92 protein-coding genes and 2 tRNA genes (2 of these 94 only partly in view) are annotated in these 115,011 nt (G+C 68.0%); 59 read left to right on the forward strand and 35 right to left on the reverse strand.

All coding sequences use genetic code 11. From position 1 onward, the window contains the following. From HV783_RS01760 to HV783_RS01775, 4 genes are all read right to left on the reverse strand, one after another. On the reverse strand, positions 1-2,245 hold the 5' portion of the coding sequence (locus HV783_RS01760; RefSeq protein ID WP_175188591.1) for a TonB-dependent siderophore receptor. The gene continues 212 nt to the left of window position 1, outside the view; 2,245 of the gene's 2,457 nt are visible here — the first part of the coding sequence; it begins with the start codon at positions 2,243-2,245; its stop codon lies beyond the left edge, outside the window. Between the two features lie 97 nt (positions 2,246-2,342). Further along, the gene (locus HV783_RS01765) at positions 2,343-3,275 is read right to left on the reverse strand and encodes a DUF4880 domain-containing protein (RefSeq protein ID WP_175167742.1); all 933 of its coding nucleotides are present in this window, start codon (positions 3,273-3,275) and stop codon (positions 2,343-2,345) included. Then, a complete protein-coding gene (locus HV783_RS01770) occupies positions 3,268-3,807 on the reverse strand; it encodes an RNA polymerase sigma factor (protein WP_054501666.1) in 540 nt (179 codons plus the stop codon). Before HV783_RS01770 ends, HV783_RS01765 begins: the two co-directional genes overlap by 8 nt. 575 nt (positions 3,808-4,382) lie before the next feature. After that, positions 4,383-5,306, reverse strand: coding sequence for a carbon-nitrogen hydrolase family protein (locus HV783_RS01775; protein ID WP_175188592.1), 924 nt, complete (start codon positions 5,304-5,306; stop codon positions 4,383-4,385). A gap of 86 nt (positions 5,307-5,392) precedes the next feature. On the opposite strand from HV783_RS01775, the gene HV783_RS01780 reads away from it, so the two are divergent. After that, on the forward strand, positions 5,393-6,334 hold the full coding sequence (locus tag HV783_RS01780; protein ID WP_175142115.1) for a LysR substrate-binding domain-containing protein: 942 nt from the start codon (positions 5,393-5,395) through the stop codon (positions 6,332-6,334). Here HV783_RS01780 and HV783_RS01785 read toward each other — a convergent pair. Further along, the gene (locus HV783_RS01785; RefSeq protein WP_175188593.1) at positions 6,275-7,261 is read right to left on the reverse strand and encodes an AraC family transcriptional regulator; all 987 of its coding nucleotides are present in this window, start codon (positions 7,259-7,261) and stop codon (positions 6,275-6,277) included. The genes HV783_RS01780 and HV783_RS01785 overlap by 60 nt on opposite strands. A gap of 100 nt (positions 7,262-7,361) precedes the next feature. Between HV783_RS01785 and HV783_RS01790 the strand changes: the two genes are divergently transcribed. Continuing rightward, a complete protein-coding gene (locus tag HV783_RS01790) occupies positions 7,362-8,597 on the forward strand; it encodes an MFS transporter (RefSeq protein WP_175188594.1) in 1,236 nt (411 codons plus the stop codon). A gap of 108 nt (positions 8,598-8,705) precedes the next feature. Beyond that, positions 8,706-9,986 (forward strand): hypothetical protein, encoded by a 1,281-nt coding sequence (locus HV783_RS01795; RefSeq protein WP_064524616.1) that lies wholly within the window; start codon positions 8,706-8,708, stop codon positions 9,984-9,986. 28 nt (positions 9,987-10,014) lie between these two features. Here HV783_RS01795 and HV783_RS01800 read toward each other — a convergent pair whose 3' ends face one another. Then, on the reverse strand, positions 10,015-10,647 hold the full coding sequence (locus HV783_RS01800) for a class I SAM-dependent methyltransferase (protein WP_054501662.1): 633 nt from the start codon (positions 10,645-10,647) through the stop codon (positions 10,015-10,017). Positions 10,648-10,865: 218 nt separating this feature from the next. After that, positions 10,866-10,955, reverse strand: a tRNA-Ser gene (locus HV783_RS01805). Positions 10,956-11,076: 121 nt separating this feature from the next. On the opposite strand from HV783_RS01805, the gene HV783_RS01810 reads away from it, so the two are divergent. The 3 genes from HV783_RS01810 (at position 11,077) to secG (ending at position 13,472) form a co-directional block, all read left to right on the forward strand. Then, entirely contained in the window at positions 11,077-12,054 is a 978-nt protein-coding gene (locus tag HV783_RS01810) for an NAD(P)H-quinone oxidoreductase (protein ID WP_144655895.1), read from the forward strand. A gap of 128 nt (positions 12,055-12,182) precedes the next feature. Beyond that, positions 12,183-12,929, forward strand: a complete 747-nt coding sequence (gene tpiA / locus HV783_RS01815; RefSeq protein WP_054433438.1) for a triose-phosphate isomerase — start codon at positions 12,183-12,185, stop codon at positions 12,927-12,929. Between the two features lie 21 nt (positions 12,930-12,950). Beyond that, positions 12,951-13,472 carry a preprotein translocase subunit SecG gene (secG, locus tag HV783_RS01820; RefSeq protein ID WP_175188595.1) on the forward strand — a complete coding sequence of 174 codons (522 nt, stop codon included), beginning with the start codon at positions 12,951-12,953 and terminating at the stop codon, positions 13,470-13,472. Positions 13,473-13,560: 88 nt separating this feature from the next. Here secG and HV783_RS01825 read toward each other — a convergent pair whose 3' ends face one another. Then, positions 13,561-13,740 carry a hypothetical protein gene (locus HV783_RS01825; RefSeq protein WP_054501660.1) on the reverse strand — a complete coding sequence of 60 codons (180 nt, stop codon included), beginning with the start codon at positions 13,738-13,740 and terminating at the stop codon, positions 13,561-13,563. 320 nt (positions 13,741-14,060) lie between these two features. Here HV783_RS01825 and HV783_RS01830 point away from each other — a divergent pair. Together HV783_RS01830 and HV783_RS01835 are read left to right on the forward strand one after the other, a co-directional pair. Continuing rightward, positions 14,061-14,145: transfer RNA gene (locus HV783_RS01830), tRNA-Leu, on the forward strand. Positions 14,146-14,403: 258 nt separating this feature from the next. Continuing rightward, positions 14,404-16,503 carry a PhoX family protein gene (locus HV783_RS01835; protein WP_144655896.1) on the forward strand — a complete coding sequence of 700 codons (2,100 nt, stop codon included), beginning with the start codon at positions 14,404-14,406 and terminating at the stop codon, positions 16,501-16,503. 144 nt (positions 16,504-16,647) lie between these two features. Here the strand turns inward: HV783_RS01835 and HV783_RS01840 are convergent, their stop codons facing one another. Next, on the reverse strand, positions 16,648-16,953 hold the full coding sequence (locus tag HV783_RS01840; RefSeq protein ID WP_175188596.1) for a hypothetical protein: 306 nt from the start codon (positions 16,951-16,953) through the stop codon (positions 16,648-16,650). Between the two features lie 257 nt (positions 16,954-17,210). Here HV783_RS01840 and HV783_RS01845 point away from each other — a divergent pair, with 257 nt between their 5' ends. The 3 genes from HV783_RS01845 (at position 17,211) to HV783_RS01855 (ending at position 20,480) form a co-directional block, all read left to right on the forward strand. Further along, positions 17,211-18,854, forward strand: a complete 1,644-nt coding sequence (locus tag HV783_RS01845) for a methyl-accepting chemotaxis protein (RefSeq protein ID WP_064524612.1) — start codon at positions 17,211-17,213, stop codon at positions 18,852-18,854. A 204-nt stretch (positions 18,855-19,058) separates the two neighbouring features. Further along, a complete protein-coding gene (locus HV783_RS01850) occupies positions 19,059-19,658 on the forward strand; it encodes a nitroreductase family protein (protein ID WP_064524610.1) in 600 nt (199 codons plus the stop codon). Between the two features lie 207 nt (positions 19,659-19,865). Next, on the forward strand, positions 19,866-20,480 hold the full coding sequence (locus HV783_RS01855) for a hypothetical protein (RefSeq protein WP_054417559.1): 615 nt from the start codon (positions 19,866-19,868) through the stop codon (positions 20,478-20,480). A 14-nt stretch (positions 20,481-20,494) separates the two neighbouring features. On the opposite strand, the gene HV783_RS01860 is transcribed toward HV783_RS01855, so the two are convergent. Then, positions 20,495-21,427, reverse strand: coding sequence for a hypothetical protein (locus tag HV783_RS01860; protein WP_175188597.1), 933 nt, complete (start codon positions 21,425-21,427; stop codon positions 20,495-20,497). 298 nt (positions 21,428-21,725) lie between these two features. Between HV783_RS01860 and proA the strand changes: the two genes are divergently transcribed. The 5 genes from proA to HV783_RS01885 all read left to right on the forward strand — a co-directional run bounded on the left by proA (position 21,726) and on the right by HV783_RS01885 (position 33,013). Further along, the gene (proA, locus tag HV783_RS01865) at positions 21,726-27,713 is read left to right on the forward strand and encodes an anti-phage protein ProA (RefSeq protein WP_175188598.1); all 5,988 of its coding nucleotides are present in this window, start codon (positions 21,726-21,728) and stop codon (positions 27,711-27,713) included. Between the two features lie 401 nt (positions 27,714-28,114). Beyond that, complete coding sequence (locus HV783_RS01870; protein WP_217481223.1) at positions 28,115-28,843, forward strand: META and DUF4377 domain-containing protein; 729 nt, start codon at positions 28,115-28,117, stop codon at positions 28,841-28,843. Between the two features lie 154 nt (positions 28,844-28,997). Continuing rightward, positions 28,998-29,525, forward strand: a complete 528-nt coding sequence (locus tag HV783_RS01875; protein ID WP_006389156.1) for a sigma-70 family RNA polymerase sigma factor — start codon at positions 28,998-29,000, stop codon at positions 29,523-29,525. A gap of 6 nt (positions 29,526-29,531) precedes the next feature. Then, complete coding sequence (locus HV783_RS01880; protein ID WP_175167736.1) at positions 29,532-30,482, forward strand: FecR domain-containing protein; 951 nt, start codon at positions 29,532-29,534, stop codon at positions 30,480-30,482. 86 nt (positions 30,483-30,568) lie between these two features. Next, a complete protein-coding gene (locus HV783_RS01885) occupies positions 30,569-33,013 on the forward strand; it encodes a TonB-dependent siderophore receptor (protein ID WP_175188599.1) in 2,445 nt (814 codons plus the stop codon). A gap of 24 nt (positions 33,014-33,037) precedes the next feature. On the opposite strand, the gene HV783_RS01890 is transcribed toward HV783_RS01885, so the two are convergent. Together HV783_RS01890 and HV783_RS01895 are read right to left on the reverse strand one after the other, a co-directional pair. After that, positions 33,038-34,123 carry a M48 family metallopeptidase gene (locus HV783_RS01890; protein WP_175188600.1) on the reverse strand — a complete coding sequence of 362 codons (1,086 nt, stop codon included), beginning with the start codon at positions 34,121-34,123 and terminating at the stop codon, positions 33,038-33,040. Then, a complete protein-coding gene (locus tag HV783_RS01895; RefSeq protein ID WP_175188601.1) occupies positions 34,107-35,282 on the reverse strand; it encodes a YjgN family protein in 1,176 nt (391 codons plus the stop codon). Before HV783_RS01895 ends, HV783_RS01890 begins: the two co-directional genes overlap by 17 nt. Positions 35,283-35,544: 262 nt before the next feature. Here HV783_RS01895 and HV783_RS01900 point away from each other — a divergent pair, with 262 nt between their 5' ends. The 9 genes from HV783_RS01900 to HV783_RS01940 all read left to right on the forward strand — a co-directional run bounded on the left by HV783_RS01900 (position 35,545) and on the right by HV783_RS01940 (position 47,263). Further along, positions 35,545-36,600 carry a hypothetical protein gene (locus HV783_RS01900; RefSeq protein WP_175188602.1) on the forward strand — a complete coding sequence of 352 codons (1,056 nt, stop codon included), beginning with the start codon at positions 35,545-35,547 and terminating at the stop codon, positions 36,598-36,600. A 184-nt stretch (positions 36,601-36,784) separates the two neighbouring features. Further along, positions 36,785-37,300 carry a sigma-70 family RNA polymerase sigma factor gene (locus HV783_RS01905; protein WP_338075989.1) on the forward strand — a complete coding sequence of 172 codons (516 nt, stop codon included), beginning with the start codon at positions 36,785-36,787 and terminating at the stop codon, positions 37,298-37,300. Between the two features lie 40 nt (positions 37,301-37,340). Next, complete coding sequence (locus HV783_RS01910; protein WP_175188603.1) at positions 37,341-38,372, forward strand: FecR family protein; 1,032 nt, start codon at positions 37,341-37,343, stop codon at positions 38,370-38,372. Positions 38,373-38,493: 121 nt separating this feature from the next. Next, positions 38,494-41,427, forward strand: a complete 2,934-nt coding sequence (locus tag HV783_RS01915) for a TonB-dependent receptor (RefSeq protein ID WP_175188604.1) — start codon at positions 38,494-38,496, stop codon at positions 41,425-41,427. Between the two features lie 307 nt (positions 41,428-41,734). Continuing rightward, positions 41,735-42,076, forward strand: coding sequence for a hypothetical protein (locus HV783_RS01920; RefSeq protein WP_054501645.1), 342 nt, complete (start codon positions 41,735-41,737; stop codon positions 42,074-42,076). Between the two features lie 116 nt (positions 42,077-42,192). Continuing rightward, on the forward strand, positions 42,193-44,964 hold the full coding sequence (mgtA, locus tag HV783_RS01925; RefSeq protein ID WP_175188605.1) for a magnesium-translocating P-type ATPase: 2,772 nt from the start codon (positions 42,193-42,195) through the stop codon (positions 44,962-44,964). An 18-nt stretch (positions 44,965-44,982) separates the two neighbouring features. Beyond that, complete coding sequence (locus HV783_RS01930; protein ID WP_054501644.1) at positions 44,983-45,177, forward strand: hypothetical protein; 195 nt, start codon at positions 44,983-44,985, stop codon at positions 45,175-45,177. Between the two features lie 386 nt (positions 45,178-45,563). Next, positions 45,564-46,643, forward strand: coding sequence for a sensor histidine kinase (locus tag HV783_RS01935; RefSeq protein ID WP_175188606.1), 1,080 nt, complete (start codon positions 45,564-45,566; stop codon positions 46,641-46,643). Further along, positions 46,640-47,263 carry a response regulator transcription factor gene (locus HV783_RS01940; protein ID WP_054501642.1) on the forward strand — a complete coding sequence of 208 codons (624 nt, stop codon included), beginning with the start codon at positions 46,640-46,642 and terminating at the stop codon, positions 47,261-47,263. The genes HV783_RS01935 and HV783_RS01940 overlap by 4 nt, the downstream gene beginning before the upstream one ends. Positions 47,264-47,365: 102 nt before the next feature. On the opposite strand, the gene HV783_RS01945 is transcribed toward HV783_RS01940, so the two are convergent. Genes HV783_RS01945 through HV783_RS01955 form a run of 3 tightly spaced genes read right to left on the reverse strand, consistent with a single transcriptional unit; the run spans position 47,366 to position 50,547 of the window. Next, a complete protein-coding gene (locus tag HV783_RS01945) occupies positions 47,366-48,448 on the reverse strand; it encodes an ABC transporter substrate-binding protein (protein ID WP_064522661.1) in 1,083 nt (360 codons plus the stop codon). Then, positions 48,438-49,844 (reverse strand): sensor histidine kinase, encoded by a 1,407-nt coding sequence (locus tag HV783_RS01950; protein WP_254603819.1) that lies wholly within the window; start codon positions 49,842-49,844, stop codon positions 48,438-48,440. Before HV783_RS01950 ends, HV783_RS01945 begins: the two co-directional genes overlap by 11 nt. Positions 49,845-49,848: 4 nt before the next feature. After that, positions 49,849-50,547, reverse strand: a complete 699-nt coding sequence (locus tag HV783_RS01955; RefSeq protein WP_054501639.1) for a response regulator transcription factor — start codon at positions 50,545-50,547, stop codon at positions 49,849-49,851. 530 nt (positions 50,548-51,077) lie between these two features. Here HV783_RS01955 and HV783_RS01960 point away from each other — a divergent pair. Together HV783_RS01960 and phbB are read left to right on the forward strand one after the other, a co-directional pair. After that, positions 51,078-52,418, forward strand: coding sequence for a CitMHS family transporter (locus tag HV783_RS01960; protein ID WP_064523123.1), 1,341 nt, complete (start codon positions 51,078-51,080; stop codon positions 52,416-52,418). Positions 52,419-52,457: 39 nt separating this feature from the next. Continuing rightward, positions 52,458-53,198 (forward strand): acetoacetyl-CoA reductase, encoded by a 741-nt coding sequence (gene phbB / locus HV783_RS01965; RefSeq protein ID WP_054417571.1) that lies wholly within the window; start codon positions 52,458-52,460, stop codon positions 53,196-53,198. 102 nt (positions 53,199-53,300) lie between these two features. On the opposite strand, the gene HV783_RS01970 is transcribed toward phbB, so the two are convergent. The 3 genes from HV783_RS01970 to HV783_RS01980 form a co-directional block, all read right to left on the reverse strand. After that, a complete protein-coding gene (locus tag HV783_RS01970) occupies positions 53,301-53,660 on the reverse strand; it encodes a helix-turn-helix domain-containing protein (protein WP_054433400.1) in 360 nt (119 codons plus the stop codon). A 19-nt stretch (positions 53,661-53,679) separates the two neighbouring features. Beyond that, positions 53,680-53,934, reverse strand: coding sequence for a type II toxin-antitoxin system RelE family toxin (locus HV783_RS01975; protein WP_054501956.1), 255 nt, complete (start codon positions 53,932-53,934; stop codon positions 53,680-53,682). Between the two features lie 185 nt (positions 53,935-54,119). Beyond that, entirely contained in the window at positions 54,120-54,884 is a 765-nt protein-coding gene (locus HV783_RS01980) for an SDR family oxidoreductase (RefSeq protein WP_175188608.1), read from the reverse strand. Between the two features lie 156 nt (positions 54,885-55,040). Between HV783_RS01980 and HV783_RS01985 the strand changes: the two genes are divergently transcribed. Next, a complete protein-coding gene (locus HV783_RS01985; protein ID WP_175188609.1) occupies positions 55,041-55,874 on the forward strand; it encodes a symmetrical bis(5'-nucleosyl)-tetraphosphatase in 834 nt (277 codons plus the stop codon). On the opposite strand, the gene HV783_RS01990 is transcribed toward HV783_RS01985, so the two are convergent. Then, the gene (locus tag HV783_RS01990) at positions 55,829-56,230 is read right to left on the reverse strand and encodes a response regulator (protein ID WP_054501635.1); all 402 of its coding nucleotides are present in this window, start codon (positions 56,228-56,230) and stop codon (positions 55,829-55,831) included. The two genes, HV783_RS01985 and HV783_RS01990, sit on opposite strands and share 46 nt — an antisense overlap. 435 nt (positions 56,231-56,665) lie before the next feature. Here HV783_RS01990 and galU point away from each other — a divergent pair, with 435 nt between their 5' ends. Beyond that, entirely contained in the window at positions 56,666-57,499 is an 834-nt protein-coding gene (galU, locus tag HV783_RS01995) for a UTP--glucose-1-phosphate uridylyltransferase GalU (protein WP_054501634.1), read from the forward strand. Positions 57,500-57,641: 142 nt separating this feature from the next. Here galU and HV783_RS02000 read toward each other — a convergent pair whose 3' ends face one another. Further along, on the reverse strand, positions 57,642-57,950 hold the full coding sequence (locus tag HV783_RS02000; RefSeq protein WP_054501633.1) for a DUF1272 domain-containing protein: 309 nt from the start codon (positions 57,948-57,950) through the stop codon (positions 57,642-57,644). A 163-nt stretch (positions 57,951-58,113) separates the two neighbouring features. Here HV783_RS02000 and HV783_RS02005 point away from each other — a divergent pair, with 163 nt between their 5' ends. Further along, positions 58,114-59,025, forward strand: a complete 912-nt coding sequence (locus tag HV783_RS02005; RefSeq protein ID WP_175188610.1) for a DUF808 domain-containing protein — start codon at positions 58,114-58,116, stop codon at positions 59,023-59,025. 71 nt (positions 59,026-59,096) lie between these two features. On the opposite strand, the gene HV783_RS02010 is transcribed toward HV783_RS02005, so the two are convergent. Next, positions 59,097-61,253 (reverse strand): TonB-dependent receptor family protein, encoded by a 2,157-nt coding sequence (locus HV783_RS02010; protein WP_175188611.1) that lies wholly within the window; start codon positions 61,251-61,253, stop codon positions 59,097-59,099. Between the two features lie 294 nt (positions 61,254-61,547). Between HV783_RS02010 and HV783_RS02015 the strand changes: the two genes are divergently transcribed. The 7 genes from HV783_RS02015 (at position 61,548) to HV783_RS02045 (ending at position 69,369) form a co-directional block, all read left to right on the forward strand. Further along, a complete protein-coding gene (locus HV783_RS02015; RefSeq protein ID WP_047992161.1) occupies positions 61,548-61,973 on the forward strand; it encodes an Lrp/AsnC family transcriptional regulator in 426 nt (141 codons plus the stop codon). A 598-nt stretch (positions 61,974-62,571) separates the two neighbouring features. Next, the gene (locus tag HV783_RS02020; RefSeq protein WP_054501630.1) at positions 62,572-63,435 is read left to right on the forward strand and encodes an alpha/beta hydrolase family protein; all 864 of its coding nucleotides are present in this window, start codon (positions 62,572-62,574) and stop codon (positions 63,433-63,435) included. Between the two features lie 58 nt (positions 63,436-63,493). Then, positions 63,494-64,438, forward strand: coding sequence for an ABC transporter permease (locus tag HV783_RS02025; RefSeq protein WP_006393367.1), 945 nt, complete (start codon positions 63,494-63,496; stop codon positions 64,436-64,438). Beyond that, complete coding sequence (locus HV783_RS02030; protein ID WP_049071983.1) at positions 64,435-65,256, forward strand: ABC transporter permease; 822 nt, start codon at positions 64,435-64,437, stop codon at positions 65,254-65,256. Before HV783_RS02025 ends, HV783_RS02030 begins: the two co-directional genes overlap by 4 nt. Then, positions 65,253-66,908 (forward strand): ABC transporter ATP-binding protein, encoded by a 1,656-nt coding sequence (locus HV783_RS02035; protein WP_175188612.1) that lies wholly within the window; start codon positions 65,253-65,255, stop codon positions 66,906-66,908. The genes HV783_RS02030 and HV783_RS02035 overlap by 4 nt, the downstream gene beginning before the upstream one ends. Positions 66,909-66,998: 90 nt before the next feature. Beyond that, positions 66,999-67,619 (forward strand): GntR family transcriptional regulator, encoded by a 621-nt coding sequence (locus HV783_RS02040; protein ID WP_049071990.1) that lies wholly within the window; start codon positions 66,999-67,001, stop codon positions 67,617-67,619. Between the two features lie 190 nt (positions 67,620-67,809). After that, positions 67,810-69,369, forward strand: a complete 1,560-nt coding sequence (locus HV783_RS02045) for an ABC transporter substrate-binding protein (RefSeq protein WP_175188613.1) — start codon at positions 67,810-67,812, stop codon at positions 69,367-69,369. A gap of 302 nt (positions 69,370-69,671) precedes the next feature. Here HV783_RS02045 and HV783_RS02050 read toward each other — a convergent pair whose 3' ends face one another. The 5 genes from HV783_RS02050 to HV783_RS02070 form a co-directional block, all read right to left on the reverse strand. After that, on the reverse strand, positions 69,672-71,234 hold the full coding sequence (locus HV783_RS02050) for an ABC transporter substrate-binding protein (protein ID WP_175188614.1): 1,563 nt from the start codon (positions 71,232-71,234) through the stop codon (positions 69,672-69,674). A 76-nt stretch (positions 71,235-71,310) separates the two neighbouring features. Further along, a complete protein-coding gene (locus HV783_RS02055) occupies positions 71,311-72,447 on the reverse strand; it encodes a C45 family autoproteolytic acyltransferase/hydrolase (RefSeq protein WP_054501626.1) in 1,137 nt (378 codons plus the stop codon). Positions 72,448-72,650: 203 nt separating this feature from the next. Then, entirely contained in the window at positions 72,651-73,421 is a 771-nt protein-coding gene (locus HV783_RS02060; protein ID WP_175142139.1) for a polysaccharide deacetylase family protein, read from the reverse strand. Further along, positions 73,418-74,308 carry a polysaccharide deacetylase family protein gene (locus tag HV783_RS02065; RefSeq protein ID WP_175188615.1) on the reverse strand — a complete coding sequence of 297 codons (891 nt, stop codon included), beginning with the start codon at positions 74,306-74,308 and terminating at the stop codon, positions 73,418-73,420. The genes HV783_RS02060 and HV783_RS02065 overlap by 4 nt, the downstream gene beginning before the upstream one ends. Beyond that, positions 74,308-75,321, reverse strand: a complete 1,014-nt coding sequence (locus HV783_RS02070; RefSeq protein ID WP_064526008.1) for a Bug family tripartite tricarboxylate transporter substrate binding protein — start codon at positions 75,319-75,321, stop codon at positions 74,308-74,310. Before HV783_RS02070 ends, HV783_RS02065 begins: the two co-directional genes overlap by 1 nt. A 265-nt stretch (positions 75,322-75,586) precedes the next feature. Here HV783_RS02070 and HV783_RS02075 point away from each other — a divergent pair, with 265 nt between their 5' ends. Beyond that, positions 75,587-76,357 carry an IclR family transcriptional regulator gene (locus tag HV783_RS02075; protein WP_175188616.1) on the forward strand — a complete coding sequence of 257 codons (771 nt, stop codon included), beginning with the start codon at positions 75,587-75,589 and terminating at the stop codon, positions 76,355-76,357. A 45-nt stretch (positions 76,358-76,402) separates the two neighbouring features. Here the strand turns inward: HV783_RS02075 and HV783_RS02080 are convergent, their stop codons facing one another. The 3 genes from HV783_RS02080 to HV783_RS02090 are packed head-to-tail and all read right to left on the reverse strand — an operon-like array spanning position 76,403 to position 82,298. Beyond that, complete coding sequence (locus HV783_RS02080; protein ID WP_175188617.1) at positions 76,403-77,950, reverse strand: efflux transporter outer membrane subunit; 1,548 nt, start codon at positions 77,948-77,950, stop codon at positions 76,403-76,405. 2 nt (positions 77,951-77,952) lie between these two features. Further along, positions 77,953-81,126 (reverse strand): efflux RND transporter permease subunit, encoded by a 3,174-nt coding sequence (locus HV783_RS02085; protein WP_116792040.1) that lies wholly within the window; start codon positions 81,124-81,126, stop codon positions 77,953-77,955. Continuing rightward, on the reverse strand, positions 81,123-82,298 hold the full coding sequence (locus HV783_RS02090; protein WP_116792039.1) for an efflux RND transporter periplasmic adaptor subunit: 1,176 nt from the start codon (positions 82,296-82,298) through the stop codon (positions 81,123-81,125). The genes HV783_RS02085 and HV783_RS02090 overlap by 4 nt, the downstream gene beginning before the upstream one ends. Positions 82,299-82,465: 167 nt before the next feature. On the opposite strand from HV783_RS02090, the gene HV783_RS02095 reads away from it, so the two are divergent. The 6 genes from HV783_RS02095 to HV783_RS02120 all read left to right on the forward strand — a co-directional run bounded on the left by HV783_RS02095 (position 82,466) and on the right by HV783_RS02120 (position 91,871). Beyond that, positions 82,466-83,089, forward strand: coding sequence for a TetR/AcrR family transcriptional regulator (locus tag HV783_RS02095; RefSeq protein WP_054501620.1), 624 nt, complete (start codon positions 82,466-82,468; stop codon positions 83,087-83,089). A 120-nt stretch (positions 83,090-83,209) separates the two neighbouring features. After that, a complete protein-coding gene (locus tag HV783_RS02100; protein WP_116792038.1) occupies positions 83,210-85,180 on the forward strand; it encodes a BCCT family transporter in 1,971 nt (656 codons plus the stop codon). Between the two features lie 228 nt (positions 85,181-85,408). After that, entirely contained in the window at positions 85,409-86,539 is a 1,131-nt protein-coding gene (locus HV783_RS02105; protein WP_054501619.1) for an efflux RND transporter periplasmic adaptor subunit, read from the forward strand. 16 nt (positions 86,540-86,555) lie between these two features. After that, a complete protein-coding gene (locus HV783_RS02110) occupies positions 86,556-89,675 on the forward strand; it encodes a MexW/MexI family multidrug efflux RND transporter permease subunit (protein WP_175188618.1) in 3,120 nt (1,039 codons plus the stop codon). A 10-nt stretch (positions 89,676-89,685) separates the two neighbouring features. Then, positions 89,686-91,155, forward strand: coding sequence for an efflux transporter outer membrane subunit (locus HV783_RS02115; RefSeq protein ID WP_144654935.1), 1,470 nt, complete (start codon positions 89,686-89,688; stop codon positions 91,153-91,155). A gap of 53 nt (positions 91,156-91,208) precedes the next feature. Then, complete coding sequence (locus tag HV783_RS02120; RefSeq protein WP_175188619.1) at positions 91,209-91,871, forward strand: helix-turn-helix transcriptional regulator; 663 nt, start codon at positions 91,209-91,211, stop codon at positions 91,869-91,871. 43 nt (positions 91,872-91,914) lie between these two features. On the opposite strand, the gene oprZ is transcribed toward HV783_RS02120, so the two are convergent. Genes oprZ through axyX form a run of 3 tightly spaced genes read right to left on the reverse strand, consistent with a single transcriptional unit; the run spans position 91,915 to position 97,622 of the window. Continuing rightward, positions 91,915-93,306: a multidrug efflux RND transporter outer membrane subunit OprZ gene (oprZ, locus tag HV783_RS02125; RefSeq protein ID WP_175142146.1), complete on the reverse strand. Its 1,392-nt coding sequence runs from the start codon at positions 93,304-93,306 to the stop codon at positions 91,915-91,917. Then, positions 93,303-96,440 (reverse strand): multidrug efflux RND transporter permease subunit AxyY, encoded by a 3,138-nt coding sequence (gene axyY / locus HV783_RS02130; RefSeq protein WP_175188620.1) that lies wholly within the window; start codon positions 96,438-96,440, stop codon positions 93,303-93,305. The genes oprZ and axyY overlap by 4 nt, the downstream gene beginning before the upstream one ends. Before the next feature lie 6 nt (positions 96,441-96,446). Then, positions 96,447-97,622, reverse strand: a complete 1,176-nt coding sequence (gene axyX, locus HV783_RS02135; protein WP_064525992.1) for a multidrug efflux RND transporter periplasmic adaptor subunit AxyX — start codon at positions 97,620-97,622, stop codon at positions 96,447-96,449. 231 nt (positions 97,623-97,853) lie between these two features. On the opposite strand from axyX, the gene axyZ reads away from it, so the two are divergent. The 7 genes from axyZ to HV783_RS02170 all read left to right on the forward strand — a co-directional run bounded on the left by axyZ (position 97,854) and on the right by HV783_RS02170 (position 105,723). Then, the gene (gene axyZ, locus HV783_RS02140) at positions 97,854-98,492 is read left to right on the forward strand and encodes a multidrug efflux transcriptional repressor AxyZ (protein ID WP_054501612.1); all 639 of its coding nucleotides are present in this window, start codon (positions 97,854-97,856) and stop codon (positions 98,490-98,492) included. A 45-nt stretch (positions 98,493-98,537) separates the two neighbouring features. Continuing rightward, positions 98,538-99,434, forward strand: coding sequence for a LysR family transcriptional regulator (locus HV783_RS02145; RefSeq protein ID WP_054501611.1), 897 nt, complete (start codon positions 98,538-98,540; stop codon positions 99,432-99,434). Positions 99,435-99,683: 249 nt separating this feature from the next. Then, a complete protein-coding gene (locus HV783_RS02150) occupies positions 99,684-101,186 on the forward strand; it encodes an ABC transporter substrate-binding protein (protein WP_054501610.1) in 1,503 nt (500 codons plus the stop codon). Between the two features lie 95 nt (positions 101,187-101,281). Beyond that, positions 101,282-103,081: a gamma-glutamyltransferase family protein gene (locus HV783_RS02155; RefSeq protein WP_175188625.1), complete on the forward strand. Its 1,800-nt coding sequence runs from the start codon at positions 101,282-101,284 to the stop codon at positions 103,079-103,081. A 76-nt stretch (positions 103,082-103,157) separates the two neighbouring features. After that, complete coding sequence (locus HV783_RS02160) at positions 103,158-104,129, forward strand: diacylglycerol/lipid kinase family protein (RefSeq protein WP_054501951.1); 972 nt, start codon at positions 103,158-103,160, stop codon at positions 104,127-104,129. Next, positions 104,126-104,920, forward strand: coding sequence for a metallophosphoesterase family protein (locus HV783_RS02165; protein ID WP_054501609.1), 795 nt, complete (start codon positions 104,126-104,128; stop codon positions 104,918-104,920). The genes HV783_RS02160 and HV783_RS02165 overlap by 4 nt, the downstream gene beginning before the upstream one ends. Before the next feature lie 35 nt (positions 104,921-104,955). Further along, a complete protein-coding gene (locus HV783_RS02170; protein ID WP_144654942.1) occupies positions 104,956-105,723 on the forward strand; it encodes a phosphatase PAP2 family protein in 768 nt (255 codons plus the stop codon). Here HV783_RS02170 and HV783_RS02175 read toward each other — a convergent pair. Genes HV783_RS02175 through HV783_RS02185 form a run of 3 tightly spaced genes read right to left on the reverse strand, consistent with a single transcriptional unit; the run spans position 105,694 to position 107,182 of the window. Further along, positions 105,694-106,128 carry an NAD(P)-binding domain-containing protein gene (locus HV783_RS02175; protein WP_049072030.1) on the reverse strand — a complete coding sequence of 145 codons (435 nt, stop codon included), beginning with the start codon at positions 106,126-106,128 and terminating at the stop codon, positions 105,694-105,696. The two genes, HV783_RS02170 and HV783_RS02175, sit on opposite strands and share 30 nt — an antisense overlap. Continuing rightward, on the reverse strand, positions 106,125-106,571 hold the full coding sequence (locus HV783_RS02180) for a PaaI family thioesterase (protein ID WP_054501607.1): 447 nt from the start codon (positions 106,569-106,571) through the stop codon (positions 106,125-106,127). The genes HV783_RS02175 and HV783_RS02180 overlap by 4 nt, the downstream gene beginning before the upstream one ends. Then, positions 106,568-107,182 (reverse strand): TetR/AcrR family transcriptional regulator, encoded by a 615-nt coding sequence (locus tag HV783_RS02185; protein ID WP_054501606.1) that lies wholly within the window; start codon positions 107,180-107,182, stop codon positions 106,568-106,570. Before HV783_RS02185 ends, HV783_RS02180 begins: the two co-directional genes overlap by 4 nt. Positions 107,183-107,625: 443 nt before the next feature. On the opposite strand from HV783_RS02185, the gene HV783_RS02190 reads away from it, so the two are divergent. From HV783_RS02190 to nuoG, 8 genes are all read left to right on the forward strand, one after another. Beyond that, the gene (locus HV783_RS02190) at positions 107,626-108,789 is read left to right on the forward strand and encodes a porin (protein WP_054501605.1); all 1,164 of its coding nucleotides are present in this window, start codon (positions 107,626-107,628) and stop codon (positions 108,787-108,789) included. A gap of 326 nt (positions 108,790-109,115) precedes the next feature. Beyond that, on the forward strand, positions 109,116-109,475 hold the full coding sequence (locus HV783_RS02195) for an NADH-quinone oxidoreductase subunit A (protein ID WP_020924744.1): 360 nt from the start codon (positions 109,116-109,118) through the stop codon (positions 109,473-109,475). Positions 109,476-109,517: 42 nt separating this feature from the next. Beyond that, on the forward strand, positions 109,518-109,994 hold the full coding sequence (locus HV783_RS02200) for a NuoB/complex I 20 kDa subunit family protein (RefSeq protein ID WP_006217960.1): 477 nt from the start codon (positions 109,518-109,520) through the stop codon (positions 109,992-109,994). 82 nt (positions 109,995-110,076) lie between these two features. Next, a complete protein-coding gene (locus tag HV783_RS02205) occupies positions 110,077-110,703 on the forward strand; it encodes an NADH-quinone oxidoreductase subunit C (RefSeq protein WP_049072038.1) in 627 nt (208 codons plus the stop codon). 3 nt (positions 110,704-110,706) lie between these two features. Next, positions 110,707-111,963 (forward strand): NADH-quinone oxidoreductase subunit D, encoded by a 1,257-nt coding sequence (locus HV783_RS02210; protein WP_006389211.1) that lies wholly within the window; start codon positions 110,707-110,709, stop codon positions 111,961-111,963. A gap of 46 nt (positions 111,964-112,009) precedes the next feature. Further along, the gene (nuoE, locus tag HV783_RS02215; RefSeq protein WP_006389212.1) at positions 112,010-112,504 is read left to right on the forward strand and encodes an NADH-quinone oxidoreductase subunit NuoE; all 495 of its coding nucleotides are present in this window, start codon (positions 112,010-112,012) and stop codon (positions 112,502-112,504) included. After that, positions 112,501-113,868, forward strand: coding sequence for an NADH-quinone oxidoreductase subunit NuoF (nuoF, locus tag HV783_RS02220; protein ID WP_006393405.1), 1,368 nt, complete (start codon positions 112,501-112,503; stop codon positions 113,866-113,868). The genes nuoE and nuoF overlap by 4 nt, the downstream gene beginning before the upstream one ends. Positions 113,869-113,883: 15 nt before the next feature. Continuing rightward, a protein-coding gene (gene nuoG, locus HV783_RS02225) for an NADH-quinone oxidoreductase subunit NuoG (RefSeq protein WP_175188621.1) crosses the window boundary here: on the forward strand, positions 113,884-115,011 show its start. It continues 1,200 nt past the right edge of the window; the window shows 1,128 of its 2,328 coding nt (coding positions 1-1,128); the start codon lies at positions 113,884-113,886; the stop codon falls past the right edge of the window.

A 115,011-nucleotide genomic window follows, 5' to 3' on the forward strand; every position in this document is an offset into this window, starting at 1 on the left:
CGGTGTCGCCGTAGCTGCTGCCGATATGGCGCAGGCCCGCGCCCAGGCTCAGGCCCGGGGCGATCTCCTGCGGCAGGCGATAGTCCGCCCACAGGTTGTAGCTGTGGCGCGGCACGCGCGGCAGTTCGTTGCCCTGCTCCGTGCCATTGCTCTTGGCGACTTCGCTGCGCATCAGCGTCGCCGAGGCGATGACCGTGATGTGGTCGGTCAGCGCGAAGTTTCCTTCCAGCTCCAGGCCGCGGACGCGGCCTTCGCCGGTCTGGACCTGGCACTGGCTGCCGTTGCACAAATGCGTGGGATCCGGGTCTGGCGTGGTGATGTTCTGCTGCTTGATCTCATACGCGGAGAAAGTGATCATGCTGCGCGAACCTGGCGGTTGGTACTTGATGCCGATCTCGGCCTGTTTGCCCTCGGTCGGTTTGAAGGGCCGATCCTCGTAGCCGACCCCGTTTACCGGTTCGAACGAGGTGGCATAGCTGGCGTAGGGCGCCAGGCCGTTATCGAACAGGTAGACCGCGCCGGCGCGCCATGTGGTGGCTTCGTCTTCGTAATGCGTCTTGGCGCCGGTGGCGCGCACCAGCGAGTTGTCCCGCGACCAGTCGTGGCGCACGCCCAGCGTGGCGGCCCACTGGCCCCAGCGGATCTGGTCCTGCGCGTAGATGCCGGTCTGCTCGCTGTCGCTGCGCCGGGTGGGCGTCATGGCGCCCATGACGACGGGGCTGCCGTAGACCGGGTCGAAGACGTCGAGCGATGAAGCCTTGCCTGACGCCTGCGCCACGCGGATGGTCTGGGTGCGATAGTCCAGGCCCGTGAGCAGGGTGTGTTCGGTGCGGCCCAGGCCAAAATCGAATTGGGCGTTGTTGTCGACCGTGAAGCCTTCCGAGCGAATCCGGTTGCTGGACGCCGTGCGCCGCAGTGTGCGGCCGTCGGCCTGCAGGTCGCCCTGGCGCGAGACGCCTGCGTTGTCGGTATCGACTCGCATGTAGCGAAGTTTCTGGCCAAGCTTCACCTGGTCGGTCAGGGCATGGCTGAATTCATAGCCGATGGCGTATTGGGTGCGATCGTAGCGGTTGAAGCCGGGTTCGCCCAGGAAGCGGCCAGAACCGAAGCGGCCATGGTCCGTCGCATAATAGGTGCCGTGGGAAGGCAGGAACTGGTAGGTGCTGCCGCCGCGGTCCTGCTGATAGTTGGCCAGCAGGGTCACCGAGGTGCGGGCTGACGGCCGCCAAGTCAGGCTGGGCGCCAGCATCACGCGGTTCAGCTTGACGTAGTCGACCTGGGTGTCGGAGTGGTAGGCGGTGCCCACCACGCGGTACAGCCATTCGCCGGATTCGTCCATCGGCCCGCTGACGTCGGCGTTCAGGCGCGCCAGACCGTAGTTGTCGGTGCCGACCCCGATCTCGCCGCGCGCGTAATCGGTGGGCCGCTTGCTCACCGCGTTGACGAGCCCCCCGGGCGCGATCTGGCCGTACAGCACCGACGAGGGGCCGCGCAGTATTTCGACCCGCTCCAGGCCGAAGCCGTCGAACTGGGTGGCCGAGGCGGTGGCGCCGCTGCTGCTGCCCGGCGGACGCAGGCCGTCCAGGTAGAGGTTGTTGGCGAAGCTGCCCGTGCGGAAGCCGCGCACGGAAATCTCGTCGACGCGGCTGTCCACGCCATACGAGCCGACCGAGACGCCGGCGCTGTAGCGCAGGGCGTCGGCGGTGTTCTTCGCTCCTATCATGTCCATCAGCTCGCGGTTGACCACGGACACGGATTGCGCGGTCTCGATGAGCGGCGTGCCAGTCTTGGTACCCACGCTGCTGTCGAGAGCCAGCGGGCCGATGTCGCCCATGCCCTGGCCGGTCACCGTCACGCTGGGCAACAGGGCCGGGCCTGCGCCCATGGGTTCGGGCGCGCGTTCGATGCGGTATCCCTCGCCATTGGCGTTGGGCACCGCGCGCAGATTGCTGCCTCGCAGCAACTGCCGCAGCGCGTCCGCCACCGATCCCTGCAGGTGCATGGCAGGCGCCTGTTTGCCTGCCGTGAGCGGCGGGGCGCTGATGATGGTGATGCGAGCGGCTTGGCCCAGCCGCAGGAGCGCGTCCTGCAAGGACAACGCCGGCAGCGTGATGTCCACGGTGGCGTTTTCCGCTGCCCGCGCGGGCAGCGTCGTGGCGAGCGCGACGGCGCACAGAAGCAGGCAAAGCGTGGCTGGCTTGAAGCGGCGGATTCGGCCGCCCTCGGGAGGGAATCGTTGGGACATCGGTATGGGTTCTTCGGTTGGGACCCGCGCAGCGGGTTTCAACTTGTCCTAACGAGCGGGTGCCGGGAATCTGCCGAAACTTACATTTTGTTTCTCATCATGCCGGTTCCACGCGAACCCAGTAGCGCGTGCGGTATCGCACCCGCAGGCCTAGAGTGATGGCCAGCGCCTCCAGGACCTGGTCCGTGTCCTTGAGGCGAAAACTGCCGTTCACGCGCAGGGCAGCCACGCGCTCGTCGCACTGGATCAGGCCCGGCCGATAGCGCGCCAGTTCTTCGGCAAACGCCTCCAGCGGCATATCGTCAGCGATCAACATGCCGTGCACCCAGGCGAACTCGCGCCCGGCCCAGCCTGTTTCGTCCTCGATGCGGTGCGCCGAGAAGCGGCGCACGTCGCCGGCGCGCAGGGTCAGGCCGAGATCGCCTCGGGTGGTGAGAACGGCCTGCCCCGCATCGAGCGCCACGCGGGTCAACGGGCCTTGCGTGCGCACCACCAGGTGAGCGCGGGTCGGGACGATACAGCCACCGCGCGTCAACACGCGCGGCGCCGAGTCCGCGGCGCGGGTGTCCAGCATGATCTCGCCGTCGTGCAGTTCGATGTCCAGGCGGCCTCCGTCCTGCCTCAGGTCCAGCGCAGTGCCGGTGTTCATCATCAGCGCCACAGCGTCGTTCAGCGTCAGGCTGCGCTGTTCGCCGGTGGCGCTGCGGTAGGCCGCGAGCCACCCCGCCTCCCGGGCCTGGCGGTAGAGCAGCGGGCCGCCCACTGCAATGCCCGCGCCGGCCGCCAGCAACTTGAGCGTGCGCCGGCGCGTGTGGCGAAAGTCGATGGCCCCGAGCGCGGCGGCAGCGGCATCGCCGCTTGCGGGCACGGCGTCCTGCAATAGCTCGAAGCGCCGCCAGACTTTGGCGTGCCCGGGCGAAGCTTCGTACCAGCGCTGCCAGGCCTGCCGCGTGGCGGCGCTGCCGTCCTGTTCCAGGCGCACCAGCCAGCCGGCCGCCTGCGCGACTACGTCGGGTTGGCGTCTAGACATCGAGCGCGTGATAAAGGCGTTGCCAACCCTGGACCATGTCTTTCTGCACCATGTTGACCGTGATTTGCAGGCGGTCCGCGATCGCTTCGTAGGGCAGGCCCTGTAGGCGCGCCAGCAGGAACACCTCGCGCATGCGCCGCGGCATGCGGTCCAGCGCCGCGCACACGGCCAGCAATTGCTGCGACACCTGGGCCAGCATTTCGGGCGACGGCGAGAGTGGTTCGGGCTGTTGCGCCAACGCGGCCAGGTAAGCGGCCTCCAGCTCACGGCGCCGGTGGCGGTCGATCAGCAGGCGGCGGGCGATGGCGGCCAGGTAGCCGCGGTTCCAGCCGCGTGATTCCAGGTAGGTCTGGCGCAGCAGGCGTTCAAAGGTGTCCTGCACCAGGTCCCAGGCGTCGGCCGGGTGTCCCGTCTGGCGCCGCATGAAGGCGAACAGCCAGGCGCGGTGCTCGCGGTACATCGACGCGACCGCGTTGCGGTCGGCCGCCTCGGGAGTTGAGGGCGCTTCCACGTTGAAGAAGAACTTATGCAAATAAGAATCAGACGCAATTCTAACTGTTGCATGCATGCCTGGGAAGCGGGCCGGGGGCGGACGTTCGCGGGGAAGAGGAATGCGGTTGCGGCAAAGGGCGCGCAAAGGCGGGCCGGTGGTGGTTCAGGGGTGGTGCCCGAGACCGGAATCGAACCGGTACGGCCTCGCGGCCGAGGGATTTTCGTACCACTTCGGCTTTCGCCGCCGGCGCGCGGAGCGCCGTTCGTGGTCTGGAGCACGCCTTCACCATAGCCTTGCGGCCTTAGGTGCCCGCCGTCTGCTCTCTACACCTTCCCGGTTCTTTCGATCCGGGCTTGGCTCGGCGTTGGCTCGGAACAAGTCCAGGGCATTCGCCGAGTTTGACGGGCTACACCTCTGGAGTTTCCTCCGGAGGGCTCAAATGGATTCAAGTCCCTTGTGTCTACCAATTTCACCACTCGGGCATTGAGGTTCCGACAGGAAACCGCAATGGGATACCTGGGTGTGCGGCGCGAGCGCGCAGCGGTATCCGGCGGGCGTGACTATACCACTCGCGGGCAGGCGGCCCGTCATGCAAGGCCGCCCCTGTGGAAAACTCAGCCGATGAAGCGCACCGTCTGGCGGGCGCGTTCGTCCACCTCCAGGGTGAAAACGTCGGGCCGAGCGTAGTGGCCAACCACGTCGAAGTCATAGCGCGCGCGCACCAGTTCGTCGACATCGATGGTTGCCGTCAGCAGGCCGGTCTGGCCGTGCAGCGGGCCGGCCAGTACGTCGCCCAGCGGTCCGACGATGAGCGAGCCGCCGTTGATGAGGGGACGCTGAGGATCCCAGCCGGGCACGTCCAGGCCCAGCTCGGCGGGCGAGGGTTGCACCTGGCAGGCGCTGATGACGAAGCAGCGGCCCTCGTGGGCGATGTGGCGCATCGAGCATTGCCAGATGTCGCGTTCGTCGACGGTGGGCGCGCACCAGATCTGTACGCCCTTGGCGTACATGGCGGTGCGCAGCAGCGGCATGTGGTTTTCCCAGCAGATGGCGCCGCCGACGCGGCCCGCGGCCGTCTCCAGCACGGGCAAGGTCGAGCCGTCGCCCTGGCCCCAGATCAGGCGTTCGGTGCCGGTGGGCATCAGCTTGCGGTGCTTGGCGGCCAGGCCGGTGGCCGGATCGAAGTACAGCGCGGTGCAGTACAGCGTGCTGCCGGCGCGTTCGATCACGCCGATCACCAGGCTGGCCCCGGTGCGTTGCGACAGCGCGGCCAGCGCGTCGGTCTCGGGACCGGGCACGTCGATGGCGTTCTGGTAGTAGCGGGCGTAGGCGTCGCGCCCTTCGGGCAGGCGGTAGCCCAGGCGGGTGCCGAAGATCTCGCCCTTGGGGTAGCCGCCCAGCAGGGCTTCGGGCATGACCACCAGCGCGGCGCCAGAGGCGCTGATCTCGGCCTCGAAGGCCAGGATCCGTTCCAGGGTGGCGTCCTTGCCTTCAGGCGAGGCGCCGATCTGCAGCGCGGCGACGGTGGTGGCGGTCATGGGGGTTCCTTTTTCACAGAGGAGTCGATGCGTCCTAGTGTCGGGGGCGGCCTAAAATCAATCAATCCTGCCTGGCGATAAATGATATGAACCAGATCGATATCGAGTCGACCGACCTGAACCTGCTCAAGGTGTTCGAGGCGATCTACGACGAGGGCGGCGCGGGCCGCGCCGCGCTGCGCCTGGGGGTGACCCAGTCGGCGGTCAGCGCGGCGCTGGCGCGGCTGCGCGCGCTGTACGCCGACCCGCTGTTCGTGCGCACCGGGCGTGGCCTGTCGCCCAGCCTGCGGGCGCGCGAGCTGCGGCCGATCATCGGCGAGGCGTTGGACAAGTGCCGGCAGAGCCTGTCGCTGGCGCGGCCTGGACCGGCCGGGTTCGCCGGGCGTTCGGTCACGCTGGGGCTGTCGGACGACTTCGAGATCGCGCTGGGGCGCGAGGCCATCGCGGCGCTGGCCGAGGCTGCGCCGGGACTGCGTCTGATCTTTCGCCAGACCCACAGCCGCCTGGCCGCCGACATGCTGATGGCGCGCGACGTCGACCTGGTGATCGCGTCCGGCGGACTGATCGCGCCCGCATTGCAGCGCGTGACCGTTGGGCAGGGCGACTATGCCTGCCTGGTCGATCCGGCCAGCCTGGCGCCGGGCCAGGATGCGTTGTCCGTGGACGATTTCACCCGGCGTGCGCACGTGCTGGTGTCGTCGGGCGGATTCATCGGCGTGGTTGACGAGGTGCTGCACGCGCAGGGATTGAGGCGGCGGGTGCTGGCGGCGACCACGCACTTTGCGGCGCTGGCGTTTCTGCTGCGTGGCGGCGACGCGCTGGCGACCCTGCCGACCCACGCGGCGCGCGGCCTGGCGGCGGTCACGGGGCTGCGGCTGCTGCCGTGCCCGGTCGCCATGCCGGGCTACGCCATCGAGATGGGCTGGCGCGCCGATGCCTTGCGCGATGAGGCCGTGGCGGTGGCTCGCCTATCCCTGCTGGGCCTGCTGCAGGGCTACGGTTGGGCCGCGGCGCCTGGCGCCCGGTGATTGACCGGTGACGCGTTTATAGGCGCGGCTGAAGGCGGCTTGGGAGGTATAGCCGAGGCGCTCGGCCACGGTGTCGATCGGCAAGCGCTCGTGGGATAGCCATTGGCTGGCCAGGCGCATGCGCAATTCGGTGGCGTAGCGCAGCGGCGGCGTGCCGATGGTGGCCTGGAAGCGTTGCGCGAAGACCGATCGCGAGACATTGCATTGCGCCGCCAGTTCTTCCACGGTCCAGTCGCGGCCGGGCTGGCGATGCAGGGCCAGGATGGCGCGCGCCAGCCGCGGGTCGCGCAGGGCGGCCACCAGGCCGGCGGCATCATCGCAACCGCTTTCGATCCAGCCGCGCACGGTCATGGCGGCCACCACTTCCGCCAGGCGCGCCAGGATGCCGGCAAAGCCGATGCGTCCGGCGCAGATTTCGCGCTTCATGGCGTCCAGCAGCGCCAGCGCGCCCGGGTAGCGTTCGCTGGCGGCGTCCACCAGCATCAGGCCAGGCATCAAGGGGCCGAGGCCCCGCATGCCGCCCAGGTCGAACGCCATGCAGCCATAGAAGAGCACGGCGCTGGGCGTGTCGTGCGTGCTGGGGCAGGTGTCGACGCCGCTGACCTGCTCGCCCAGCGGCGCCGCGGCCACCTCGTCGATATCGCGCACCGGGGCGCGCGGGTCGGATAGCAAGTGATGGGCGTCTCCCTGGGGAATGAGCACGGCGTTGCCCGCGGACAGCGGATGCAGCGCGCCGTCGGCGCTGCGCAGCACGGCGTTGCCAACCGCCAGATAGTGGAAGTAGGCGTGGCCGGGGCGGGCGCGGAAGCCCAGGCCGACCGGCGCCCCGACCTGGATGCGGCGGTATTGCACGCCGCGCAGGCGCATGCCGGTCAGCAGTTCGCTGATCAGGTCGGACGAAAGCGCAAAGGCATCCGTGGCATTCATTCAGGTGTTTAGGTCAAAAATCAAAGATTATTCATCATAGATCATCCTGGATGCCATCCCTAGACTGGCCGCTGTGATGTTTTCCTGAGGATGTTCTGCGATGAGTCATGGTGTCTGTGAAGCGGTCTGCGATGGCCGCATGTCGCGCGTGGCGGATGCGCCGCCCGCCTGGATGGCGGTGTTTTCGCTGGCGATGGGGGTGTTCGGCTTGCTGACCGCGGAGTACCTGCCGGCCAGCCTGCTGACGCCGATGGCGCTCGACCTGGGCGTTTCCGAGGCGCTGGCCGGGCAGGCGGTGACGGTGACGGCGGTGGTGGCGTTGTTTGCCGGACTGCTGGTGCCGGGTCTGACGCGCGCGCTCGACCGGCGCGTGGTGCTGCTGGCCTTCAGCACCCTGATGGTGGCCTCCAATCTGTTGGTGGCAATGTCTTCCAGCCTGGCGGTGCTGCTGGCGATGCGTATTTTGCTCGGCGTTGCGCTGGGCGGTTTCTGGAGCATGGCGGCGGCGGTGGCCATGCGCCTGGTGTCGCCCGCCTTGCTGCCGCGCGCGTTGTCGATCATCTTCAGTGGCATTGCCGTGGGGACCGTGGTGGCGGTGCCGCTCGGCAGCTATCTGGGCGGCAGGTATGGCTGGCGCAGCGCCTTCGTCGCCGCGGCCGCGGTTGGCGTGGCGACGCTGGCGTTCCAGTGGCTCACGCTGCCGCGGCTGGCGCCGGGTCGGACCGCGCGGCTGCGCACGGTGCTGGAGGTATTGCTGCGTCCCGGCATCGCCGTGGGCATGTTGGGATGCGTGCTGGTGCACACCGGCCACTTCGCGCTGTTCACCTACATCCGGCCGTTCCTTGAAACCACGACAGGCGTCGGCGCCGACGGACTGGCCTTGATGCTGCTGGGTTTTGGCGTGGCGAATTTCGCCGGCACCCTGCTGGCGGGATGGTTGCTGGGCCACAGCGCCCGCGCCACGCTGGTGCTGATGCCCGCGCTGGTGGGGGCGGCGGCCCTGGCGCTGGCCTTGCTGCCGACGACCGTAACGGGACAGGCGCTGCTGGTGGCGCTATGGGGAATGGCGTTCGGCGGGGTGCCGGTGGCGTGGTCGAACTGGGTGGCCAGCGCGGTGCCCGACCAGGCCGAAAGCGCGGGCGGCATGGTGGTGGCGTCGGTGCAGTCGTCGATCGCGGCCGGCGCGGCGGCCGGTGGCGCGATGTTCAGCGCCAACGGCATCGTCGGCGTGTTCGTGGCCGCCGGCATCCTGATGCTGCTGGCGGCGCTGTTGATCGCATTGCGGGTGCGCATCCACGCGCCTGGACGCGGCCCCGGTCCGGCAGTGCATCTTTGAGACCTACGCCGCCTGAGGCCGGCGCGGGACGAGGCCGCGCCAGCCGTGCGCGCGACTGCGCCGACGGTATCATGTGCCATCCTCGTTTTGGCAACCCGCCGTACGGTCATGGTCCCTGCATCGACTCCGCTTCTCGACCGCCTGCTTGCCGACGGCGTCATTCGCCCGGATCACCACGCCGCCGCGCGCCAGCGTCTGGGCGAGGGCGGCGCCGAACCGTGGACGTCGCTCGGCGAGGCGTTGTTCTGGCTGGTGGACGAACACATCGTTTCCGACGAGGATCTGGCGGCCATCGGCGAGCTCTCCGTGACCGAAGCCGCCTTCGCCGGCAACGCCACCCGTCGCCAGGCACTGGCCGAGATGGACGCGCTGATGCAGCGCAAGCTTGAAGAATATGAACGGCAGGTGCGCCGGGTCGCGCTCAAGCGTGCTTTTCCCGGTCCGCGCCGGGCATGGCTGGGCGGCGGCGTGATCGCGGTGGCCGCGGCGGGATGGTATCTGTTCGCGCCGGCCACGCCGCCGCAGTGCGATGATGCCGATGTGCAGAAAACCCTGCGCGCCAGCCTGTTTACCTCGCGCCTCCAGCAGATGTCCCGCAATCCGCTGGCCGGGGGAGCGGCGCCGGCCGACCTGTACCTGGCGACGTTTTCGGATGTGAACGAAATCGGCTACATCAAGCCGGAACGGTCGCGCGGCTGCGCCGCGACGCTGAAGGTCGGCGAGGCCACGTCGGTCCTGGCCTACACCATCGGTCCGAACGACAAGGGCGAGATGATGATCGCCGGCGCGGATCCGCGCGTGGTGCGGGCCCGTTACGGCCAGCTCGATGCCGATGGCAAGCCGCGCGATGTGGGCCAGCCGGCGGGCGCGGCAAGGCTCGCCGCCGCCTTCGAACAGGGCGTGGCGGCGTTCGACCAGTTGGCCCGGGGCGCGGCGCGCAAGGCAGCCCAGGACCGGCAGCGCGAACGCATGGGCCTGCCGGCGGAAACCGACACGCGCGCCGTGCGCAATATCCAGCCGCTGGGCGACTGCAAGGATCTCGGCGGCGGCAGGTGGTCATGCCGCCTGCAGGTCGAGTACCGCGACCGCCTGATGTCCACCATCGGCCGCGCCGACTGGCAGGTGTTCGAAGGCGACTTCGAATTCCTGCAGGAAGGGGACGCGTGGCGCGTGGGCGAGCCGTTCACGCGCCAGTACATGGATGCGATCGTGCGCGGCCGGATGGCGGAGCTGAAGGGCGACGAGGCGGCGGCGCGGCTGGAGCAGATCCAGCGCCAGCGGCCGCAGGCCGCGCCGACGGCCGAGTCGGCGCCATCCGTGGGAGCCTTGGCGCCCGCCAGGACGGGCGGCCGCGAGCATCGCGGCGACGGCGCCGTCATCAACAAATAGGACGGGTTGTGGTTAGTCCCGCGCGCGCTCAGGCCGTGATGGCGTCCGGTTCCCGACGGCGGGCGAAGACGAACACGTGGTGGTATTTGTCGCGCATCGGATGGCGCGGCTGTTCGACGCCGGCGATCGGCGGCACGAAAGGCGTGAACAGGCCAAGCGCGTCGATATGTACCGGGAAGGGCGCGCGTTCGGGCGTGTCGTTGTAGCCCAGGACGAGCAGGCCGCCCGGCTTGAGCACCGCATGGCATTGCGCAAGCATGCGCTCGTAGTCGGCCTGTTCGTTCAGGCCGTAGCCGATCAGGCCGTTGGCGATCACCACGTCGAAATAGCCCGGCTCGTAGAGCGCCGCCATCTCGGTGGCGCTGCCTGTCAGGTGGCGGCCAGGCACGCCGTAGCGGGCCTGTTCCGGATCCATGTCGAGCGAATGGAATTCCGGCTTCAGCAGCCGCGGATAGTGCCAGGTGTATTCGCCCATGCCCAGGAAGAGGCAGCGCCCCGGGCCTTGCGGGCCGTCCGCCTGGCGGTTGAGATAGCCGAAGATCTGTTGTTCCAGGAAGGCCCGGTTCGGCGCCCGCAGCGGAAACTGCACGCCGCAGCGCGCGGCCAGGGCGGGAGACAACCGGAACAGGCCTGATTTGAATGCGTCTTTGAGTTTGGGCATACGGATCGCGCCTGGCTGTGTCGCCGGTTCTTTGACCGGGTTCGCCACCGCGAGCCGCCCGGAATGCGCCAGATAGTAGACGAAATCGTTTCTATTCAGGAGTTGTTCAGTTGTTAATGATATTTGCGCAACAGGGGCGCGAGCGGACACGTCCTGGACCGTGGTGACGGCGGGCGGCTCGGGCAAATCGAGGGGGATGGGGACGGTGGGCGGTCTTCTGGCGGAAGCGGTGGGATTCGAACCCACGAAGGGTTTAACCCCTTGCCGGTTTTCAAGACCGGTGCAATCGACCACTCTGCCACGCTTCCTGCTGCCGCAATGTCCTGCGGAGACGGCAATCCGGCCGCCAGGCAAACACTCTACCCGACGACAACGCGACTTGCCGTAAAGGGCGCAATAATAATCCATTTGCTGCGAAGGAGGCACGCGATGCACTGTGTAGAAATCTCCCGCCCGGGCGGCCCCGAGGTGCTGGTTCCCGCCGAACGTCCCACGCCCGAGCCCGGCAAGGGCGAAGTGCTGATCAAGGTCAGCGCCGCGGGCGTCAACCGTCCCGACGTGTTCCAGCGCAAGGGCAACTACGCGCCGCCGCCTGGAGCGTCCGACCTGCCGGGCCTGGAAGTGGCCGGCGAGATCGTCGGCGGCGACCTGGCCGGCAGCGGCTTCGCGCTGGGCGACAAGGTGTGCGCCCTGGTCGCTGGTGGCGGCTATGCCGAATACTGCGTCGCGCCCGCGGCCCAGTGCCTGCCGATTCCCAAGGGCCTGTCCGATATCGAAGCGGCCGGCCTGCCGGAAACCTATTTCACGGTCTGGAGCAACGTGTTCGACCGCGGCGGCCTGGCCGACGGCGAGATCCTGCTGGTGCACGGCGGCGCCAGCGGCATCGGCACCACGGCCATCCAGTTGGCCCGCGCCCTGGGCAACACGGTCTACGCCACTGTCGGCAGCGACGATCGCGCCCGCGCGGTCGAGGCCCTGGGCGCCGCGCGCGGCATCAATTACAAGACGCAGGACTTCGTCAAGGAAGTGAAGGACGCCACCGGCGGCCGCGGCGTCGACGTGATCCTGGACATGGTGGCCGGCGATTACATCGCCCGCGACATGCAGTGCCTGGCCGACGACGGCCGCATCGTCATCATCGCCCAACTGGGCGGCGCGCAGGCCAATGTCGATACCAGCCAGGTCATGCGCCGCCGCCTGACCATCACCGGCTCCACCCTGCGGCCGCGCCCGGTGGCCTTCAAGGGCGCCATCGCCCGGGCGCTGCGCGAGCGCGCCTGGCCCCTGCTGGAGCAGGGCGCGATCAAGCCGATCGTGCACGCCACCTTCCCGCTGGCCCAGGCCGCCCAGGCCCACGCCATGATGGAAGGCGGCGAGAACATCGGCAAAATCATCCTGACCGTGTAAGAAACGCGCGGCGTTCGGCGCGGCGCCGCGCAACAGGATACAATCACGGGTTTCGCCTGGAATTATTTCCAGGCCAGCCCGTGGGCGGGTGCTTTTCCCCCGGGTTCACCCACTCTGACATTTGCGCCATGACTTCAGTCGAACACCGCGCCCGCCTCGTGCTGGGCAACTGGAAGATGCACGGCAACCTGGCCGAGAATGCCGCGTTGCTGACCGAACTGCGCGCCGCGGATGCCGCCAGCCATTGCGAAATCGGCGTCTGCGTTCCGTTTCCGTACCTGGCGCAGGCCGCGTCGGCCCTGACCGGTAGCGCCGTGTCGTGGGGCGCGCAGGACGTCAGCGCCCACGACAAAGGCGCCTACACGGGCGAAGTCTCGGGCGCCATGCTCAAGGAATTCGGCTGCCGTTATGCGCTGGCCGGCCACTCCGAGCGCCGCGTGCTGCATGGTGAAACCGACCAGATGGTCGCCGACAAGGCGCGCGCGGCCCTGGCCGCCGGCCTGACCCCGGTGGTGTGCGTGGGCGAGTCCCTGGCCGACCGCGAGGCCGGCAACACGCTGGCTGTGATCGAGCGCCAGCTCAAGCCGGTGCTGGCGCTGGGCGCCGAGGCCGTCTCGCGCATGGTGCTGGCCTACGAGCCCGTCTGGGCCATCGGCACCGGCCGTACCGCCAGCCCCGAGCAGGCGCAGGAAGTCCATGGCGCCATCCGCGCCGCCCTGGCAGCGCTGGGCGCGGCCCAGGTGCAAGTTTTGTACGGCGGCAGCGTCAAAGCTGCCAATGCCGCCAGTTTGTTCGCCATGACTGATATCGACGGAGCCCTGGTCGGCGGCGCGTCGCTCGTGGCCGAAGAATTTTTGCGAATCGCCGCCATCTAAGTTTCCGTTCCGGAGTCTGTAATGCCCTTGATGCTCAAACTTCTGCTGGCCGTCCAAGTGATCTCGGCGCTGGCTATCATCGTGCTGGTCCTGCTGCAGCAGGGCAAAGGCGCCGACATGGGGTCCGCGTTCGGCAGCGGCTCGTCGGGCAGCCTGTTCGGCGCCACCGGCGCGGCCAACTTCCTGTCGCGCGCCACCAAGTGGGCCGCGGTGGTCTTCTTCGCCTCCACGGCCGGCCTGGCCTATGTCAGCCACAAGGGCACCAGCGGCCCCGCCGTCGACTCCGGCGTGATGCAGAACTTCCCGGCCGACCGTTCCGTGCCGCAGGTGCCGGGCGCCGCGCCGGCCCAACCGGGCGCGGGTGCCTCGTCGGTGCCCGGCGCTTCGTCCGTCCCCGGCGCTTCGTCCGTCCCCGGCGCCGCTTCGTCGGTGCCTGGCGCCGGTTCGGCTCCTGCCCCGGCCCCGGCTGCCAAGCCGGACGCTTCGGTGCCGTCGGCGCCGGCCGCCGCGGGCGACAAGCCGGCCGAGACGCCTGCCAAGTAAGCGTCCCGCCCCAATGAGAAAGGCCGGCTATCGCCGGCCTTTTTTCATGGCGTTCCGTCCTGGAACGCTGGTCTTGCGCGGAAGGCGTTCAGGCGCCCGGCAGCATGTGGCGCGCCGAGACGGCGAGGATGCGCTCGGCGGACTCGCGTAGCTGGCGCGCTTCGCGGTAGGCACGCAGGGACACGACGGCATCGTAGCGGCGCGCGCTGCGCGGGCCGGCGAGCAGCGTGGGACGGCGGGTCAGGATCGGGGATATCAGACGTTGCATGGTGGAGCCTTGTACGGGCCTGAGGCCCTGTTGTGTATGACTGGCATCGTAAGCCGGCCGGACATGCGCGCCAACGAATTCCCTTTCATATGAATATCCGGGGGGAACTCCCCGGGAACGGCCCGGGTGTGCGCATGGCCACGCCAGTATTGCCTGTCCACATGACAGATTGATGCCAGGTGGGGCGCGACGCGTCAGGGCGGGTTGCCCGGTGGCGGCGAAGGCTTGAGCGATATGGCGGGACGGATTCACGCGAATCGCCAATTGCGTGATAGAATGTTCGACTTTCCAGGAAAGCACGACTTTTCTGGCAAAAGTTAGCCGACGTGGTGAAATTGGTAGACACGCTATCTTGAGGGGGTAGTGGCGAAAGCTGTGCGAGTTCGAGTCTCGCCGTCGGCACCAGGAATCAAGAAAAGCCCGCTGAAACGCAAGTTCCAGCGGGCTTTTTGCTTTTTGCTTTTTGCTTTTTGCTTTTTGCTTTTTGCTTTTTGCTTTTGCAGCGCTTGTCGCCGTGCGCGCGGCTTTGGACGGGACGGTTTCCGTGCCCCTGTCAAACCTTTCATTTAGCTGTTATTAACCCGTCATCTTGGACAGCGATCATGCCGGCAGGCTGGGTCGCGGGTGAGCCAGTCGATAACAGCGACATTGACAGGAAAACTGATGAGTTCTTCGGACCAGGACGACATCCCGTCCAACCCCTCCAAGGCACCGCATTTCAACGAAGTGGTACGACGCGCCGTTTCGCGCCGCGGCTTTCTCAAGGCCGGCCTGGGCGCCAGCGCGGTCGGCTTCATGGGCGCGGGCCTGACGGCCTGTGGCGGCGATGACGACGATGATTCGTCCAGTGGCAATCCTGGCTCCAACCCGGGCGGCGAGACGCCCGCCAAGCCGGTCGAGCTCAATTTCAAGGCGGTGCCCATCAGCACCGCCGATACCGTGGTGGTGCCCGAGGGCTACCAGTTCGCCGTGATCAGCCGCTGGGGCGATCCGCTCTTTGCGGGCGCGCCGGCGTTCAAGGCCGACGCCAGCAATGGCGGCGACGACCAGGCCCGCCAACTAGGCTACAACCACGACGGCCTGCACTTCTTCCCGATCGACGGCAGCGACAGCGTCAACGGCAGCAGCGTGGAAGGCCTGATGGTCACCAACCACGAATACACCACGCCGGAATACTTCTATCCCGTCGGCGTGCAGCCCGGCAACGCGCAGTGGAACCTGGACTGGGTGCGCAAGTCGCAGCACGCGCATGGCGTGTCGGTGCGTCACTTGCGGCTGGCCAATGGCAAGTGGGAAGCGGTGCTGGATTCGCCGTTCAACCGCAGCGTCAATGCCAACGTCGCCATGCAACTGGTGGGCCCGGCCGCGGGCAACCGCCTGGTGCGCACTAATGCCGATCCGACGGGCACGCGCTGCTTCGGCACCTTCGGCAATTGTGGCAACGGCTACACGCTGTGGAACACCTACCTGACGTGCGAAGAGAACTTCACCGACTACTTCGGTGTCGGCACGGCGGATCCGGCCACGGTGAACTACCCCGACGCCGAATACCGGGCGCACATGGAGCGCTACAAGGGTTCGGGCAAGACCTCCAGCAGCTCTTACCGCTGGGACCACTACGACAACCGCTTCAACTGGGCGATGGAGCCCAACGAATACAACCGTTGCGGCTGGGTGGTGGAGATCGATCCGTTCGATCCGAATTCCACGCCCAAGAAGCTGACCGCGCTGGGCCGCTTCAAGCACGAGAATGCGGCGATGACGCTGGCCGACGACAAGCGCGTGGTCGTCTACATGGGCGACGACCAGGTCAGCGAGTACATCTACAAGTTCGTGTCCGACGGCAAGTACGACCCGGCCCGCCCGGCGTTGAACCGTCTGTTGCTGGACAAGGGCACGCTGTACGTCGCGCGCTTCCTGGACGGCGCGGCGCAGGGCGACGCCATGGGCGTGGGCGAATGGATTCCTCTGAAGCTCGACACCCCGGCGCAGGCCGGCGGCACGCTGGGCGCGCTGTTCAACCAGGACATGGGCGAACTGCTGGTCAAGACGCGCCAGGCCGCCGACGCCGTGGGCGCGACGCCGATGGACCGGCCCGAGTGGATCACCACCCATCCGACCACCCGCGAAGCCTACGTCACGCTGACCAACAACAGCTCGCGCGGCAGCGGCAGCGCGCGCTATCCGGGCGGCCCCAACCACCCGGGCGCCAATGACGCCAACCCCCGCACCGGCAACCAGTACGGCCAGATCGTGCGCTGGCGCGAGAAGAACGGCGACCCGGCGTCGCTGACCTTCGAGTGGGACATCTTCGTGCTGGCCGGCAACCCGACGCTGTATCCGCGCACCGATCTGCGCAGCGGCTCGGCCAACGTCACGGCCGACAACACCTTCAACAGCCCCGATGGCCTGGCTTTCGACAAGCGCGGCCTGCTGTGGATCGAGACGGACGGCAACTACTCCAACACCGGCGCCTACGCCGGCCAGGGCAACAACCAGATGCTGGTGGCCAACCCGGCCACCAAGGAGATCCGCCGCTTCATGACGGGCCCGGTCGGTTGTGAAGTGACCGGCCTGACCTGGACGCCCGACCAGAAGTACCTGTTCATCAACATCCAGCACCCGGGCGAAGGCCCGAGTGTGACGGATGCGCAGAACAATCCGCTGATGGCGTCCAAGTGGCCCGATGACGCCAGCGCCAGCCGGCCGCGCCCGGCCACGGTGGTGATCTGGAAGCAGGACGGCACCGCTGTCGGCACCTGAGGCCGCGAGCGCGTCCGCGGGGCTGTCCCGTGGCCGTCGGCATGCCTGATGACGTATCGGCCGGCGCCTTGTGCGCCGGCTTTTTCTTGCGCGGGCGTCGTGCGCGCCTATGGGGCGCGGACGGTGCGCGGGCGCGGAACGCCGCTATCGCAGGTGGTGGCCGAAGACGATGGCCGCCACCACGAAGGTGATGGCGCCCGCCGCCGCCAGCCAGTTGGCTCGCCTGGCCGCCAGGGCGTCGCGCCGCGCCATGCCGATCAGCGCCGCGACCAGGGACCACAGCGCCGTGAACCCCAGCAGGGTCAGCGTGTAGACGAAGTTCGACAGATCGTACCCGCCGCCTCCGATGGAGGGATGGCCGGCGCTTCTCGGCCAGAGCAGGGCGACATGCCAGCCCACGATCACGACGAACACGGCAAGCCAGATCTGGAATCGTCGGTCTTTCAGCATCGATGGGATCTCCGGGTTGGCAGGCGCCTAGTCTGACACCGATGCGCCAGCGCCGAAACCCGCCGGCGTGCGGGCACCGGGCGCCACCGCCACCACCTTGCATGCGAGCCGCAGGTCCCTGCGGGCGGCGTTCACGCCATGGACAAGGGTGTTTATTTGCAATAATAGTTATATATAATTAATTATTAATGACTAATAGTTTTTATAAATCAATCAAATAGGCATTTCCGGTCCCGCCGGCTGCCGCAGGAGCTTTCATGCAGGACTCCCATTCCCCCTCACGCACCCTGCGCAGCACGGGCGGCCTGATCATGCTCGGATTCACCGTGGTTCTCTGCCTGATGGTGTTGCTGACCGTGGTCGGCATCACCCAGGTGAACCGGATGAATGGCGCGCTGACCGCCATCAACGACGTCCATGGCGTCAAGCAGCGCTACGCCATTACCTTCCGCGGCAGCGTCCATGACCGTTCGATCGCGCTGCGCGATGCGGTGTTGGCCAATCCCGCCGAGCTGCATGCATTGGTGGCCGACATCGAGCGCCTGAAGCGCCAATATGACGAGGCGGCCGTGCCGATGGATGCCCTGTTCGTGCAGGGCGCCGATGTGTCAGACCAGGAACGCGAGACCCTGGCCGGCATCAAGGACGTCGAGACGCGCACGCTGCCCGTGGTGCAGCGCCTGCTGACGGCGCTGGAGCGGGGCGATACCGCCCAGGCGCGGCCCTTGCTGGACCAGGCGCGGCCGCTGTTCGTGCAGTGGCTTGCGGCCATCAACCGCATGATCGACCTGGAAGAGCGCCTGATGAAGGATCAGAGCGACATGGCGCGCCGCGTGGGGATCGACTTCCAGCAACTGATGCTGGCCCTGACCGGCGCCGCCATCCTGCTGGGCGCGGGCCTGGCCTGGCTGATCGCCCGCCGCATCACCCGCGCTTTGGGCGCGGAACCGGCCGCGCTCAAGCGCATCGCGCAGTCCGTCAGCGCCGGCGACCTGGCCAGCCCGATCGCGGTCAAACCGGGTGACGAGAGCAGCATCCTGGCGACGCTGGCGGGCATGCAGCGCAACCTGGCCTCGGTGGTCGGCGGCGTGCGCCAGCATGCCGACGCGGTGTCGGTGGTGAGCGTACAACTTGCCGAGGGCAATGCCGACCTGTCGACCCGCACCAGCGACGAGGCCCGCGCCCTGCGCCAGACCGCAGACTCGATGGAAGAGCTGACCGGCGCGGTCAAGCGCAATGCGCACGACGCGCAGGAAGCCGGCGTCATGGCGGGGCAGGCCATGGATGCCGCGCGGCAAGGCAGCCAGACCATGCATGCCGTCGTCGACACGATGGAGCATCTTTCCAGGGCATCGGCGCAGATTTCCGAGATCACGTCGGTGATCGAGGGCATCGCGTTCCAGACCAACATCCTGGCGTTGAACGCCGCGGTCGAGGCCGCGCGCGCGGGCGAGCAGGGCAAGGGCTTTGCCGTGGTCGCCAGCGAAGTGCGCTCGCTGGCGCAGCGCTCGGCCACCGCGGCCAAGGAAATCAACACGCTGATCAGCCAGTCGGCCGAAACCGTGCGCCAGGGCGTCGAGCGAGTCGGCGCCGCCGGGGAAACCATGGATCTGATCCTGGACTCGATCACCCAGACCACTGCGACCATGCACGGCATCGTGCAGGCCTCGGTCGAGCAGACCGGCCGCATCGAGCACGTGGCGCGGGTGATCGCGCAGTTGGATGAGGACACGCAAAAGAATGCGCAGCGCGTCGAGGAAGCCTCCGCCGGCGCCGAAGCGTTGCGCGAGCAGGCCGCCGACCTGCGGCAGGCGGTCTCGGCGTTCCGCGTGGGGGGAGCGAGCGCCACGGCCGGTGCCCGTATCGCGTCAGCGGGCAACGGACGGCTATTGCCGGTGTGATCGCATCGCCGCCGCCGGCGGGCGGCCCAGGCGGTCGACGCCAGCGCCATCCTCCCCCTCGAGGGCCATTCGCCACAAAACTGGAACAGTTTGTTCCGGGGAAAAGCGCCTTTTTGTGGCCCGGAAAGGTGGCCGCTCGCGGCCTCGGCCGTTAGAATTTGCTCACTCCTCACCCTCTATCTACCAGTCGAAAGGCATATCCTCATGAGCAACGCATATATCGACGCACTGAAGAAGCGCCGCACGCAGTATTCGCTGGGCCGTAACCTGTCCGCCTCGAAAGAGGAACTGGCGACCCTGATCCAGGAAGCGATCAAGCACAGCCCCTCGTCGTTCAATTCGCAGAGCTCGCGCGCCGTGATCCTGTTTGGCGCCGAAAGCGACAAGCTGTGGAACCTGGCCATCGAGGAAGTGCGCAAGGTCGCTCCGGCCGAAGGCTTCGACAAGACCGAAGCCAAGCTCAAGAGCTTTGCCGCTGGCGTGGGCACCGTGCTGTTCTTCGAAGACCAGGACGTGGTGCGTAGCCTGCAAGAGAAATTCGCGCTGTACGCCGACAACTTCCCGGTGTGGTCGGAACAGGCGGGCGGCATGGCCCAGTTGTCGGTCTGGACCGCGCTGGCCAACGCTGGCGTGGGCGCCAGCCTGCAACACTACAATCCCCTGATCGACGCTGCCGTGGCGCGCGAGTGGAACGTCCCGGCAAGCTGGAAACTGCGCGCGCAGATGCCGTTCGGCTCGAACGAAAACGGCTTCGGCGAAAAGGGCTTCATGGACGACGCCGAGCGTTTCCGCGTGATCGGCTGATCCGGCGGGCGCCTGGCGCGCCCGGCTTCGGACCGCAAGACCCGCACATCCCGTTCACGGGGTCTGCGGGTTTTTTCATGCAATGCGTGCGCCCGGCATGGGTCGGGAAAACCCGCGGGCCCTGCGGACGCGCCAGCGGCCTGGGGCCTGCCGGGGCTGCGGACAGGCATAATCCGAGGTTTTGTCCGTATCCAGAAAGGCCCTGCCGTGACCGACGCCGTACCCATCAGCCAAGCCGACTACGACCTGCCGCTCGAGACGCTGGAGGCCCATCTGCTGGCGCAGCGCCAGCGCGCCGCCGACGTGGTCAACGCGGCCACGCGCACGTGGACCTGGATCCGCCATGGGTCGTTTCTCGCGTCCATCGTCATCGTCGGCATCGAGAAGCTGACCACCGGCAAGGTGGGCGCCCATACCGCCGTGTTTGCCAGCGTGATGCTGTTGATGGCGCTGAGCTTCATCGCCGCCGCCAAGACCCGCCGCATCATCAAGGGCCTGGGCAACGGCCAGCCCACGCCCAAGTGGGTGCTCAAGCGCATGATCCGCAAGACCATCTTCAAGGGCGCCGCCAGCCTGAAGGGATCGGCGCGTTTTTATGCGGACCGCTTCGTGCTGGATCAGAATGGCAGCCATTTCGAGTCCGCCTACGAGAACGACAAGATCGAATTGATCGCGCTGACGCCGGATTATCTGCAGATCATTCCGGTGCAGCGCCAGGACGTGCCGGACGAGGTGTATTTCATTCCGCTGGCGCAGGTCAGCCAGCCCGAGGAATTGCTGAAGTTCCTGGGCGGCAAACCGAATTACGTGGATGCGGCCTGAGGGCCGGCGCGGGTCTACTCGTAGGCCCGCTTCTGCGTTGACCACTTGAACGTGCGCTTCCACTTGCCGCCCTGCTGGCGCAACTGGATGTCGAAGTAGCCACCCGTCTTGCCCGGCAGCAGCACCAGCGCGTTGCTGGCGTCGGATTCGTCGTGTTCGCGCGTGCCGTCCGGGTTCCAGTCGCCGGCGATGCTCTTGACGAACGACATGGGCTGGGCGAACACCACTTCCAGGGCCGCGCCCTCGATGCGGAACAGGTACAGCGCCTCGAAGTCGGCGCCGCCGCCAGCGTAGCCTTCGCTCCAGCCGGCGCGCAGGCCGAAGGCGGTGGCGTCGGGGGAGATCCGGTAGGGCGCCAGGTCGAAGCGCTTCCAGCTTTCAGGCGTGGACAGCATCGGCGCGCCGGCATCCTGCATCGCCAGGTCCATGGGCGGGTCGATGTCGGTGTCGCTCCAGTCCGTCGGCGTCGTCACCGGCGCCTCGGTGCGGGCCACCAGCCGGGGCGCCGCGCCGGGCGCCGATTCGAATACCCCGACCCACACTTCATTCTTGTCCTGGTCGCGCGACAGGTTGGCGCAATCGCCGCCGCCGAACTGCTTGAGCCGTTCCGCGCGTTCGGCGCTGGCCGCCAGGCACACCAGCGCGACATAGGATCCGGGGCGCTGCGGCCAGGCCTTGGCGCCGGCCACGAGCAGGCGCTTGGGATTCTGGCCAGGCGCGAGCTCCTGCAGCAGGAAGGCGTCGCTGAAGCCCGGCGGCAGTTGCGCGCCCAGGCCGTCGGGCCGGGGCGCGCCGCTCATCTGGCTGTCGTACATCTTGCGGGCGTCCTGCGTCTTGATGGCGCCTGGCACCTGGTCCAGGGATTGCACCCGGGTGTCGGCGCGCGCCATCGGGGCGTGCAGGGCAAGGGCCAGCGGGCAGAGCAGCAAAGCGGCGCGGATACGCATCGGCGTGGCCCGGCGGCGAGCCGGGCGGTAGTGGGGTTGCGCGATTATCGCTGAACGCCGCTGACACGCCGCCGTCGGCGTCAGTCTGTTTTCCAGCTCCCCCTTCTTGAAGATCGCGCGGCCCTCGGCGCAGGCGAGGTAATCCACGAAGGCCTGCGCCCGCGGGTTGGCAGGGAGGGCGTGGCGCGCGAGCAGCGCGGCTTCCTCCTGTTGTGAACGTTGGGGGCGGCCGCGAATGTTCCCTCGATTCGGTCTATAGTCCCTGCCCAATGGCGATGAACCGAGCAGAGAGCGATCGATGGACAAGCGACTAGAGCTGGAACCCGCGGCGATTCAGGAGGGCGCGGCGCATGCCACCGGGCCGGCCGGCCCGGCCCCGGGCACGCCAGACGCGGTCGCGATCGAGATCGAGGCCGATCCGACGCTGGGCTACGCGTCGATCCAGAACGCGGTGCCGGTCCTGCGCTCGCTGCGGCTGAGCAACCGCTCGCAGGAGACGTTCGAGGACGTCGAGGTCCACATCCGTTGCAATCCGGCCTTCGCGCAGCCCGTGCGGCTGCGCTTCGACGCGCTGGTGCCGGGCGAAATCCGCCGCATCGCGCCGCTGGACCTGACGCCCGACCATGCCTACCTGGCCGAGCTGCAGGAGGCCCAGCGCGCCGCCATCGAGGTGACGGCGCAGGCCGATGGGCGCGAAGTGGGCCGGGCCTCGCAGGCTGTGGCCGTGCTGGCCTACGACCAGTGGGCCGGCACGCGCGCCCTGCCGGAACTGCTGGCCGCGTTTTCCATGCCCAACAACCCGGCCGTGGATGTCTTGATCGGCAAGGCCGCGCGGCTGCTGCGCGAGCAGCACAACGACCTGACCATGAACGGCTACCAGTCCAAGAGCCGAGACGTGGTCTGGAAGCAGGTGTCGGCCATCTACAGCACGCTAGCGGCCGAAACGCTGCATTACGCCGAGCCGCCCGCGTCGTTCGGCGTCGACGGCCAGAAGATCCGCACGCCCGACCGCATCCTGGAGGCCCGCGTGGCCACCTGCCTGGATCTGGCGATGTTGTTCTCGTCCTGCCTGGAGCAGGCCGGGCTGCGTCCCGTGATCCTGATGAAGGAAGGCCACGCCTGGGTGGGCGTGTGGCTGCATCCGGCCTGCTTCGCCGATCCGCTGACCGACGACGTGCAGGCCGTGCGCAAACGCGTGGACAGCGGCGAATTCCTGGCGTTCGAAACCACGGGCATCGCCCAGCATCCGAATTTCCGGCCGTCGCTGCGGCTGGCGTTGGAACAGGGCGCGGCCCACCTGCGTGAAGACGAGGCCTTCCGCTATGCCATCGACGTGCATCGCGCACGCGAATTGCAGATCAAGCCGCTGCCGTCGCGCGCCGGCGCCACGGCGCCGGAGGGGGGCGACGCCACCGAGGCGCCCGCAGCGATCGAGCCGACGCCCGACCTGCCGCCGCTGGACCCGGAATTCGTCATCAGCCTGGAGCCGGCCGACGACAGCCCCGAAGGCCGCCTGGCCAAATGGAAGTCGCGCCTGCTGGACCTGACGCTGCGCAACCGGCTGCTGAATTTCAAGAACACCAAGTCGACGTTGCCGCTGGTGGCGCCCGACCTGGCCCGCCTGGAAGACGCCATTGCCGATGGCAGCGAGTTCCGCATCCGTCCGTTGCCGGCGGCCTTGATGGAGGGCGGCGATCCGCGCGTGGCGCAGGTGCATGTCGACCGTGGCGGCCGCGCACCGCTGGACGACATGGCGCTGGAGGCCCTGGGCAACCAGGAGCTGATCGCGCGCGTGCCGCAGGAGGCGCTGGATGCCAACCTGCTGACCCTCTTCGGCGCCGCGCGCACCGGGCTGGAGGAGGGGGGCGCCAATACGCTGTACCTGGCGATGGGCATGTTGCGCTGGACCGAGCATCCCGCCGCCGAGAGCGCCCACCTGGCGCCGCTGATCCTGATGCCGGTGTCGCTGCAGCGCCAGTCGGTGCGCAGCGGTTTCCGGCTGCTGCGCCACGATGACGAGACCATCATCAACCCCACGTTGTTGCAGATGCTGCGCAACAACTACGAGCTGCGCATCCCCGGCCTGGACGTGCTGCCGACCGACGACAAGGGCGTGGATGTGGCGCGAGTGCTGCAGGCGTTCCGACTGGCGGTGCGCGAGATCGCCGGTTGGGAAGTGCTGGAGCAGGTGCACCTGGGGATCTTCTCGTTCACCAAGTACCTGATGTGGAAGGACTTGCAGGATCGCAGCGGCCAGCTCAAGGCCAACCGCGTGGTGCGGCACCTGATCGACCATCCCGGCCAGGCCTTTGCGCAGGAGCCCTGGGATCCGCGTTTCGAGCGCCTGGACGACAGCTACCGGCCGCAGGACCTGTTGACGCCGCTGCTGTCGGATTCCTCGCAATTGAAGGCGATCTGCGCGGTGGACGCCGGCCGCGACCTGGTGCTGGAAGGCCCGCCCGGCACCGGCAAGAGCCAGACCATCACCAACCTGATCGCGCACCTGCTGGCGCGCGGCAAGACGGTGCTGTTCGTGTCGGAAAAAATGGCGGCGCTGGAGGTGGTGCACCGGCGCCTGGCCAACATCGGGCTGGCGCCGTTCTGCCTGGAGCTGCATTCGTCCAAGGCGCGCAAATCCGAAGTGCTGCAGCAGCTTGGCCGCGCGCTGGAACTGGGCGGCCAGCGCACCAGCGAGGAGTGGAACCGCGAGGCCGAACGCCTGGGCGTGCTGCGCCAGGAGCTGAACGGACTGGTCGAAGCGCTGCACCAGCGTCACGCCAATGGCCTGACGGTCTATGACGCCATCGGCACCTGCATCCAGCACGCTGGCCGTGAGGCGTCGCCGATGTACTGGCCCGATGCCCAGGCGCACGACGAGAAGGACCTGGAGCGGCTGCGCGAGGCGGCGCGGCGCATGTCGACGTTGTCCGGCGAGCTGGGAGCGCTGCACGGCCACGCGCTGGCGCACATCGGCATGACCGAGTGGAGCCCGAGCTGGCAGGACGCGCTGCTGGCGGCGGCTCAGGCGCTGGACGAGGCGGTGGACGCGTTCAAGACCTGCGTGGAGGCCGCCGGCGAGGAACTGGGCGTGCCGGCCGCGGGCTTGAGCCTGGACGCCTACGCGCGCCTGGACACGTTGATCGACGTCCTGCTGGCCGCGCCGCAGGTGCCCGCCGGCCTGGCCGCGCAGGCGCATGACCCGGCCGCGCGCCTGCGGGTGCAGGCCCTGGCCCGCCATGGCCTGGCGCGCAATGCGCATTGGGCCGAGGTCGGCGCGCAATGGCAGGCGCGCCTGGCGGACCTGGACGCGGCGGCGCTGCGGGCGCAATGGCAGGCCGCCTGCGCCGCCTGGTGGCCCAAGTCGGTCTTCGCCAGGCGTGGGGTGCGCAAACGCCTGGCGGCGCTGCGCGTCGATGCGCGCCGTCCGGACGACGCCGCCATTGCCGCGATGCTGGAACCGCTGGCGCGGGTCAACGCCGAGGACCGCGAACTGGCGGCGCTCAAGGCCGATGCCGAGCGCCTGTTGCAGAATGACTATGCCGGCCTGGACACGGATTGGGAGCAGGTCGGGCGCCACGAGCAGTGGGCCGAACGTTTCGCCGAGGCGGTCACGCTGATGGCCGGCGATCCGGCCATGGCGTCCGCGCTGCGCACGCGCCTGCAGCCGCTGGTGGGCGAGAACCGCGCCTTGCTGCAGCCGGGCGCCGCGCTCGGCCAGCGCCTGCTCGACGCCCGCAACGCGTGGCGCGGGCTGCGCGATCAACTCGCCGTGGTGGAGGCGCTGGCGCATCCCGCCGCGCCGTTGGCAGGCCTGCCGCAGGACAGCGGCGCGCTCGAACGCCTCCAGGGCGTGCTGGCCGGATGGCGGCTCAACAGACAGAGCCTGATGCCGTGGTGCGTCTGGCGCCAGGCGCGCGAACAGGCGGTCGGCATGCAGTTGCAGGGGCTTGTGGCCACGCTGGAGGCGGGGCGCGTGCCGCTGGCCGGGGTCGAGGCGCATTTCGAATTCAGTTATCGCAACTGGTGGGTCAAGAAGGTCATTGACCGGTCGCCGTTGCTGCGTTCGTTCTCCAGCGCCGACCACGATCGCAAGATCCGCGAGTTCCGCCTGGCCGACGACCGCTTCCAGCAGCTCACCTCGGCCTATATCGCGGCATTGCTGGCCGGCAAGGTGCCTGCCAACAATGCCCTCCTGGTCAGTCCCGACAGTGAGCTGGGCCTGTTGCGCCGCGAACTGCAGAAGAAGACGCGCCACGTGCCGGTGCGCCAGCTCATGCAGCGCCTGCCTTCGCTGCTGCCGCGCCTCAAGCCCTGCCTGTTGATGTCGCCGCTGTCCGTCGCGCAATACCTGGATGCCGGTCACTCGCAGTTCGACGTGGTGGTGTTCGACGAGGCCTCGCAGATTCCGGTGTGGGATTCGATCGGCGCCATCGCGCGCGGCCAGCAACTGGTGGTGGTGGGCGATACCAAGCAGTTGCCGCCCACCAGTTTCTTCAGCAAGTCCGCCAACGATGACGACGGCGCCGGCGACGATGGCCAGGTGGAAGACCTGGAGAGCATCCTGGACGAATGCCTGGGCGCCGACATGAACCGCCTGCGGCTGCAGTGGCATTACCGCAGTCGCCACGAAAGCCTGATCACGTTCAGCAACGTGACCTACTACGATTCGCAGTTGATCACCTTCCCGTCGCCGGTCACCGACGACGTGGCGGTGCGGCTGGAACGCGTGGCCGGCGTCTACGACCGCGGCGGCAGCCGCAGCAACCGCGCCGAGGCCGAGGCCATTGTCCAGGGCATCGAGCAGCATTACCTGGATCCGGCGCGCCGCCGCCAGAGCCTGGGCGTGGTGACGTTCAACCAGCCGCAGCAGTCGCTCATCGAAACCCTGCTGGACGCGCGCCGGCGCGCCAATGCCGCCCTGGACAAGGCGATTTCGGCGCAGGCGCGCGAGCCGCTGTTTATCAAGAACCTTGAGAACGTGCAGGGCGACGAACGCGACGTGATCTATTTCTCGATCACTTATGGTCCGGACGCGGCCGGCAAGATGACGATGAACTTCGGCCCGCTCAATGGCGAAGGCGGCCATCGCCGCCTGAACGTGGCGATCTCGCGGGCCCGCGAAGGCGTGGTGATCTACAGCACGCTGCTGCCGCAGCAGATCGACCTGTCGCGCGTGCGCGCCGCCGGCGTGCGCGACCTGAAGCATTACCTGGAGTTTGCGTTGAAGGGGCCGCGCGCGCTGGTGGAACAGTCGCTGCCCACCGGCAGCGAACCCGACAGCCCCTTCGAGACCCAGGTCATCAAGGTGCTGCGCGAGCGCGGCTGGGTGGTGCATCCGCAGGTCGGCTGCTCGAGCTACCGCATCGACATGGGCGTGGTCGATCCGCGCGCGCCGGGCCGCTACCTGCTGGGCATCGAGTGCGATGGCCGCGCCTACCACGCCGGCGCCACCGCGCGCGACCGCGACCGGCTGCGGCAAGTGGTGCTGGAAGGCCTGGGGTGGCGCCTGCACCGGATCTGGTCGACCGACTGGTGGATCAATCCCGAACGCGAAGTGGAAAAGCTGCTGGCGCGCCTGGAGGCGGAACTGGCGCGCGAGGAGGAGGAGGCCGCGCCGGAACCGGAAGTCGCGCCCGAGGCGCCGGACGCCGCGGACGACGACGTGGCATTCAGCATCACCACCGAGGGCGAGGCGCAGCCGCGCCAGGCCGATCCGGCAGGCGCGCCGGCGAGTGGCATCGAGACCTACGCGGTGGCCGCGCTGCCAGCGGGCGATGCGCAGGCGTTCTACGTCCAGGCCAGCAACGCGCGGCTGAGCGCCGAATTGCGCCAGGTGATCGAGACCGAAGGCCCCTTGCCGGAAAGCGTGCTGCATCGCCGGGTGGCGCGGGCCTGGGGCCTGGAGCGCACCGGCACGCGCATCGTCGAGCGCCTGCGGCAACTGACGCCGGCAGACAGCGGCCGCACGCAAGAAGGCGAGGTCACGTTCCTCTGGCCCGCGGGCACGCGGGCGGCGGACTGGGCGGGCTTTCGCGGCGCCGGCGACGATGAGGCCTCGCGCCGCCGCGTCGACGACGTCTGCCTGCAGGAACTGGCCAACGGCGTGCTGCGGGTGCTGGCCATGACCGGCAACGCCCCGCGCGCGGATGTGATCAAGTCGGTCTGCCGCCTGCTGGGCCAGTCGCGCACCCCGGCGGACGCCGAGGCGCGGTTGGGCCAGGCGCTGGCGGCGCTGCTGGCGCAAGGCCGGGTGCGCGAGGACGCGGGCATGCTGCGGGTGGATTGAGGCACCGCGGCGCGCCTCGGGCAAGAACGCCGCAAAACGCTGCATCACTGTGTGCAATGTTGCGGTTGGCGCGACGCGTAAGTGTCAGTCTGTAATCACACGGCGGGACGCGAGCGGCCCGCGCCGCGCCCCGCCATTCGTGGCGCCGCCGCAGGAGCGGCGCGGGGCGGACGCAGCCTTTGGTGTCAGCTTGTGTTCAGTCGGGCGGCAAGATTTTGATACGTCCGAGGGCAGGACTCGCCTATTTCGTCCATGGCGCGGACGTAGAATCGCGGTTTTCATCAGTGCCACACGGCTGATAGGAACAAACCATGAAAAAGACAATTCTCCTGGCGTCGGTCTGCGCCGCCTTGCTGCAGGCTTGCGCACCGGTTTCCCACACTGGCGAAGGATCTTCCACCATGTCCACCTCTTCCTCGACGCCCGCCGCCAACGCATTGAGCCTGCCGGCCTACCACTGGCGCCTGGCGTCCGCCACCGATGCCTCGGGTAAGACCATCCCCGCCTTGCAGAAGGGCATCGAACAACCGCTGCGCCTGTCGTTCTCGGCCGATGGCATGAACATCCGCGGCGGCTGCAACACGCAGTTCGGCGGCTACACGTATAAGGACGGCGTGCTGCATGTCGCCAACCTCGCTTCGACGATGAAGGCGTGCGAACCCGGCCTGATGAAACTGGATGCCGAGATCGGCCAGCGCCTGAAGGGCGACCTGCGCGCCACGCTCAGCGGCGAGTCCACCGAACCGGCCCTGGAACTGGTGGCGCAGGACGGCAGCGTGCTGAAGTTCGTCGGCGAGCCGACACCGGAAACCCTGTACGGCAGCGCCGGCGAGATCATGTTCCTGGAAGTGGCGCCCAAACGCGCCGATTGCAGCCATCCCATGATCCCGCGCTACCAGTGCCTGATGGTGCGCGAGCGCCGCTACAACGAGGCCGGTGTGCAACTGCCGCCGCAGGAAGACTGGCATCCGCTGTACCAGTCGATCGAAGGCTACGACCACCGCGATGGCGTGCGCACCGTGCTGCGCGTCAAGCGCTACGACTGGAAGAACCCGCCGGCGGACGCGCCCTCGAAGGTGTACGTGCTGGACATGGTGGTCGAGCAGGACGCCTCGGGCAAGAAGAAGTAAACGCCGGCCGCGCCCATTCGGGCGCGGCGTCTCAAGCGGCTCCCCCGCGCGCCCCGATCGCGGAAAGGGAAGGGAAGGAGGCGGATTGAACGCCTTCATCAATAATGATTACAATTCCCATTCCCGAAATACTCAAGGCGCTGACGCGACGGCCATGTCGTCCACGGAATCCCTGGAACACCGCGAGCTGGGCAGGCTGTACCGCGACCATCACGGCTGGCTGCGTGGCTGGTTGCTGCGGCGGCTGAACGTGCCGGCCGAGGCCGCCGACCTGGCCCAGGACACCTTCCTGCGGCTGCTGGCCTCGCCGGCATCGATGGCGCAATTGCAGGGCGTGCGGCAGCCGCGCAGCTTCCTGGCCACGGTGGCGCAACGCACGCTGGTCGACCACATCCGCCGCCAGGTGCTGGAACGCGCCTGGCTGGAAACCCTGGCGCAGCAGCCCGAGGCCAGCGCCATTTCACCCGAGACTCGGGCCATCCTGCTCGAGACCATCCGCGAGATCGACGCCATGCTGCACGGCCTGGGCGACAAGGTGCGGCGCGCCTTCCTGATGTCCCAGTTGGAAGGGGCCAGCTACGCCGAGATCGCCGCCCGCCTGGGCGTGACGGTCAGTTCCATCAAGAAGTACATGGCGCGCGCCACCGAGCATTGCCTGGTGTACGCGCTGGCCCGGCAGTAGGCGGCCATGGCGGACAAGACCATCGCCGCGGCGGCGCAATGGTACGCGCGGCTCTGCGCAGACGACGTCAGCGCGGCCGACGTGGCGGCGCATGGGCGCTGGCTGGCGGCCGATCCCGAACATGCGCGCATCTGGGGCCAGGTGGAACGGCTGCGCGGCACGCTGGGAGCCGCGCCGGCGCGCCTGGCTGCGGACACGCTCAATCGTGCCGACCAGCACTTCTCGCGCCGCCGCGCCGCGCTGCGCAACGGGCTGGGCGCGGTGGCGCTGCTGGGCGCCGGCGGCCTGGCGGCCTGGCGCACCCTGCCGACGGAGCGGATGCTGGCCGACTACCGCACCGGGGCGGGCGAGCGCCGCGAACTGCGGCTGGCGGACGGCACCTTGCTCTGGCTGGACAGCGCCAGCGCGGTCGACGTGACCGTCGACGCCGGCCAGCGGCGCATCTTCGTGCATGCCGGCGAGATCCTGGTCGATACCGACAACGTCCGTCCCGGCCTGCCGCCCTTGCGCGTGCGCACCGCGCACGGCGCGGTGCGACCCTTGGGCACGCGTTTCATCGTCACGCGGCAGGATGACCTGACGCGGGTCGCGGTGCTGCGCCATGCGGTGGCGCTGGAACCCGCGACGGGCGGCGCGCCCGTGATCCTGAAGGCGGGCGAGCAGGGCACGCTTGCGCTCGCGGGGGCGCAGGCGGCCGGCGCCATCACCGGCGAACCCGACGCCTGGACGCGCGGTCTGCTGGTTGTCGACAACTGGCGCCTGGACGATTTCGTTGCCCGGCTCGACCGTTATCGGCCCGGGCTGTTGCGATGCGACGATGCCGTGGCGGCGCTGCGCCTGTCGGGGGCCTTTCCCGTCGACGACACCGACCAGGCGCTGGCCGCCGTGACGCGCGCGCTGCCCGTGAACATCGCGCGCTTTACCCGTTATTACGTCCGCATCGTCGCCCGCCACTGATTTTTTTCGCTCGGCATTGTCCTTTTTCCGCGCTCGTCCGACTTAGCAGGGATTACGTCGGATCTGCCACACGGAAACCTGAGTCCATGCCTTCTGTACCCTCGCTTCGTCACTCCGCCACACTCGCGCCCCTGGCGCGCGCCGTTGTCATCGCGTTGACCGTCCTGGGCGCTGCGCCGTCCGCGCAGGCGCAGGCCGTTCCCGGCGCGCAGGCGTCGCGTCACTATGATGTGCCGTCCGGTCCGCTGGGCCTGGCGCTGAGCCGGTTCGCCGCCCAGGCCGGGGTGGTGCTGTCGTTCGACGCCACGCTCACCCAGGGCCGCCAGAGCGCCGGCCTGCGGGGTGACTATGGCGTGGCCGCGGGCCTGGCGGCGATGCTGTCGGGCACCGGACTGGAGGCCGTCAACCACGGCGGCAACCGCTATGGTTTGCGCGCCGCCAATGCGCAGACCCTGGCGCCGGTCGAAGTGCTGGGCGCGCGCGAACCCGCGCCCAGCGAAGGCACCGATTCGTACACGGTCGGCGTGTCGAACACCGCCACCCGGCTGCCGATGACGCTGCGCGAGACGCCGCAGTCAGTCTCGGTGATGACGCGCCAGCGGCTCACCGACCAGGGCCTGAACACGCTGGAAGACGCCATCGTCAACACCCCGGGCCTGACCTTCAAGAAGAAGGGCTCGGCCGACGACAACGAGAAGGGCCTGTATGCGCGCGGCATGGAGATCACCAACATGCAGGTCGACGGCGTGCCGACCCACAAGGACTTCAATGCCCTGGGGCTGGACACGGCGCTGTATGACCGCATCGAAGTGGTGCGCGGTTCCACCGGGCTGCTGAGCGGGGCGGGCAACCCGGCCGCGTCCATCAACCTGGTGCGCAAGCGGCCGACCCGCGAGTTCGAGGCCGGCGTGGGCGCCAGCATCGGGTCGTGGGACTACAAGCGCACCGAGTTCGACCTGGGCAGCCCGCTGGATGCGTCGGGCAAGCTGCGCGGGCGGCTGGTGGGCGCCTGGCAGGAAGGCGGCTCGTTCATCGACCGCGTCAAGCAGGATTCGCAACTGCTGTATGGGGTGGTCGAGGCGGACCTGACCGAGCGCACCCTGCTGACCCTGGGCGCGGAATACCAGCGCAAGAAGTGCACGGCGTGCTCGTACTTCGGCTTTCCCGCGTACTACGCCGATGGCTCCAAGACCGACTTCCGGCAACGGTTCAATTCCGCCACCAACTGGAGCCGCCAGGAACGCACGCGCTACAACGTCTTCGCCACGCTCGACCACGAGTTCTCGTCATCGTGGAAGGGGTCGCTGACGCTGTCGCGCACCGGCGACGACAACGACCGCACCTATGGCTGGTTCAGCAGCAACGGCTGGGCCAATCCGCAGACCGGGCAGGGCGCCTCGGTCTGGGTCGCCAAATGGCCGATCCCCAAGACCCAGAACGCGCTGGACGCCAGCCTCAGCGGCGCCTTCGACGCGCTGGGCCGCCGCCACGACCTGGTGCTGGGCGTGAGCCTGTCGCGCACCCGGGGCGACTACGACACCTATCCGCTGTGGACCGCGCCCGGCTATGACCCGGTCATCCCGGACGTGCGCGCCTGGGATGGCGACATGCCGCAACCCCAATGGCAGGCGACGGGCAAGCGCTACTACACCGAGAAGCAGAACGCGGTCTATGGCGCACTGCGACTGCGCCCGACCGAGGCGCTGTCGGTGATCCTGGGCTCGCGCGTCACCTGGTGGGACCAGCAGGCCTCATACACCTACAACGACGGCTCGGCCTATCCGGACAACATGCGCGAGCAGGGCGTGTACACGCCGTATGCCGGCGTGATCTACGACCTGACGCCGACGCTGTCCGCCTATGCCAGCTACACCAGCATCTTCCTGCCGCAGCAGGCCCAGACCGTGTCGGGCAGCGGCGTCGCGCCGATCAAGGGCAATACCTACGAGATCGGCCTCAAAAGCGCCTGGCTGGACGGCCGCCTGAATGGCGCGCTGGCGCTGTTCCGCACCCGCCAGGACAACTACGCCATGCTGGACGGCGACAAGCTGGCCCCCAATGGCGATAACGCCTATGTCGCCGCCAACGGCGCCGTGCTGCGCGGCGTCGAAGCCGAGCTCAGCGGCGAGCTCGCGCACGGTTGGCAAATGCAGTTGTCGTACGCCTACGTCAACCGCCGCCTGCCGACGGGCTTCTCGACCCAGGTCGGGCTGCCGCGCCACATCGCCAAGCTGTACACCACCTACCGCCTGCCGGGCGACTGGAGCGCCCTGACCGTGGGTGGCGGGGTGCGCTGGGAAAGCCAGAGCGGCTTCACCAGCCGCGGCCCCGGCGGGCAGCAATTCGATTCCTCGCAAAGCAGCTATGCGCTGGTGGACCTGATGGCGCGCTACCAGTTCAACCGCCAATGGTCGGCCACGCTGAACCTGAACAACGTGCTGGACAAGAAGTACTACGCCAGCACCAACGTCTACAGCAATTACTACGGGGCGCCGTTCAGCGCGATGCTGGGGGTGAATTACCGGTATTGATCGGATTGTCTTGCAATACGCGAGTTATCGGCCTTCCAGCATCAGGCGCGTGCGTTCTTCGGTCGATGGATGGCTGGAAAGCCAGTTCGGGGTGGTGCCGGCCACTCTGGACTGCGCCGCCAGGTCTTGCAGCAGCTTTGCCAGCAACGCAGGGTCCTTGCCGGTCTTGCGCATGAGCGCGACGGCGGTCGCGTCGGCATCCCGCTCGAAATCGCGGGAATAGGACAGGTCCAGCAGCCCCGTGCCCAGCACGCTGGCTTGGTGCAGCAGGCTGGAGGCATCACCGGTGAAGAACAGCGCCACGGTCGACAGGCCCGCCAGGCGGCCAAGACGGCGTATGCCGTGGCGGTGCTGGATGTGGCCGAGTTCATGGGCCAACACGCCCGCAAGGGCCTGGGCTGTTCCGGCCAGGCGCGCCAGTTCGTCCGTGACGATGACGGGGCCGCCCGGCAGCGCCATCGCGTTGGCGCCCACCAACGGGCCGCCTTGGCGGAACAACAACTGCGGTGGCGTCGCGCCCAGGTCGGCGTGCGCCACGAGTTCATCGAATACGGCCTGGATGGCCCGCCGGGTGTCGGGGGCGAGTTGGCTGGGGCGCAGCACGAGGCGATCGAGTGTATGCAGGACGTTGGCGCCGATGCGCGCTTCGGTAGCGGGGGGAACGGTGCGTGCAAGGCTGTCGCCCAGCCAGGGAATGGTCCAGCGCAGGCTGACGACGAACGCCAGGGTAGCCAAGGCCGCCAGTCCGAGCGCGGCCAGATTGAGGCGCTCCAGGCGATGCAGCAGATGGCTGCGGCGGCCGAGCAGGCGTTCCAGGCGGTCGACCTGATCGTTGTCATCGGTTTCGAAGACGCTGTCGTCGGGCAGCGTGGCACGCCGGGCTGTCGTGCCGATACGGCTGGACCATCGCAGCACGCCGGCCGGCAGCGTGCGGCGCGCCTGGCCATGCAGCAACGACACGGAGCCATCCGCCTGCCATCGCAGGCTCGCCGGATGGCTGGCCGCGCTGCCGGCGGCGTAGAGCCGGCCGTGGATGATGACCGATACGGCGTCGCCTGGCGACGCCGGGGAGCCCGCCGGCTCATCCGTGTGGTCAGAGGGCCGAGACACCGGCAAAACCTTCGAGCTGGCTGAACTCGGCACCGAAGGCGCCGGGGACATGGGCCAGTTGCCGTGACACGAATTCATCCAGGCCAGGCGCCGCCAGCACGGTGATGCGCTGCGTCACGTAGCGATACCGGCGCACGCGCGCCCAGGGGTAGGCCAGCCCCAGCGTCAATATGCTGGCCGCGATGCCGGACAGGGTGATCCAGGTGTAGCGCCAGGGCGCCACGGCGCTGTGCAGCCGGTGCCTGCCTTGTAGCGTGCATCGGTTGAGAATTTCATTGTGGGCGCAGGCGCCGTAGTACAACGCGGCTACGATCAGCGCGGCGTAGAGTGTCGCGAGCAGAACGGGGAAAACGGAGAGGAACATGTGCGGTCCGGCCGAAGGATGGCGATGCGACGGGTCGGTAAGCCCCCGCAGCATTTCGCTAAACGAGAACTCGGGATTTGCGGCCTGACCGACCCATTGCGCGGCCAACATTCCGACCAGGCAGACGACTATGAATATGCCCATGCCGCGCAGCAACCCGGCATACAGGATCGCCAGGCGAGGGGCGCTGAAGAAGGCGGCGTAGCCGTAACGGTGGCCTCCCGCCACATAGCTGGCACGTTGTTGCGTGGCCAGCGGGGTCAGCAGCCCGAGCGTGAAGATAGAGAGCAGCGGCAGAAATACGAAGACGAGCAGCGCGCGTCCGTAGCTGCCCTGGAAGCCGAACCGCACGTTGCTCCAGGAGGTCATGTACGCGCGGAAACCCAGGCTGGCATTGACCAGCCATGGTACGGCCAGCAGGATGAAAAGCGATAGCAGCCGTTCGGCAAGCGGCCATACCGCGCCGATGAGCGAGACAGCGGCGATGATTGCAATGGCGAGCAGGCGCCCTTTGAATATCTGCCCGCCCGTGGCGTGATAGTCGAACCCGGCGCCTGCCAGGTAGGTGTGGCCGCGGAACCAGCGCATCGTCCTGACCTTGGCCCAGGCCGACCAGATGCCCAAGGTGCATAGCGTCAACAGGACATTCACCGCCCACACGCCAAAGTAATCACGGGCGCGGCCGCGGAACTGCAGCGGCAGCGCTTGTGACGCTTCGTCGGGCGCCGATGGGAGGGGGGGCGTGCCGCTGGCAGCGTGGGTGCCCGCACCGGCGGGGGAGGGAAATTGCGACATCGGACTATCTCGGGAACGGCTAACGAAGGGCTTCGCGGATCGTAGCGATGCAGGCATCGGCGATGCCATCGGATAGGTCTGCTATTGAGACGCGGTCCTCGCGGTTTAGGATAGGTCCGCCAGGTTGCCCGGGACGGGACGCGCCATTCAGTACACTTGCCGGTGCGATGATCTCCGGGCGGTTGCCTCCCGCGAGGCGCGCCGCAGCCACGCGGGCGGGGCGTCCGCCCTTGCGCCAACGATATTCCACGGATTCCCTGCCATGCCCGCTGCCCACGCCACGCTTGCCACCGCGCTGCGCACCCCGGTCGTCTCCGCCGACGACGCGGAAACACTAGACGGTTTTTTCAAGCGGCCTGAGGTGCGCGCGTTCTACGAAGATGCCTTGGCGTCCGCGCACACCGCCGCCAGCCTGCGGTTCTGCGCCGAACTGCTGCCGTCCCTGCACCCCAGCCGGGCAGCGGCGCTGGCGCTGATGTGCGGCTCGCTGGTGGAGGACGGCGCCGATCCCGTGCTGCTATTCCCCGCGTTGCAGGCGTTGCTGGGCCCGTGGTTGCGGACCCTGCGACCGTATTGCGCGCTGGAGGTCGAGGACGACGACGCCGAAGTCGAGGAAGCCGACCGCCTGGCCTGGAAAGAGGCGGTGGCGCGGCTTGAAGCCATTCCCGAGGACCGGCGCTGGGAACTCGATGCGCAGGTCGCCGCCATCGACACCCTGGTGCTGCCGATGATGGCCATGCTGATGCGCGACCAGCGCAATCACCAGGCCTTCGTCGCCGACGCCGATCTGATGGACCTGCTGTATGCCATGACCACGCTCAACGACAACCTGCCGTTCGAGCAACTGCACTACCTGTGGCTGGCCTCGCGCATCAGCTACGAGGAAGAGCTCGTGGTGGTGTTGCCCACCTCCGGCACGGGCTTCGTGGCGCGGGCGCACGGCATCAATAACAATTTCCACGCCTTCACGCTGTTGCAGAACCTGATGCGCGACCACGTCCAGGCCCTGGGCGTGCGCCGCGAGATCGCCGCGCGCGAGCCCGACGCCGAGCGCGACAGCGCCGATTTCCAGTGGCTGCAGGCCGATGCCTATGCGCAGGGAAGGCTGGTCAACGACATGCGCTTTGCCTGGGGCGAGGCGGCGCTGCGCGACAACCTGGCCAGGCACGGCAAGCGGGTGCTGATCGCGCTGGAGACCGAGGACGGCATGCAGCGCAACTGGTCTGGCTTCAACGGTGCGATCCATGATGCGCAGCAGCCGTCGATGACGTTCGTGCGCTATCTGACGGCGGATGAGGTAGTGGCGTATCTGACCTGAGCGGCAGGCGGCGGCGCCGCGCCAACGAAGGCGGCGGGCGGCCGGCACGACGCGGTGCAACAGATGAGCGACGGATGTTTCTCTTGTCTTGCGCAGCGCTTTTCATCCACATAGTATTGAAACTCATTTTTATTTGAGTTCCTCAAGACGCTCGCCGGTCGCTCGCGTCGGAATGAAGTGGATCGTGACTGCAGCCTATCCCCTGGTCTCGGCCGTCAAGGCGCTCTATGTCGACCATCACGGTTGGCTCACTGCCTGGCTGCGCCGCCGGTTGGGATGTCCGGAGCAGGCGGCGGATCTGGCCCATGACACTTTCCTGCGGCTGCTGACGGCCAGGGTTCCTCCCGCCGAACTGGTCGAGCCGCGGGCCTGGCTGACCACGGCCGCGCGCCGGCTGATGCTCGACCGCCTGCGGCGCCAGCGCGTCGAACAGGCCTATCTCGAAGCCATGACGCTGGCGGCGGATGCCTTGCCGCGAGGGGCGCCATCACCCGAGGCGCTGATGAGCGCGATACAGGTGGTGGAGCAACTGGCAGCCGCGCTGGCTGCGCTGGCGCCGAAAGGGCGCGAGGCGTTCCTGTTGCATTACCTGGAAGACCACAGCCAGTTGGTGGTGGCCGAGCGTCTCGGAATCTCCGTGCGGATGGTGCAGAAGTATCTGGCGCAGGGGCTGCTGCGTTGTCACCGGGTGCTGGCCTGATGATGGCCGGGCGATCCGGTCGCCAACCGGAAGCCGCCGCATGAGGCGCGTGCCGATCCCCGATGCCATCGCCGAACAGGCCGCCCGGTGGGTCGTGCGCCTGAGTTCTGACGACGCGGCCGAGCGCGACGCCGCGCAGCGCGAACTGGAGGCGTGGGTGCGGCAAAGTCCCGTGCACGAGGCGGCGGCGCGGGGCATGCGACTGGTGGTGGACCGGATGCAGGATCTGCGCGGCTCGGCGGCGCAATCGGGGGCGAAATCGGGGGCGCCGGCGCGGGCGGGATTCGAAGCGGCGTTTGCCCATTCGGGCAAGCGCCGCGCGAGCCGGATGCTGTTCGCGATCGGTGCGGCGTTGCTCGTGGCCGCGGCGGGCGGGATGACACTGCGGGTGTATCCCGCGTCCTATCTGATGGCGGATGTGCGCAGCGTGACCGGCGAGTGGCGCGTCGAGCTGCTGGAGGACGGTTCGCGCGTCACCCTGGCCGGTGACAGCGCGGTAAACCTGCGATTCGACCGCCAGCGCCGGGAGCTGGAATTGGTGCAGGGACAGGCGCTGATCGAGGTGGCGAAGGATGCGCTGCGTCCCTTCGTGGTGCGCACGCGCGAGGCGCGGCTGGTCGCGCTGGGTACGCGCTTCGCAGTGGATCGGCATGACGGCGTGACGAAGCTGGCAATGATCGAATCGCGCGTGCGGGTGGAGGCGGCCGGCACGCCACCGACGCAAGCGCTGGTGGTGCGGGCCGGGCAGCGCGTGGCGGTTACGGCGCAGGGCGTCGGGCCGATTGCGGCGGTCGATCCCGGCCAGGTGGAGGACGCCTGGAGATTCCATCAGTTGGCGGCGCGGGACCAGCCGCTGGCGGACGTGCTGGAGGAGCTGAATCGGCACCGGTCCGGCCGCATTTTCTATGACGAGGCCGCCTTGGCGGGGATCCGCATGACGGTGGTGTTGCCACTGGACGATACCGGCCGGGCGTTGCGATTGCTGGCCGAGAGCGTACCCGGCCTGACGCTGCGGTTCGCCTCGTCCTATTTCGTGTGGGTGGGGAGGACCGGTGGCGAAGCCGCCCGCTAGTCCGGGAAGATTCCCTGCGATGGGTGGTTCGTGTTTTGGAGTCCGGCGCGTCATGTCTTCTGAATGGCGATGATCCGGGACGTATCGATAGGTCCCGGCGCCCGAGCTGAGGACCACGATCATGCACAAGCTCCACCCGGCAGGCCCGCGCCGCCGTTTCCGATTTTCACCGCCGCCCCAACCCCGCGGCCTGCCCCCCGCTGCCCGCCTGGTGCTGGCCGGGTTGGGCGCGTCGATCGCGCTGATTGCCCAGGCGCAGCGCGTCGACAGGCAATACGACATTCCCGCCGGCTCGCTGGCGGACGTCTTGAGCCGTTATGCGCAACAGTCCGACATCGCGTTGTCGCTGATTGCCGAACAGGTGGCCGGTCGCGAGAGTCCGGGGCTGCATGGCCGCTACGCGCTGGAAGAAGGCTTCGCGGCGCTGTTGCGCGGTAGCGGCCTGCAGGCCCGGCGCAGCGCATCCGGCTATGTGCTGGTGGTGTCGCCGGGAGCCGTGACCCTGGCGCCGGTCGAGATCGAGGGCGATGCGGTGGCCGGGAAAGAGGTCTATGCCGCGCCACGTTCATCCGTGTATCTGTCCAGCCGGGACCTCGACCGTTTCGGCCGGGTGTCGGTCGGTGATCTGCTGGCCGGCATACCGGGGGTGCAGGTTGGCGACAGCCGCAACGGCGGCGCGCTGGACGTCAACATCCGCGGCATCCAGGGGCAGAGCCGGGTGGCGGTGCGGGTCGATGGCTCCGAGCAGGCGCTGGACGTGTACCGCGGATACGGAGGCACGGCCCAGCGCAGCTATATCGACCCGGACCTGATCAGCGACGTGACCGTCAACAAAGGTCCCTCCGTGACGTCCGGCGCCATCGGCGGTTCGGTGGAAATGCGCACGCTGGGCGTGCGGGACATCCTCACGGAAGGCAGCCGGGTCGGCCTGCGCCTGAAGGGCGAGTTATGGAACAACGGCGTGGCGCCGCCACATCGTGGCGTCAATCCGCCATCGTCCTCCACAGGGGAGCCCTCGGCGAATGATCTGAGTGCCGTTCCGCACGATAGCCATGGCAGCCTGTTCGGGTCGCGCGCGGAATCGGGCAGCCTGGCGTTTGCCTATGCCAACGACCGCCTCGACTTCGTGGCGGCCTACGCGCACCGCAACCAGGGCAACTACTTCTCGGGCAAGAAGGGGCGGGAGCGTTATCGCATGTATTACCCGGGTGGTCGCTACGAGAGGAACAGCGTGGCCAAGTCCTACAACCCTGGCGAGGAAGTGTTGAATTCGTCGGCCGAAACCGAGTCGACGCTGTTGAAACTGACGCTGCGACCCGCCGAAGGCCACGCATTGGAACTGGGCTATCGCCGCTACGCCGGCAAAATCGGCGAAATCATGCCGTCGGACATCATCCGGTCCGGCACGGCGGGCATCACGCAGTATCCGCTGGGGGAAATCGGTATCGACACCTATACGGCGCGCTATCAGTTCCAGCCGGCGGACAATCCGCTGCTGGACCTGGGCGTGAACCTGTGGATGACGGATGCCAAGACCAGCCAATTGACCTCGGTGTGGGCGCCGGCGTCTCAGGCCTACGTGACGGATCGCCGATGGACCCGGCAGGCCGACCGCCGCATTGGCGGCGATCTGTCCAATACCTCGCGGTGGCGCACGGCGCGCGGCGATGTCAGCCTCAACCTGGGCGGCTCATTCCAGGTCGAGGATCTCCGGCCGCAGCGCAGCGTGGTGACGACGCAGCAGGACATCGACGGCAACCGCGTGCTGCGCGATGCCTCGCGCCGGGAGTTCAGCCTGAATGGCAAGCTGGAATACCGGCCGGTGGCGTCGCTGACGTTGTGGGGCGGCGGCCGCTACAGCCATTTTGACGTCAGGGACCGCGGCGTGTATTCCACCGCCATCCGCGAATCGCGCTCCTATCGCCCCATCATGGTGAAAAAGCCGGGTGAGTGGTGGTGGCCGGGCAACTTCGGTTACCAGACGTGGTGGCCGGACGAGCAAGGCCTGTACACGGACGCCACCGACCCGCGCCTGCATAACGGCATCGTCTTCCAGGACAGCAACCGCCCCGAGGTCGGCGTGCCGTACGACGACTTCGGGGCGGGCTCGACCCGCGTCTATGACGAGGATGTGAAAGAGGTCGTCACCGGCTATGCGCATGCCCCCAGGCTGCGCAGCCGCGGCGGCGGCTTCGCCCCATCGGTGGGCCTGAACCTGGAACTGGTGCCGGACACTTTCGTCTATGCCTCGTACACCCAGGGGCTGCGGTTGCCATCGCTGTTCGAGACCAGCCTTGGCACGATGAGCCTGTCACCGGGCAGGGGGCTCAAGCCAGAGCGTTCCAATAGTTGGGAATTCGGCGCCAGCACGGTGCGTGGCAACCTGTTGGCCGATGGCGACACGGTCGCCGCCAAGGTGGTCTATTTCAACAACAACATCAAGAACTACATCGTGCGCTACTACGACTATGACGGGGTGGAGGAGCTGACCGAAAAGGCATTGCAGATGCGGAACACCGACCGCTACAAGACCAGCGGATTGGAATTCCAGTCGCGCTATGACGCCGGGCGGGTGTTCGCCGATCTGGCGGCCACGTATTACCTGAAGACCGAGACCTGCGACGCCGCCTTCGCGCAGCACTTGCGTGACAACCCCAGCGCTATGCGGCATACGGAAAACACGCCGACGTGCACCCCTGGCAGTTTCATGGGTTCGTATACCAACGCTCAGAATCCGCCCAGGCTGGCCTTGAGCCTGACCGCCGGCCTGCGCTTCTTCAATGAAGCGCTGACGCTGGGCGGGCGCATGGCCTACACCTCGGGCCCCACGGTCAAGGCCGACCAGCCGTGGCAGGAAACACCGACGACGAAACAGCTCGTGTACCACCCCGTGACCCTGTTCGACCTGTTCATGACCTACCAGCTGCGCGAACGGGTGATGGTGAGCCTCTCGGTGCAGAACCTGACGAACCGTTATTACCTGGATCCGCTGGCGCAGAGTTTCATGCCGGCGCCGGGCCGGACGGTACGGATCGGCATGCAGACGCGTTTCTGAGCGCGCGGCGTCCGGGGACGGGCAGTCCGCACGCGAGGCCTGCCCGCGCCGGCATCTATACCAAGGTATACGCCCCATGATCTGTTCGGAACGCCGTCCCGGACCTACACTGCCGCCTGTTGCAACCCTATAGGAGCCCGCCGTGGAAGACGACGGAAGTACCAGAACCCACGGCGCACGCCGGGTCTAGCGGGTCTGCATTTTTTTGTCAGCCGCCACGCCCGTCCGGATCGATCCGGAGCCGCGACGGCTTGCATGCGCCATCCGAACCCCTGCGGGCGGAATCGCCCGTTTCCAGGAGACGCGCATGCTGTTCCATACCCTTTCCCCCAATCCCGTGCGCCGCGCGGCCCCCGCGCCGGCCTTCATCAACCTGACGTTCTACGGCAGCCCCGCGGTGCTGGCCCTGATCCGCAAGCGCCTCTACGAGGAACTGCGGCAGCGGTCGGAAACCGTGGCAGACGTGCGTTACTCGACCGACGGCGAACAGGCCTGCACCGCCATCAGCCTGCGCAGCGACAGCGGCAATCCCTGGCCCGTGATTACCTGGCTCAGCGACCTGTGCCGCGAGCTTGGCGTGCATACGCTGCGTGTCGGCGTGGCGCCAGCGCCGCGCGCGCAGGCGCCGGCCGTTCCCGTCCCGCATTGATTCCGCCTTACCCGATTCTCAATTTCCACCAAGCCCGCGCGGGCCGTGGACGGGGGACGCTCGCGCCGTGAAAACGGCGGGCTCCCACCGGCGGTGCGCGGGTGGGAGCAGCGAACATGAAGCAAGTCCAAGAAGCCTCGTTGCCGGCCCCGCGCGGGCCTCGCAGCGAGAAGACCCCCGCGGCCGGCGCCGCGTCGGGCAAGAACCGCACGATGCCGGTGGCGCGACATGCCGGCCTGTCGGTGCACGAAAGCCTGCAGACGCTGCAGACGCAACGCGCCGGGCTGAGCGACGCCGAGGTTGCCGCGCGTCGCGCCGTCGACGGCCTGAACGAGGTCGCGCACGACAAGCCCGCGCCGGCCTGGCTGCAGTTGCTGCGGGCGTTCCGCAACCCCTTCGTGCTGGTGCTGCTGGGCCTGGCGGCGGTCTCGTACCTCACCGATATCCAGTTCGCCGCGCCCGCCGACCGCGACTGGACCGGCATCGTCATTATGCTGACCATGGTGACGGTCAGCGGCCTGCTGCGCTTCATCCAGGAGTACCGCTCGGGCCGCGCCGCGGAGAAGCTTAAGTCCATGGTGCGCAGCACCGCCACGGTGGTCCGCCGCGACAGCCAGTCCAGCGAGCCGGTGCGCCGCGAACTGCCGATGAACGAACTGGTGCCTGGCGACATCGTCGAACTGCAGGCCGGCGACATGATCCCGGCCGATATCCGCCTGCTGCAGTCGCGCGACCTGTTCATCAGCCAGGCCATCCTGACGGGCGAAGCGCTGCCGGTCGAGAAGTACGACACGCTGGGCAATGTCAGCGCCAAGCGCGCCGAGGCGCAGGCGGGCGAGAACGCCGAGTTGCTGGACCTGGCCAACATCTGCTTCATGGGCACCAATGTGGTCAGCGGCACCGCCACCGCGGTGGTGGTGGGGACCGGGCCGAATACGTATTTCGGCTCGCTGGCCAAGAACGTGGTGTCGACCAAGCGCGTCGAGACCAGCTTCGACCGCGGCGTCAACAGCGTGTCGTGGCTGCTCATCAAGTTCATGCTGGTGATGGTGCCAATCGTGTTCGTCATCAACGGCGTCACCAAGGGCGACTGGGTCACCGCGCTGACTTTCGCGCTGGCGGTGGCGGTGGGGCTGACGCCTGAAATGCTGCCGATGATCGTCTCGGCCAACCTGGCCAAGGGCGCGGTGGCGATGGCGCGGCGCAAGGTGGTGGTCAAGCGGCTCAACTCGGTGCAGAACTTCGGCGCGATGGACGTGCTGTGCACCGACAAGACCGGCACGCTGACGCAGGACCGCATCATCCTGGAGCATCACTTCAACGTTGACGGCGACGTCGACGACCAGGTGCTGCGCCTGGGGTGGCTGAACAGCGCCAACCAGAGCGGCCAGCGCAACCTGATGGACCGCGCCATCCTGGCCCGGGCGCGGGAGCTGCGCGGCTGGGACCGCAGCGCGCATCACGAGAAGGTCGACGAGATCCCGTTCGACTTCGTGCGCCGGCGTCTGTCGGTGGTGGTGCGCAGCGTCGACGGCGGCCTGGAGATGATCACCAAGGGCGCGGTCGAGGAAATGCTGGCGGTCAGCACGGGCGTGATGATCGACGGGCAGGAACGTCCGTTGGACGCGGCCATGCGCAAGCGCCTGCTGCGTAGCGCCGAGGCCTACAACCGCGATGGCTTCCGGGTGCTGGTGGTGGCCTCGCGCCGCCTGGAGGACAGCGGCCGCACGCAGTTCCAGGCCAGCGACGAAAGCGGGTTGGTGGTGCGCGGCTTCCTGACGTTCCTGGATCCGCCCAAGGATTCGGCGCAGGCCGCGATCCGTGCGCTCAACGACTACGGCGTGGCGGTGAAGGTGCTGACCGGCGACAACCCCATCGTGGCGGCCAAGGTCTGCCGCGACGTGGGCCTGGATCTGGGTGACGACGACGCGCGGGTGCTGCTGGGCGCCGACATCGAGCAGATGGATGACGTGACGCTGTGCCGCCGCGCCGAAACCGCGGTGCTGTTCGCCAAGCTGACGCCGCTGCAGAAGTCGCGCGTGGTCAAGGCGCTGCAGGCCAACGGTCACACCGTGGGCTTCCTGGGCGATGGCATCAACGATGCCCCCGCGCTGCGCGACGCCGACGTCGGCATCTCGGTGGACAGCGGCGCCGACATCGCCAAGGAAACCGCCGATATCGTGCTGCTGGAAAAGGATCTGATGGTGCTGGAGCAAGGCGTCATCAAGGGGCGCGAGACCTTCGGCAACATCCTCAAGTACCTGAACATGACCGCCAGCTCGAACTTCGGCAACGTGTTCTCGGTGCTGGTGGCGTCGGCGTGGCTGCCGTGGGAGCCGATGCTGTCGCTGCAACTGCTGATCCAGAACCTGGTGTACGACATCTCGCAACTGACGCTGCCGTGGGACCGCATGGACGATGAGTTCCTGAAGAAGCCGCGCAAGTGGGAAGCGGGCAACATCCAGCGCTTCATGCTGTGGCTGGGGCCCACCTCGTCGGTGTTCGATATCACCACCTATTTCCTGATGTGGACGGTGTTCGGCGCCGGCGCGGTCTATGCCCTGCATGGCGGCGACGGCGGCCAGACCATCATGAATTCGGGCTGGTTCATCGAGGGCCTGGTGTCGCAGACCTTCGTGGTGCACATGCTGCGCACCCGCAAGATCCCGTTCCTGCAGAGCACGGCGTCGCTGCCGGTGCTGTTGTCGACCACCGCCGCGATCGCGCTGGCATGTTGGCTGCCCTTCTCGCCGATCGCCGAGTCCATCGGATTCGTGTCGCTGCCGCCCATCTACTTCGGCTGGCTGGCGCTCACCATCCTGGGCTACATCGCGCTGACGCAGCAGGTCAAGACCCTCTACATCCGCCGCTACGGCCGGTGGTACTGACATGCCGGGAGAGACGACATGGAAAAGGCTTTCGAGGAAATGCGCAAATTCTCGCGTGACATGCACGCCTACGAGATCGAACGGGCCGCCTTCCGTCAGGCGGGGCAGGCGCCGGACTTGCCGGATGGCCCGCTGATCCCGCTGCGGCTGCTGGTGCCGATGCTGCTGGCGTGGACATTGGGCGTGGGCGGGATCCTGTGTTTCCTGCCCTGAAGGGAGGGAGGATCGGGCGGCCGGGCGCCGCCCGATTGTCTCAGGCGACGCGGTGCAGCGCCTGGATCACGCCGAGCGCGATCCAGATGCCGACGAGCACGGCGCCGCGGACGATCCAGAGGGCTTTGATGGACGGTTTCATGGGGAGGCTGCCAGTAGGCGTTGGCGGGGCGGCGCGGCCGAAGGACGCGCCCGGGAGGGATCCGAAAATTATAGGAACCGGCCCCCGCGCGGGCGAGCCGCCATTGGGATGGCGGACCTATACCTTGGTATATGCCGGCTTTCCGAAAGTGCGCCACGGCCCGCGCCTGTCTCTACAATGGCAGCTCGCGGCGCGGGGCCATCGGGGCCCGGCGCCGGCGTCCATTCAACGGGGTGGCAGCGCCATGTTCCTCAAGCAGGCCAGGTATCTGAAGCAGCGTCCCCGCGCGGGCGTTGCGCTGCTGGTGGCGCTGATGGCGATAGTGTTCCTGGCGGACACCTTCACCCGCCTGGAAATCGCCGTGGCCGTGTTCTACGTGGCGGTGATCCTGGCGGCGCTGAGCTTTCTGCCGAGACAGGGCGTCACCCTTGTCGCGGTGGCGTGCGCGGCGCTGACGCTGCTCAGCCTGTACCTCACGCCAAATGGCGGCGCACTGCGCGAACTCGGGCTGATCAACGCGCTCATCAGCATTGCCGCCATTGGCGTGACTACCTACCTGGCGCTCAAGCGGGCGGCGGCCGAGGACGCGGCATTCGAGGCGCGCACGCAACTGGCGCGCATGGCGCGCATTCACAGCCTGGGCGAGCTGACCGCGTCCATTGCCCACGAGATCAACCAGCCGCTGGCGGCCATCGCCACCAGCGGCAGCGCCTGCCAGCGCTGGCTGGAGCACGATCCGCCCAACATCGAAAGAGCCTTGCGCGCGCTGCAGCGCATGACCGGCGACGTGCATCGCGCCAGCGAAGTGGTGGCGCGCATCCGCCGCGACGCGCGCAATGCCGCGCCGCAACGCGAGCGGCTGGACCTGGCCGACGTCATCGGCGAGGTGCTGGAGCTGGCCGGCGGCGAGCTGGCGCGCAACGAAGTGGTGGTGTCCACCCGCATCCAGGAGCGCGTGCCGGCGGTGCTGGGCGATCGCGTCCAGCTTGGGCAGGTGCTGGTCAACCTGGTGCTCAACGCCATCGAGGCCATGCAGCAGACCCCGGCGGGCGCCCGCCAGTTGACGCTACGCCTGTCGTGCCAGGAGGCGGGGCAGGTGCAGTGTTCGCTGACGGACTCCGGCCCGGGCCTGACGCCGCAGGCGCGCGAACGCCTGTTCGACACCTTCTGGAGCACCAAGCCCGAAGGCACCGGCCTGGGGCTGACCATCAGTCGCGGCATCATCGAAAGCCATGGCGGCCGGTTGTGGGCCGAACCCGCCGCGCGCGAGGGCGCGGTGTTCTGTTTCATGCTGCCAGCGGCGGCCGAGGATGAATCTTCATGATCGCAAGCACGCGGCCCGAGCCCGCCACCATCCACATCGTCGATGACGACGCCTCGCTGCGCGAGTCGCTGGAGGACCTGATGCATTCGGTCGGACTGCCCGTGCGCGGCTATGGGTCGGCACGGGAGTTCCTGGACGCCGATCCGGGCACCGGCCCAGCCTGCCTGGTGCTGGACGTGCGCCTGCCGGGGCAGAGCGGCATGGACCTGCTGCGCAGCCTGCAGCAGGCGCGGCGGCGCATGCCCGTGGTGATGATCACCGGCCACGGCGACATTCCCATGTCGGTCGCGGCGATGAAGCTGGGCGCGGTGGATTTCCTGACCAAGCCGTTTCGCGACCAGGACCTGCTGGACACCATCCACGCGGCGGTCGAGAAGGATCGCGCGCAACTGGCAAGCGCATCGGGTTCTGATGAGGTCCAGGCCCGCTGGGACACTTTGACCGAGGGCGAGAAGGCGGTGATGGAGCGGGTGGTGCGAGGCATGCTGAACAAGCAGATCGCGGCCGAACTCAATGTCAGCGAGATCACGGTCAAGGTGCGGCGCGGGCGCGTCATGCGCAAGATGCAGGTGCGCACGCTGGCGGACCTGGTACGCGCGGGCGGGCAACTGGGCGGTTAGCGCTCATTGGGCTGGCGCTCGTCGAGGCGCAATGCCTGGAGACGAAGGGCTCGCCCCGTCATCGGCAGGCGCCATGCGCCGCGAGCGGGCGGCCGGCCCGCTTCAGTCCGGCTTGCCCGGCGGCTGGGCCGCGGCGCGCCACAGGTCGAGGAAGTGGCGCTTTTTGAGCGGATCCAGGTACACCAGCAAGCCCACGCCCAGCGCCACCGGCCGCACGCCCGCCGCCGGCACCACCGAGGCGCCGACCGGCCGCATGCCGGACTGGCGCGCGAGCATGTCCTGGCCGCGCGGCGACAGCAGGTAGTCGAGAAAGCGCGCGCCCAGGTCGGCGCGCGGCGCCTGCCGTGGAATGATGGCCGAGCGCGACAGCATCAGGGTGTAGTCCTGCGGGTAGATGATGGCCAGCGGCGCGCCCTGGTCGATGCGGTGGCGGGTATAGGATTCCAGCAGGTTGTAGGCCAGCGTGATCTCGCCGCGTTCGAGCTTGTCGAGCGCGTGCTCGGTCGATTCGTGCACGCTGACGCCGTTGCGGCCGAAGGCGGCCAGCAGCGCGCCGGCCAGGCTGTCCAGGCGCGCGTCCTGGGTGGCGGCCAGGTAGCCGATGCCGCTGCCTTCGACGTCGTAGGTCGAGATCCGGCCGGCCAGCGGCTGGTCGGGCGCCTGCAGCAGCGCCAGCAGCTCGCGGCGGGTGCGGGGCGCACGCGCGGCGTCGAGCGTGCGGGTGTCGTAGACCATCACGATGGGGTCGGTGCCGATACTGAAGACCTCGTCGCGCCAATTGGCCCAGGCGGGCAGGGCGCGGGTGTCCGGCGACACGTGCGGCTGCGCATGGCCGTCGTTGACCAGCTTGGTCTGCAGGTCCATGGCGCTGCTGATGACCAGGTCGGGGCCGGCCTTCTCGCCCGGCGCCTGCGCGGCGCGGGCGGCCACTTCGGCATACAGCGCCTGGGTCGACAGTTCCGTGTATTCCAGGCGCACGCCAGGATTGAGCTGGCTGAAGTCCTCCAGCACGCCGCGAAACACCCTCACGCTGTTGGAGGCGTGCAGCACCAGCACGTGCTTGCTGTCGGCCGGACCCAGCGTCAGGCCGTCGGCGCTGGTCTCGGCGGCGGGGCTGGCGCTGGCCAGGAGCAGGGCGGCGCCGGCCGCGGCCAGGCGCGCGAGCAGGGGAAATCTAGGCGTCATGAACGTTGGCGGGCAGGTAGACGACGGCTTCGAGGCCGCCGCCGGGGCGATTGCTGAGACTGAGCCGGCCCTGGTGGATATCGACCACGCGCTTGACGATGGACAGTCCCAGGCCGGCGCCGGGCGTGCGTGGATTGGGGCCGCGCGAGAAACGCTCGAAGGCGCTTTGCGCCAGCGCGGGCGGGATGCCGGGCCCCTGGTCGGCCACGGTGATGCGCCAGCCGGCGTCGTCGCGTTCGAGCCGCACGTCGATGTGGCCGTCCGCCGAGGCGCCATGGCGCAGGGCGTTGTCGACCAGGTTCTTGAAGGCCTCGCGCAGCATCAGGCTGTCGCCCGCGATGCAAGGCGGCGCGTTCTCCTGCGCGGCGGGCAGGCGCAGCCGCACGTCGGGCTGCGGGTCGGCCTGCGGCACGGTGTCGTAGACGGCCTGCGAAAGCAGCTCGGCCAGGTCCACGGGACCGAACTTGCGCACGTTGCTGCGGTGGATGACGCTGGCGTCGCTGAGCAACTGGTTCACCAGCCGCGACAGCTTTTCGGCGTTGCGCAGCACCGCCAGCAGGCTGCGGCGCTGTTCGGCCGGGTCTTCCTCGTCCAGCGCCACTTCCATCTGCGCGTGCAGCGCGGCCAGCGGCGTGCGCAACTGGTGCGCGGCCTCGGCGATGAACAGGCGCAGGGTGTCGAGGTTCTCGGACAGCCGCGCCATGAAGCCGTCGAGCGAATGCACCAGCTCGTCCAGTTCCTCGGGCACCGGCGCGGCGATCGGATGCAGGTCGGCGGCGCTGCGCGCGGCCAGCTCGCGTTCGATGCGCTGGATCGGCGACAGCGAGCGCCGCAGGCCCCAGTAGGCCAGCGCCAGCGCCGCGGCGGTAAAGCCGATCAGCGCCAGCGTGCCCTGCCACAGGATGCGCTCGGCCAGCGCATTGCGCGCCTCGCGCGTCTGCGCCACCTGGATCAGCGCGGTCTCGGTGGCGCGCGGACCGGCGATCTTGCGCTCCATCCACGCCACCCGCACGGCCTGGCCCTGGTAGTCGGCGGTGAACAGTTGCGGCGCGGCGCCGGCGTCGGCGCCGTGAGCGGGTGGAGCGGACAGGTCGGCGTAGCCGGAGATCAGCGCGCCGTCGGCCGCCGCCACGCGATAGAACACGCGGTCGCGCGGCGCCTGCTCCAGCAGCGCCAGGGCGGCGTAGGGCATGTCCATCTGCCACTCGCCCTGCACCAGTTGCAGGCTGTCGGCCATCGACAGCGCCGAGGCGCGCAGCAGTTGGTCATAGGTGGTGTCGGCGTTCTGCTGCGCATAGCCGCGCACCAGCAGGTAGAGCGCGCCCAGTCCCACGACGAACAGTCCCAGCAGCATCGCCAGCAGGCGCCGGCGTACGGAAATACGGCGGGACTGCACCGTTTCAGTCCCTTGGCGCCGCGGTGGCGTCGGCATCCCCGGCCGCCGTCAGCAGATAACCCGTGCCGCGTTGCGTCTCGATGCGCAGCGGCGAGCCTTCCAGCTTCTTGCGCAGCCGCGCGATGTAGACCTCGATGGCATTGGGCGCCGCGTCGTCATCGAACGCGAACAGCTTGTTGGCGATCTCGGCCTTGCTGACCGCGCGGTTCATACCGGCCAACAGAATCTCGAGCAGGCTGTACTCGCGCTTGGGCAGATCGATGCGCTGCCCCGCCAGGCTGACCTGCCGCGCCGCGCTGTCGATCACCAGTTCGCCAAACCGCAGCACCCCCGCCGCCTGCACGCTGGGCCGCCGCAGCAGGGCCCGGCAGCGCGCCTCCAGCTCGCGAAAGTCGAACGGCTTGGCCAGGTAATCATCGGCCCCCGTATCCAGCGCATGCACCCGATCCTCGATATCGATGCGCGCCGTCAACGCCAGCACCGGCGTCTTGCTGCCCCGATCCCGCAGCCGATGCAGGATCTCGAACCCCGACATGCGCGGCAATCCGATATCCAGGATCACCAGGTCAAAGGTCTCGTACTGCAACACCCCATCCGCGTTCAACCCATCATTCTGGCAATCAACGGCATGCCCAAGACGACGCAGCCGACGCACAAGCGCGTCGGCCAGGTCCTCATCATCTTCGATCACCAGAATCCGCATGCGCGAGATTGTCGCATAGCGTCCCACGCCACCCTCACCACGCATCCGTCCCCCTGTAACCCCCTGTTAAGGCTGGCATTTCCCTCCACCCACGCGCAGCGGACACCTCACGCCATCCCCCACCGCGTAAGCCGTTTGGGCCGCCCGCGCGGCCCAAAAAGGCGGGCCCCGCAAACCGCTCCCATGCCGCCGAGGTTCAGCAAAGCACCAAACCAAGATTCCGGTAGTCCGGGGCGGGCGGGTGTCGCGGGGCGCGCCGTCAGATGCGCCCGACGGAATCCGAAGGAGTCGCCGTAGGCGAGGACGAGGATGAGGAAGGGGCAGTCCGGAGCGAACGCTCCGGACCGCAATCGCAGGCGCGCCCCGCGACACCCGCCCGCCCCGGACGGCCTACATCTCCTTTGTCACCCACTCCCCACCCGACCCCGGCCCCCCCAAAAACGACAGGTTCCAGACAGCTTTTCTTCCTAGTCTTCCGCCCCAGCGCCCCACCGGCGTGCAAATAACAACGAGCCCGGAGATACCCCCTCATGCTTTTGACCCTGCTTGGCTTCGGCATGGTGATCACGTTCATGACGCTGATCATGACCAAGCGCCTCTCGCCCCTGGTGGCGCTCATCCTCGTCCCCATCCTCTTCGCCCTGCTCGGCGGCTTCGGCGCCGGCATCGACAAGATGATGCTCGATGGCATCCGCAAGATCGCGCCCACCGGCGTCATGCTGATGTTCGCCATCCTCTACTTCGGCGTGATGATCGACGCCGGCCTGTTCGACCCCATCGTCGGCCGCATCCTGCGCGCGGTGAAGGGCGATCCGCTCAAGATCGTGGTCGGCACCACCGTGCTGGCGCTGGTCATCTCGCTGGACGGCGACGGCTCCACCACCTACATGATCGTGGTGGCCTCGATGCTGCCGCTGTACCGCCGCCTGAAGATGAACGCGCTGTCCATGACCTGTCTGGCGATGCTGGCCAGCGGCGTCATGAACCTGACGCCATGGGGCGGGCCGACCGCGCGCGCCGCCAGCGCGCTGCACGTGGACGCCGGCGACATCTTCGTGCCGCTGGTGCCGGTGATGGGCGTGGCCATCGTCGCGATCCTGTTGCTGGCCTTCTTCCTGGGCCTGCGCGAACGCCGCCGCCTGGGGGTGCTGTCGCTGCCCGACGGCGCCTCGCTGCACGCCGGCTACGACGAGGACGGCCCCAAGAACCTGCCCGAGATCGAGGTCGACCACGACCTGCGCCGTCCCAAGCTGCTGTGGGTCAACGCCGGCCTGACGCTGGCGCTGATGGTGAGCCTGGTGATGGGCGTGCTGCCGCTGCCGGTGCTCTTCATGATCGCCTTCGCGATCGCGCTGATCATCAACTACCCGAACCTGGCCGAGCAGCGCCGCCGCGTGGCGCAGCATGCCGGCAACGTGCTGTCGGTGGTGTCGCTGATCTTCGCGGCGGGCATCTTCACCGGCATCCTGTCGGGCACGGGCATGGTGGAAGCCATGTCGCGCAGCCTGCTGGCGGTGATCCCCGATGCGCTCGGACCGTACCTGGCCGGCATCACCGCGCTGGTCAGCCTGCCGTTCACCTTCTTCATGTCGAACGACGCTTTTTATTTCGGTGTGCTGCCGATCCTGAGCGAAGCCGCGCAAGGCTATGGCATCACGCCGGTGGAAATGGCGCGCGCCTCGCTGATCGGCCAGCCGGTGCATCTGCTCAGCCCGCTGGTGCCGTCGACCTACCTGCTGGTGGGCCTGGCGGGCGTCGAGTTTGGCGACCACCAGCGCTATTCGCTCAAGTGGGCCACGATGGTCTGCCTGGTGATGCTGGCGGCCGCGCTGGCGTTCGGCCTGTTCCCCCTGGTCGGCTCCGTCGCCTGACGGCCGCGCTTTTCCACGTTTCTTGAAAGGAGCACGTTCATGGCTTTGCGCATTGCTTACGTCACCAGCGGGATGGGCCACACGGGCACCGCGATCTGCCAGGCGCTGCACCGCGCCGGTCACCGCGTCATCGCCGGCTGCGGGCCGCGCTCGTCGCGCAAGGATCACTGGCTGAAGGAACAGAAGTCGCTGGGCTACGACTTCATCGCCTCGGAAGGCGACGCCACCGACTGGGCTTCGACCGAGGCGGCCTTCGCCAAGGTGCGGCGCGAGGTCGGGGAGATCGACGTGCTGGTCAACAACGCCGGCGCCATGCTCGACATGCGCTTTCGCCAGATGAGCCACGCCGACTGGTCGGCCGTGCTGCGCAGCAACCTGGACACGCTGTTCAACAGCACCAAGCAGGTGGTCGACGGTATGGCCGAGCGCGGCTGGGGCCGCATCATCAACATCGGCTCGGTCGCCGCCGAGAAGGGCCAGATCGGCCAGATCAACTACGCCACCGCGAAGGGCGCCGTCATCGGCTTCACCCGCTCGCTGGCGCAGGAAGTGGCGGCGCGCGGCGTCACCGTCAACCTGGTGTCGCCGGGCTTCATCGCCGACGACACCGTCAAGGCCTTCCCGCCGGCGCTGCTGGACCGCATCATCGAAAGCGTGCCGGTGGGCCGCCTGGGCACCGCCAAGGACCTGGCCGGGCTGTGCGCCTGGCTGGCTTCTGACGAGGCGGCGTTCGTGACGGGCGCGAACTATGCGATCAATGGCGGCGTGTATATGAGTTGAGGGGGCTTGGCGAGTTTGCTGTCGGTGGCGTCGTCCGGACCTAAGGCAATCGGTGATCACTGTGGGGAATGGCCCGCCTGAAGGGCCATTCCTTTTCCCGAGCTACACGTCGAGCTGGTCGAACTGGATGCCGAGGGCTGCCGCGATGCGCTCACGCGTGCTCTTTCGAGGATTGGCATCGGGGGCTTCCATCGCCGCGTAGCTGGGTTGACGTATGCCCAGCCGGGTGGCCATGTCGATCTGGGTGATCTCCAGGTACTCGCGCCACGCGCGTACGATGCTCCAGCCATTTCCGCTCATCAACGCAACGACCTCATGGGGAATCGAGCCATCCGCGGGCACCCGCGCAGGGCGCCGGGTCTGGCGCGATTTCTTGCCGGTCAACGCCAGGTATTCCGCGTAGGGAAGGACGACGAACGCAGGCTTGCCGTCGGACTCGAGAATAGTGGGGTGCAGGCGCATGGAGGTTCCACGGTTGGTATCAATAGGTATTGTCGTCGCGTCGCTTCACTTCCTGAACGTCAATGATGCGAACGGCGGTTGCGACATCAAACAGGACGCGGTACGCGCCGATCCGCAGACGGAAGCCATATTGGTGTTGGCTGAGTGCCTTGATGTTGTGCATGGCCGGGAAGGCTTCCAGTTTGGCGACTTCTCCAAGGATGCGTCGTTGATCGCTGACGGGGAGTTTCAACAATTGCCTGACGGCCTTCTTTGCCCAGTTGATGACGTACACAATGCGGAGCCTGGCCAGTATATAGCTTAATCTATATAGGTTTACGCCCTGCCAAAGCAAAAGAAGCAAGAACCTGAGACTTTCTAAGGTTCCTGCCCACACGTATCAAGCTTGTTGCGTGTTTCTAGGACAATCGACTGATTCTTCGCCGAGCGTCTGCGGCGCGAGAATGTCCACGGCGGCGCTCACCCCCGATTGACCGACACCCCGCCATCCACCAGCAATGCCGTGCCGGTGGTGAAGCTGGACGCGTCCGAGGCCAGGTACAGGGCCGAGCGCGCGATCTCGGCCGGCGTGGCCAGGCGCTTGAGCGCGTGCAGGCCTTCGATGTAGCGGCGCGCCTCGGGCGAGTCCATCGAGGCGCGGCCCATCGATGTGTCGGTGCCACCGGGCAGCAGGGCGTTGGCGCGGATGCCCTGGGCGCCGTATTCCACGGCGATGGCCTGGACCAGGCCGATCAGGCCGGCCTTGCTGGCGGCATAGGCGCCCATGCCCGGAAATCCCGCGGTATGGCCGACGAACGTGGACGTGAAGACCAGCGAGCCGCCGCCGCGCCGCAACAAGGCCGGGATCTGGTGGCGCGCGCCGAGGAAGGCGCTGCCCAGGTTGGTGTCCAGGATGGTGCGCCACTGCGCCGGCGTAACCTGGTGCAGCGGCATGGCGTCGCCGGTCATGCCGGCATTGTTGAAGGCGATGTCCAGGCCGCCGTAGTGGGATTCGGCGGCGGCGACGGCCGCTTCGGCCACCGCCTCGTCGCGCACGTCGCCGGCCAGCGCCACGGCGCGGCCGCCGTCGGCCTCGAGCAGCGCGGCCAGTTCCTCCAGTTCGGTGCGGCGCCGCGCCACCAGCACCAGGCTGGCGCCCTCGCGGGCGAACAGCTTTGCCGCTTCGTAGCCGATGCCCGAGCTGGCGCCGGTGATGATGGCGACTTTGCCGGTCAGTTGTTGCATGGTGAATCCTTGTAGATAAGTAACCTGGCGACGATAGGCAAGCCGCGGCGCGTCGGCTATCCGGATCTTGCGATGGGCCCGGGCGCGGCAATTGCTGACATCGTCCCGACGTCCGCGCATGCCTGCGCGTGGCGCTGTGCAGAAGGACTGAACGCCATGGAATCGATCTGGGTGATCGGCGATGTGCATGGTTGTCGCGACTCCCTGGATGCCTTGCTGGCACGTCCCGAGATCGCCGATGACCCGCGTTGCCGGTTCTGGTTCGTGGGTGACCTGGTCAACCGCGGGCCGGCCTCGGCCGCGACGTTACGACGGGTCAAGGCGCTGGGCGAACGCGCCTCCGTCGTGCTGGGCAATCATGACCTGCGGGCATTGGCGGTCGCTGCGGGCTGCCTGCGGCCGGGCCGCCGCGATACGCTGGACGAGTTGCTGCGAGCGCGTGACGCCACGTCGCTATTGGACTGGCTGCGCCGGCAGCCGTTGCTGCACGCTGAAGCCGGCCACCTGCTGGTGCACGCGGGCGTCTACGCACACTGGGATCCCGCCACGGCGATGGCGCGCGCGCGTGAGGTCGAGGCGTTGCTGCGCCACCCGCGATGGCGCCAGCACCTGCCGCGGATCCGTGGGCCGTCGACGCTGTCCTGGCGCGACACAATGTCGGGCGCGGATAGGCTGAGGTTCATTGTCCGGGCGTTTACCCAGATGCGGCTCTGCCGCCCCGACGGCACATTGGCGCCGCACGCCAAGGCCGCGCCGGGACGCTGGCCATCCGGCGTGCTGCCCTGGTTCGACGTCCCGGGGCGGCGGGCGGGCGCAGCTCCCGTCCTTTTCGGACACTGGGCAACGCTGGGACTGCTGGTGCGGTCGGACGTGGTGTGCCTGGACACCGGGTGCGTATCGGGCGGCGTATTGACAGCCCTGCGCCTGGCTGACCGCAAGTTGCTTCAGGTGGGGCGCGAGGCGTTGCGGCCCGTGCCAGCCCGAGCGTGATCGGCGCAGCGATTCAGATAGTCCAGCAACTCGGCGGGATCGGCAGGCTTGGTGAAATAGCGGTCGAAGCCGGCGATGCGCCCGCGTTCGAGGTCTTGCGGGCCGCCGTAGCCGCTGAGCGCGGCGATCACCAGGCCCGCGGCCCAGGGTTCGCGCCGCAGCCGTTGGCAGAGGGTGTAGCCGTCCAGTTCCGGCATGCTGATGTCGAGCAAAACGATATCCGGCCGGTGCGCCTGCGCCAGGGCGAGGGCCGTGCGTCCTTCGAACGCGGTATGGACCTGGTGGTGGTCGAGCCTGAGGATTTCCGCCAGGGTTTCGACGGCGTCCTGGTTGTCGTCTGCGAGCAGGATGGTCAAAGGCCGCGGGGGTGTCGGCGGGCCATTTTGTCCGGTCGCGGGCTGCGGGTTGTGCGATAGGGTGCCGGCCGTATCCTGTCTGGGCGTGCGGATTGTCACGGATGGAGTCCTCCTCAACCTGTTTGCTGGCAGCTTAGTTGCTGTGGTCGGACGGATGCTTCACTTTTGTTTCACTAAATTTCATCCTATGCCGTCATTCCGGGGGACGGTGAGAGGCCCGCAAACCAGTGCGTTTGTACCCGCCCGCGGCAGAACGCGGCGTCACTCACGGATGTTTGGGCGCGCCGACCCCGGCAGGGTAATGGACACTTACATTTTCGGCGCCGCCAGGTGTTCGGGTGCTTGCGCCGCGACGCGGCTCGCAATCGGGCACGGCATTTGCTAAACGCTGCCACGGCTCCCGCTCCGGCGAGCCGCCCGACTGAGGTTCATACCATGCTTCCCATACGCAAAGCGGTTTTCCCCGTTGCTGGCCTCGGCACGCGCTTTCTGCCCGCGACCAAGGCCATGCCCAAAGAAATGCTGCCCATCGTCGACCGGCCGCTCATCCAGTATGCCGTCGAGGAGGCGGTGGCCGCCGGCATTACGGAGCTGATCTTCGTGACTGGCCGCAACAAGCGCGCCATCGAAGATCATTTCGACCGCGTGCCGGAACTGGAGCGCGACCTTGAACAGAAGAACAAGGCCGTGCTGCTTGATAGCGTGCGCAATGTCATTCCGGAGACCGTGAAGTGCGTCTATACCCGCCAGCCCGCCGCCCTGGGGCTGGGCCACGCCGTGCTGTGCGCCGCCTCGATCGTGGGCAATGAGCCGTTCGCGGTATTGCTGGCGGACGACATGATCGACGCGGAAACGCCCGTCATCGGCGAGATGATGAAGGTGGCGCGGGAGTTCGACGGCAGCGTGATCGCGGTGCAGAAGGTGCCGCCTGCCAACACCGATCAGTATGGGATCGTCTCCGGCACGCAGGCCTCGTACGGAGTGCTGCGCCTGACCGGCATCGTGGAGAAGCCGCGCCCCGAGGACGCGCCGACCGATCTGGGCGTGGTGGGACGCTACATCCTCGATCCCGCCATCTTCCCGGCGCTGCAGGCGACCCAGCCGGGAGTCGGCGGCGAGATCCAACTGACCGACGCCATCTCGGCCCTGCTCGATGGGGGCCGCGTGTTCGGCTACCAGTACGACGGTCAACGCTACGACTGCGGCAGCAAGGAAGGCTTCTACCGCGCCACCATGGAGATGGGCCGGAAGTATCACGGCCTGGGGTGAGCGGCCGGGGCGTGGGCTTGTGGCTCCGTTTTCTACCCCGAAGAGGATCGCGCCGCCTGCAGGGCGGCACGCGGACTCATGCACGCCGGCTCCCTGTCCCGCCGTGGCGGCGAGGGATGCGCGGCGCGCGGGCCCGGAGGTTTCAGCGGTCCTGTGGCGGGATGCCGCGCAGCGCCTGCCGCAGCGCGGCGTGAGCGGCCAGGTCGGCCGGCCGGTGTTTGCGCTCGGCCGCCGCCGGATACCTGCCCAGGAAATTGCCATTGCGCCGGTCCGTGGCCGGCCGCACCGGCCGTGGCGCGAAGCCGCCGCCGCAATTCGGGCAGACGTTGCCCAGCACCTCGTCGGCACAGCGCGCGCAGAAGGTGCATTCAAAGCTGCAGATGCGGGCCTCGGTCGAGGCCGGCGGCAGGTCGACGTCGCAGTGTTCACAACTAGGGCGCAATTCGAGCATGAAAGTCTCCTCCGGGCGGACTAGTGGCCAGCATACGCGGACAGCGGGTGGGCGCCCACGCCGCCTCCGGACAGGTAACGGGCGGAAACGGCCATGTCCGGGAGGCGTCTGCTGCCCGGCGGGCGCCTGTACACTCGGGCATCTCCACTTTGCGGAATCCGCCATGGCAGGCAGCAGCTTCTTCGCACTGTTCGACGACATCGCCACCATCCTGGACGACGTCTCCGTCATGACCAAGGTGGCGGCCAAGAAAACCGCCGGGGTGCTGGGCGACGACCTGGCGCTGAATGCGCAGCAGGTCTCGGGCGTGCCGGTCAATCGCGAACTGCCGGTGGTGTGGGCGGTGGCCAAGGGCTCGCTCATCAACAAGCTCATCCTGGTGCCGTCGGCGCTGGTGATCAGCGCCTTCGCGCCCTGGGCCGTGACGCCGCTGCTGATGGCCGGCGGCCTGTTCCTGTGTTTCGAGGGTGTCGAGAAGCTGGCCCACAAGTTCCTGCCGCACGGCGACTCCGCCGAGGGCAACCATGCCGCCCGCGCCGAGGCGCTGCAGAACGCGACGGTGGACATGGTGGCGTTCGAGCGCGACAAGATCAAGGGCGCGGTGCGCACCGACTTCATCCTGTCGGCGGAGATCATCGCCATCACCCTGGGGGCGGTGGCCGGCGCCGATCTGCTGCGTCAGACGGTGGTGCTGGCCGGCATCGCCCTGGTCATGACGGTGGGGGTCTACGGCCTGGTGGCAGGCATCGTCAAGCTCGACGACCTGGGCCTGTACCTGAGCGCCCGCCGCGCCGCGCTGGCCGCCTGGTTCGGCAAGCGCATCGTGGCGGCCGCGCCCTACCTGATGAAGACCTTGTCGGTGGTGGGCACCGCCGCCATGTTCATGGTCGGCGGCGGCATCCTGACGCACGGCATCGCGCCGCTGGGCGCGGCCATCGAACACGTCGCGGCGGCCAGCGGCGGCGGCCTGCTGCCGCCCTTGGTGTCGACCCTGCTCAGCGCTTTGTTCGGCATCGTTGCCGGGGCGGTGACGCTGGGCGTGGTCGCTGGCGTCAAGCGCCTGCTGGGCAAATAGCGGCGCCGTGGTCCCGCGTTGAAGGCGCGCGGGCAGCCCGCCGTGCCGCCGCCGCATGCGCCGGCGCCCGATCAATACGCCAGCGACGCCTGCAGGTACACCGTGCGCGGCATGCCCACGTACTTGCCCGCGTTGTTGTCGGTGGAGCGCGTGAAGTAGCGCTTGTCGAACAGGTTCTTCACCCCCAGCGCGAGGTTCAGGTTGTGCATCTGCTTGCCGAAGTCGTAGGCGGCGCGAACGTGCACCGTGCCGTAGCCCGGAATGTCGCCGTAGGCGCCGTTGGCGCTTTCCTCGGTCTGGTAGCGGGCGCCGGGGTCGGGCGCGCCGGGCGACCGCTGCTTGGACTGCAGGAAGGTGTCGACGTTGAAGGTCCACTGATTGCGCGTGTAGCGCGCGCCCACCGAGGCCACGTTGCGCGAATAGAAGGGCAGGTCGCGGCCCTCGAACACGCCGGCCTTGTAGGTGGCCTGGGTGTAGGTATAGGTGCCGTACAACGACAGGCCCGACAGCGCCGCCGACAGTTCGCCCAGGTCGTACGACAGCCCGGTCTCCAGCCCGCGGTGGCGGGTGGCGCCCAGGTTGGTCCAGGCGTCCGAACCGCCATTGGTGCCGCCGCGCAATTGCAGTTCGTCGTCGAAGTCGATGTTGAACAGCGTCAGCTCGCCCTTCCAGCCGCCGCTATTGAAATGCGTGCCCACTTCATAGGTGGTGGCCTTTTCCGGATGCAGGCCGTTGGTGGTCGAGGCGATCTGGAAGTACTGCAGCGGGCCGAATGACTGGCCGGCGTTGGCGAACACGCTCCATTGCTCGCTGACGTGGTAGACCACCGACAGCGACGGCAGGGGTTCTTCGGACTTGATGCTGGTATGGGTCCTGGCCGCGGGATTGGACTTGTCGTTCAGGAACGAGTCGATGAATTCATAGCGCAGGCCCGGCGTGATGGTCCAGTTGCCCACGTTGATGGTGTCATCGATGTAGACCGCATGCGCCGTGGTGCCGCCGGTGCGGTACTGGTACTGCGGATTGGGTGCGTTGGGCGCGTCGAAGCCGCTGTCCGGCACGTAGAACGCGGTGCGCGAGGCGCGTTCGTCGCTGGCTTCTTTCAGGTAACGGTAGCCCACGCTGATCTCCTGTGTCACGTCGGCGCCGCGGAACAGGCGCGAATAGCGCGGCTCGATCGCGAAGGTGTGATAGTTGCGCGGGTTGAACGTCAGGCGGCGCTTGCCGGCGTTGGCGCCGGTGCCCTCCGTCTCGATACTGCTGCCGCGGAAGCTGTCGGTGTAGTAGGTGAGCAGCTCGAACTTGTTGATGCCGTCATCGTGGTTGTAGCGGAACGAGGCGTCGGTGCGGCGGCCGGTGAAGTTGTCGTAAGGCCGGGTGGACTGGAACGGGTCCTCGGAATACTGCCGGGCGGTCAGCCCGCCCGGCATGCCGGCGCGGCCTTCATAGTGATGCAGCGCGGCCGACACGCTGTCGTCGGCGCCGATGCGATAGGTGCCCTTGAGCATCACGTCATCGATGTCCACGCGGTCGTTGCTCTCGCGAAAGCCGTTGCCGTGCGTGCCGGAATAAAGCAGTGCGCCGCCCAGGCCGCGTTCGTTGGTGCCGCCGATGAATGCGCTGGGCGAGGTCTTCACGCCGCCGTGGCTGTACATGTCGGTCTCGACCGTGGCGTCGGCGGTGAAGTCCCGCGGAATCGCGCGCGTCACGAAGTTGATGATGCCGCCCACGTTCTGCGGGCCATAGCGCACCGAGCCAGCGCCGCGCACCACGTCCACCGCCGACAGGTTGCCCAGCGACACCGGCGCCATCGACAACTGCGGCTGGCCATAGGGCGCCACCGCCAGCGGAATGCCGTCCATCAGAATGGTCGAGCGTGGCGACAGGCGCGAAGTCAGCCCGCGCACGCCCACGTTCAGCGACACATCGCTGCCGCCTGTGCCATTGCTTTCCTGCACCTGCACGCCCGGCACGCGGCGCAACACATCGCGCACGTTGGTCGCGCCGGTGTCCTGGAACGACGAACGCTCGATGATCGTGCGCGCGCCGCCATGTTCAAGCACCTTCTCTTCATTCGGGTTTTCCAGCCAGTCGCCCACGACGCTGATCGCGCCCAGGGTGTTGTCGGCGGGCGTGGCGTCTGCCGCGGTCTGCGCCTGGCTGTGGGCGGCCAGCGTCAGCATGGCCAGCGCGAGCGTCAGGCGTCGCGGGGGAAAAGGAATCGGCATTGGGAGTCCAGGAAGCGGGGGAGGGCGCGCGTCATTAATACGAGCGTCAATCACATTGAGAATCTTTACTGGTTCGGCGCGGACCACTACCAGGGGCGCGCACGAGCCGAGTCGGACCTTGCCCGACCGGCCCGAAATATAGCAAAAATTGGCGCCAATCCAAACGCGGTAAATTGGGGTCGTGGCAAAAACACGCCACCGCCCGCCAGGACCGTGCGCCCGATGGCGCGCGCCGGCATCGCGTCGAATCCGTATAAGATGTGAAATTGGCGCCAATTTTTAGCGGGAACAATCATGGACACACTCGATCAGCAATTGCTGGGTCTGTTGCGCGCCGACGCTCGCGCAACCGTCGCGACCCTGGCCAAGAAGCTCGACGTATCAAGGGGCACCATCAACAACCGCATCGCCCGCATGGAAGACGAGGGCATCATCGTGGGCTACACCGTCCGGCTGCGCCCCGAATCCCAACCCGACCAGATCGGCGCCTGGATGAACATCGCCGTCGATGGCAACGAAACCCGCCGCGTCGTCAGCATCCTCCTGGGCGACCCCGCCGTCGTCGCCCTGCACGACACCAACGGCCGCTGGGACCTGCTGGCCGAACTGCGCGTCGCCAACATCGAGGAAATGTCCCGCGTCCTGGATCGCGTCCGCCTCATCAAGGCCATCTCCGCCACGGAAACCAGCATCCACCTGAAAAGCTACAAGCTCGATTGAGCCCTGCCGCCCATCTTTGCGACCGTCCCTCCCAGAGCGCAAAATCGCCGCTCTTGTCTCTGCCCTTCCTGTTGACGACGCCTACGTCATCTCCGCAAACCCGGACGTCGACGCCGCACCGCTGAACGCCCAAAAAGGCCGCCCGCGCGGCCGCCTTGGGCGACCCCGCAAGATCTTCCTACTCCACACAACATCGCCACGAAGCCCAAGCACGTGACACATCCCGGCGGCGTCTCGAAACGCGCTGACGCAGCGGGGTGGCCGGGCCGGGCGGAGGGCGGGGCGTGTAGATGCGCCCAAGGGAAACCGTAGGGAGCCGAAGGCGTACGAGGTTGACGCAGGGGCAGTCCGGAGCGAACGCTCCGGACCGCAATCGTAGCCCCGCCCTCCGCCCGGCCCGGCCACCCCGCGTCAAAAGAACCACAGCCCTAGCCGCCCGACCCATCCCCCCGGGGCAAGGTCAAGAACCACCCGTTAGGGATTCCCCCCGCTTGCCCCCACCCACACCTGGTTCCTAAAATTGGCGCCAATTTAGTCAACCATACCCGCCCGCAACACCCCCCCCCCCGGCACACCCCGCCCGGGAATCGAGGAAACCATGCAGTCCACCGCAGCACCCGCCCTGGCCCCCGACGCCGCCCGCGCCCGCGCCATCTACGACCTCGGCCACAGCACCGTCTTCGCCTCGCGCATCGACCCGCGCTTCTCGTACTGCATGTACGTCCCCCCGCACATCGACCAGGCCAAACACCCCATGGAGCTGGTCGTCATCATGCACGGCACCGGCCGCGCCTTCGTCGAATACCGCGACGCCTTCGCCGAATTCGCCCGCTGGAACGACTGCATCGTGCTGTGCCCGCTGTTCCCCGTCAGCCCGCTCGGCGACGGCAACCGCGACGGCTTCAAGCAACTGATCGAAGGCGACATCCGCTACGACCACATCCTGCAAGGCATGGTCGCCGAAGTCGGCGAGAAATTCGGCCGTGACTTCAGCCGCTTCGCCCTGTTCGGCTATTCCGGCGGCGGCCAGTTCGTCAACCGCTACACCCTGCTGCACCCCGAAACCCTGTGGGCCACCTCGATCGGCGCGCCCGGCTCGGTCACGCTGCTCGACCCCACCCAGGACTGGTGGGTCGGCGTGCGCGGCGCCGAGGCCCGCTTCGGCAAGGCCGTCGACATCGAGGCCCTGCGCCAGGTCGCGGTGCACATGATCGTCGGCAAGGCGGACCTGGAGACCTGGGAAATCACCCACCGCGAAGGCGGCAAGTTCTTCATGCCCGGGGCCAACTCCGCCGGCGCCACGCGCCCCGAGCGCCTGGAATCGCTGCGCCGCTCTTTCGAGGCGGCTGGCGTCAAGGCCGTGCTGGACGTGGTCGACAACGTGCCCCACGACGGCCTGAAGTGCGTCGGCCAGGTGCAGGACTTCCTGGCCGCCGAACTGCGCAAGCTGCGCAATGAATAACGTCGACAACCCGATCGGCGGGCGCGCGAGCGCCTGCCTGCCGCGATAGGAGAGGGCCATGCTGCGTTTCGCGCTATCCCGTATCGTCATGGCCATTCCCACACTGCTGATCGTGGCGGTGGCGGTGTTCGTCATGATCCGCCTGATTCCGGGCGACCCCGCGCAATTGCTGCTGGGCGACCTTGCCACGCCGGCGGCCCTGGCCGACCTGCGCGCGCGGCTGGGCCTGGACCAGACCTGGCCGACCCAGTTCGGCATCTGGTTCGGCAACATGCTGCACGGCGACCTGGGTTCGTCCATCAACACCGGCCAGCCCGTGCTGCCGCTGGTGTGGGACCGTTTCCTGATCAGCGGCCGCGTGGTGCTGGTGGCCGTGCTGTTCGCCGCCCTGGTGGCCGTGCCCGCCGGCATGATCGCGGCGTGGAAGCAGAACAAGGCGCCCGACCTGATCCTGGTCGGCACCGCCACGCTGCTGGTGTCCATTCCCACCTTCTGGCTCGGCCTGCTGCTGCTGATCTTCTTCGGCTTGAAGCTGCAATGGCTGCCGGTGGTGGGCTACGTGTCGATCGGCGAAGACTGGAAGGCCGGCCTGCTGTACCTGGCCATGCCGATCCTGACGCTGTTCCTGCACGAGATCGGCGTGCTGATGCGCATGGCGCGCGCCAGCACGCTGGAAGTGCTGCGCCTGGACTACATCACCCACGCCCGCGCCAAGGGCCTGTCGGAATCCGCGGTGCTGATGCGCCACGCCTTCCGCAACGCCTTCGGTCCCACCTGGACCCTGATCGGCCTGGTGCTGGGCAACCTGCTCGGCGGCATCGCCGTGGTCGAAACCGTGTTCACCATTCCCGGCCTGGGCCGGCTGCTGGTGGATTCGATCTTCGCCCGCGACTATCCCGTGATCCAGGGCTGCCTGCTGTTCGTCGGCGTGATCTACGTGATCGTCAACCTGCTGATCGACCTCTGCTATCCCATCTTCGACCCGAGAGTGACCGCCGAATGAAAAAGCGAATTGCAGCTAACGCGCTGATAGGCGGCGTGATCGTGGCGGCGATGCTCGTCGCGGCCATCATGGGCGCCTTCTGGACGCCGCACGACCCGCTCAAGATCAACTTCGTGGCGCGGCTCAAGCCGCCCGGCGGCGACTTCCTGCTGGGCACCGACGAGTTCGGCCGCGATGAACTGTCGCGCCTGCTCGCCGGCGCGTCCAGCAGCGTCTGGATCAGCCTGCTGACGGTGGGCTTCGCCATCATCGCCGGCACCATTGTCGGCACCCTGACCGGTTTCGTGCGCGGCTGGACCGACCGCATCATCATGGCCTTCAACAACGCCCTGCTTGCCTTTCCCGGCCTGCTGCTGGCGCTGGGCCTGCTGGCCGTGGTCGGCGCCAACAAGTACGGCATCATCCTGGCGCTGGGCCTGGCCTATACGCCGTCGGTGACGCGCATCGTGCGCGGCACGGTGCTGTCGCTGCGCGAGAAGGAGTTCATCGAATCCTCGCGCGTGCTGGGCAACTCCGAGCTCTACACCATGGTGCGCCACGTGCTGCCCAACTGCGTCGCGCCGTTGACGGTGCTGGCGACCTCGATGTTCGGCTGGGTGATCCTGGCGGAAAGCGCGCTGTCGTTCCTGGGCCTGGGCGTGCCGCCGCCGGCGCCCACCTGGGGCAACATGCTGGCCGCCGCCCGGCCGTTCATGGCGCAGGCCTCCTATCTTTCCATTCTTCCGGGCCTGGCCATCGCGCTCGCGCTGCTCGGGATCAACCTGCTGGGCGACGCGGTGCGTGACCGTCTCGATCCCCGCATGAGGGGCGTGCAATGAGCGCACTGGTTACCGTATCGAATCTGTCCCTGACCGTCGGCCGCGGCGGTCGCGAGATCGTCAGCGGCGTGTCCTTCGAGGTGGCGCCGGGCGAAATGGTCGGCATCGTCGGCGAGTCCGGCAGCGGCAAGACCCAGGCGGCGCGCGCCATCATGGGCCTGACGCCGCCGCCGCTGGTGGTGGCCGGCGGCTCGATCCGCTTCGAGGGCGTGGAAGTCACCCAGGCCCGCCCGGCCGAGCTGCGCAAGCTGCGCGGCGCGCGCATCGGCATGGTGTTCCAGGAACCCATGACTTCGCTCAATCCGTCCATGCCCATCGGACGCCAGTTGGACGAGGGCCTCAAGCTGCACCGCCGCGACCTGTCGACGGCGCAGCGCCGCGAACGCATCCTGGAGATGCTGCGCCGCGTCGGCATCCGCGATCCGAAGGCCGCCGTCGAGGCGTGGCCGCACGAGTTCTCGGGCGGCATGCGCCAGCGCATGATGCTGGCCTCGGTGATGCTGCTGGAGCCGGCGCTGCTGATCGCCGACGAGCCCACCACCGCGCTCGACGCGGTGGTGCAGCGCGACGTGCTGGAACTGATGGTCGACCTGACGCGCGAGCACAACACGGCCGTGCTGATGATCAGCCACGACCTGCCGATGGTGGCGCGCTACACCGAACGCATGGTGGTGATGCAGCACGGCAAGGTGCTGGAAACCGGCACCACCGCCGGCATCCTCGAGCGCCCGCAGCATCCCTACACCCGCAAGCTGCTGGACGCCATGCCGCGCCGCCTGCCGGCGCGGCCGCCGATCCAGGAAGCGCCGATCGTCGAGGTCAGGAACCTGGTGGTCGATTATGCCGGCCACCAGCGCCTGTTCTCGCGCACCGGCGCCAAGCGCGCGCTCAATGGCATCGACCTGCACGTCAAGCCGCGCGAAGTGGTGGCGGTGGTGGGCGGCTCGGGGTCGGGCAAGACCACGCTGGGCCGCGCCATCGCCGGCCTGCTGGCGCCGACATCAGGCCAGATCCTGTTCCGCGACCAGCCGGTCAGCCGCCGTTCCCCGGCCTGGCGCGACTACCGCCTGAACTGCCAGATGGTGTTCCAGGACCCGTATTCGTCGCTCGACCCGCGCATGACCATCGGCGAGCTGGTGGGCGAGGGCCTGCGCATGCTGGTCGACATGCCGGCCGCCGACAAGCGCCGCCGCGTCGACGAAGTGCTGGCCGAAGTCGGCCTGGGCTCGGAATACGCCAAGCGCTTTCCGCACGAACTGTCGGGCGGCCAGCGCCAGCGCGTGGCCATCGCCCGCGCGGTGGTGCGGCGGCCGTCCTTCGTCATTGCCGACGAGCCGGTGTCGGCGCTGGACGTGACGGTGCGGGCGCAGGTGCTGGACCTGTTCGCCGACCTGCAGGAGCGCCACGGATTCTCGTGCCTGTTCATCAGCCACGACCTGGGCGTGGTGGAACAGGTGGCCGACCGGGTGGTGGTGATGCGCGACGGCGGCATCGTGGAGCAGGGCACGCGCGACACGGTGTTCGACCAGCCGCGCGAGGAATACACCCGCAACCTGCTGTCGGCGATTCCCGCGCTGGAATCGACCGAAACCGGCGGCGTGCGCCTGCGCTGGCGGCTGGACCAGCCGGAGCCGTCGCGAGTTACGGCCTGAGGGGACGGGTCCGCGCCGGGCGGAAGTTCCGTTGCGGCGCGGACTTATGCATAAAATACGCGGTTTGGATTTGATTCACGGGAGTGGTCCATGCCGAAAGCGGCGGCGACACAGCCGGGCCTGGTTGACCGTATTGCCCTGGATATTCAGTCGGGGGTATACGGCCCTGGCGCGTGGCTGAAACAGATCGATCTGCAGGAACGCTACGGCGCCAAGCGCCTGGACGTGCGGCGGGCGCTCGATCAATTGACCGCCAAGCGGCTGATCGCCCACATCCCGAACCGGGGCTATCACGTTTATACGATGGACCCCGATCAGCACCTGCAGATCCGCGACATCCGCGTGCTGCTGGAAACCGGCGCGGCGGCCGACCTGATGCCCAACGTCACGGCGGCCAAGGTGCGCGCCCTGCGCGCGCTGGCCGAGCGGTTTTCCAAGCTGTTGCAGGACGGCACCCTGCTGGAGCAGTACGAGGTCAACCTGGCGTTTCACGCCGGGATGTACGACATGTGCTCCAACCGCGAATTGGCGGCGCTGATCCAGGAAACCCGGGCGCGCGGCCCGGCGGCCCCCGCCAAGGAATGGGTGACGCGTTCGCGCATCGAGATCTCGGCGCGGGAGCACTTCGACATGGTAGAGGCGCTGGAAGCGCGCGACGTCAAGCGCCTGCAGAAGATCATCGCCCAGCACGTCGGGCAGGACATTTCCTGACCCCCCGTGGGCGCGATGGCCCGGTTTTCGCGGCGGCCTTCCTGAAAAGGAGGCCGCCGCGGTCATTTCGGGGCCGTCTTCAGGGATACCCCGGATACCGCCCCAGCCGCAAGTCTTCATAATGGGCAGCTATTTTTGGCGCCAATATAGTTATGAATCCGGCGCCGCATGCCCCCGGGGGATTTCCACAATGCACCACCTTCCTGTTTCCCAAGCGCTCGCGCTCAGCCTGGCCCTGGCCGCCGCGGGCGCGGCCCATGCCGCCACCCTGACCATCGCCCAGCCGGCCGACATCCGCTCGACCAATCCGGGCGTCAACCGCGACAACACCACCGACGGCGTGGTGCTGAACATGGTTGAGGGCCTGGTGGGTTACCGGGAGAACGGCACGGTGGCGCCGCTGCTGGCCAAGTCGGTCGACCTGTCCGAAGACGGCCTGACCTATACCTTCAAGCTGCGCGACGGCGTCAAGTTCCACAATGGCGCCACGCTGACCTCGGCCGACGTGCTCTGGAGCTGGCAGCGCTACATGGATCCGAAGACGGACTGGCGCTGCCGCAGCGACTTCGACGGCCGCAACGGCCTGAAGGTCACGGACGTGACCGCGCCGGACGCGCAGACGGTCGTCATCAAGATCGACCGCAAGTCGGCGGTGTTTCTCGATTCGCTGGCGCGCACCGACTGCGGCATGACGGCGATCCTGAGCAAGGATTCGGTCAACGCCGATGGCTCGTGGAAGCAGCCGGTCGGCACCGGCCCGTACCAGTTCAAGGAATGGAAGCGCGGCGAGTACGTGCTGCTGACCGCGTTCAAGGACTACGTGTCGCCCGGCGCCGGCGACAAGCCGGACGGTTACGTCGGCGCCAAGCGTCCGCTGGCCGACGAGGTCCGCTTCCTGGTGGTGCCGGACCCGTCGACCGCCAAGGCCGGCCTGGTGTCGGGCGCGATCGACGCGAGCCAGATCACCATTACCGACGTGGCCGAGCTGAAGAACAATGCGGCGGTGTCGGTGATGAGCCCGCACGACGCCACCAAGCACACGCTGCTGTTCCAGACGCAGGATCCGGTGCTAAAGAACGTCAAGCTGCGCCAGGCGATCGCGGCGGCGCTGGATATTCCGCAGGTGGTGGCGGCGGCTTCCGAAGGGCTGGGGCAGTTGAACAATTCGGCGGTGTACGCGGGGTCGGCCTACTACCAGGAAGCCGAGAAGCGCACCTACAAATACGATCCGGCGCGCGCGCAGCAGTTGCTCAAGGAAGCGGGCTACAAGGGCGAGCCGATCGTGATCTACGCCAACAAGCGCGCGCATGTGCCAAGCTACCAGGTGGCGGTGATCGCGCAGGCGATGATGCAGGCGGTGGGCATCAATGCCAAGATCGAGGTGCTGGAATGGGCCACGCAGTTGGACCGCTACAACACGGGCAAGTACCAGATCAGTTCGTTCACGTTCTCGTCGCGGATCGATCCGGCGCTGAGTTTCGAGCAGTTCGCGGGCGACAAGAGCAAGCAGCCGCGCAAGGTCTGGGATGATCCCGAGGCGCAGAAGCTGATCGACGAGAGCTTCCTGGAGTCGGATCCGGCGAAGCGGCAGAAGCTGTTTGACCAACTGCATGCGTTAATGCTGGAGCAGACGCCTTTGTTGGTGCTTTATAACGGGGCGGATGCTTGGGCGACCAACAAGCGGGTGCAGGGGTTTTCGGTCTGGGAGGGGAAGCCGCGGGCCTGGGAGACTAAGATCGTTGGCAAGTAAGTCGCTTTTTTCGGGCGGTCTCTTTTTGGGGCCGTCCGGGGCGGCGTTGGCCTGGCGTGCGCGGGGCTACGATTGCGGTCCGGAGCGTTCGCTCCGGACTTCCCCTTCGTCATCTTCGTCACAGCCTGCGGCTGTTCCTTCAGATTCCCTCGGGCGCATCTACACGCCCCGCGCACGCCAGGCCAACGCCGCCCCGGACTCCACCGTTGAAGCTTGACGGTTGCCGGCGCGGTTTTTTTCTATCATGTGCTGCAATGCAAAGAGGCCGCTTTTCGCGGCCTCTTTGCTTGGCGTTGCGCGGGTTACTTCGCCACGCGCTCCACTTCCCAGGCGCGCGGCTTCTTGACGGCCCAGGGGGTGTAGCCCTGGATGTCGCTGCGGAAGGCGCCGATGTCCAGGCCGTTGTAGAGCGGGATGCTGGGGACGTCGGCCAGGAACAGCTTGTGCAATTGGTCGAAGGAGGCCTGGCGCTTGGCGTGGTCGGTGTCGACCGAGGCGGCGTCCAGGAGCTTCTGGGCGTCGGGATTGTCCCAGACCTTGCGCGGCTGCTTGGCCTTGTCGCCGGTGACCATTTCGTAGTTCAGCGCCGCGTCCAGGCGGGCGGAGTACGGGAAGGTCATCATCTGGTAGGTGCCGGCGTTGTAGCGGTCGAGCTGGGTGGCCCATTCGGACACGGACAGCTTGGCGTTGATGCCGACGGCCTGCAGCATGGCCTGGATGATGACGGCGGAGTTGTACGACTGCGGGTAGCGCTTGGTGGTGATGAGCTCGATCTCCTGGCCCTTGTAGCCGGCTTCCTTGAGCAGCTTCTGGGCCAGCGCCGGGTCGTATTTCCAGCCTTCCTTCTGGGTGGCGTCGTGGTAAGGCGAGACCAGCGGGACGATGGAGTTGTTGGGCTTGGCCAGGCCTTCGGTGACGGCGGCGGCCAACTGGTCGTAGTCGATGGCGTGGGCCAGGGCCTGGCGCAGCTTGGGATTGGACAGCAGCGGGTCCCTGGTCTGCAGCAGCAGCGCGGTCATGCTCATGACCGGCGCGTAGGCGACCTTGACGTTGGGGGTGCCTTGCAGCACCGGCACGTCATTGTTGGAGACGTCCTCGATGATGTCGATGTTGCCGCGTTGCAGGGCGGCCTTGGCGGTGGAGTCGTCGGGCACGATGACGAAGCGCACTTCATCGACCAGGGGGCGCTTGGAGCCGGTGTAGCCGTCGCGCTTGCCGTCGCGGTTGGCGTAGTCGGCGAACCGGGTCAGGCGCACATATTCCCCACGCTTCCATTCGGCGAAGACGAAGGGGCCGGTGCCGATGGGCTTGTCCCAGGTGCCGTCGGCCTTGACCGAGGCTTTCTGCAGGATGCCGGTGCCGCCACAGTCGGCGCGCGCCAGCGAGGCCAGGAACAGGCTGCTGGGTTTTTCCAGGTGGTAGACCACGGTCTGGGCGTCGGGCGCCTCGACGCCGGTGACCTTGACGGTGTCGCGGCCATCGAATTCGCTGGCGCAGCGCCAGCCGGCGTTGGCGGCGGTGTAGTGCTGCCAGGTCCAGAGCACGTCGGCCGAGGTCAGCGGCGCGCCGTTGTGGAACTTGACGCCCTGGCGCAGCTTGAAGGTGTAGGTCTTGCCGTCGGGGCTGATGTCGATGGATTCGGCCAGCAGGGGGCGCACTTCGGCATCCTCGCCGTAGGCCACCAGACCCTCGACGATGTGCAGCACCACCGCGTCGCTGTTGCTGTCGCGGTTCACGCCGGGCTCGGTCGAGCGGATGTCGGCGGTGAACGAGATGCGCAGCGGCGCGGGCGCCTGGGCCAGCGCGGAGCCTGCCAGCGCGCCCAGCGCCAGGGCAACCGCGGTATTCAGGAGTTTTGTTTTCATCGATGCGTTTCCAGGGGTTGCGAGGGCGGCCCGGGGGGATCCGGCCGCCACCGGCGGTCAGTGGACCGGGAAAGCTTCAGGCCGCGGCCAGCAGCTCGGGATCGGCGTCCAGGCTGTAGCGGGTAAACGTGCGGTTCAGCGCCGGCAGCGGCGCCACTTCCATGAGGCCGGCGGCCGGCTCCATGACGACCATGGCGACGGTGGCCGACAGATTGTCGTGGCTGCCGGGGCGCGGCGGGCGGCAGACCGAGTAGGGCGTGCCGAAGTCGTCGAACAGCGCGCGCTTGAGGTCTTCGCGCGTCAGCTTGTCCTTCTCGTTCAGCAGGCGGCGCACGCGCCAGTCGCGGTAGGCGCTCTCCGGGGTGCTGGCGCGGCCGGTGTCGCGCAGCTTGCCCAGGGCGACTTCGCTGACCCAATGGTTGGCGTGCACGATCAGGTCATCGGCGCCCGGGTAGATCGGGAAGGCTTCATCGGTGGTGCACTCGTAGTCCACGCCGAAACCCGCGGCCATACCGATCATGATGTTGTTCGAGCACGACTTCTGGGTGGTGCTGACGGCCTTGATGGCCAGCGCGAAGTGCTCCTGCTCCAGCACCTTGCGGCGGATCAGCGACAGCGGCACGCCCAACTGGCGGAAGTCGCGGTCGGATTCCAGGTAGTTGGCGGTGATCGACACGCCGGCGCTGTTCAGGCCGCTGCGGGCCAGTCCGCCGGCCTCGACGAAGGTCAGAATGTCCGGGCCGTTGTCGTTGCGCACGCGCAGCACGATGGCGGTCTCGGCGCATTCGGCGCGCCAGTCCCAGTTCTGCCCATGGATCAGGCGGCCGTTGGCCGAGCGGGTCGGCAGGATCAGGGCGCCGGTGCAGCCGTCGCCCGGTTCGAGTTCGGCGGCTTTCTTCTTTTCGGCGCGGGCCTTGGCGATGACTTCGGTGCGGGCGTTGACCATCACGATGTCTTCGAAGGGCACGTTGGCGCCGGCGGCGATGCCGCGCATTTCCTCGAGGTAGTGCGGCGCGAAGTTCTCGATCTCGCGGGCGAAGCTTTCGATGAGGCGGGTGCGCGCCATGGCGTCATAACCCAGATCGACCAGCGTCTGGCCGTACATGGCGGCGCTCTTGCGCACGCGGTCGGCGGCCTGCTGGCCATAGGCGCGGCCGCGAGCCTCGGGGGTACCGGAGACCGATACGAAGGGGAATTGGGTGATCTGGGTCATGGACGGATAGCGGCGCGCGGCGCCGTGAGGTCGGGGAAGGGGAGAATGTTGCAAAAATATTAGCTTATTTTGGCGCCAATATTACCGAGGGTTTGCCCGAGGATGAAGCGCTGGCACGACGTGAGCGCAGACCGCCGCCCCATTGCCGGGGTGCCACCCGCCGGGCGGGCGGACAGGCGTGTCGGCAGGGGCGCGCGGCATCGTCAGGGGCGCGCCGCGTGTTCGCGCGCCAGATCGCCGCAGCGCGCAAAACCGGCGCCGGCGGCGCGCAGATGGTCGAGCAGCCGCTCGACCATCTGCAGCCGCGCGGCGCGTCCCACGCCGTTGTCGGCGCGCGGGTGCAGCGTCAGGCAGGCGTAGCCCTCGGCGGCCAGCAGGGCTTCGCCCTGTTCGGCCAGGTGCGCATAGGCGCGGTCCTGGGTGACGCGGCGGCTGAAATGGCTGGCGTCACACAGGCCTTCGCTCCAGGGCAGTTCAACCATGCCCGGCGCGCCGTCGGCGTCCAGCGCGTAGGGCGCGTCGTCGTCGATGGCGCTGCTGTCATAGCGGTAGCCCAGCTCGCGCAGCAGTGGCAGGGTGCGCGGGCTGAAGCCGCCGCCGGTCCAGCGAAAGCCCTGCGGCGCCTGGCCGGTCAGCGCCGCCAGGCGGTCGCGGCCGCGTTGCAGCACCTCGGCCTCGCGCTCGCCCAGCGTGGCCAGGTCTTCGAAGGCGTTGCCCTGCGAGGCGGCCTCATGACCGTCGCGCAGGCTCTGGTCCAGCAGGTCGCGGCAGCGTTCGGCCTCGAAGGCCGGCCAGAACAGGGTGGCGCGGATCTGCTGGCGCCGCAGCATGTCCAGCACCCGCGCCAGGCCGCCGCCATAGGTGTAGCGGCCGTGACCGTCGCGGCCGTGCAGCTCGTGTTCCGGGCGGGCGGCGGCTTCGGGGCCGATCCCCTGCACGTTGAGGGTGACCAGTACGGTCTTGGTGGCCATCATGCGGTTCTCCAGGCGTCGGGGCGGGCCAGGCAGTGGCGGGCCAGCGCATCCAGCGTCATGCAGTGCACGTCCGGCTGGGCGCCGACGTAGGCCAGGAAGCGGTCCATGGCGGCGGCGCGGGCCGGCGTGCCGGAGCCGCCGGCGGCCTTCGGGTGCACCGTCAGGTGGATGTAGCCCTCGGCCTGGCGCAGCGCTTCGAATTCCTCGATCCAGTTGTCGCAGGCCTCGGCGGCCAGGCTGTGGCCGGTGAAATAGAACGGATAGTCATCCAGCGACACCGTGTTGTTCGGCAGCATGACGAAGTCATCGTTGCCGCCGGCCGGCAGGTAAGGGCGGTCGCGGTCCTTTTCGCTGGCGTCGTAGCGGTAGCCGAGCCGCCGCAGCGTGGGCAGGGTGCGGTGGCTCTTGCGGCCCGACGGCGAACACCAGCCCACCGGCGTCACGCCCAGCCGCTGCTGGATCAGGCTGTGGGTCTTCTCCAGCAGCGCGGGTTCGTCCTCGCCCAGGTCCCAGGCTTCGTGCAGGTAGCCGTGGGCGGCGATCTCATGGCCGGCGGCCAGGATGGCGCGGAAGGTGTCCGGGTAATGCTCGACGTCGTAGCCGCAGGCGAAGAAGGTCGCCGGCATGGCGTGGCGCGCCAGGATCTCCAGGTGGCGCGCCACGCCGCGGCGGATGGCGTAGCGGCCGGCGGTATGGATGCCCCCGCCGGGGAACTGCTTGCGGCCGACCTCGACGGCGGGGCCGTCGACGTGCACGGTCACGCACACCACGGCCCGCACCGGCGGGGCCGATGGCGCGCGCCGGCGCTCGGCGCGCAGTTCATGGTCGAGCGCCAGCCAGGGATTGGCGTCGGCGTCCAGCGGGACGCCACAGGGAATGGCTTGCATCAGGTGGCCTTGATATTGGCGTTCTTGATCAGGGTGCGCCATTTCTCGCTTTCGGTGGCGACGAAACGGCGCAGTGCTTCCGGGGTGCCGCCGTGCAGTTCCAGCCCGTTCTGCGTAAGCTGGGCCAGGGCGGGTTGCTTGAGCGCGCTCTGCACCGCGCCGTTGAGCGTATGGACGATGGCCGGCGGCGTGCCGGCGGGCACGAACACGCCGTTCCAGCCGATCGCCTGATAACCCGGATAGCCGGACTCGGCCACCGTCGGCACGTCGGGCAGGGCGGGCGAGCGAGCGGCGGACGTCACCGCCAGCGGCCGCGATTTGCCGCCCTGGATGAACTGCTGCTGGTTGATCACCACGTCCATCAGCACCGGGAACTGGCCGCCCAGGAAATCGTTGACCGCCGCCGCCGCGCCCTTGTAGGGCACGCCGGGCAGGTCGAGGCCGGCCGTGGCCTTGAGCAGTTCCATGGCCAGGTGCGCCGAGCTGCCGTTCTGCGTGATGCCGTAGAAGTACTTGCCGGGGTTGGCCTTGATGAGGGCGACGAACTCCTGCAGGGTCCTGGCCGGGAACGACGGGTGCACCACCAGCACGTTGTTGTAGTAGCAGACCATCGAGACCGGCTCGAAGTCCTTGATGGGGTCGTAGGCGATGTTCTCGTACAGGCTCTGGTTCACGGTGTGGGTGCCGGTGGAGCCGAGCGCGACGGTGTAGCCGTCGGGCGCCGAACGCGCCGCCTGCTGGGTGCCGATGATGCCGGCCGCGCCGCCCTTGTTGATCACCACCACGCTCTGCTTGAGCGCTTCGCCGATGCCCTGGGCCAGCGGCCGCGCCACCAGGTCGGTGCCGCCGCCCGCCGGGAACGGCACGATGAACTGGATCGGGTGTTCCGACGGGTAGCCGGCCGCGCGGGCCGCGCCGGGACGGGCGAGCGCGGCGCCCGCCAACGAGGCGGCCGACGCCGCCATGAATTGCCGGCGGCTGATGCCGCCGGGCCTGCTGCTGGACTGCTTCATGCGATTTCCCCTTGGATGTGCATGCCGGGCGAGGCGGGCCGCGGACTTTTTTCTGTCTGCTGGTCTGCTGCTTAAGTATCATTATTCGATAAAAAACAATCTTAACCAATTAGTTTTTATCTATAAATGATAAAAATAACGAAGCTGATAGTATGAGTAGAAGTGCCGCGCTTGGGCTGATAGCCGTGGGTTATGGCGCTGCGGGGCTCCGGGATCCCTGTGATACGCTGCGCCGATTCCGCCTCGCCCGATGTCCGCCGATTCCATGTCCACCCTGAAGCGCGCCCTCGCGATCCTCGACCTCTTCAGCCTGGCCACGCCGGTGCTGACGGCCGAAGAGATCATCTCCAAGCTGTCCTACTCGGCGCCGACCGGCTATCGCTACATCCGCGACCTGTCGGACCTGGGCTACCTGCTGCGCATGACGGGCGGCGGCTACAAGCTGGGACCGCGCATCATCGAGCTGGACCATCTCATCATCGACGGCGATCCGGTGCTGGGCGTGGCCCGTCCGATCATGCGAGAGGTCGTGGACCAGGTCGGCGGCGACGTGCTGCTCAGCGTCATCCACGGCCTGCGGATCCTCAACATCCACCACGAGCGCGGTCCCGACGCGCTCGGCATCCCGCACGGCCGCGGCCGCGCCCACCCGCTGTTCCGCGGCGCCACCGCCAAGACCATCCTCGCGTTCCTGCCGCGCAAGGACCAGCGCAAACTCTACGAAGGGCATGCCGCCGACGTCGAGGCCGCGGGCCTGGGCGCGACGCAGGCCGAGTTCATCCGCCACCTGGACGAGATCCGGGTGCGGGGGGCGTATCTGGGGGTGGGCGAGATTTCGCCGGAACGCGCCGGCATCGCGGTGCCGGTGTTCCAGGAAGACCGGCGCATCTTCGGCGCGCTGACCGTGACCTTCCTGGCGACCCGGCTCAACACCATCGCGCAGGACAAGACCACGGCGCTGCTGCAGGCGGCGGCGCGGCGCATCGAGTCCCTGGCGCTGGCGTCCCGCATCAAGGAACAGGCCCCCGCGCCGTAGGCGCCGGGGGCCTGTGGGCGCCGCGCGGGCAGCGCGGCGTAGCGGTCACTGCTGCTGCTGCTGCTGCTGCTGCTGCTGCTGTTGAGGTTGAGCCGCTTGCGGACTGGCCGCCGCACCTTCGCTGGCCCGTTGCGCCGGCGCCTGCGGCGCGCGCACCGGCGAACCCATCGCCTGGAACAGCGCCGCCGTTTCAGTCAGGCGGGCATTGGCGTATTCCACTTCCCGCACCCGCGCCGCGACGTAATGCTGTTCGCTGGCGTACGCGGTGTAGGGCGCCAGGGCGCCCAGGCGCACGCGGTTGGCGGTGTTGCGGTGCGACTGCTCCGCGGCCCGGCGCGAGGCCTCGGCCGAGGCCAGCGCCTGACCGTCCGCCTCCAGTTGCGCCAACGTGTCGGCCACGTCGCGGAAGGCGGTCAGCACGGTCTGCTTGTATTGCAGCACCGCCGCCTCATAGCGCTCCTTGGCGGCGCTGCGTTCGGCCAGCAGCGCGCCGCCGTGGAAGATCGGCTGCGTCAGCGACGCGCCCACCGCCCAGATCGAACCCGCGCCCGACAATGCCGTCGGCCAGCTAAAGCCGCCTTTGCCCATCGACGCCGACAGCGACAGGCTGGGGAACAACTGCGCCGTGGCCACGCCGACGTCGGCCGCCGCCGCGCGCAGCACGGCCTCGGCGACGTGGATGTCGGGCCGCGCCGCCAGCAGTTCGGAGGGCACCAGCACCGGCACCTCCTCGGGCACGGCGATCATGGCGAAGGCCAGGTCCGGCGGGGCCTGATCCGGGCTGCGGCCCATCAGCACCGCCAGCGCGTGGCGCGTGGCCTGCCATTGCGCGCGCAGGCCCGGCAGCGAGGCTTCCAGCGTGGCGGCGTCCTGGTCGGCCTGCAGCGCGTCGTTCTGCGAGGCCGAGCCCAGTTCGTAGCGGCGCTGGGTGTCGCGCGCCACCTGGCGCGCCAGCACCACCTGCTTTTCGGTCAATGCCACCCGCTCGGCCAGCGACGCCGAGGTGATGGCGCCGGTGACGATGTTGCCGGCCAGGGAACGGCGCGCCGATTCGAGCTGATAGGCCTGCTGTTCCACCTGGGCCGCGCGCGACACGTTCTCGAAGCGCGCCGCGCCGAACAGGTCGAGGTCGTACTTGGCCTGGACCTGGCCGGTGAAGACGTTGTAGAGCGCCGTGGGTTGCGGCAGGTTCGGCATGGTCAGCGCGCGCTTGCGAGAGACGTCGGCGCCGGCATCCACCGATGGCAGCAGCGACGAATTGACCTGTCCGCGCAACTGTTCGCGCGCGCCGGCCAGATTGCGCTCGGCCGCGGCCAGGTCCGGGCTGTTGGCCAGGCCTTCTTCCACCATGGCGTTGAGCGCGTCCGAGCCAAAGCGTTTCCACCACTCGGGCACCGGACGGCCGTCGCGCGCATAGCGCTGGGCCACGCCCTGCGCCGGCGCGCCGGCGGCGGGCAGCGCTTCGACGCCGTATTGCGCGGGCTGCGCCATCGCCGGCGGCTTGCTGTCGGGGGCGAAGGCGCAGGCGCCCAGCGCCAGCAGCAGCGGCAGGGTGGCCAGGCGCCAGGCCGGGGTCGGGAGACGGAGGGACATCGTCAGGCTCCTCGTTCTACGTTGTCGCCGGCGTGGGCGCCGGGCGGCACGCCTTCGGGCTCCTCGCGCTCGTCGTGGCGCACGCGGAACCAGGCCGCGTACAGCGCGGGCAAAAAGAACAGCGTCAGCACCGTGGCGCTGGTGATGCCGCCCATCAAGGCCGTGGCCATGGGGCCGAAGAAGTTGCTGCGCAGCAGCGGGATCAGCGCCAGCACCGCGGCCGCCGCCGTCAGCGTGATGGGGCGGAAGCGCCGCACCGTGGCGCCGACGATGGCGTCCACGCGCTTGTGCCCGGCGCTGATGTCCTGCTCGATCTGGTCGACCAGGATTACCGAGTTGCGCATGATGATGCCGAACATCGCGATCACGCCCAGCATGGCGACAAAGCCGAACGGCTTGCCGAACAGCAGCAGCGCGGCCACCACGCCGATCAGGCCGAGCGGCGCGGTCAGCACCACCATCAGCACGCGGGCGAAGCTCTGCAACTGCACCATCAGCAGCGTCAGCACCGCCACGATCATGATGGGCATCTGCGCGTTGATGGACGACTGGCCCTTGGCGCTTTCCTCGACCGGGCCGCCGACCTCGATGCGGTAGCCCACCGGCAGTTCGGCGCGCAGCGCGTCCAGCTTCTTGTCGATGGCGTGGGTCACGTCGATGCCCTGCGCGCCGGCCTTGACGTCGGCCTGCACGGTGATGGTGGGCTGGCGGTCGCGTTCCCAGATCACGCCGTATTCCAGGCCGTAGCGCACCTGGCCCAGGCTGCCCAGCGGCACCGGGCCGTTGGGCGTGGGCATGGCCAGCGTGGCCAGGCGGCCCGGATCGACGCGCTCGCTGTCGGGGGCGCGCAGGCTGACGTTGATCAGCTTGTCGCGTTCACGGTATTGCGTCACGGTGTAGCCCGACAGCGTCATCGCCAGGAAGCTGGAGATGTCGTTGGAGCTTACGCCGACCTCGCGCGCCTTCTGCTGGTCGATGTCAAAGCGCACCGAGCGCTCGGACGGTTCGTCCCAGTCGAACTGCACGTTGACCGAGCGGCTGTCGGCGCGCACTTCGGCGGCCACCTTCTCGGCCACCTGGCGCACCTCGGGGATCTTGTCGCCGCTCACGCGGAACTGCACCTGGAAGCCCACCGGCGGGCCATTTTCCAGCCGCGACAGGCGGCTGCGGATCGCCGGGAACTGCTCACGCAGCACCGGCTCCAGCCAGTGCGCCAGCTTCTCGCGGTCTTCCACCGAGTTGGCGGTGATGACGATCTGGGCGAAGTTGGGCGTGGCCAACTGTTGGTCCAGCGGCAGGTAGAAGCGCGGCGCGCCGGTGCCGACGAAGCTCACCGAATGGGCGATCTCGGGCCGGCCGTCCAGCACTTTTTCAAGCCGCTCGACCTGGCGCAGCGTGGCCGCGAACGAGGCGCCTTCCTGCAGCCGCACGTCCACCAGCAGCTCGGTGCGGTCCGAGCTGGGGAAGAATTGCTGCGGCACCAGGCCGAAGCCGGCCATCGACAGGATGAACACCAGCACCGTCGCCAGCAGTACGCGCCAGCGCCGGTCCACGCACCACGCCACCCAGCCGCGCAGGCGCTGGTAGAAGCGGGTGTTGTAGATGTCGTGCTCGTGGTCATCTGGCAGGTGCGCCTCGCGCTTGCGCTCGGGCAGCATGCGGTAGCCCAGCAGCGGGATCAGCACCACCGCGGCGAACCAAGAGGTGATCAGCGCGATCGCCGACACCTGGAAGATCGAGCGGGTGTATTCGCCGGTGCTGGACTTGGCCAGCGCGATCGGCAGGAAGCCGGCCACCGTCACCAGCGTGCCGGTCAGCATCGGGAAAGCGGTGCTGGTGTAGGCGAAGGCGGCGGCGCGCGCGCGACTCCAGCCCTGTTCCAGTTTCACCGCCATCATCTCGACCGCGATGATGGCGTCGTCCACCAGCAGGCCCAGCGCCAGCACCAGCGTGCCCAGCGAGACCTTGTGCAGGCCGATGCCGAACATGTCCATGAACAGCGCGGTCACCGCCAGCACCACCGGAATCGAGATCACCACCACCATGCCGGTGCGCAGCCCCAGCGACACCAGGCTCACGATCAGCACGATGGCCACGGCCTCGGCCACCGAGCGCAGGAATTCGTCCACCGAGAACGACACCGCCTTGGGCATGCTCGACACTTCGGTCAGCGTCAGGCCGGCCGGCAGGCGCGCTTTGAGCTCGCCGAACTTGGCCTCCAGGGCCTTGCCCAGGTGCACCACGTCCTGGCCCGGCTGCATGGTGATGCCGATGCCCAGCACCGGCTCGCCGCGCGTGCGCATCTGCTCGGCCGGGGGATCGTCGTAGCCGCGGTGGATGGTGGCGATGTCGCCCAGCCGGATCGACTTGCCGTTGACGCGGATCAGCGTCTCGGCCAGCGCGCGGGTGTCCTGGAACTGGCCGCTCGGACGCACGAAGATACGGTCATCGGCGGTGGTCAGGGTGCCGGCGCTGGCCACCGCGTTCTGGCTGTTGATGGCCTCGGCGATCTGCTGCGGCGACACGCCCAGGCGCGTGAGCTGCGTGTTGCTGATCTCGATGTAGACGTGCTCGGGCTGCTCGCCGAAGTAATCGACCTTGGCCACGCCCGGCACGCGCAGCAGCACCGTGCGCAGATTGTCGGCGTAGTCGCGCAACTGCGCCGGCGAGAAACCGTCGCCGGCCAGGGTGTAGATGTTGGTGTAGACGTCGCCGAACTCGTCATTGAAGAATGGCCCCTGCACGCCTTGCGGCAGGGTGGCGCCGATGTCGCCGACCTTCTTGCGCACCTGGTACCACTCGTTGGCCACCTCGCTGGCCGGGGCCGAGTCCTTCATGGTGAAGAAGATCAGCGATTCGCCCGGGCGCGAGTAGCTGCGCAGGAAGTCGGTGGACGGCGTTTCCTGCAGCTTCTTGGCGATGCGGTCGGTGACCTGTTCCTGCACCTGCTGCGAGGTGGCGCCGGGCCACAGGGTCTTGATGACCATCACGCGGAAGGTGAAGGGCGGGTCTTCCGACTGCGCCAGGCGCGAATACGACAACACGCCGAACAGCGTCACCAGCGTGATCAGGAAGATCACCAGCGGCTGGTGCCGCAGGGCCCATGCCGACAGGTTGAACTTGCCTTCCTCGTGGCGGTGCGCGGCGTTCTGATTCTCGGGAACCGGCGCGCTCATGATGCGAAGTCCTCGGGGTGCAGCGGCGGCACCGCGCGGACCTTTTCGCCGGCCGACACGGCGTGCACGCCTTGCCACACCACGCGCTCGCCGGCCTGCACGCCCTGCGACAGGGTGACGCTGCGCGCGTCATAGCGCAGCACCTGCACGCGGCGCAGCTCCAGCGTGTCTTCCTGCGGCTTGACGATCCAGATGGCGGGCTCGGTGCCGTCATGGAACAGCGCCGTCGCCGGCACCGTGTAGGTGGTGGCGCCGTTGGCCTGGCGGTTGTCGAAGCTGATGTTGGCGGTCATGCCCAGCCGCACCTCGGGCGAGGGCGACTCCAGCGTCAGCTTGGCGCGATAGGTGCGGCTCTGCGGATCGGCGGCCGGCGCGATCTCGCGCAGCACGGCGCTGAAGGTCTTGCCGGGCAGCGGCGCCAGGGTGACGGTGGCGCGCTGGCCGATGGCCAGCCCCGCCAGCACGCTTTCGGGCACGTCGCAGAGCGCGTCGACGTCGCCCGACCAGGCCAGGTTGTAGACCGCCTGGCCGGCCGCCACGTTCTGGCCGGTGTCGGCCTGTTCGGCGGTGATGACGCCGGCATGGTCGGCCACGAGAGTGGTGTAGTTGAGCTGGTCGGCCGACAGCGCGGCCTGTTGCGCCGCCTGATCGCGTTGCGCCAGCGCCGAGGCGTAGGCGTTGCGGGTCTGTTCGAGCTGGTTGGCGGCGATCAGGTTTTCGCGGGCCTGGGCGCGGTCGCGGTCCAGTTGCTGCTTGGCGTAGTCCAACTGGTGCTGGGCGGCCGACAACTGGGCGCGGGCGGCGGCGGCGTTCTTGGTGGCGTCGGCGGGATCGAGCCGGGCGACCACCTGGCCGGGCTTGACCGTGTCACCCAGGCGCACCTTGCGTTCGATGATCTTGCCGCCCACGCGGAATGACAGCGGCGTGCTGTAGCGCGCCTGCACCTCACCCGGCAGGGTCCAGGCTGGCAGCGCGGCGTCGGCCTTGGCCGGCATGGCCACCACCGGACGCGGCGGCGGCGCCTCGGCTTCCTTGCTGCCGCAGCCGGCCAGCGCCAGCGTCAGCGCCAGGGCGAGCTCCGGCCAGCGGCGGCGCGGGGAAAGGCGGGAAGACGCCGCGACGGCGGCGGGATTGCGCGCGGCGACGGGCGCGCAAGAACCTGAAGAATTCACGAAACACCTCGCGACGCGGGCAGGAGGAGGGGGGCGGGACGCGAGGCGGCAGGCCGTTCCAGGCCGGCGGGACACCCTGGCAATCCGATACGGGATGGATTCTAATGCGGCTATGTATTCAAATACAAGTATGAATCTGAAATCGTTCCAGATGATAGAATCGGCGCATGTCAAAAGTCCGCCTTACCCGAGAGCAAAGCCGTGACCAGACGCGCCAGCGTCTGCTCGATGCCGCGCAATCGATCTTCCTGACCAAGGGTTTCGTGGCGGCCAGCGTCGAGGACATCGCCGAGCTGGCCGGCTATACCCGCGGCGCTTTCTATTCCAATTTCGCCAGCAAGTCCGAACTGTTCCTGCAGTTGCTCAAGCGCGACCACGAAAACGTCATGGGCGACATGCGCGCCATCTTCGAGGCCGGCGAAACCCGCCAGCAGATGGAAGACAGCGTGCTGCACTACTACAGCAATCATTTCCGCGACAACGAGTGCTTCCTGCTGTGGATGGAAGCCAAGCTGCAGGCCGCCCGCGACCCCGAGTTCCGGGTCGGCTTCATCGCCTGCATGGGCGAGCTGCGCGACGCCACCACCGAATACATCCGCCAGTTTTCCGAGCGCGTCGGCACGCCACTGCCGCTGCCGGCGCGTGAGCTGGCCATCGGCCTCTTGGCGCTGTCCGACGGCATGCAGTTCAGCTTCGCCTTCGACCCGCAGAACGTCAGCGCCGAGACCACCGAGTCGGTGCTGGAGGGATTCTTCCGCCGCGTGGTGTTCGGCGAACGCGACCCCGGCTAGGGCCCCGCGGGCATTGTCACCGCCAGCGGCGGCATGATAGTAATAACGGCGGCGCGCCGGCTGGACTGAGGGGGCCAGCGCCGTTGCCTTGCGCATCCCTCGGGCGAAAGGAGCGGCAGCATGTCTTCAGAAACCCGACCATCCACCATCAATCGCCCGGTCTTCTACACGGCGGCGCTGTTCACGCTGCTGCTGGTGGGCTTCGCCATCGCGACGCCCAGGACCGCGCAGAACCTGTTCGAATCGATCCAGGGCTGGATCCTGGGCAACGCCAGTTGGTTCTACATCCTGGTGGTCGCCATCATCCTGCTGTCGGTGGCGTTCCTGGCCATCAGCCGCTATGGCGACATCAAGCTGGGGCCCGACCACAGCGAGCCCGACTACCGCAACTTCACCTGGTTCGCCATGCTGTTCTCGGCGGGCATGGGTATCGGCCTGATGTTCTTCGGCGTGGCCGAGCCGGTCATGCACTTCATGTCGCCGCCGGTGGGCGAGGGCGCCACCGCGGCCGCCGCGCGCGAATCCATGAAGATCACCTTCTTCCACTGGGGCCTGCACGCCTGGGCAATCTACGCCGTGGTGGCGCTGACGCTGGCGTTCTTCAGCTTCCGCCACGGGCTGCCTCTGACGCTGCGGTCGGCGTTGTATCCGCTGATCGGCAACCGCATCCACGGCCCCATCGGCCACGCGGTCGACATCTTCGCCATCATCGGCACGGTGCTGGGCGTGGCCACCTCGCTGGGGCTGGGCGTGGCGCAGATGAACAGCGGCCTGAACCATCTGTTCGGCATTCCCGTGGGTGTAATGCCGCAGATCATCCTGATCGTCATCACCTGCGGGCTGGCCACGCTGTCGGTGGCCAGCGGCCTGGACAAGGGCATCCGCATCCTGTCCGAAGCCAACATGGTGCTGGCGGTGATCCTGCTGCTGTTCGTGCTGGTGGCCGGCCCCACCGTGTTCCTGCTGCAGACCTTCGTGCAGAACACCGGCGCCTACCTGTCGGACATCGTCAACAAGACCTTCAACCTGTATGCGTATGAGCCGACCGACTGGATCGGCGGCTGGACCCTGTTCTACTGGGGCTGGTGGATCGCCTGGTCGCCGTTCGTGGGCCTGTTCATCGCCCGCATCTCGCGCGGCCGCACCATCCGCGAATTCGTCAGCGGCGTGCTGCTCGTGCCGGCCGGGTTCACGCTGTTCTGGATGACCGTATTCGGCGACACCGCCATCCACTTCATCCTGGTCGACGGCATCAAGGGGTTCGCCGACACCGTCAAGGACGACAACTCCCTGGCGCTGTTCGCATTCTTCGAGCTGCTGCCCTGGAGCGGGGTGATATCGATCTTCGCGATCGCAATGGTGGCGGTGTTCTTCGTCACCTCGGCCGACTCCGGCGCGCTGGTGGTGGACCTGCTGGCCTCGGGCGGCGCCGACCGCACGCCGGTGTGGCAGCGCATCTTCTGGTCGCTGTCGATGGGCGCGGTGGCCATCGCGCTGCTGCTGGCCGACGGCCTGACGGCGCTGCAGACGGCCACCATCGCCAGCGCGCTGCCGTTCTCGGTCATCCTGCTGCTGTCGCTGTGGGGGCTGTTCAAGGCGCTCAAGCTCGACGCCACCAAGCGCGGCATCCGCTACCAGTCGTTGACACTGTCGCGCCCGGCGCGCGGCGGCCAGTCCTGGGAGCGGCGGCTGCGCAACATGGTCATGATGCCGCGCCGCGCCCATGTGCTGCGCTTCATCGCGGACGTGGTGACCCCGGCCCTGGAAGACGTGGCCGATGAACTGCGCAAGCAGGGCTACGCGGTGGCGGTCAAGGAAGGCGACAGCGAGGGCGGCGTGGTGCTGGAAGTGAACCACGGCGAACACCTGGACTTCTTCTATTCGGTGCAGCCGCAGGCCTTCGTGCGGCCCAGCCTGACGCCCGAGGAGGCCGCCGACGAAGAGGAGCGCAAGTACTTCCGCGCCGAGGTCCACCTGCGCGAGGGCGGGCAGGACTACGACATCATGGGCTGGAGCCGTGATGCCGTCATCGGCGACATCCTCGACCAGTACGAGCGCCACCGCCACTACCTGCATATGGTGCGCACTTAGGCTAGCGCCCGCCTGTCGCGCGGCGCCGATCCCTGGCGCCGGAAGCGCGCTACCCGCGTCCCGTCGCAACACGTTTCCCCGCAAACCGCCGGCTTTCGCCGGCGGTTTTTTCTTGCCCGTTTGCGCCGATAGGTTTCCTCAATCCTCAACATTACTTTAGGTTTTTTGACTTCGTCTGATTTTTCTAGGATTATCCAAGCCATTCCTTTGATAAATAGCGAGAGAATCATGAAGGCGAAATCGGGTGCATGGGTCGCCGGGGTGCTGGCCCTGGCGGTGGTGGCGGGGGGCGGGCTGTACTGGAAATTCGGCGGCGCGCAGCACAAGGGCGGCTGGGCCATGGCGCCGGCGAAGGTGGCGGTGGCGCCCGTGTTGCAGGCCGACTTCCCGGCGGCGCTGTCGGGCATCGGCTCGATCGAGGCGACGCGGCAGGTGCTGGTGCCGGCCGAAGTCGATGGCAGGGTGGCGCAGATCCTGTTCACGCCCGGCGAGCGGGTACGCGCCGGGCAACTGCTGGTGCAACTGAACGACGCGCCCGAGCAGGGCGAACTGGCGCGCCTGCAGGCCCAGGCCAGGAACGCCCGGGCGTTGCTGGAGCGCACCCGCCGCCTGGTGCCGCTGCAGGCCGCGACCCGCGAACAACTGGACCAGGCCCAGGCCGACTACGACCAGGCCGCCGGCGAAATCAAGCGCATCCAGGCGCTGATCGAACAGAAGCGCGTCAAGGCGCCGTTCGACGGCGTGCTCGGCGTGCGCCGCGTCAATCTGGGCCAGTTCGCCCGCGCCGGCGATCCGCTGGTGTCGCTGACCGACGCGACCAGCGTCTACGCCAACATCACCCTGCCCGAACAGGCGCTGGGCGCGCTGCGCGCCGGCCAGCCGGTGACCGTGACGGTCGACGCCCACGCCGGACGGGTCTTCGAAGGCACCGTCACCACCATCGAGCCGCAGGTCGACCCGGGCTCGCGTACCGTGCGCGTGCAGGCCACGCTGGCCAATGCCGACGGCGCGCTGGCGGCGGGCATGTTCGCCCACGGCCAGGTGGTGCTGCCGCCGCGGCCCGGCGTGCTGACCGTGCCGGAAACCGCTGTCAGCTACAGCGCCTACGGCGACTCGGTCTATGTGGTGACGCCGCCCAAGGCCGGCGACGCATCGGCGCCGCCGACCGTGACCCAGGCCTACGTGCAGACCGCCGAGCGCGCCAGCGGCCGGGTGGTGGTGACCAAGGGCCTCAAGCCCGGCGACCGCGTGGTGACCTCGGGCCAGTTGCGCCTGCATAACGGCGCGCCGGTCGAGATCAGCGCCCAGGACACCGTGGCGCTGGACGCCGCGCCGCACTCCGTGGCGCAAGCCCGCTGAACCCGCGGAGCCGATCATGAAGTTTACCGATCTGTTCGTGCGCCGGCCGGTGCTGGCGCTGGTGGTCAGCACACTGCTGCTATTGATGGGGCTGCGCGCCCTGAGCGGCCTGCCGATCCGCCAGTACCCGCTGACCGAAAGCACCACCATCACCATCACCACGCAGTACCCGGGCGCCTCGCCCGACCTGATGCAGGGCTTCGTCACCCAACCCATCGCGCAATCCGTCGCCACGGTCGAAGGCATCGACTACCTGTCGTCGTCCTCGACCCAGGGCCGCAGCGTGATCACGGTGCGCATGAAGCTCAACGCCGAATCCAACAAGGCCATGACCGAGGTCATGGCCAAGGTCAACGAAGTCAAATACCGCCTGCCGCAGGACGCCTACGACCCGGTGCTGGTCAAGTCCGCCGGCGAGGCGACGGCCGTGGCCTACGTGGGGTTCTCCAGCTCGACCATGTCGCTGCCGGCGCTGACCGACTACCTGTCGCGCGTGGTGCAGCCGCAACTGTCGTCGATCGACGGCGTGGCCAGCGTGGAACTGTACGGCGGCCAGAAGCTGGCGATGCGGGTCTGGCTCGATCCCGACCGGCTGGCCGCGCGCGGCATCTCGGCCGGCGAACTGGCCGAGGCCCTGCGCCAGAACAACGTGCAGGCGGCGCCCGGCCAGGCCAAGGGCCTGTATGTGGTGTCCAACATCAAGGTCAACACCGACCTGGTCAACGTGGCCGAATTCCGCGACATGGTGGTCAAGCGCGAGGGCGACGCCGTCGTGCGCCTGGGCGACGTGGCGACCGTGGAGCTGGGCGCGGCCTCGACCGACTCCAGCGGCCTGATGGATGGCGAGCCGGCCGTGTACTTCGGCCTGAACGCCACGCCGGTCGGCAACCCGCTGGTGATCGTCAAGCGCCTGAACGAGCTGCTGCCCAATATCAAGCAGAACCTGCCGCCGGGCACCAGCGTGCAGGTGCCGTTCGAGCTGGCGCGCTTCATCAGCGCCTCGATCGACGGCGTGGTGCACACGCTGATGGAAGCCATCGTCATCGTGGTGGCGGTGATCTTCCTGTGCCTGGGCTCGCTGCGCGCGGTGCTGATCCCGGTGATCACCATTCCGCTGTCGATGCTCGGGGGCGCGGCCATCATGGCGCTGTTCGGCTTCAGCGTGAACCTGCTGACGCTGCTGGCCATGGTGCTGGCCATCGGCCTGGTGGTGGACGACGCCATCGTGGTGGTCGAGAACGTGCACCGCCATATCGAGGAAGGCAAGTCGCCGGTGCGCGCGGCGCTGATCGGCGCGCGCGAAGTGGCCGGCCCGGTCATCGCCATGACCATCACGCTGGCGGCGGTGTACGCGCCGATCGGCCTGATGGGCGGCCTCACCGGTTCGCTGTTCAAGGAATTCGCCTTCACGCTGGCGGGGGCGGTGGTGGTGTCGGGCGTGATCGCGCTGACGCTGTCGCCGGTGATGAGTTCGTTCCTGCTCAACAGCCACGTGTCCGAGGGCTGGATGGCGCGCCGCGCCGAGCACTTCTTCAATCGCCTGGGCCAGGCCTACGGCCGGCTGCTGGATGTGTCGCTGCATCACCGCTGGGTCACCGGCCTGCTGGCGGTGGCGGTGATGGCCAGCCTGCCGTTCCTGTACAACGCCGCCCAGCGCGAATTGGCGCCGGTCGAGGACCAGTCCACCGTGCTCACCGCGATCAAGTCGCCGCAGCACGCCAACATCGACTACGTCGAGAAGTTCGGCAAGAAGTGGGACGACGTGATGGCGACGCTGCCCGAGCAGAAGGGCCGCTGGCTCATCAACGGCTCGGACGGCGTCTCCAACAGCATCGGCGGCGTCGATTTCGTCGACTGGCACGAGCGCAAGCGCTCGGCTGACCAGATCCAGGCCGACATGCAGTCGATGGTCAACCAGATCGAGGGCAGCAACATCTTCGCCTTCCAGTTGCCGCCGCTGCCCGGCTCGACCGGCGGCCTGCCGGTGCAGATGGTCATCATGAGCGCGGCCGACTATCCGGTGGTGTACGAGGCCATGGAGAACCTGAAGCAGGCGGCGCGCGCCAGCGGCCTCTTCATGGTGGTCGACAGCGACCTGGACTACAACAACCCGGTGGTGCAACTGAAGGTGGACCGCGCCAAGGCCAACAGCCTGGGCGTCACCATGAAGGCGGTGGGCGACACGCTGGCGGTGCTGGTGGGCGAGAACTACGTCAACCGCTTCGGCATGGACGGCCGCTCGTACGACGTGATCCCGCAGAGCCTGCGCCAGCAGCGCATCTCGCCCGAATCGCTGGCGCGGTACTACGTCAAGAGCGCCAGCGGCGCGCAGGTGCCGCTGTCGAACTTCGTGTCGGTGTCGATGGGCGTCGAGCCCAACAAGTTGACCCAGTTCAACCAGCTCAACGCCGCCACCTTCCAGGCCATCCCGATGCCGGGCGTGACCATGGGCGATGCGGTGCAGTTCCTGACGCGCCAGGCGCAGCAGTTGCCGGCCGGCTTCAGCTACGACTGGCAGTCGGACGCGCGCCAGTTCAGCCAGGAAGGCTCGGCGCTGATGATCACCTTCATCTTCGCCATCATCGTCATCTACCTGGTGCTGGCGGCGCAGTACGAAAGCCTGCGCGACCCGTTCATCATCCTGGTGAGCGTGCCGCTGTCGATCTGCGGCGCGCTGATCCCGCTGGCGCTGGGCATGGCGACCATCAACATCTACACCCAGATCGGGTTGGTGACGCTGATCGGGCTGATCAGCAAGCACGGCATCCTGATGGTGGAGTTCGCCAACGAGATGCAGGTCAGCCACGGCCTGGACCGGCGCAGCGCCATGGAGCACGCCGCCCGCATCCGCCTGCGGCCGATCCTGATGACCACCGCCGCCATGGTGGTGGGCTTGATTCCGCTGCTGTTCGCCAGCGGCGCCGGCGCCCACAGCCGCTACAGCCTGGGGTTGGTGATCGTGGTCGGCATGCTGGTCGGCACGCTGTTCACGCTGTTCGTGCTGCCCACCGTCTACACCGTGCTGGCGCGCGACCACCGCGCCGCCAACGACACGCCGCGCGCCCGTGAACTGGCCCGGGCGCAGGCCGAGGACGGACTGCCGGCGGCAACGTCGCGCCCGGCCGAATCGCATTGAGGAACCGATCATGAAACATCCCGACCTGTCCAAACGCCTGCGTCGCGGCACCCTGGCGCTGCTGGCCGCGCTGGCCACCGCCGGCTGCGCCGTCGGTCCCGACTATCAGAAACCCCAGGCAGCGCCGGTGGCGCTGGCCAGTCCCGAGCAGGCGCTGTTCTCCACCGACCGGGTGCAGCAGGATTGGTGGAAGCAGTTGCAGGATCCGCAGTTGGACCGCCTGGTGGTCCTGGCGCTGCAACGCAACCACGACATCCGCATCGCCCAGGCCCGCCTGGCCGAGTCGCGCGCGGTGCTGGATGAGAAGGAACTCGACCAGTTCCCCACCGTGACGCTGGGCGGGCGCTTCGAGCGCAGCCTGTCGCAGGCCAATCCCGGCAACGCGGGCGAGCGCAACCTCGCCAAGAGCTACCGCGCCGGCTTTGACGCCGCCTGGGAGATCGACCTGTTCGGCCGCCTGCGCCGCGCGGCCGAGGGCGCGGCGGCGCGCAGCGAGGCCCAGGCCGCCGACCTGGCGCAGGCCCGCATCGTGGTGGTGGCCGAGGTGGCGCGCAACTACTTCGAGCTGCGCGGCGCCGAACAACGCCTGGCGGTGGCGCGCGCCAACCTGGACAGTCAGCGCGACAGCCTGCGCATCATCCAGGCCATGGTGTCGGCCGGCCGCGGCGACGAGGGCGACCTGGCCAGCGCGCGCGCCGAACTCGAAACCGTGCAGGCCAGCGTGCCGCCGCAGGAAACCGCGCGGCGCCTGGCGCTGTACCGCCTGGCGGTGCTGGCCGGGCTGAGGCCGGTGGAACTGGGCGAACTGGACGCGGCCACGCCGCAGCCGCCGCTGGCGGCGCGCCTGCCGATCGGCGACGTCGGCGCCTTGCTGTCGCGTCGTCCCGACATCCGGGCGGCCGAGCGCAACATGGCGGCGGCCAATGCCGACGTGGGCGTGGCCACCGCCGAGCTGTATCCGCGCATCGATCTGGGCGGATTCCTGGGCTTCGTGGCCCTGCGCGGCGCCGATTTCGGCAGCGCTTCCAGCCGCGCCTTCAGCGTGGCGTCCGGCGTCAACTGGCCGGCCTTCCACCTGCCTACCGCGCTGGCGCGCAAGCGCGCGGCGCAGGCGCGTTCGCTGGGCGAGGTGGCGCGCTACGAACAGACCGTGCTGCAGGCGGTCGAGGAACTGGAGGGCGCGCTGACGCAGTATGGCCAGACCCAGCAGCGGCTCGGCAATCTGGCGCAGGCGGCCGCCCACAGCGCCCGGGCGGCGGAACTGGCGCGCCTGCGCTACCGCGAAGGCGGCACGCCGTACCTGACGGTGCTGGACGCGCAGCGCACGCAACTGCGGGCGCAGGACGCGGTGGCGCAGGCCGAAACGGCCTCCTACACCAGCCTGGTCGCGCTCTACAAGGCGCTGGGCGGCGGCTGGGAGGCGCCGTCGGAAACCGAGACCCCGCGAGCGCAGTCGCCCGCGCCCGCGCCGGCCGGCTGACTGACGGGCGCGGTTCGTGGCACCATAAGGGCTTGGCGCCCATCCGATCTTCCATGTCCGACGACACTCTGTCCCATCCCATTTCCTGGCAACCGCACCAGCCGGCGGACCGCGTGCTCATGACGCTCAAGACGCGCGGCCCGCAGTCGGTCGCGGTCATCGCCAAGGCGCTCGACGTCACGGCCGAGGCGGTGCGCCAGCAGATGGCGCGGCTGCACGCGGATGGGCTGGTGGATTCCGAAAGCCGCAGCGCGGGGCGCGGCCGCCCCACGCAGATCTGGTTCCTGACCGATGCCGGCCAGCGCCGCTTCCCCGACACGCACGCCGACATGACGGTGCAGATGATCAACGCCGTGCGCCAGGTGTTCGGCGAGGAAGGCGTTGACAAGCTGATCGCGGTGCGCGAGGCCGCCATGCTGGCGAACTACCGGCAGGGGCTCGAGGGCGCGCAAGACCTGCAGCAACGGCTCGAATGCCTGGCGCGGGTGCGCTCGGCCGAGGGCTACATGGCCGAGATGCGCCGCGACGGCGACGACTTCCTGTTCATCGAAAACCACTGTCCGATCTGTGCGGCGGCCCAGGCCTGCATGGGCTTTTGCCGCAGCGAACTGGAATTGTTCCGGCAGGTGCTGGGGGATGAGGTGCGCGTCGAGCGAGAAGAGCACATCCTGCTGGGCGCGCGCCGCTGCGCCTACCGCGTCAGCGCGCGCGCCTGATCGCCGCGGCCGCCGCACCCCGCGGCGTCAAGGCCGGGCCGCGTCAGGACGCCGGCGATGCGCCGTCGTCCCATCCCCCCAGCGCCTTGTACAGATCCACCGCATTGACCAGCCGGCGCTGCTGCAGCCGGATGTACTCCTGCTCGGATTCGAACAGGCTGCGCTGGGCCTCCAGCATCTCCAGGTAGTTCGCCACCCCGCGCGCATAGCGCCGCTCGGCCAGCCGCTGGCGTTCGCGGTCGGCGTCGCGCACCTTGCGCTGGGCCTCGATCTGGTCGCGTAGCGCGTCGCGCGCCGACAGGGCGTCGGCCACGTCGCGGAAAGCCGCCTGGATGCTGCCTTCGTACTGCGCCACCGCGATGTGCTTGCGGGTCTCGGCCAGCGACAGGTTGGCGCGGTTGCGTCCAGCGTTGAAGATTGGCAGCGTCAGCCGCGGCGCGAAGGTCCAGCCGCCGGTGCCGCCGCTGAACAGATCCGAAAAGCGGTCGGCGGTGGTGCCGATGTCGGTGGTGAGCTGCACCGAGGGGAAGAACGCCGCGCGCGCCGCGCCGATGTCGGCGTTGGCCGCGCGCAGCGCCTGCTCCGCCTGGCGCAGATCGGGGCGGCGCGTCAGCAGTTCGGACGGCAGGCCGGCCGCCAGCGGCATCAGGCTCTGGCTCTCCAGTGGCGCCGGATCGACGCCGAGCGGCAGCGCGAAATCGCCCGCCAGCAGGCCCAGCGCGTGCCGCGCCAGGCTGGCTTCGCGGGTCAGCTCGGCGCGCGTGGCGCGCGAGCTCTCCACCAGCATCTGCGCGGTGCGCAGGCCGATGGCGGTCTCCAGCCCGGCGTCGTAGCGGCGCCGGGTCAGCTTGAGAGAGGTCTCGCGCAGCGCCAGCGTGTCGTCGGTCAGGCGCAGTTGCTCGGCCAGCGAGCGCTGGTTGAAGTAGGCCGTGGCCGTTTCCGCCACCAGCGCCAGCGTCGCGGCGCGGTGCGCCTCCTCGCTGGCCAGGTAGCGCGCCAGCGCGGCCTCCGACAGGCTCCGCACCCGGCCGAAGAAATCCAGTTCGAAGGCGGTGATGCCGACGGCGGCGCGATAACGGCTGGACACCGCCGTGCCGGACTGGCCCGGTTCGGTAAAGCGGCCGCGGCTGAATTCGCCGCTGGCGTCGATCGCCGGCAGGCGCTCGGACTGCTGCACGCCGTACAGCGCGCGCGCCTCCTCGATGCGCAATGCCGCCACCCGCAGGTCGCGGTTGTTGGCCAGCGCGGCCGTGATCCAGGCCTGCAGCGCGGGGTCGTTGAAATAGGCGCGCCAGTCCTGTGGCGCGGCGGCCTGGCCGGGCTGCGCCGGCGTGTCGTACCGCGCCGGCACCGGCGCCGCGGGGCGCTCATGGGTGGGCGCCAGCGAGCAGCCGGACAGCGCCAGCGCCAGCAGGGTCATTGCCACGGGTTTCATGGCGTCGTCTCCAGCGGTTCGCGGCCCTCGGGGCGCGCGGGGCGGGCGCGCATGCCGACCATGCGCCCCACGATGAGAAAGAACAGCGGCACCAGGAACACCGCCAGCACGGTCGCGGTGATGATCCCGCCCAGCACGCCGGTGCCGATGGCGGCCTGCGCGCCCGAGGCGGCGCCGCTGGCCAGCGCCAGCGGCAGCACGCCCACGCCGAAGGCCAGCGAGGTCATCACGATCGGCCGCAGCCGCAGCCGCGCCGCTTCCAGCGTGGCGGACAGGATGCCCTGGCCGTCGCGCACCAGGTCCTTGGCCACTTCCACGATCAGGATCGCGTTCTTGGCCGACAGGCCGATGGTGGCGATCAGGCCGACCTTGAAGTAGATGTCGTTGGGCATGCCGCGCACGGTCACCCCCAGCAGCGCGCCGATCACGCCCAGCGGCACCACCAGGATCACCGCCAGCGGGATCGACCAGCTTTCGTACAGGGCCGCCAGCGCCAGGAACACGATCAGCACCGACAGCGCGAACAGCACCGGCGCCTGGTTGCCGGACAGCCGCTCTTCGTATGACTGGCCCGACCAGTCGAAGCCGATGCCGCGCGGCAGCTCGGCCGCCAGCGCCTCCATGGCGCGCATGGCCTCGCCGCTGCTGTGGCCCGGCGCCGCCGAGCCGTTGATGGTGAACGACGGGAAACCGTTGTAGCGGTTCAGTTGCGGCGGCCCCATCGACCACTTCAGCGTGGCGAACGCCGACAGCGGCACCATCTGGCCCTGCAGGTTGCGCACGTGCAGGCGCGAGATGTCGTCCACATCCACGCGACGCTTGCCGTCGGCCTGCACGGTCACGCGCCGCACCTGGCCGTTGAGCATGAAGTCGCCGATGTAGTCCGAGCCATACATCACCGCCAGCGCGGTGTTGATCTCGTCGATCGGCACGCCCATGGCCTGCGCCTTGTCGCGGTCGACGCGCAACTGCAGTTGCGGCGCCTCTTCCTGGCCGGCGAACACCACGTCCGTCAGCGCCGGATGCTCGGCCGCCGCCGCCAGCAGTTTCTGCCGCGCCTGCGTCAAGGCCTCATAGCCCAGGCCGCCGCGGTCCTGCAGCCGGAAGTCGAAACCCGAGGTCGATCCCAGGTCCGGCAGCGGCGGCGAGTTGAGCGCGAACACCATCAGGTTCTTGCGGTCGGCAAAGGCCTCGTTGATGCGCTTGACCACCGCATCGACGTGCAGCGAGGCATCGCGCCGCTCCTTCCAGTCCTTGAGCGTGACGAAGAACATGGCCGAGTTCGGGCCGCTGCCGTACTGGCTGAAACCGTTGACCGAATACACGTACTGCACCGGCTCGTGCTCCATCATGTAGCGCTCGACGTCCTTGACCACGGCCATGGTCTCGGCCTGCGGCGAGCCTTGCGGCAGGATCACCATGGCCATGAAGCTGCCCTGGTCCTCGTCGGGCAGGAACGACGACGGCAGCCGCGCGAACAGCAGCGCCGCCACGCCGATCACCAGCGCGTAGGCCAGCCCGAAGCGCGCCGGCCGTGCCAGCACGTCGGCCACGCGCGCCGTATAGCGCGTGGTCAGGCGCGCGAAGGCGCGGTTGAACCAGCCGAAGAAGCCGCGCTTTTCGTGGTGGCCGGCCGGGATCGGTTTCAACAGGCTGGCGCACAGCGCCGGCGTCAGCGACAGCGCCAGGAAGGCCGAGAAGGCGATCGACACCGCCAGCGTCACGGCGAACTGGCGGTAGATGTTGCCCACCGCGCCGTCGAAGAAAGCCATCGGCACGAACACCGACACCAGCACGACGGTGATGCCGACGATGGCGCCGCTGATCTGGCCCATCGCCTTGACCGTGGCGTCATGCGGCGACAGGCCTTCCTCGGCCATGATGCGCTCGACGTTCTCGACCACCACGATGGCGTCGTCCACCAGGATGCCGATGGCCAGCACCATGCCGAACATCGTCAGCACGTTGATCGAATAGCCCAGCCCCAGCATCACCCCCAGCGTGCCCAGCAGCGCCACCGGCACCACCAGCGTCGGGATCAGCGTGGCGCGCAGGTTCTGCATGAACAGGTACATCACGCAGAACACCAGCGCCACCGCCTCCAGCAGCGTCATCAGCACCTTCTTGATCGATATCTCCACGAAGGTGGAAGTCTCGTACGGAATGTCCCAGCTCACGCCCGGCGGGAAATATTGCGCCAGCTCGCGCATGGTCTCGCGGATGCGGCGGGTGGTCTCGACCGCGTTCGAGCCGGGCGCCAGCTTGATGCCCAGGCCGGTGCCCGTCATGCCGTTGACGCGCGACAGGTACATGTAGTCGGTGCCGCCCAGTTCCACCCGCGCCACGTCCTTCAGGCGCAGGGTCGCGCCGTCCGGCAGCGCCCGCAGCGGGATGTTGGCGAACTGCTCGGGCGTGTGCAGCGATTCGCCCGCCACGATGCTGGCGTTCAACGGCGCATCCTTGGGCACGGCCTGGTTGCCGAGCTCGCCGATGGTGACGCGCGCATTGTGGCTGCGCAGGGCCGAGACGATGTCGCCCGGCGTCAGCGACAGGGCGGTGAGCTTGGCCGGATCCGGCCAGATGCGCATCGCCGCTTCCGCGCCGAACGACTGCACCTTGCCCACGCCCTCGACCCGCCGCAGCGCCTGCAGCACGTTGGAGGCCGCCAGTTCACCCAGTTGCATGTCATCGAGGCTGCCGTCGGACTTCAACGACACCACCAGTTGGATGTTGTCCGCCGCCTTTTCCACCCGCACGCCGTCGCGCCGCACGGATTCCGGCAGGCGCGGCTCGACCGCCTTCAGGCGGTTCTGCACTTCCACCGCCGCGATGTCGGGGTTGGTGCCCTGCTTGAAGGTCAGGTTGATGCTGGCCCAGCCGGTCGAGTCGCTGCTGGACGAGGTGTACATCAGCCCCGGCGCGCCGTTCATCTCGCGTTCGATGATGGCGGTGACGGCTTCCTCGACCACCTTGGCCGAGGCGCCGGGATAGCTGGCGCCGATGTTGACGACGGGCGGAGCGATGTCCGGATACTGCGCCACCGGCAGCGCACGGATCGACAACAGGCCGATCAGCGCGATCAGCAGCGAGATCACCCACGCGAAGACGGGGCGATCGATAAAGAAACGCGCCATGGCGGTTTACCTTTTTTCGTTATTTCCCGCGGTCGCCGCGGGCGCGCTCGGCGCGGCCCGCTCGACCGGTTTGATTTTCTGGCCGGGGGCCAACTGCGCGGCGTTTTCCACCACCACGCGCTCGCCGCCTTTCAGCCCCTCTGTGACGACCCAGTTCGGGCCCAGCAGCCGGTGCGCGGCCACCGGCACGCTGCGCAGCTCGCCGTCGTCGCCGGCCACCAGCAGGTGCGCGGCATCGGCGTTGCGCAGCAGGGCGTTGCGCGGCACCAGGAAAGTGTCGCGGTTGACCGCCTGCTCCAGCCGCACCCGCACGTACATGCCCGGCAGCAGTTCGCGCCCCGGGTTGTCGAACAGCGCGCGCATGGTCACGTTGTCGGTGCCGGGATCGACCGCCAGGTCGGCGAACGACAACGTGCCGCCCTGGCCGTACTCGGAGCCGTCCGGCAGCAGCAGGCGCACCCGCATCTTGTCGGGCGCGACGCCTTGCAGGGCGCCGGCGCGGATCTGCTTCTGCAACTGCATGACTTCGGCGGCGGGCTGCGAGAAATTGACGTAGATCGGGTCGAGCTGCTGCACCACCGTCAGCGGCGTGGCCTGGCCTTCGCCCACCAGCGCGCCCTCGGTGACCAGGGCGCGGCGCGCGCGGCCATCGATCGGGGAGGTGACCCGGGCGTATTCCAGCCGCAGCCTGGCGCTTTGCAGGTTGGCCTTGGCCAGGGCCACCTCGGCGCGGGCCTGGCGCTCCTCGGCCACGCTCTCGGCGTGGTCGCGTTCGCTGATGGCGCGGTCCGACACCAGGTCGGCATAGCGGCGCAGCTTGTCGGCGGCGGCGGACAGGTTGGCCTGGGCGCGCGCGAGCGAGGCCGCCTCGGAATCGTAGGCGGCCTGCAGCGGCGCCGGATCGATCTGAAAGAGCGGCGTGCCGCGCGTCACTTCCTGGCCTTCTTCATACAGGCGGCGGGTGACGATGCCGGCCACGCGGGCGCGGACCTCGGCCTCGCGGTAGGGCTCCAACCGGCCGGGCAGCTCGCTGGCGACGGCGGTGGGCGTGGCCCTGGCCACGATGACGCCGACTTCGGCGGGGGCCTTGGCGGCTTCGGGCGTTTCCTGCTTCGAGCATGCGGAAACAAGAACCAGTACGGAGGCGAATGCGAGCGTTCTGAGGGGAACTCGGTGCGTCATTTCTAAAAATTATTGTGAGGCGCCCGTTGCGGGCGAGAGCGGGAGAATCGCGGGTTTTCCCTGTGGGGTCCGCAGTCTATCATTTAATCCGTCATGCTTGATTAATTGTTTTGTTCGAAAGTATGCTGGCGGCTGCATACTTCTTTACAGTGCGCAGACGGCGGCCCCCGCAAGGCGGGCCGCCGTTTTCATGTCCCCCCTTCAACCCTTTTTCCACAAGGAGATCCCTGTATGGCCCGCAAGACGAAAGAAGAATCCCAACGCACCCGCGACCGCATCCTGGACGCCGCCGAACACGTGTTCCTGTCCAAGGGCGTGGCCAGCACCACCATGAGCGATATCGCCGATTTCGCGGGCGTGTCCCGGGGCGCCGTCTACGGCCATTACAAGAACAAGATCGATGTCTGCATCGCCATGTGCGACCGGGCCCTGGGAGAAGCGGTGTCGCTGACCCGCGTGTCGACCGACGGCGAGGCGCTGGAAGCGCTCTACGCGTCGATGCGCCAGTACGTGCAGATCTACGCCGAGGAAGGCTCGGTTCAGCGCGTGCTGGAAATCCTCTACCTGAAATGCGAGCGCAGCGACGAGAACGCGCCCCTCCTGCGCCGTCGCGACCTGTGGGAACGCCACGCCCTGCGCACGTCCGAGAAACTGCTGCGCGCCGCCGTCAGCCGCGAAGACCTGCCGCCCGCCCTGGACGTGCGCCTGTCCAATGTCTACCTGCATTCCCTGATCGAAGGCGTGTTCGGCACTATCTGCTGGTCCGATCGCCTCAAGGGCGATATCTGGCCGCGCGTCGAGCGCATGCTCCGCGCCGCCATCGATACGCTGCGGCTGTCGCCGCAACTGCGGTTGCCGCAGGCCGCCTGATCGCAGGCCGCCTGATCGCAGGCCGCCTGATCCTACAATCGGGGCATGACCCTCAAGCAACTCGAAGCCTTCTATTGGGCCGCCACCTGCGCCAGTTTCGCCGTGGCGGCCGAGCGGCTGCACCTGTCGGTGTCATCGCTGTCCAAGCGCATCGTCGAGCTCGAGGACGCGCTGGGCCGGCCGTTGTTCGACCGCAGCGGCCACAAGGCGGTCCTGACCGACGCCGGCCAGCGGCTGCTGCCGCAAGCGCGCGAACTGCTGGCGGCGGCCGACGGCATCCGCGCTTCGCTGGCCGAAGCCCCGGGACTGCGCGGCCGTTGCCGTTTCGGCGTGGGCGAACTGACCGCGCTGACCTGGCTGCCGCGCCTGATCGGCGTGGTCCGCGCCGCCTATCCCGACCTGGTGCTGGAGCCCTATGTGGATATCGGCCAGGTGCTGGAGCAGCGGGTAGCCGACGGCGAACTGGATTTCGCCGTCATCGCCGGGCGTTCCTCGCGCCCCAACATCGCATCCGCGCCGATCGGGGAGGCTGCGTTCGCCTGGGCCGCGGCGCCTGCCGCGCTGGCGGGCGCGACCCGCATGTCGCCCGGCCTGCTGGCCCGGCTGCCGCTGGTGACCCTGCCGGCGGGCGCGGGCACCACCCGCATCGTGGACGATTGGCTGGCCGGACGCGACGTGGCCGGCGAGCGGCTCTGCTGCAACAACTGGGGCGCCATCGCCGGCCTGCTGATCGAGGGCACCGGGGTGGGACTGCTGCCCAGCCATTGGGCGCGGGCGTTGCAGGACGAGGGCAGCCTGCGGGTGCTCGATTGCGATCCGGCGCCAGCGGCATTGCCGTATTCCTTTCAGTATCGCCGCGACGACACCCGGCCGCTGGTGGGCAAACTGCGGGAATCCGTGCTGGCGGCGGTCGACTTCTCGGCGCCTTGCCGCCTGCCTTGAGACCGCGGGGCCGGCGGCGGCGCGCGGGCGACCTGTCCGCAAGGCGGTCGCCGCGGGCGCGTTTGGACGGCTGACTGCCCGCGCTCTATACAATCGTGGCGCGCCTGGCGCAGAATCCAAACAAGAACGTGCGCAACGGGGGGATGGGCCCGGCGATGCAGCACGGCTCGGGGTCTGTTCCCTCACCGCCGGGCGGCGCGCCGTCCGGCGCGGGGGGAAGCAGGCCGCCTGAATCGACGGAGATCATTCATGCGTAAACTCTGCCTCGCCATGGCCATGGCGGGAATGCTGGCCAGCGGGCTGGCCCAAGCCCAGTCGACCCTGCGGGTCGGCCTGCAGGACGACCCGGACGTGCTCGATCCGACCCGCGCCCGCACCTTTGTCGGCCGCATCGTGTTTGCCTCGCTGTGCGACAAGCTGGTCGACATCACGCCGGACCTGAAGTTCGTGCCGCAGTTGGCGCAGTCCTGGAGCACCAGCCCGGACAACAAGACGCTGACCTTCAAGCTGCGCACCGATGCCGTGTTCCATGACGGCACGCCGATCGACGCCGCCGCGGTCAAGGCCAACCTGGATCGCGCCCGCACGCTGCCCGACAGCAACCGCAAGAGCGAGCTGGCCACCGTGGCCAGCGTCGACGCGCCCGACGCCAGCACCGTGGTGCTGCACCTGTCCGAGCCCGACGCCTCGCTGTTGTCGCAGTTGTCCGACCGCGCCGGCATGATGATCTCGCCCGCCTCGTTCGACAAGGATCCCGGCGGCAAGCCGGTGTGCTCGGGCCCGTACCAGTTCAAGGAACGGGTGCAGAACGACCGCATCGTGCTGGAGAAATTTCCCAAGTATTGGGACGCCGCCAATTACCACTTCGACCGAGTGGTGTTCACGCCGATCCCCGACAACACCGTGCGCCTGAACAATCTGCGCGCCGGCGACCTCGACATCATCGAGCGCGTGGCGCCCAGCGACGTCAAGGCGGTCAAGGACGACGCCAATCTGCGCCTGGCCCCGGTCACCGGCCTGGGCTTCCAGTCGATCTCGGTCAACCTGGGCAACGGCGCCCGCGCCAACAACCCGCTGGCCAAGGACAAGCGGGTGCGCCAGGCGCTCGACCTGGCCATCGACCGCGACGTGCTCAACCAGGTCATCGGCGAAGGCCAGTACCAGCCGGCCTACCAGCCGTTCCCGCCGGCCAGCTTCGCCTACAACAAGTCGTTCGAGCACGCCGGCCGCGATCCCAGGAAGGCCCAGGCCCTGCTCAAGGAAGCGGGCTTCGACCGCGTCAAGTTCGAGATCACCTTCGGCAACAACACCACCATGCAGCAGGTGTTCGAGCTGGTGCAGGCCATGGGCGCCGAGGCCGGCTTCGACATTACCCTGCGTCCGGTGGAGTTCGCCTCGCTGCAATCGTCGCTGGCCCGCGGTGACTTCGAAGTCGGGCAGAGCGGCTGGTCCGGCCGCGTCGATCCCAGCGGCAACATCCACCAGTACCTGAGCTGCAAGGGCAACCTGAACGACGGCAAGTTCTGCGATCCCCAGGCCGACAAGCTGCTCAACGAGGCCCGCGCCGAGCCGGACACGGCCAAGCGCCGCGCCCTGTACGATCAGGTGCTGTCGGTGATGCAGGACCAGCGTCCCATCGTCTACCTGTTCTACCTGCCGTGGACCTTCGGCACGCAGAAGAAGCTGGAAGGCTTCGTGCCGTATCCCGATGGCCTGATCCGCCTGAAGGGCGTCACCCTGGCCGGGAAGTAGCATCGAGCCAGATACGGGACCCGGTTGCGGGTCCCGTTTTTACTTGTCTCTCGCGGCCGCCGGCCTCGCGCCGTCCGCAACAGGATCGCATCATGATGTTTACGACTCGCCCGGAAATCCTCGGCACCTTTGGTGTCGTGACCTCCACCCATTGGCTGGCCAGCTCAGCCGGCATGTCGCTGCTGGAGCGCGGCGGCAACGCCTTCGACGCCTGTGTCGCCTCGGCCTTCGTGCTGCAGGTGGTCGAGCCCCACCTGGTCGGCCCGGCCGGCGAAGTGCCGGCGGTGTTCTATTCCGCCCGCACCGGCCGCCTCGAAGTGCTGTGCGGCCAGGGCACCACGCCCGCCGCCGCCACGCTCGAGCGCTACCGCGCCGAAGGCCTCGGTCTGATCCCCGGCAACGGCCTGCTGGCCACCGTGATCCCCGGCGCGTTCGACGCCTGGATGCAGTTGCTGCGCGACCACGGCACGATGCGCGTGCGCGACGTGCTGGAACCGGCCATCTACTACGCGGAGCACGGCCACGCGCTGATGCCGCGCATCTCCAACACCATCGCCGGCCTGAAGGACTTCTTCCAGGCCCACTGGCCCACCACCGCGCAGGTCTACCTGCCCGGCGGCAACGTGCCCGAGGCCCGCAAGCTGTTCCGCAACCCGGCGCTGGCCGCCACCTGGACCCGCGCGTTGCGGGAAGCGGAACAGGCCGGCGGCGACCGCGAGCGCCAGATCGAGGCCGCCCGCGACGCCTTCTACCGCGGCTTCGTGGCCGAGGCCATCGACAAGTTCGCGCGCGGCACCGAGGTCATGGACGAGAGCGGCCAGCGCCATCGGGGTGTGATCACCGCCGACGACCTGGCCGGCTGGTCCGCCAGCTACGACCCGCCCGCCACCTATGACTACCACGGCTACACCGTGGCCAAGGCAGGCGCCTGGAGCCAGGGGCCGGTGTTCCTGCAGACCCTGGCGCTGCTCAAGGAGATGGACCTGGCCGGCGTCGGCCCGACCAGCGCCGAGTTCGTGCACCGAGTCACCGAGGCCATGAAGCTGGCCTTCGCCGACCGCGAGGCCTACTACGGCGATCCCGCCTTCGTCGATGTGCCGCTGGCCCAATTGCTGTCGGACGACTACAACGACGCGCGCCGCGCGCTCATCGGCGAGCAGGCCTCGCAGGACCTGCGGCCCGGCGTGATTGCCGGCTTCGAGGCGCAGGTGGCGCGGGTGATGGACACGCTGCAGCGCCTGTCCAAGGTGTCGGCCCCCGGCAGCGCGACCAACGAACCGACGCTGGCCGACATGCGCGCCTCGGTCAAGCGCGGCGACACCACCCACGTCGACGTCATCGACCGCTGGGGCAACATGATCTCGGCCACGCCTTCGGGCGGCTGGTTCCAGTCCTCGCCGGTGATCCCGGAACTGGGTTTCGGCCTGAACACCCGCGCCCAGATGTTCTGGCTGGAAGAGGGACTGCCGGGCACGCTGGCGCCGGGCAAGCGCCCGCGCACCACGCTGACGCCGTCGCTGGCGCTGCGCGAGGGCCGGCCCTATCTGGCGTTTGGCACACCGGGCGGCGATCAGCAGGAACAATGGCAACTGCTGTTCTTCCTGCGCCACGCGCACCACGGCCTGAACCTGCAGGAAGCCATCGACCTGCCGATGTCGCACACCATGCATTTCCCCACCTCGTTCTACCCGCGCGATCGCAAGCCGGGGCACCTGGCGGTGGAAAGCGGCTTCGGCGCCGAGACCATCGCCGCGCTGCGCGCCCGCGGGCACCACATCGAGGAAGTCCCGCAGTGGTCGGTTGGCCGCCTGACCGCCGCTTCGCGCGACGCCGACGGCCTGCTGCACGCGGCCGCCACGCCGCGCCTGATGCAGGCCTACGCGGTCGGCCGCTGAGCCGCGTGCCGGCGCGTCCGACAGGCGCGCGCCGGCACGGTTGCGGCGATTTGCCGCCATGGGCTATCTTTTGTCCATGACGCCTATCCAGCAGAGCCCGGCGAACGGGGCTCGTCCCCTCGCGGGACACGAACCTCTCTTCATCGTCCTGAACACCGGCTCCGGGCGCGGCGACGCGCAAGTGCTGCAGGACATCATCCGCCGCGTGCTCGACGAGGCCGGCCGGCGCTACCAGTTGATGCCAATCGACGATCCATCGCGCCTGGTCGACACCGCCCGCGAGGCCGTGGCCCTGGCGCGCGAGGCTGGCGGCATCGTGGTCGCGGCCGGCGGCGACGGCACGCTCAACGCCGTCGCCGGCCAGGTGCTGGGGCAGGGCGTGCCGTTCGGCATCCTGCCGCAAGGCACCTTCAATTACTTCGGCCGCCGCTACGGCATCTCGCAGGACACCGAAGCCGCGCTGCGCGGCCTGCTGGGCGGCGAGCTGCGGCCGGTGCAGGTCGGCCTGCTCAATGGCCGCCTGTTCCTGGTCAACGCCAGCCTGGGGCTCTATCCGCAACTGCTGGAAGATCGCGAGGCCTACAAGCAGCGTTTCGGCCGCAGCCGCCTGGTGGCGCTCTGGTCCGGGCTGGTGACGCTGCTGCGCGCGCCGCGCCAGCTCAGCCTGCGGCTCGAGTACGAAGGCCGGACGCGCGATCTGCGTTCGCCGACGCTGGTGGTCGGCAACAACCGCCTGCAACTGGAGCACATCGGCATAGACCCCTCCGAACTCGATCGCAACCGCCTGGTGGCCATGGCCGCCCGGCCGGTGGGCACGCTGGCGCTCTATGGCCTGCTGTTGCGCGGCCTGTTCAGCCGCTTGGGCGAGGCCGAGCATGTGGTCAGCTTCGCCTTCGACCGTCTGAGGGTCTCGATTCGCGGACGCCGCCGCGTCAAGGTCGCCATGGACGGCGAGATATCCTGGATGGACACGCCCCTGGAATTCAAGGTGTCCGATACGCCCCTGCCGCTGGTGGTGCCGGTCGACGCCGAAGAGGAGCGCCCATGACGCGCATCCTGCAATTGTCGGACACCCACTTCGGCACCGAACGCAAGCCGGTGGTCGAGGCCGCGCTGGACCTGGCGCGCGCGCTCGCGCCGGACCTGGTCGTGATCAGCGGCGACATCACCCAGCGCGCCCGGCGCGGCCAGTTTGCGGCGGCCCGCAAGTTCATCGAGCGGCTCTCGCTGCCGGTGCTGGCGGTCCCGGGCAACCACGACATTCCCTTGTTCAATGTGTTCGCCCGGGCGCTCAACCCCTACGGCAACTACAAGCGCGCGCTCGGCGCCGTGCTCGAACCGGTCTATGAAACCGCCGGCCTGCTGGCCATCGGCGTCAACACCACGCGGCCCCGCCGCCGCAAGGATGGCGAGATCTCCGACGCCCAGATCGCGCGCGTGGCGCAGCGGCTGCGCCAGGCCCGGCCCGGCCAGTTGCGGGTGGTGGTGGCGCATCACCCGGTGCGCGCCAAGGTCGAGTCCGATCGCTTCAACCTGCTGATCGGCCGCGAGCGCGCGCTGGCGGCCTGGGCCCAGGCCGGAGTCGACCTGATCCTCGGCGGGCACATCCATCTGCCCTACGTGCTGCCCGCCAGCGCCGACCCGGGCGTCATGGCCGGCTGGGCGGTCCAGGCCGGCACCGCGTGCTCGCGCCGGGTGCGCGGCAACATCCCCAATTCGGTCAATGTGATCACGCGCGAGGGCGAGGGCGAGACCCGGGTCTGCCACGTCGAGCGCTGGGACTACGCCGCTGGCGCCCATGCCTTCGCGCCGGTCGACAAGACCCTGGTGGCGGGGTAGGGCGTGGCAACGGGAATCGGGACGGAGTGGGCGCCATGATCGACGCCGGGGCGGCATGGATTTCGTTGCACGCGCTGTCGTTGTTTCTGCTTTTGCCTTTGGGCGCGGCGCTCGTGGCGGTGGCGCTGGCGCGCGCCTGCATGCGGGCCCGGCCCGCCACGCGCCTGGCGGCGGGCGCGGGCGCCGTGGCGTTGGCCGGCGCGCTGTTCCTGGGGCTGGCCTTCGCCGTCACGCGGCAGGGGGCGGTGGTGGAATTCGACAGCGCCCTCGCCGCAGCGCTCAGCATGTCGCTGGGCGATTCCCTGCTGTGGCTGCTGTCCTGGTTCACCACACTGGGCGACCGGAATGTGCTGACGGTATTCGCAGTCCTGATGACCCTCGCGCTGCTGGCGCGCCGCCAGTGGGAATTGGCGGCCTTCTGCGCGGCCGCCACGGGCGGCGGCGGCCTCATCAACCGCCTCCTCAAGCAGGGTTTCGAACGCGTGCGGCCCGAGCATGATCATGGTTTCGCCACCGCCTTCGGTTGGAGCTTTCCCAGTGGCCATGCCTCGGCCGCCATGGCGGTGTACGGGGCCGCCTGCTATCTGGCCTGGCGCCTGGCGCCCGCGTCCTGGCGGTTGCCGGCAGCGGCCCTGGCGGCGGCGTTGGTGATGGCGATCGGCCTGAGCCGCGTGCTGCTGCAGGTGCATTTCGCCAGCGACGTGGTGGCGGGCTTCGCCGTCAGCTTCGCCTGGCTGGCGTTGTGCGTGGCCGCGGCCGAACGCCTGGGCGGCTCAGCGCGGCGCGATCAAGGCATTCAATAGCCGCGCATCCGGCCCGGCGCCGGCCGTTGGCCGCAGCGGCGCGCAGGCGTAGCGGCCGCCGGCGGTGGCGATCGCCTGGTCCAGCCGGCGCGCCCGCTCGGGCGGCGGCGGCTCCAGGTCCACGATCAGCTTGCCGGCCACGGGCGCGGTGACCTCGCCGTCGCTGAAGCGCTCAAGGGTCCGGTCGATTTCACGTTCGCGCGGCAGGGCCAGCACGATGGTGTCGGACTCCGCCAGCGCTTCGCGCGCCGAGGTCGCCAGGGTGGCGCTGCCGCGGAAGTCCTCGCAACGGTCCGGGTCGATGTCGTAGACGGTCAGGGCGATGTCCGGCTCGGCCGCGAGCAGGCGCCGCGCCGCCTGCGTGCCGGTGCGGCCCATGCCGACGATGCTGATGCGCAGGCTCATGGCTTCGGCACCGACCAGGTGCTGACGATATGGGCCAGCGGCTCATCCGAACCCGCGGCGGTCAGGATGACCTCGCCCGCGGACAGGCGGCCCACCTTGAGCAGCCGCGCCTCGGCGTGGATTGCGCCGGCCGGGCTCTTGCGCAGGAAGTTGATGGTCAGGCTGGCCGTGACCGCGTGGGCCTGGCCAGTGGCGCCGACCACCGCCGCATACATGGCCAGGTCGGCCAGCCCCATCAGCATCGGGCCGGCGACGATGCCGCCGAGCCGCTGGTGGCTGTCGCGCGCGGGCAGCACGGCCAGCGCGGTGCCGCGGCCGATGCGCTGCACTTCGATCCCCAACAGTAGCGAAAACGGATGTTGCTCGGCCAGCAGCAGCCGGAAATCGGCCAGGCTGATCAGCGGCGCGTCGGTGTCGGCGCAGGGCAGGGTCGTGGCGGTCATCGTTGTTCCAGGGCGTGGCAGTAGTGATCCAGCAGGACGTCGGCCTGCTGGCCCAGCGATTTCAGGCGGCGGGTGTGCAATAGCAGAAGCAGCCCGATCAGGTAGGTGAAGACATTCATCTGCTCGACCTGCACTGCCTCGGCCGTCCAGGACTTGGTGCGGGCCAGGGCCTGGCCAAGCACGTCGACGCACAGCCGCAGCCGGCCGTTGAGCCGTTCGTCCATGTCGCGCCCCAGCCCGCGCGGCCCCAGCCCCTGGAACAGGTACAGCCCCAGCGAGAAATCGGTGCGGCGCTCGGCGTAGTAGCCGAAGAAAGCCTGGATGGCCTGGCGCGCGGCGGACGCGGGCGCGCCGCCGGAGGTCGCGCCCAGCAGATGGGTGTGCAGGCGCTGCAGCGATTCGTCCAGCAGGGCGCCGTACAACGCCTCCTTGCCCGCGAACCAGGGGTAGATCGCGCCGGTGGTGCAGCCGGCCTCCTTGGCGATGGCGCGCAGCGTGGTCTTTTCCAGCCCGTCGCGCTCGAATACCCGCTGGGCGGCGTCCAGGATCATCTGCCGGCGCAGCGCGCTCAGGCGTTCATTGCGGTCGCTGCGAGGAGTGACGGTGGTCATGGCCAAGGAAGCGAAGGGGTGACTATGTTGCGAAATAATATCGCTGCTTTATTTAAATAACAACGTTATCCAAGCTGACGGCGCCAATGTGGGGGAGGCCGCCCGGGCAGACCGGGAAGCGGTCTTGCCGAAGAGGTTATTCGGTCTGGAAAGACATATGAAAGAAACCCGACGCGATCCCTTCATTTATTAGGGCCAGGGCTGAAAGTCGCATGGATACGTGGTCATTCGCAAAACGCAGGGTTAGCCCTATGGGGAGTTGGTCTGATGTTGCAATATCCCAACAGGGCTGTCGCAAACCTGCACTTTTCTGGTGTCGACCATAGCCAGCCCCCCCGATTTTTGATGCAATAGCGTCAACTTCCCTTCGCGGAGTTAGGGGGGCGGCAGGCTGGTTTGCTGGATTGCTGCTCTTGTCACTCAAATCAACGGAGATTTCTTAAATGAAAAAGACTCTGCTCGCTGCCGCCCTGCTCGCCGGTTTCGCCGGTGTCGCCCAGGCAGAAACGTCTGTCACCCTGTACGGCATCATCGACACGGGTATCGGCTACAACAAGATCAGCGGTGCTGGCGATGCCAAGAACGGCAGCCGTATCGGCATGATCAACGGTGTCCAGAACGGTTCGCGCTGGGGTCTGCGTGGTTCGGAAGATCTGGGTGACGGCCTGCGCGCTGTTTTCCAACTGGAATCGGGTTTCGACTCGGGTAACGGCAAGTCGGCTCAAAACGGCCGTCTGTTCGGCCGTCAAGCCACCGTCGGTCTGGCCAGCGACAGCTGGGGTCAACTGGACTTCGGTCGCCAAACCAACATCGCGTCGAAGTACTTCGGCTCGATCGATCCGTTCGGCGCCGGCTTCAACGTCGCCAACATCGGTACCGGCATGAGCGCTGCCAACACGCAACGCTACGACAACATGGTCATGTACCAAACCCCGTCGTTCAGCGGCTTCCAGTTCGGCGTTGGCTACTCGTTCAGCGCTGACGAAGGCAATGCCGACAGCTCGACCAAGGCTGACCCGGCTCGCGTTGGCTTCAAGACCGCCGACAACGTCCGTGCCATCACGACCGGCCTGCGCTACGTCAATGGTCCCCTGAACGTCGCTCTGTCGTACGACCAACTGAACGCTTCGCACAACCAAGCTCAAGGTGAAGTCGACGCGACGCCCCGTTCGTACATGATCGGCGGTTCGTATGACTTCGAAGTGGTCAAGCTGGCCCTGGCCTACGCTCGCACCACCGACGGCTGGTTCGCCACGTCCAACCCGGCCGGCGCTTCGGGCTCGATTACCGTTGACGGTACGTCGCGCAAGCTGGGCTTCGGTGCCAACCAGTTCGCTGATGGCTTCAAGGCCAACTCCTACCTGCTGGGTCTGTCGGCTCCGATCGGCGGCGCTTCGAGCCTGTTCGGTTCGTGGCAGCGCGTTGACCCGTCGAACAACAAGCTGACTGGCGACGATGCCACGATGAACGTGTTCTCGGCCGGCTACACCTACGACCTGTCCAAGCGTACCAACCTGTACGCCTACGGTTCGTACTCGAAGAACTACGCGTTCAACGACGGCGTCAAGGCGACCGCTGTTGGCGTGGGCCTGCGTCACCGCTTCTAATCGAAAGCAGGGCGCAAGTCCTGCCTAGATTCTTAGTGCATGAGCGGGCTTCGGCCCGCTCATATGAAACCACCCTTCGGGGTGGTTTTTTGTTTGCGATCAGTCTGTTTTTTTACGGTAATTCGCGACCGCTGTGCGGGCGTTTTATCGTGCTGGTGGCGCGGGCGTGGCGCGATTGCGGTAAGCTGTTTGCTTCCCGTCAAAGATTGCGATTGTTCCACTGGAGAAATGCAGTCTTTCACCCGCTGTTCACGCTACAGAGTTCAGCCGGAAGTAACCGCGCGAATGCTACAATCCTAAGGTTTGCGCATTTGACGGACGCCTGAATGAACCTGCAACAGTATTTCCCCGTCCTGCTGTTTATCGTAGTGGCCACCCTTATCGGGTTCGCGCTTCTGACGGCCGGCTCCCTCCTTGGCCCGCGGCGTCCCTACGCCGAGAAGCTATCCCCCTATGAGTGCGGCTTCGAAGCGTTCGAAGACGCGCGCATGAAGTTTGACGTGCGCTACTACCTGGTGGCGATCCTGTTCATTCTTTTCGACCTGGAAATCGCGTTCCTGTTCCCGTGGGCCATCGCCCAGGGCACGGTTGGAATCGTCGGCTTCTGGACGGTCATGGTTTTCCTCGCCGTGTTGACCGTCGGCTTCATCTACGAATGGAAAAAGGGCGCGCTGGACTGGGAATGACCCGCCGGGTTATTTCATCACCGCACGCTATCAGAGACGAATATGGCTATAGACGGCATTCTCAAGCAAGGGTTCATCACAACCAGCGCCGATAAGTTCCTTAACTGGGCGAAAACCGGCTCCATGTGGCCCATGACCTTCGGCCTGGCCTGTTGCGCGGTCGAGATGATGCACGCGGGCGCGGCCCGCTACGACCTGGACCAGTTCGGCATCATCTTCCGCCCCAGCCCGCGTCAGTCCGACCTGATGATCGTCGCCGGCACGCTGTGCAACAAGATGGCGCCGGCGCTGCGCAAGGTCTACGACCAGATGCCCGAACCGCGTTGGGTGGTGTCGATGGGCTCCTGTGCCAATGGTGGCGGTTACTACCACTACTCGTATTCCGTGGTGCGCGGCTGCGATCGCATCGTACCGGTAGACGTCTACGTGCCGGGCTGCCCGCCCACGGCCGAGGCGCTGGTCTACGGCTTGCTGCAGATGCAGAACAAGATCCGCCTGACCAACACGATTGCGCGCTGAGTTTGCGCTCCGGTCCGCGGCCGCCGCAAACGCCGCCGCAGGACCCCGCGAAACAGCGTATCGGTTCACCTAAGCGTACAAGATGATGACCAGGCTCGAAACCCTGAAAAACAATTTGCAGACCACCCTCGGCGCGGACATCGCGCTGACCGAGGCGCTGGGCGAGCTGACGCTCGAAGTGCCCGCGGAGCAGTGGTTCTCCGTCTGCAACAAGCTGCGCACCGAAGCCGGCCTGCGCTTCGAAATCTGTATCGACCTCTGTGGCGTCGACTACCTCACCTGGGGCAACGGCACGCGCCAACTGCCCGAGGAAACCAACGCCAAGGTGCACCGCGCGCGCTTCGCCGTGGTCGCGCACCTGCTGTCGGTCGAGAACAACTGGCGCCTGCGCGTGCGCACCTGGGCGCCGGACGACGAGTTCCCGATGGTCGCCTCGCTGATGGAATGCTGGCCGGCCGTGGGCTGGTTCGAGCGCGAGGCGTTCGACCTGTACGGCATCGTCTTCGAAGGCCACCCGGACCTGCGCCGCATCCTGACCGACTACGGCTTCATCGGCCACCCGTTCCGCAAGGACTTCCCGCTCTCCGGCACCGTCGAAATGCGCTACGACCCGGAACAGAAGCGCGTCATTTACCAGCCCGTCACGATCGACCCGCGCGAGATCACGCCGCGCGTGGTGCGCGAAGACACCTACGGCTTGGGACGTTGAATCATGGCAGAAATCAAGAACTACACGCTCAACTTCGGCCCGCAGCACCCGGCCGCTCACGGCGTGCTGCGCCTGGTGCTCGAGCTGGACGGCGAAGTCATCCAGCGCGCCGACCCGCACATCGGCCTGCTGCACCGCGCCACTGAAAAGCTGGCCGAGCACAAGACCTACATCCAGGCGCTGCCCTACATGGACCGCCTGGACTACGTGTCCATGATGTGCAACGAGCACGCCTACGTCATGGCCATCGAGAAGCTGCTGGGCGTCGAAGCTCCGCTGCGCGCACAGTACATCCGCGTCATGTTCGACGAGATCACGCGTCTCCTGAACCACCTGATGTCGCTGGGTTCACACGCGCTCGACGTGGGCGCCATGGCGGTGTTCCTGTACGCCTTCCGTGAACGCGAAGACCTGATGGACTGCTACGAAGCGGTCTCGGGCGCCCGCATGCACGCGGCCTACTATCGTCCGGGCGGCGTCTACCGCGACCTGCCGGACACCATGCCGCAGTACGGCGAGACCAGCAAATACCGTGGCGAGAAGGAAGTGCGCGTCATGAACGACGCGCGTTCGGGCTCGCTGCTGGACTTCATCGAAGACTTCACCAACCGTTTCCCCGCCTGCGTCGACGAGTACGAAACCCTGCTCACCGACAACCGCATCTGGAAGCAGCGCCTGGTCGGCATCGGCGTGGTCGATCCCGACCGCGCCAAGGCCCTGGGCTTCACCGGCCCGATGCTGCGAGGCTCGGGCGTGGCCTGGGACCTGCGCAAGATGCAGCCCTACGAAGTCTACGACCTGCTCGATTTCGACATCCCCGTCGGCGTCAACGGCGACTGCTACGACCGCTACCTGGTCCGCATCGCCGAAATGCGCGAGAGCAACCGCATCATCCGCCAGTGCGTGGAATGGCTGCGCAACAACCCGGGCCCGGTCATGATCGAGAACCACAAGATCGCCCCGCCCAAGCGCACCGCCATGAAGACCAACATGGAAGAGCTGATCCATCACTTCAAGCTCTTCACCGAAGGTTTCCACGTGCCCCCGGGTGAAGCGTTCGCCTCGGTGGAGCACCCCAAGGGCGAGTTCGGCATCTACCTGGTGTCGGACGGCGCCAACAAGCCGTACCGCCTGAAGATTCGGGCCCCCGGCTTCGCCCACCTGCAATCGCTGGACGAAATGTCGCGCGGTCACATGATCGCCGACGCCGTCACCATCATTGGTACGCAGGACATCGTTTTCGGCGAGATCGATCGCTGATCCGCCAGACAGTCACGAGCACGCCCGCATAACCCGGATTCAAACTATGCTGCTTTCCGAACAGGCCTACCAGAAAATCGACCGAGAACTCGCCAAGTTCCCGGCCGACCAGCGGCAGTCCGCCATCATGGCCTCTCTTGCCATCGCGCAGGAAGAGAAGGGCTGGTTGGCTACCGACATCATCGAAGATGTGGCCAACTACATCGGCGTTCCTCCCATCGCGGTCCAGGAAGTCGCCACCTTCTACAACATGTTCGACGTCAAGCCCGTCGGCAAGACCAAGATCGCGGTCTGCACCAACCTGCCCTGTGCCTTGCGCGACGGCGAACGCGCCGGCGACTACCTCAAGCGCAAGCTGGGCGTGGACTACCGCGAAACCACCGCTGACGGCCAGTTCACCCTGGTCGAAGGCGAGTGCATGGGCGCCTGCGGCGATTCCCCCGTGCTGATCGTGAACAACAAGCATATGTGCGTGCGCATGACCGAAGAGAAGCTGGACGCGCTGGTCGCGGCCCTCAAGGCGCAAGGAGAGTCGGCATGAACGCGCCCGACATCTACAAGCAGTTCGCGCAGGGCCTGGAGCCCAACCCGCTGAACGACCTGTCCAACTCGATGTGCCTGCATGGCCGCCACATCAAGCCGCAGATCATGGCCGACGTCGACGGCGCCAACTGGCGCCTGGCCGACTACGTCAAGCGCGGCGGCTACGAAGCCCTGCGCAAGATCCTCACCACCGGCATGAAGCCGGAAGACGTCATCGCCGAAGTCAAGGCGTCGGGCCTGCGCGGCCGCGGCGGCGCGGGCTTCCCGACCGGCCTGAAGTGGAGCTTCATGCCGCGCGCCTTCCCGGGCCAGAAGTACCTCGTCTGCAACTCGGACGAAGGCGAACCCGGCACGTTCAAGGATCGCGACATCCTGCGCTTCAATCCGCACATCGTGATCGAAGGCATGGCGATCGCCGCCTACGCGATGGGCATCAGCGTCGGCTACAACTACATCCACGGTGAAATCTTCGAAGTCTACGAGCGCTTCGAAGAGGCCCTGGAAGAGGCGCGCGCCGCCGGCTTCCTGGGCGACAAGATCCTGGGTTCGGAATTCAACTTCCAGTTGCACGCGTTCCACGGCTACGGCGCCTACATCTGTGGCGAGGAAACCGCGCTGCTGGAATCGCTGGAAGGCAAGAAGGGCCAGCCGCGCTTCAAGCCGCCGTTCCCGGCCAGCTTCGGCCTGTACGGCAAGCCCACCACCATCAACAACACCGAAACCTTCGCGGCGGTGCCCTGGATCATCCGCAACAGCGGCCAGGCCTACCTCGAAGTCGGCAAGCCCAACAACGGCGGCACCAAGCTGTTCTCGATCACCGGCGACGTCGAGCGTCCCGGCAACTACGAGATCCCGCTGGGCACCCCGTTCTCGACCCTGCTGGAACTGGCGGGCGGCATGCGCGGCGGCAAGAAGCTCAAGGCCGTGATCCCCGGCGGCTCGAGCGCCCCGGTGCTGCCGGCCGACATCATGATGGAAACCACGATGGACTACGACGCCATCGCCAAGGCGGGTTCCATGCTGGGTTCCGGCGCGGTGATCGTCATGGACGAGACGCGCTGCATGGTCAAGTCGCTGCTGCGCCTGTCGTATTTCTATTTCGAGGAAAGCTGCGGCCAGTGCACGCCGTGCCGCGAAGGCACCGGCTGGCTGTACCGCATGGTGCACCGCATCGAAAACGGCCACGGCCGTCCGGAAGATCTGGACATGCTGGACAACGTGGCGGGCAACATCATGGGCCGCACCATCTGCGCCCTGGGTGACGCCGCCGCCATGCCCGTGCGTGGCTTCCTCAAGCATTTTCGCGACGAATTCGCGCACCACATCGAGCACAAGTCGTGTGTGGTTCCGCAATATCTGTAGGTCTCAGGAACAGCAATGGTTGAACTAACCGTCGACGGCAATACGGTAGAAGTGCCCGAGGGCAGCATGGTGATGCATGCGGCCCAGAAAGTCGGGCTTTACGTGCCGCATTTCTGCTACCACAAGAAACTGTCCATCGCGGCCAACTGCCGCATGTGCCTGGTCGAAGTGGAAAAGGCGCCCAAGGCGCTGCCCGCCTGCGCCACCCCCGTGACGAACGGCATGGTCGTGCACACCTGCTCCGAGAAGGCTCGCGCCGCTCAGAAGTCGGTGATGGAATTCTTGCTCATCAATCACCCGCTCGACTGCCCGATCTGCGATCAGGGCGGCGAATGCCAGTTGCAGGACCTGGCCGTGGGCTACGGCGGCTCTTCCTCGCGTTACCAGGAAGAAAAGCGCGTGGTGTTCCACAAGGACCTGGGCCCGCTGGTTTCCGCCGAGGAAATGAGCCGCTGCATCCACTGCACCCGCTGCGTGCGCTTCGGCCAGGAAATCGCCGGCGTCATGGAACTGGGCATGCTGGGCCGTGGCGAGCACTCCGAGATCACCTCGTTCGTCGGCCGCTCGATCGAGTCCGAACTGTCGGGCAACATGATCGACATCTGTCCGGTGGGCGCGCTGACCTCCAAGCCCTTCCGCTACAGTGCCCGTACCTGGGAACTGGCCCGTCGCCGTTCGGTCAGCCCGCACGACAGCCTGGGCGCCAACCTGGTGGTCCAGGTCAAGGGCGACCGCGTGATGCGCGTGGTGCCGTTCGAAGACGAAGCCATCAACGAATGCTGGATCAGCGACCGCGACCGCTTCTCGTATGAAGGCCTGAACAGCGAAGACCGCCTGGCCGCGCCGATGATCAAGGGCGCCGACGGCAAGTGGCAGGAAGCCTCCTGGGCTGACGCCCTGGCTGCCGTGGCCCAGGGCCTGTCGCGCGTGCGTGACAGTTTCGGCGCCGGCCAGATCGGCGCCCTGGCGTCCGAATACGCCACCACCGAGGAATACGCGCTGCTGGGCCGCCTGGTCCGCGCGCTGGGCTCCGAGAACATCGATTTCCGCCTGCGCCAGACCGACCCGGCCTTCGACGCCGCGCTGACCGGCGCGCCGTGGCTGGGCATGCCCATCGCCGAACTCGACAACCTGGACCGCGTC

Origin of the sequence: Achromobacter dolens (assembly GCF_902859745.1) — a bacterium.
Taxonomy (GTDB): Bacteria; Pseudomonadota; Gammaproteobacteria; order Burkholderiales; family Burkholderiaceae_B; genus Achromobacter; species Achromobacter dolens.

Excerpts from the sequence above, each read along its gene's own strand:
- HV783_RS01780 (WP_175142115.1), top strand. The coding sequence starts at position 5,393 with ATGAACCAGATCGATATCGAGTCGACCGACCTGAACCTGCTCAAGGTG.
- HV783_RS02105 (WP_054501619.1), top strand. The coding sequence starts at position 85,409 with ATGAAGGCGAAATCGGGTGCATGGGTCGCCGGGGTGCTGGCCCTGGCG.
- HV783_RS02180 (WP_054501607.1), bottom strand. The coding sequence starts at position 106,571 with ATGACCGCCACGACCCTGCCCTGCGCCGACACCGACGCGCCGCTGATC.
- HV783_RS01810 (WP_144655895.1), top strand. The coding sequence starts at position 11,077 with ATGCACTGTGTAGAAATCTCCCGCCCGGGCGGCCCCGAGGTGCTGGTT.
- HV783_RS02185 (WP_054501606.1), bottom strand. The coding sequence starts at position 107,182 with ATGACCACCGTCACTCCTCGCAGCGACCGCAATGAACGCCTGAGCGCG.
- HV783_RS01775 (WP_175188592.1), bottom strand. The coding sequence starts at position 5,306 with ATGACCGCCACCACCGTCGCCGCGCTGCAGATCGGCGCCTCGCCTGAA.
- HV783_RS02020 (WP_054501630.1), top strand. The coding sequence starts at position 62,572 with ATGCAGTCCACCGCAGCACCCGCCCTGGCCCCCGACGCCGCCCGCGCC.
- HV783_RS01945 (WP_064522661.1), bottom strand. The coding sequence starts at position 48,448 with ATGACGCCTAGATTTCCCCTGCTCGCGCGCCTGGCCGCGGCCGGCGCC.
- tpiA (WP_054433438.1), top strand. The coding sequence starts at position 12,183 with ATGACTTCAGTCGAACACCGCGCCCGCCTCGTGCTGGGCAACTGGAAG.
- HV783_RS01870 (WP_217481223.1), top strand. The coding sequence starts at position 28,115 with ATGTCCACCTCTTCCTCGACGCCCGCCGCCAACGCATTGAGCCTGCCG.
- HV783_RS01835 (WP_144655896.1), top strand. The coding sequence starts at position 14,404 with ATGAGTTCTTCGGACCAGGACGACATCCCGTCCAACCCCTCCAAGGCA.
- HV783_RS01910 (WP_175188603.1), top strand. The coding sequence starts at position 37,341 with ATGAGGCGCGTGCCGATCCCCGATGCCATCGCCGAACAGGCCGCCCGG.
- HV783_RS02005 (WP_175188610.1), top strand. The coding sequence starts at position 58,114 with ATGGCAGGCAGCAGCTTCTTCGCACTGTTCGACGACATCGCCACCATC.
- HV783_RS01885 (WP_175188599.1), top strand. The coding sequence starts at position 30,569 with ATGCCTTCTGTACCCTCGCTTCGTCACTCCGCCACACTCGCGCCCCTG.
- HV783_RS02100 (WP_116792038.1), top strand. The coding sequence starts at position 83,210 with ATGTCTTCAGAAACCCGACCATCCACCATCAATCGCCCGGTCTTCTAC.
- HV783_RS01930 (WP_054501644.1), top strand. The coding sequence starts at position 44,983 with ATGGAAAAGGCTTTCGAGGAAATGCGCAAATTCTCGCGTGACATGCAC.
- axyY (WP_175188620.1), bottom strand. The coding sequence starts at position 96,440 with ATGGCGCGTTTCTTTATCGATCGCCCCGTCTTCGCGTGGGTGATCTCG.
- HV783_RS01880 (WP_175167736.1), top strand. The coding sequence starts at position 29,532 with ATGGCGGACAAGACCATCGCCGCGGCGGCGCAATGGTACGCGCGGCTC.
- HV783_RS01845 (WP_064524612.1), top strand. The coding sequence starts at position 17,211 with ATGCAGGACTCCCATTCCCCCTCACGCACCCTGCGCAGCACGGGCGGC.
- HV783_RS01940 (WP_054501642.1), top strand. The coding sequence starts at position 46,640 with ATGATCGCAAGCACGCGGCCCGAGCCCGCCACCATCCACATCGTCGAT.
- oprZ (WP_175142146.1), bottom strand. The coding sequence starts at position 93,306 with ATGAAACCCGTGGCAATGACCCTGCTGGCGCTGGCGCTGTCCGGCTGC.
- HV783_RS01860 (WP_175188597.1), bottom strand. The coding sequence starts at position 21,427 with ATGCGTATCCGCGCCGCTTTGCTGCTCTGCCCGCTGGCCCTTGCCCTG.
- HV783_RS01850 (WP_064524610.1), top strand. The coding sequence starts at position 19,059 with ATGAGCAACGCATATATCGACGCACTGAAGAAGCGCCGCACGCAGTAT.
- nuoF (WP_006393405.1), top strand. The coding sequence starts at position 112,501 with ATGAACGCGCCCGACATCTACAAGCAGTTCGCGCAGGGCCTGGAGCCC.
- HV783_RS02160 (WP_054501951.1), top strand. The coding sequence starts at position 103,158 with ATGACGCCTATCCAGCAGAGCCCGGCGAACGGGGCTCGTCCCCTCGCG.
- HV783_RS02120 (WP_175188619.1), top strand. The coding sequence starts at position 91,209 with ATGTCCGACGACACTCTGTCCCATCCCATTTCCTGGCAACCGCACCAG.
- HV783_RS01895 (WP_175188601.1), bottom strand. The coding sequence starts at position 35,282 with ATGTCGCAATTTCCCTCCCCCGCCGGTGCGGGCACCCACGCTGCCAGC.
- HV783_RS01980 (WP_175188608.1), bottom strand. The coding sequence starts at position 54,884 with ATGCAACAACTGACCGGCAAAGTCGCCATCATCACCGGCGCCAGCTCG.
- HV783_RS02095 (WP_054501620.1), top strand. The coding sequence starts at position 82,466 with ATGTCAAAAGTCCGCCTTACCCGAGAGCAAAGCCGTGACCAGACGCGC.
- HV783_RS02000 (WP_054501633.1), bottom strand. The coding sequence starts at position 57,950 with ATGCTCGAATTGCGCCCTAGTTGTGAACACTGCGACGTCGACCTGCCG.
- HV783_RS01785 (WP_175188593.1), bottom strand. The coding sequence starts at position 7,261 with ATGAATGCCACGGATGCCTTTGCGCTTTCGTCCGACCTGATCAGCGAA.
- HV783_RS02050 (WP_175188614.1), bottom strand. The coding sequence starts at position 71,234 with ATGAAAACAAAACTCCTGAATACCGCGGTTGCCCTGGCGCTGGGCGCG.
- HV783_RS02035 (WP_175188612.1), top strand. The coding sequence starts at position 65,253 with ATGAGCGCACTGGTTACCGTATCGAATCTGTCCCTGACCGTCGGCCGC.
- HV783_RS02195 (WP_020924744.1), top strand. The coding sequence starts at position 109,116 with ATGAACCTGCAACAGTATTTCCCCGTCCTGCTGTTTATCGTAGTGGCC.
- HV783_RS02175 (WP_049072030.1), bottom strand. The coding sequence starts at position 106,128 with ATGAGCCTGCGCATCAGCATCGTCGGCATGGGCCGCACCGGCACGCAG.
- HV783_RS02030 (WP_049071983.1), top strand. The coding sequence starts at position 64,435 with ATGAAAAAGCGAATTGCAGCTAACGCGCTGATAGGCGGCGTGATCGTG.
- HV783_RS01915 (WP_175188604.1), top strand. The coding sequence starts at position 38,494 with ATGCACAAGCTCCACCCGGCAGGCCCGCGCCGCCGTTTCCGATTTTCA.
- HV783_RS02205 (WP_049072038.1), top strand. The coding sequence starts at position 110,077 with ATGATGACCAGGCTCGAAACCCTGAAAAACAATTTGCAGACCACCCTC.
- HV783_RS01875 (WP_006389156.1), top strand. The coding sequence starts at position 28,998 with ATGTCGTCCACGGAATCCCTGGAACACCGCGAGCTGGGCAGGCTGTAC.
- axyX (WP_064525992.1), bottom strand. The coding sequence starts at position 97,622 with ATGACGCACCGAGTTCCCCTCAGAACGCTCGCATTCGCCTCCGTACTG.
- galU (WP_054501634.1), top strand. The coding sequence starts at position 56,666 with ATGCTTCCCATACGCAAAGCGGTTTTCCCCGTTGCTGGCCTCGGCACG.
- HV783_RS02150 (WP_054501610.1), top strand. The coding sequence starts at position 99,684 with ATGCGTAAACTCTGCCTCGCCATGGCCATGGCGGGAATGCTGGCCAGC.
- HV783_RS02045 (WP_175188613.1), top strand. The coding sequence starts at position 67,810 with ATGCACCACCTTCCTGTTTCCCAAGCGCTCGCGCTCAGCCTGGCCCTG.
- HV783_RS02060 (WP_175142139.1), bottom strand. The coding sequence starts at position 73,421 with ATGATGGCCACCAAGACCGTACTGGTCACCCTCAACGTGCAGGGGATC.
- HV783_RS02025 (WP_006393367.1), top strand. The coding sequence starts at position 63,494 with ATGCTGCGTTTCGCGCTATCCCGTATCGTCATGGCCATTCCCACACTG.
- HV783_RS02070 (WP_064526008.1), bottom strand. The coding sequence starts at position 75,321 with ATGAAGCAGTCCAGCAGCAGGCCCGGCGGCATCAGCCGCCGGCAATTC.
- HV783_RS02015 (WP_047992161.1), top strand. The coding sequence starts at position 61,548 with ATGGACACACTCGATCAGCAATTGCTGGGTCTGTTGCGCGCCGACGCT.
- HV783_RS01825 (WP_054501660.1), bottom strand. The coding sequence starts at position 13,740 with ATGCAACGTCTGATATCCCCGATCCTGACCCGCCGTCCCACGCTGCTC.
- HV783_RS01790 (WP_175188594.1), top strand. The coding sequence starts at position 7,362 with ATGAGTCATGGTGTCTGTGAAGCGGTCTGCGATGGCCGCATGTCGCGC.
- HV783_RS02010 (WP_175188611.1), bottom strand. The coding sequence starts at position 61,253 with ATGCCGATTCCTTTTCCCCCGCGACGCCTGACGCTCGCGCTGGCCATG.
- HV783_RS01800 (WP_054501662.1), bottom strand. The coding sequence starts at position 10,647 with ATGCCCAAACTCAAAGACGCATTCAAATCAGGCCTGTTCCGGTTGTCT.
- HV783_RS01900 (WP_175188602.1), top strand. The coding sequence starts at position 35,545 with ATGCCCGCTGCCCACGCCACGCTTGCCACCGCGCTGCGCACCCCGGTC.
- HV783_RS02170 (WP_144654942.1), top strand. The coding sequence starts at position 104,956 with ATGATCGACGCCGGGGCGGCATGGATTTCGTTGCACGCGCTGTCGTTG.
- mgtA (WP_175188605.1), top strand. The coding sequence starts at position 42,193 with ATGAAGCAAGTCCAAGAAGCCTCGTTGCCGGCCCCGCGCGGGCCTCGC.
- proA (WP_175188598.1), top strand. The coding sequence starts at position 21,726 with ATGGACAAGCGACTAGAGCTGGAACCCGCGGCGATTCAGGAGGGCGCG.
- HV783_RS01960 (WP_064523123.1), top strand. The coding sequence starts at position 51,078 with ATGCTTTTGACCCTGCTTGGCTTCGGCATGGTGATCACGTTCATGACG.
- HV783_RS02115 (WP_144654935.1), top strand. The coding sequence starts at position 89,686 with ATGAAACATCCCGACCTGTCCAAACGCCTGCGTCGCGGCACCCTGGCG.
- HV783_RS01765 (WP_175167742.1), bottom strand. The coding sequence starts at position 3,275 with ATGTCTAGACGCCAACCCGACGTAGTCGCGCAGGCGGCCGGCTGGCTG.
- nuoE (WP_006389212.1), top strand. The coding sequence starts at position 112,010 with ATGCTGCTTTCCGAACAGGCCTACCAGAAAATCGACCGAGAACTCGCC.
- HV783_RS02085 (WP_116792040.1), bottom strand. The coding sequence starts at position 81,126 with ATGAGCGCGCCGGTTCCCGAGAATCAGAACGCCGCGCACCGCCACGAG.
- secG (WP_175188595.1), top strand. The coding sequence starts at position 12,951 with ATGCCCTTGATGCTCAAACTTCTGCTGGCCGTCCAAGTGATCTCGGCG.
- HV783_RS02200 (WP_006217960.1), top strand. The coding sequence starts at position 109,518 with ATGGCTATAGACGGCATTCTCAAGCAAGGGTTCATCACAACCAGCGCC.
- axyZ (WP_054501612.1), top strand. The coding sequence starts at position 97,854 with ATGGCCCGCAAGACGAAAGAAGAATCCCAACGCACCCGCGACCGCATC.
- HV783_RS02055 (WP_054501626.1), bottom strand. The coding sequence starts at position 72,447 with ATGACCCAGATCACCCAATTCCCCTTCGTATCGGTCTCCGGTACCCCC.
- HV783_RS02075 (WP_175188616.1), top strand. The coding sequence starts at position 75,587 with ATGTCCACCCTGAAGCGCGCCCTCGCGATCCTCGACCTCTTCAGCCTG.
- HV783_RS02080 (WP_175188617.1), bottom strand. The coding sequence starts at position 77,950 with ATGTCCCTCCGTCTCCCGACCCCGGCCTGGCGCCTGGCCACCCTGCCG.
- HV783_RS02210 (WP_006389211.1), top strand. The coding sequence starts at position 110,707 with ATGGCAGAAATCAAGAACTACACGCTCAACTTCGGCCCGCAGCACCCG.
- HV783_RS01955 (WP_054501639.1), bottom strand. The coding sequence starts at position 50,547 with ATGCGGATTCTGGTGATCGAAGATGATGAGGACCTGGCCGACGCGCTT.
- HV783_RS01795 (WP_064524616.1), top strand. The coding sequence starts at position 8,706 with ATGGTCCCTGCATCGACTCCGCTTCTCGACCGCCTGCTTGCCGACGGC.
- HV783_RS02110 (WP_175188618.1), top strand. The coding sequence starts at position 86,556 with ATGAAGTTTACCGATCTGTTCGTGCGCCGGCCGGTGCTGGCGCTGGTG.
- HV783_RS01970 (WP_054433400.1), bottom strand. The coding sequence starts at position 53,660 with ATGCGCCTGCACCCCACTATTCTCGAGTCCGACGGCAAGCCTGCGTTC.
- HV783_RS01985 (WP_175188609.1), top strand. The coding sequence starts at position 55,041 with ATGGAATCGATCTGGGTGATCGGCGATGTGCATGGTTGTCGCGACTCC.
- HV783_RS02190 (WP_054501605.1), top strand. The coding sequence starts at position 107,626 with ATGAAAAAGACTCTGCTCGCTGCCGCCCTGCTCGCCGGTTTCGCCGGT.
- HV783_RS02165 (WP_054501609.1), top strand. The coding sequence starts at position 104,126 with ATGACGCGCATCCTGCAATTGTCGGACACCCACTTCGGCACCGAACGC.
- HV783_RS02155 (WP_175188625.1), top strand. The coding sequence starts at position 101,282 with ATGTTTACGACTCGCCCGGAAATCCTCGGCACCTTTGGTGTCGTGACC.
- HV783_RS02040 (WP_049071990.1), top strand. The coding sequence starts at position 66,999 with ATGCCGAAAGCGGCGGCGACACAGCCGGGCCTGGTTGACCGTATTGCC.
- HV783_RS01935 (WP_175188606.1), top strand. The coding sequence starts at position 45,564 with ATGTTCCTCAAGCAGGCCAGGTATCTGAAGCAGCGTCCCCGCGCGGGC.
- HV783_RS01920 (WP_054501645.1), top strand. The coding sequence starts at position 41,735 with ATGCTGTTCCATACCCTTTCCCCCAATCCCGTGCGCCGCGCGGCCCCC.
- HV783_RS02145 (WP_054501611.1), top strand. The coding sequence starts at position 98,538 with ATGACCCTCAAGCAACTCGAAGCCTTCTATTGGGCCGCCACCTGCGCC.
- HV783_RS02065 (WP_175188615.1), bottom strand. The coding sequence starts at position 74,308 with ATGCAAGCCATTCCCTGTGGCGTCCCGCTGGACGCCGACGCCAATCCC.
- HV783_RS01840 (WP_175188596.1), bottom strand. The coding sequence starts at position 16,953 with ATGCTGAAAGACCGACGATTCCAGATCTGGCTTGCCGTGTTCGTCGTG.
- phbB (WP_054417571.1), top strand. The coding sequence starts at position 52,458 with ATGGCTTTGCGCATTGCTTACGTCACCAGCGGGATGGGCCACACGGGC.